General features: G+C 69.8%; 104 protein-coding genes and 2 pseudogenes (1 of these 106 only partly in view). 55 read left to right on the top strand and 51 right to left on the bottom strand.

Annotated features, from left to right (window positions below):
• Positions 1-331 precede the first annotated feature (331 nt).
• From ACWDU4_RS03505 to ACWDU4_RS03515, 3 genes are all read right to left on the bottom strand, one after another.
• Positions 332-457: a hypothetical protein gene (locus tag ACWDU4_RS03505; protein WP_450112463.1), complete on the bottom strand. Its 126-nt coding sequence runs from the start codon at positions 455-457 to the stop codon at positions 332-334.
• Between the two features lie 182 nt (positions 458-639).
• A complete protein-coding gene (locus ACWDU4_RS03510; RefSeq protein WP_450112464.1) occupies positions 640-771 on the bottom strand; it encodes a hypothetical protein in 132 nt (43 codons plus the stop codon).
• 168 nt (positions 772-939) lie between these two features.
• Positions 940-1926: a bile acid:sodium symporter family protein gene (locus tag ACWDU4_RS03515; protein WP_450112465.1), complete on the bottom strand. Its 987-nt coding sequence runs from the start codon at positions 1924-1926 to the stop codon at positions 940-942.
• Between the two features lie 93 nt (positions 1927-2019).
• Between ACWDU4_RS03515 and ACWDU4_RS03520 the strand changes: the two genes are divergently transcribed.
• Positions 2020-2886: a LysR family transcriptional regulator gene (locus ACWDU4_RS03520; RefSeq protein ID WP_450112466.1), complete on the top strand. Its 867-nt coding sequence runs from the start codon at positions 2020-2022 to the stop codon at positions 2884-2886.
• 11 nt (positions 2887-2897) lie between these two features.
• Here ACWDU4_RS03520 and ACWDU4_RS03525 read toward each other — a convergent pair whose 3' ends face one another.
• The 5 genes from ACWDU4_RS03525 to ACWDU4_RS03545 all read right to left on the bottom strand — a co-directional run bounded on the left by ACWDU4_RS03525 (position 2898) and on the right by ACWDU4_RS03545 (position 6284).
• Positions 2898-3833, bottom strand: coding sequence for a phosphatidylinositol mannoside acyltransferase (locus tag ACWDU4_RS03525; RefSeq protein ID WP_450112467.1), 936 nt, complete (start codon positions 3831-3833; stop codon positions 2898-2900).
• A 210-nt stretch (positions 3834-4043) separates the two neighbouring features.
• On the bottom strand, positions 4044-4823 hold the full coding sequence (locus tag ACWDU4_RS03530) for an ABC transporter permease (protein WP_450112468.1): 780 nt from the start codon (positions 4821-4823) through the stop codon (positions 4044-4046).
• Positions 4820-5587, bottom strand: a complete 768-nt coding sequence (locus ACWDU4_RS03535) for an ABC transporter ATP-binding protein (protein ID WP_450112469.1) — start codon at positions 5585-5587, stop codon at positions 4820-4822. Before ACWDU4_RS03535 ends, ACWDU4_RS03530 begins: the two co-directional genes overlap by 4 nt.
• Positions 5584-5952, bottom strand: coding sequence for a DUF1048 domain-containing protein (locus ACWDU4_RS03540; RefSeq protein ID WP_450112470.1), 369 nt, complete (start codon positions 5950-5952; stop codon positions 5584-5586). Before ACWDU4_RS03540 ends, ACWDU4_RS03535 begins: the two co-directional genes overlap by 4 nt.
• Before the next feature lie 2 nt (positions 5953-5954).
• Positions 5955-6284: a PadR family transcriptional regulator gene (locus tag ACWDU4_RS03545; RefSeq protein WP_450112471.1), complete on the bottom strand. Its 330-nt coding sequence runs from the start codon at positions 6282-6284 to the stop codon at positions 5955-5957.
• A 310-nt stretch (positions 6285-6594) separates the two neighbouring features.
• Here ACWDU4_RS03545 and ACWDU4_RS03550 point away from each other — a divergent pair, with 310 nt between their 5' ends.
• On the top strand, positions 6595-7530 hold the full coding sequence (locus ACWDU4_RS03550) for a DoxX family membrane protein (protein WP_450112472.1): 936 nt from the start codon (positions 6595-6597) through the stop codon (positions 7528-7530).
• A 50-nt stretch (positions 7531-7580) separates the two neighbouring features.
• On the opposite strand, the gene ACWDU4_RS03555 is transcribed toward ACWDU4_RS03550, so the two are convergent.
• From ACWDU4_RS03555 to lysX, 3 genes are read right to left on the bottom strand one after another with little or no spacing between them, the layout of a single operon-like run.
• Positions 7581-8186, bottom strand: coding sequence for a histidine phosphatase family protein (locus ACWDU4_RS03555; RefSeq protein ID WP_450112473.1), 606 nt, complete (start codon positions 8184-8186; stop codon positions 7581-7583).
• A 12-nt stretch (positions 8187-8198) separates the two neighbouring features.
• Positions 8199-9005, bottom strand: coding sequence for a DUF998 domain-containing protein (locus tag ACWDU4_RS03560; protein WP_450112474.1), 807 nt, complete (start codon positions 9003-9005; stop codon positions 8199-8201).
• 56 nt (positions 9006-9061) lie between these two features.
• Positions 9062-12442, bottom strand: a complete 3381-nt coding sequence (gene lysX / locus ACWDU4_RS03565; protein ID WP_450112475.1) for a bifunctional lysylphosphatidylglycerol synthetase/lysine--tRNA ligase LysX — start codon at positions 12440-12442, stop codon at positions 9062-9064.
• 47 nt (positions 12443-12489) lie between these two features.
• Here lysX and ACWDU4_RS03570 point away from each other — a divergent pair, with 47 nt between their 5' ends.
• From ACWDU4_RS03570 to ACWDU4_RS03580, 3 genes and pseudogenes are all read left to right on the top strand, one after another.
• Positions 12490-12708: an RNA-binding S4 domain-containing protein gene (locus ACWDU4_RS03570; protein WP_450112476.1), complete on the top strand. Its 219-nt coding sequence runs from the start codon at positions 12490-12492 to the stop codon at positions 12706-12708.
• Between the two features lie 254 nt (positions 12709-12962).
• Positions 12963-14390 (top strand): alkaline phosphatase PhoX, encoded by a 1428-nt coding sequence (locus ACWDU4_RS03575; RefSeq protein ID WP_450112477.1) that lies wholly within the window; start codon positions 12963-12965, stop codon positions 14388-14390.
• Between the two features lie 268 nt (positions 14391-14658).
• A pseudogene (locus ACWDU4_RS03580) lies at positions 14659-15066 on the top strand (L,D-transpeptidase); the annotation flags it as partial.
• A 78-nt stretch (positions 15067-15144) separates the two neighbouring features.
• Here ACWDU4_RS03580 and rraA read toward each other — a convergent pair.
• From rraA to ACWDU4_RS03595, 3 genes are read right to left on the bottom strand one after another with little or no spacing between them, the layout of a single operon-like run.
• Complete coding sequence (rraA, locus tag ACWDU4_RS03585; RefSeq protein ID WP_450112478.1) at positions 15145-15624, bottom strand: ribonuclease E activity regulator RraA; 480 nt, start codon at positions 15622-15624, stop codon at positions 15145-15147.
• Positions 15625-15661: 37 nt separating this feature from the next.
• The gene (locus ACWDU4_RS03590) at positions 15662-16054 is read right to left on the bottom strand and encodes a DUF5313 family protein (RefSeq protein ID WP_450112479.1); all 393 of its coding nucleotides are present in this window, start codon (positions 16052-16054) and stop codon (positions 15662-15664) included.
• Between the two features lie 60 nt (positions 16055-16114).
• Positions 16115-17602: an adenylate/guanylate cyclase domain-containing protein gene (locus tag ACWDU4_RS03595; RefSeq protein ID WP_450112480.1), complete on the bottom strand. Its 1488-nt coding sequence runs from the start codon at positions 17600-17602 to the stop codon at positions 16115-16117.
• A 312-nt stretch (positions 17603-17914) separates the two neighbouring features.
• Between ACWDU4_RS03595 and ACWDU4_RS03600 the strand changes: the two genes are divergently transcribed.
• Both ACWDU4_RS03600 and ACWDU4_RS03605 read left to right on the top strand, forming a co-directional pair.
• Positions 17915-19096: an insoluble domain protein gene (locus ACWDU4_RS03600; RefSeq protein ID WP_450112481.1), complete on the top strand. Its 1182-nt coding sequence runs from the start codon at positions 17915-17917 to the stop codon at positions 19094-19096.
• 98 nt (positions 19097-19194) lie between these two features.
• Positions 19195-19863 carry a hypothetical protein gene (locus ACWDU4_RS03605; protein ID WP_450112482.1) on the top strand — a complete coding sequence of 223 codons (669 nt, stop codon included), beginning with the start codon at positions 19195-19197 and terminating at the stop codon, positions 19861-19863.
• 67 nt (positions 19864-19930) lie between these two features.
• Here ACWDU4_RS03605 and ACWDU4_RS03610 read toward each other — a convergent pair whose 3' ends face one another.
• The 4 genes from ACWDU4_RS03610 to ahpC all read right to left on the bottom strand — a co-directional run bounded on the left by ACWDU4_RS03610 (position 19931) and on the right by ahpC (position 25350).
• On the bottom strand, positions 19931-21421 hold the full coding sequence (locus tag ACWDU4_RS03610) for an adenylate/guanylate cyclase domain-containing protein (protein ID WP_450112483.1): 1491 nt from the start codon (positions 21419-21421) through the stop codon (positions 19931-19933).
• Between the two features lie 4 nt (positions 21422-21425).
• Positions 21426-22898, bottom strand: coding sequence for an adenylate/guanylate cyclase domain-containing protein (locus tag ACWDU4_RS03615; RefSeq protein WP_450112484.1), 1473 nt, complete (start codon positions 22896-22898; stop codon positions 21426-21428).
• Positions 22899-23030: 132 nt separating this feature from the next.
• On the bottom strand, positions 23031-24629 hold the full coding sequence (gene ahpF / locus ACWDU4_RS03620) for an alkyl hydroperoxide reductase subunit F (RefSeq protein ID WP_450112485.1): 1599 nt from the start codon (positions 24627-24629) through the stop codon (positions 23031-23033).
• A 157-nt stretch (positions 24630-24786) separates the two neighbouring features.
• The gene (gene ahpC / locus ACWDU4_RS03625) at positions 24787-25350 is read right to left on the bottom strand and encodes an alkyl hydroperoxide reductase subunit C (protein WP_450112486.1); all 564 of its coding nucleotides are present in this window, start codon (positions 25348-25350) and stop codon (positions 24787-24789) included.
• Positions 25351-25640: 290 nt separating this feature from the next.
• Here ahpC and ACWDU4_RS03630 point away from each other — a divergent pair, with 290 nt between their 5' ends.
• The 7 genes from ACWDU4_RS03630 (at position 25641) to ACWDU4_RS03660 (ending at position 36933) form a co-directional block, all read left to right on the top strand.
• The gene (locus ACWDU4_RS03630; RefSeq protein ID WP_450112487.1) at positions 25641-27194 is read left to right on the top strand and encodes a succinic semialdehyde dehydrogenase; all 1554 of its coding nucleotides are present in this window, start codon (positions 25641-25643) and stop codon (positions 27192-27194) included.
• Positions 27195-27196: 2 nt separating this feature from the next.
• On the top strand, positions 27197-27640 hold the full coding sequence (locus tag ACWDU4_RS03635) for an SRPBCC family protein (RefSeq protein WP_450112488.1): 444 nt from the start codon (positions 27197-27199) through the stop codon (positions 27638-27640).
• A gap of 107 nt (positions 27641-27747) precedes the next feature.
• Positions 27748-29193, top strand: coding sequence for an MFS transporter (locus ACWDU4_RS03640; RefSeq protein ID WP_450112489.1), 1446 nt, complete (start codon positions 27748-27750; stop codon positions 29191-29193).
• Between the two features lie 77 nt (positions 29194-29270).
• Positions 29271-32690 (top strand): BTAD domain-containing putative transcriptional regulator, encoded by a 3420-nt coding sequence (locus tag ACWDU4_RS03645; RefSeq protein ID WP_450112490.1) that lies wholly within the window; start codon positions 29271-29273, stop codon positions 32688-32690.
• A 146-nt stretch (positions 32691-32836) separates the two neighbouring features.
• Positions 32837-34222 (top strand): FAD-binding oxidoreductase, encoded by a 1386-nt coding sequence (locus ACWDU4_RS03650; protein WP_450112491.1) that lies wholly within the window; start codon positions 32837-32839, stop codon positions 34220-34222.
• A 203-nt stretch (positions 34223-34425) separates the two neighbouring features.
• Entirely contained in the window at positions 34426-35121 is a 696-nt protein-coding gene (locus ACWDU4_RS03655) for a DUF5602 domain-containing protein (RefSeq protein ID WP_450112492.1), read from the top strand.
• Between the two features lie 162 nt (positions 35122-35283).
• Positions 35284-36933, top strand: coding sequence for an MFS transporter (locus tag ACWDU4_RS03660; RefSeq protein WP_450112493.1), 1650 nt, complete (start codon positions 35284-35286; stop codon positions 36931-36933).
• Here the strand turns inward: ACWDU4_RS03660 and ACWDU4_RS03665 are convergent.
• Positions 36926-37285: an MmcQ/YjbR family DNA-binding protein gene (locus tag ACWDU4_RS03665; protein ID WP_450112494.1), complete on the bottom strand. Its 360-nt coding sequence runs from the start codon at positions 37283-37285 to the stop codon at positions 36926-36928. The two genes, ACWDU4_RS03660 and ACWDU4_RS03665, sit on opposite strands and share 8 nt — an antisense overlap.
• Before the next feature lie 81 nt (positions 37286-37366).
• On the opposite strand from ACWDU4_RS03665, the gene ACWDU4_RS03670 reads away from it, so the two are divergent.
• Positions 37367-38077, top strand: coding sequence for a dienelactone hydrolase family protein (locus ACWDU4_RS03670; protein ID WP_450112495.1), 711 nt, complete (start codon positions 37367-37369; stop codon positions 38075-38077).
• A 6-nt stretch (positions 38078-38083) separates the two neighbouring features.
• Here ACWDU4_RS03670 and ACWDU4_RS03675 read toward each other — a convergent pair whose 3' ends face one another.
• The 5 genes from ACWDU4_RS03675 to ACWDU4_RS03695 form a co-directional block, all read right to left on the bottom strand.
• On the bottom strand, positions 38084-38998 hold the full coding sequence (locus ACWDU4_RS03675) for a copper resistance D family protein (protein ID WP_450112647.1): 915 nt from the start codon (positions 38996-38998) through the stop codon (positions 38084-38086).
• A 71-nt stretch (positions 38999-39069) separates the two neighbouring features.
• On the bottom strand, positions 39070-39588 hold the full coding sequence (locus ACWDU4_RS03680; RefSeq protein ID WP_450112496.1) for a copper resistance CopC family protein: 519 nt from the start codon (positions 39586-39588) through the stop codon (positions 39070-39072).
• Positions 39585-40241: a YcnI family copper-binding membrane protein gene (locus ACWDU4_RS03685; protein WP_450112497.1), complete on the bottom strand. Its 657-nt coding sequence runs from the start codon at positions 40239-40241 to the stop codon at positions 39585-39587. The genes ACWDU4_RS03680 and ACWDU4_RS03685 overlap by 4 nt, the downstream gene beginning before the upstream one ends.
• 40 nt (positions 40242-40281) lie before the next feature.
• Complete coding sequence (locus ACWDU4_RS03690; RefSeq protein WP_450112498.1) at positions 40282-40812, bottom strand: hypothetical protein; 531 nt, start codon at positions 40810-40812, stop codon at positions 40282-40284.
• Positions 40813-40828: 16 nt separating this feature from the next.
• Positions 40829-41446, bottom strand: coding sequence for a DUF6474 family protein (locus ACWDU4_RS03695; protein ID WP_450112499.1), 618 nt, complete (start codon positions 41444-41446; stop codon positions 40829-40831).
• Between the two features lie 212 nt (positions 41447-41658).
• Between ACWDU4_RS03695 and ACWDU4_RS03700 the strand changes: the two genes are divergently transcribed.
• Positions 41659-43224, top strand: a complete 1566-nt coding sequence (locus ACWDU4_RS03700) for a TM0106 family RecB-like putative nuclease (protein ID WP_450112648.1) — start codon at positions 41659-41661, stop codon at positions 43222-43224.
• Positions 43225-43524: 300 nt separating this feature from the next.
• Here the strand turns inward: ACWDU4_RS03700 and ACWDU4_RS03705 are convergent, their stop codons facing one another.
• The gene (locus ACWDU4_RS03705) at positions 43525-44292 is read right to left on the bottom strand and encodes an SDR family NAD(P)-dependent oxidoreductase (RefSeq protein ID WP_450112500.1); all 768 of its coding nucleotides are present in this window, start codon (positions 44290-44292) and stop codon (positions 43525-43527) included.
• A 995-nt stretch (positions 44293-45287) separates the two neighbouring features.
• Here ACWDU4_RS03705 and ACWDU4_RS03710 point away from each other — a divergent pair.
• Positions 45288-46010 carry a hypothetical protein gene (locus ACWDU4_RS03710; protein ID WP_450112501.1) on the top strand — a complete coding sequence of 241 codons (723 nt, stop codon included), beginning with the start codon at positions 45288-45290 and terminating at the stop codon, positions 46008-46010.
• 534 nt (positions 46011-46544) lie between these two features.
• A complete protein-coding gene (locus ACWDU4_RS03715) occupies positions 46545-47264 on the top strand; it encodes a hypothetical protein (protein ID WP_450112502.1) in 720 nt (239 codons plus the stop codon).
• A 215-nt stretch (positions 47265-47479) separates the two neighbouring features.
• Here the strand turns inward: ACWDU4_RS03715 and ACWDU4_RS03720 are convergent, their stop codons facing one another.
• Positions 47480-47833 carry a TraR/DksA family transcriptional regulator gene (locus ACWDU4_RS03720; RefSeq protein WP_450112503.1) on the bottom strand — a complete coding sequence of 118 codons (354 nt, stop codon included), beginning with the start codon at positions 47831-47833 and terminating at the stop codon, positions 47480-47482.
• Between the two features lie 44 nt (positions 47834-47877).
• Positions 47878-48276: a PPOX class F420-dependent oxidoreductase gene (locus ACWDU4_RS03725; protein ID WP_450112504.1), complete on the bottom strand. Its 399-nt coding sequence runs from the start codon at positions 48274-48276 to the stop codon at positions 47878-47880.
• 249 nt (positions 48277-48525) lie between these two features.
• On the opposite strand from ACWDU4_RS03725, the gene ACWDU4_RS03730 reads away from it, so the two are divergent.
• The gene (locus ACWDU4_RS03730) at positions 48526-49068 is read left to right on the top strand and encodes a YaeQ family protein (RefSeq protein WP_450112505.1); all 543 of its coding nucleotides are present in this window, start codon (positions 48526-48528) and stop codon (positions 49066-49068) included.
• Between the two features lie 16 nt (positions 49069-49084).
• Here ACWDU4_RS03730 and ACWDU4_RS03735 read toward each other — a convergent pair whose 3' ends face one another.
• Positions 49085-49705, bottom strand: a complete 621-nt coding sequence (locus tag ACWDU4_RS03735; RefSeq protein ID WP_450112506.1) for a response regulator — start codon at positions 49703-49705, stop codon at positions 49085-49087.
• On the bottom strand, positions 49702-50841 hold the full coding sequence (locus ACWDU4_RS03740) for a sensor histidine kinase (protein WP_450112649.1): 1140 nt from the start codon (positions 50839-50841) through the stop codon (positions 49702-49704). The genes ACWDU4_RS03735 and ACWDU4_RS03740 overlap by 4 nt, the downstream gene beginning before the upstream one ends.
• A gap of 155 nt (positions 50842-50996) precedes the next feature.
• Here ACWDU4_RS03740 and ACWDU4_RS03745 point away from each other — a divergent pair, with 155 nt between their 5' ends.
• The 5 genes from ACWDU4_RS03745 to ACWDU4_RS03765 all read left to right on the top strand — a co-directional run bounded on the left by ACWDU4_RS03745 (position 50997) and on the right by ACWDU4_RS03765 (position 56147).
• Positions 50997-51584 (top strand): GlcG/HbpS family heme-binding protein, encoded by a 588-nt coding sequence (locus ACWDU4_RS03745; protein WP_450112507.1) that lies wholly within the window; start codon positions 50997-50999, stop codon positions 51582-51584.
• Between the two features lie 164 nt (positions 51585-51748).
• Positions 51749-52354: an ankyrin repeat domain-containing protein gene (locus ACWDU4_RS03750; RefSeq protein ID WP_450112508.1), complete on the top strand. Its 606-nt coding sequence runs from the start codon at positions 51749-51751 to the stop codon at positions 52352-52354.
• 822 nt (positions 52355-53176) lie between these two features.
• A complete protein-coding gene (locus ACWDU4_RS03755) occupies positions 53177-53839 on the top strand; it encodes a hypothetical protein (RefSeq protein ID WP_450112509.1) in 663 nt (220 codons plus the stop codon).
• 310 nt (positions 53840-54149) lie between these two features.
• Positions 54150-55142 (top strand): hypothetical protein, encoded by a 993-nt coding sequence (locus ACWDU4_RS03760; protein WP_450112510.1) that lies wholly within the window; start codon positions 54150-54152, stop codon positions 55140-55142.
• A 336-nt stretch (positions 55143-55478) separates the two neighbouring features.
• Positions 55479-56147, top strand: coding sequence for a hypothetical protein (locus tag ACWDU4_RS03765; protein ID WP_450112511.1), 669 nt, complete (start codon positions 55479-55481; stop codon positions 56145-56147).
• Positions 56148-57167: 1020 nt separating this feature from the next.
• On the opposite strand, the pseudogene ACWDU4_RS03770 reads toward ACWDU4_RS03765, so the two are convergent.
• Positions 57168-57563, bottom strand: a pseudogene (locus tag ACWDU4_RS03770) (TMEM165/GDT1 family protein); the annotation flags it as partial.
• A gap of 454 nt (positions 57564-58017) precedes the next feature.
• Here ACWDU4_RS03770 and ACWDU4_RS03775 point away from each other — a divergent pair.
• Complete coding sequence (locus tag ACWDU4_RS03775) at positions 58018-58704, top strand: hypothetical protein (RefSeq protein ID WP_450112512.1); 687 nt, start codon at positions 58018-58020, stop codon at positions 58702-58704.
• A gap of 4 nt (positions 58705-58708) precedes the next feature.
• On the opposite strand, the gene ACWDU4_RS03780 is transcribed toward ACWDU4_RS03775, so the two are convergent.
• The 4 genes from ACWDU4_RS03780 to ACWDU4_RS03795 form a co-directional block, all read right to left on the bottom strand.
• On the bottom strand, positions 58709-59413 hold the full coding sequence (locus tag ACWDU4_RS03780; RefSeq protein WP_450112513.1) for a TMEM165/GDT1 family protein: 705 nt from the start codon (positions 59411-59413) through the stop codon (positions 58709-58711).
• 278 nt (positions 59414-59691) lie between these two features.
• Positions 59692-60219 carry a peptidase gene (locus tag ACWDU4_RS03785; protein ID WP_450112514.1) on the bottom strand — a complete coding sequence of 176 codons (528 nt, stop codon included), beginning with the start codon at positions 60217-60219 and terminating at the stop codon, positions 59692-59694.
• 109 nt (positions 60220-60328) lie between these two features.
• Complete coding sequence (locus ACWDU4_RS03790; protein ID WP_450112515.1) at positions 60329-61174, bottom strand: SMP-30/gluconolactonase/LRE family protein; 846 nt, start codon at positions 61172-61174, stop codon at positions 60329-60331.
• Positions 61175-61296: 122 nt separating this feature from the next.
• Positions 61297-61920 (bottom strand): superoxide dismutase, encoded by a 624-nt coding sequence (locus ACWDU4_RS03795; RefSeq protein WP_450112516.1) that lies wholly within the window; start codon positions 61918-61920, stop codon positions 61297-61299.
• 215 nt (positions 61921-62135) lie between these two features.
• On the opposite strand from ACWDU4_RS03795, the gene ACWDU4_RS03800 reads away from it, so the two are divergent.
• The 3 genes from ACWDU4_RS03800 (at position 62136) to ACWDU4_RS03810 (ending at position 64683) form a co-directional block, all read left to right on the top strand.
• A complete protein-coding gene (locus ACWDU4_RS03800; protein WP_450112650.1) occupies positions 62136-63284 on the top strand; it encodes an acyltransferase family protein in 1149 nt (382 codons plus the stop codon).
• A 9-nt stretch (positions 63285-63293) separates the two neighbouring features.
• The gene (msrA, locus tag ACWDU4_RS03805; RefSeq protein WP_450112517.1) at positions 63294-63962 is read left to right on the top strand and encodes a peptide-methionine (S)-S-oxide reductase MsrA; all 669 of its coding nucleotides are present in this window, start codon (positions 63294-63296) and stop codon (positions 63960-63962) included.
• Between the two features lie 124 nt (positions 63963-64086).
• Positions 64087-64683: an Rv1733c family protein gene (locus ACWDU4_RS03810; protein ID WP_450112518.1), complete on the top strand. Its 597-nt coding sequence runs from the start codon at positions 64087-64089 to the stop codon at positions 64681-64683.
• An 86-nt stretch (positions 64684-64769) separates the two neighbouring features.
• On the opposite strand, the gene ACWDU4_RS03815 is transcribed toward ACWDU4_RS03810, so the two are convergent.
• A complete protein-coding gene (locus ACWDU4_RS03815) occupies positions 64770-65699 on the bottom strand; it encodes an LLM class F420-dependent oxidoreductase (protein ID WP_450112519.1) in 930 nt (309 codons plus the stop codon).
• 342 nt (positions 65700-66041) lie between these two features.
• Between ACWDU4_RS03815 and ACWDU4_RS03820 the strand changes: the two genes are divergently transcribed.
• The 4 genes from ACWDU4_RS03820 to ACWDU4_RS03835 all read left to right on the top strand — a co-directional run bounded on the left by ACWDU4_RS03820 (position 66042) and on the right by ACWDU4_RS03835 (position 69019).
• Positions 66042-66383, top strand: a complete 342-nt coding sequence (locus tag ACWDU4_RS03820; RefSeq protein WP_450112520.1) for a rhodanese-like domain-containing protein — start codon at positions 66042-66044, stop codon at positions 66381-66383.
• On the top strand, positions 66384-67289 hold the full coding sequence (locus ACWDU4_RS03825; RefSeq protein WP_450112521.1) for a DUF4328 domain-containing protein: 906 nt from the start codon (positions 66384-66386) through the stop codon (positions 67287-67289). It abuts the gene before it with no gap.
• Complete coding sequence (locus tag ACWDU4_RS03830) at positions 67286-68041, top strand: glycerophosphodiester phosphodiesterase (RefSeq protein WP_450112522.1); 756 nt, start codon at positions 67286-67288, stop codon at positions 68039-68041. Before ACWDU4_RS03825 ends, ACWDU4_RS03830 begins: the two co-directional genes overlap by 4 nt.
• Positions 68042-68104: 63 nt before the next feature.
• On the top strand, positions 68105-69019 hold the full coding sequence (locus tag ACWDU4_RS03835; RefSeq protein ID WP_450112523.1) for a DUF5926 family protein: 915 nt from the start codon (positions 68105-68107) through the stop codon (positions 69017-69019).
• A gap of 59 nt (positions 69020-69078) precedes the next feature.
• On the opposite strand, the gene ACWDU4_RS03840 is transcribed toward ACWDU4_RS03835, so the two are convergent.
• From ACWDU4_RS03840 to ACWDU4_RS03850, 3 genes are read right to left on the bottom strand one after another with little or no spacing between them, the layout of a single operon-like run.
• A complete protein-coding gene (locus ACWDU4_RS03840) occupies positions 69079-69702 on the bottom strand; it encodes a LutC/YkgG family protein (protein WP_450112524.1) in 624 nt (207 codons plus the stop codon).
• Complete coding sequence (locus ACWDU4_RS03845) at positions 69699-71255, bottom strand: LutB/LldF family L-lactate oxidation iron-sulfur protein (protein WP_450112525.1); 1557 nt, start codon at positions 71253-71255, stop codon at positions 69699-69701. The genes ACWDU4_RS03840 and ACWDU4_RS03845 overlap by 4 nt, the downstream gene beginning before the upstream one ends.
• Positions 71252-72007, bottom strand: coding sequence for a (Fe-S)-binding protein (locus ACWDU4_RS03850; RefSeq protein WP_450112526.1), 756 nt, complete (start codon positions 72005-72007; stop codon positions 71252-71254). Before ACWDU4_RS03850 ends, ACWDU4_RS03845 begins: the two co-directional genes overlap by 4 nt.
• A 189-nt stretch (positions 72008-72196) precedes the next feature.
• Here ACWDU4_RS03850 and ACWDU4_RS03855 point away from each other — a divergent pair, with 189 nt between their 5' ends.
• Positions 72197-73864 (top strand): L-lactate permease, encoded by a 1668-nt coding sequence (locus tag ACWDU4_RS03855; RefSeq protein ID WP_450112527.1) that lies wholly within the window; start codon positions 72197-72199, stop codon positions 73862-73864.
• Between the two features lie 181 nt (positions 73865-74045).
• Positions 74046-74759, top strand: a complete 714-nt coding sequence (locus ACWDU4_RS03860; RefSeq protein ID WP_450112528.1) for a FadR/GntR family transcriptional regulator — start codon at positions 74046-74048, stop codon at positions 74757-74759.
• A gap of 11 nt (positions 74760-74770) precedes the next feature.
• Here ACWDU4_RS03860 and ACWDU4_RS03865 read toward each other — a convergent pair whose 3' ends face one another.
• From ACWDU4_RS03865 to ACWDU4_RS03900, 8 genes are all read right to left on the bottom strand, one after another.
• Positions 74771-75412: an NAD(P)-dependent oxidoreductase gene (locus ACWDU4_RS03865; protein ID WP_450112529.1), complete on the bottom strand. Its 642-nt coding sequence runs from the start codon at positions 75410-75412 to the stop codon at positions 74771-74773.
• On the bottom strand, positions 75409-78033 hold the full coding sequence (locus tag ACWDU4_RS03870) for an FAD-dependent monooxygenase (protein ID WP_450112530.1): 2625 nt from the start codon (positions 78031-78033) through the stop codon (positions 75409-75411). Before ACWDU4_RS03870 ends, ACWDU4_RS03865 begins: the two co-directional genes overlap by 4 nt.
• Before the next feature lie 187 nt (positions 78034-78220).
• Positions 78221-78799: a TetR/AcrR family transcriptional regulator gene (locus ACWDU4_RS03875; RefSeq protein ID WP_450112531.1), complete on the bottom strand. Its 579-nt coding sequence runs from the start codon at positions 78797-78799 to the stop codon at positions 78221-78223.
• A gap of 169 nt (positions 78800-78968) precedes the next feature.
• Positions 78969-79520 (bottom strand): ferritin, encoded by a 552-nt coding sequence (locus tag ACWDU4_RS03880; RefSeq protein ID WP_450112532.1) that lies wholly within the window; start codon positions 79518-79520, stop codon positions 78969-78971.
• Positions 79521-79678: 158 nt separating this feature from the next.
• The gene (locus ACWDU4_RS03885; RefSeq protein WP_450112533.1) at positions 79679-80224 is read right to left on the bottom strand and encodes a ferritin; all 546 of its coding nucleotides are present in this window, start codon (positions 80222-80224) and stop codon (positions 79679-79681) included.
• Between the two features lie 124 nt (positions 80225-80348).
• A complete protein-coding gene (locus ACWDU4_RS03890; protein ID WP_450112534.1) occupies positions 80349-81548 on the bottom strand; it encodes an LCP family glycopolymer transferase in 1200 nt (399 codons plus the stop codon).
• Positions 81549-81907: 359 nt separating this feature from the next.
• Positions 81908-82720, bottom strand: a complete 813-nt coding sequence (locus ACWDU4_RS03895) for a CPBP family intramembrane glutamic endopeptidase (protein ID WP_450112535.1) — start codon at positions 82718-82720, stop codon at positions 81908-81910.
• A gap of 81 nt (positions 82721-82801) precedes the next feature.
• Positions 82802-83569, bottom strand: a complete 768-nt coding sequence (locus ACWDU4_RS03900; protein ID WP_450112536.1) for a DUF2470 domain-containing protein — start codon at positions 83567-83569, stop codon at positions 82802-82804.
• Positions 83570-83704: 135 nt separating this feature from the next.
• Here ACWDU4_RS03900 and ACWDU4_RS03905 point away from each other — a divergent pair, with 135 nt between their 5' ends.
• The 3 genes from ACWDU4_RS03905 to ACWDU4_RS03915 all read left to right on the top strand — a co-directional run bounded on the left by ACWDU4_RS03905 (position 83705) and on the right by ACWDU4_RS03915 (position 86172).
• Positions 83705-84436: a hypothetical protein gene (locus ACWDU4_RS03905; protein ID WP_450112537.1), complete on the top strand. Its 732-nt coding sequence runs from the start codon at positions 83705-83707 to the stop codon at positions 84434-84436.
• A gap of 145 nt (positions 84437-84581) precedes the next feature.
• A complete protein-coding gene (gene pheA, locus ACWDU4_RS03910; RefSeq protein WP_450112538.1) occupies positions 84582-85502 on the top strand; it encodes a prephenate dehydratase in 921 nt (306 codons plus the stop codon).
• 1 nt (position 85503) lies between these two features.
• The gene (locus ACWDU4_RS03915) at positions 85504-86172 is read left to right on the top strand and encodes a histidine phosphatase family protein (RefSeq protein ID WP_450112539.1); all 669 of its coding nucleotides are present in this window, start codon (positions 85504-85506) and stop codon (positions 86170-86172) included.
• A 55-nt stretch (positions 86173-86227) separates the two neighbouring features.
• Here the strand turns inward: ACWDU4_RS03915 and ACWDU4_RS03920 are convergent, their stop codons facing one another.
• Positions 86228-86824, bottom strand: a complete 597-nt coding sequence (locus tag ACWDU4_RS03920; protein ID WP_450112540.1) for a TetR/AcrR family transcriptional regulator — start codon at positions 86822-86824, stop codon at positions 86228-86230.
• 86 nt (positions 86825-86910) lie between these two features.
• On the opposite strand from ACWDU4_RS03920, the gene ACWDU4_RS03925 reads away from it, so the two are divergent.
• From ACWDU4_RS03925 to ACWDU4_RS03965, 9 genes are all read left to right on the top strand, one after another.
• Complete coding sequence (locus ACWDU4_RS03925; RefSeq protein ID WP_450112541.1) at positions 86911-88095, top strand: aromatic ring-hydroxylating oxygenase subunit alpha; 1185 nt, start codon at positions 86911-86913, stop codon at positions 88093-88095.
• Between the two features lie 6 nt (positions 88096-88101).
• Entirely contained in the window at positions 88102-88881 is a 780-nt protein-coding gene (locus tag ACWDU4_RS03930) for an enoyl-CoA hydratase/isomerase family protein (protein WP_450112542.1), read from the top strand.
• An 11-nt stretch (positions 88882-88892) separates the two neighbouring features.
• Positions 88893-89555, top strand: coding sequence for a PaaI family thioesterase (locus tag ACWDU4_RS03935; protein ID WP_450112543.1), 663 nt, complete (start codon positions 88893-88895; stop codon positions 89553-89555).
• Complete coding sequence (locus tag ACWDU4_RS03940) at positions 89552-90802, top strand: CaiB/BaiF CoA transferase family protein (protein ID WP_450112544.1); 1251 nt, start codon at positions 89552-89554, stop codon at positions 90800-90802. Before ACWDU4_RS03935 ends, ACWDU4_RS03940 begins: the two co-directional genes overlap by 4 nt.
• Positions 90803-91028: 226 nt before the next feature.
• Positions 91029-92552, top strand: coding sequence for a class I adenylate-forming enzyme family protein (locus tag ACWDU4_RS03945; RefSeq protein WP_450112545.1), 1524 nt, complete (start codon positions 91029-91031; stop codon positions 92550-92552).
• A gap of 5 nt (positions 92553-92557) precedes the next feature.
• Positions 92558-94690: a molybdopterin-containing oxidoreductase family protein gene (locus tag ACWDU4_RS03950; protein WP_450112546.1), complete on the top strand. Its 2133-nt coding sequence runs from the start codon at positions 92558-92560 to the stop codon at positions 94688-94690.
• Complete coding sequence (locus tag ACWDU4_RS03955; RefSeq protein ID WP_450112547.1) at positions 94690-96927, top strand: molybdopterin-dependent oxidoreductase; 2238 nt, start codon at positions 94690-94692, stop codon at positions 96925-96927. Before ACWDU4_RS03950 ends, ACWDU4_RS03955 begins: the two co-directional genes overlap by 1 nt.
• A complete protein-coding gene (locus tag ACWDU4_RS03960; RefSeq protein ID WP_450112548.1) occupies positions 96927-98561 on the top strand; it encodes an FAD-dependent oxidoreductase in 1635 nt (544 codons plus the stop codon). The genes ACWDU4_RS03955 and ACWDU4_RS03960 overlap by 1 nt, the downstream gene beginning before the upstream one ends.
• Complete coding sequence (locus ACWDU4_RS03965; protein WP_450112549.1) at positions 98558-100678, top strand: molybdopterin-containing oxidoreductase family protein; 2121 nt, start codon at positions 98558-98560, stop codon at positions 100676-100678. Before ACWDU4_RS03960 ends, ACWDU4_RS03965 begins: the two co-directional genes overlap by 4 nt.
• 102 nt (positions 100679-100780) lie before the next feature.
• Here the strand turns inward: ACWDU4_RS03965 and ACWDU4_RS03970 are convergent, their stop codons facing one another.
• The 3 genes from ACWDU4_RS03970 to ACWDU4_RS03980 all read right to left on the bottom strand — a co-directional run bounded on the left by ACWDU4_RS03970 (position 100781) and on the right by ACWDU4_RS03980 (position 104149).
• The gene (locus tag ACWDU4_RS03970; RefSeq protein WP_450112550.1) at positions 100781-102271 is read right to left on the bottom strand and encodes an MFS transporter; all 1491 of its coding nucleotides are present in this window, start codon (positions 102269-102271) and stop codon (positions 100781-100783) included.
• A gap of 97 nt (positions 102272-102368) precedes the next feature.
• Positions 102369-103304, bottom strand: coding sequence for a TauD/TfdA dioxygenase family protein (locus ACWDU4_RS03975; protein WP_450112651.1), 936 nt, complete (start codon positions 103302-103304; stop codon positions 102369-102371).
• A 239-nt stretch (positions 103305-103543) separates the two neighbouring features.
• Positions 103544-104149, bottom strand: a complete 606-nt coding sequence (locus tag ACWDU4_RS03980) for a TetR/AcrR family transcriptional regulator (protein ID WP_450112551.1) — start codon at positions 104147-104149, stop codon at positions 103544-103546.
• A gap of 54 nt (positions 104150-104203) precedes the next feature.
• On the opposite strand from ACWDU4_RS03980, the gene ACWDU4_RS03985 reads away from it, so the two are divergent.
• The 7 genes from ACWDU4_RS03985 (at position 104204) to eutC (ending at position 111772) form a co-directional block, all read left to right on the top strand.
• Positions 104204-104572, top strand: coding sequence for a YidH family protein (locus ACWDU4_RS03985; protein WP_450112552.1), 369 nt, complete (start codon positions 104204-104206; stop codon positions 104570-104572).
• Positions 104566-104877, top strand: a complete 312-nt coding sequence (locus ACWDU4_RS03990; RefSeq protein WP_450112553.1) for a DUF202 domain-containing protein — start codon at positions 104566-104568, stop codon at positions 104875-104877. Before ACWDU4_RS03985 ends, ACWDU4_RS03990 begins: the two co-directional genes overlap by 7 nt.
• 184 nt (positions 104878-105061) lie before the next feature.
• Positions 105062-106585 (top strand): class I adenylate-forming enzyme family protein, encoded by a 1524-nt coding sequence (locus ACWDU4_RS03995; RefSeq protein ID WP_450112554.1) that lies wholly within the window; start codon positions 105062-105064, stop codon positions 106583-106585.
• The gene (locus ACWDU4_RS04000) at positions 106582-107337 is read left to right on the top strand and encodes an SDR family oxidoreductase (RefSeq protein ID WP_450112555.1); all 756 of its coding nucleotides are present in this window, start codon (positions 106582-106584) and stop codon (positions 107335-107337) included. The genes ACWDU4_RS03995 and ACWDU4_RS04000 overlap by 4 nt, the downstream gene beginning before the upstream one ends.
• Positions 107338-108100: 763 nt before the next feature.
• A complete protein-coding gene (gene eat, locus ACWDU4_RS04005) occupies positions 108101-109576 on the top strand; it encodes an ethanolamine permease (protein ID WP_450112556.1) in 1476 nt (491 codons plus the stop codon).
• Positions 109573-110985 (top strand): ethanolamine ammonia-lyase subunit EutB, encoded by a 1413-nt coding sequence (locus tag ACWDU4_RS04010; RefSeq protein ID WP_450112557.1) that lies wholly within the window; start codon positions 109573-109575, stop codon positions 110983-110985. Before eat ends, ACWDU4_RS04010 begins: the two co-directional genes overlap by 4 nt.
• Before the next feature lies 1 nt (position 110986).
• A complete protein-coding gene (gene eutC, locus ACWDU4_RS04015) occupies positions 110987-111772 on the top strand; it encodes an ethanolamine ammonia-lyase subunit EutC (protein WP_450112558.1) in 786 nt (261 codons plus the stop codon).
• Between the two features lie 7 nt (positions 111773-111779).
• Here eutC and ACWDU4_RS04020 read toward each other — a convergent pair whose 3' ends face one another.
• Complete coding sequence (locus ACWDU4_RS04020; protein WP_450112559.1) at positions 111780-112622, bottom strand: glucose 1-dehydrogenase; 843 nt, start codon at positions 112620-112622, stop codon at positions 111780-111782.
• Positions 112623-112755: 133 nt separating this feature from the next.
• Between ACWDU4_RS04020 and ACWDU4_RS04025 the strand changes: the two genes are divergently transcribed.
• Together ACWDU4_RS04025 and ACWDU4_RS04030 are read left to right on the top strand one after the other, a co-directional pair.
• Entirely contained in the window at positions 112756-113565 is an 810-nt protein-coding gene (locus ACWDU4_RS04025; RefSeq protein WP_450112560.1) for an enoyl-CoA hydratase/isomerase family protein, read from the top strand.
• Between the two features lie 66 nt (positions 113566-113631).
• Positions 113632-113964, top strand: the 5' end (the start) of a protein-coding gene (locus ACWDU4_RS04030; protein WP_450112561.1) for an LLM class F420-dependent oxidoreductase. 705 nt of this gene lie beyond the right edge of the window; only the first 333 of its 1038 coding nucleotides appear in the window; the start codon lies at positions 113632-113634; its stop codon lies off the right edge, out of view.

The following is a 113964-nucleotide window of genomic DNA, read 5'->3' on the forward strand; positions in this document are numbered from 1 at the left end:
GATCTCGTGGACCAGACGCACCCGCAGGGCGTCGAGTTGCCGCATCCGCGCCGACAGCTCCGGTACCAACTCGAGCAGGGTCTTCTCGTCGAGACCCCAGGCCTCCACCCCGTGGGGTGCGGTGAGCATCTCGTCGAGTTCCATGAACCAACACTAGTCGAACGTATATTCGATTTCAATTGAAGAATATTGATACGCAACAATATTTGAGACAACCTTGACGATATTCAGGGCCTGTCACGTCACGTTAGATCGACATGATCGAAGGCTATATGGAAACCCCCGTCCCACAGCGGGAACGGGGGTTCGGGTCCGTGTCGGACAGCTCAGCTCAGCCGAGGAATGGCACGGGCTGGGGATGCGGCTGAGGCTGTGGCTGGGGGTGGGGTGCCTGTGGTCCGAAGCCGGGGATCTGGAAGAAGTTGCCGAAGAAGTTCTGGAAGTGGTTGATGTCCATGACTTCTGTCTACGCACCGAACCTGGGTGTGGGGTGGCACGAACCTGGCAATCGGCCGACAGCTCGGCATGTTTGGACATTTCCCCGGGTCGGGTTGCGTGCGTGGTGTGGCGGTACCGCCGTCGGACATGCGAAAGCGCCCCCGTCCCCATGAGGGACGAGGGCGCCGGTGTGGCGTGAGATCAGCTGCCGAAGAACGGCGCCGGTTGCTGCGGCTGGGGCTGGGGGAGCGGGGGCAGCGGTGCGGCCGGGCCGAAGCCGCCGGGGATCTGGAAGGCGTTGTTGATGGTGTGGTGGAAGTGGTTGATATCCATGAGTTCTGTTCTACGGACGATTCCTGGCCGGGCGATGGCAGCAACCTGGCAATCGGCTAGCAGCCTCGGAAACACGCCACGGCTCAGCTCGGAGTGTGCTGCGGCTCGTGTGACTGGGGGACCTCGGCGGCGGAGCAGCGGGGTGATGCGTGTGCGGCCGCGGTCCGGCTAGACCGAGACCGGCGCGGGAGCCCGCTTCGCCAGCCGTGCGGCGATAGCCGCGCACACGAGCAGCTGCATCTGGTGGAACAGCATGAGCGGCAGCACGATCAGGCCGATCGGCTGCCCGGGGAACAGGACCGTCGCCATCGGCAGGCCCGTCGCGAGGGACTTGGTGGAACCGCAGAACAGGATCGCGGTGCGGTCCTCGTACGTGAAGCCGAGGCTCCGTGAGCCGTACCAGGTCAGCACCAGGACGATCGCGAGCAGCACCGCGCACACGCCGACGAGCGCGAGGAGCCGGCCGACGGACACCATCGACCAGATGCCCTCGTTCATGCCGCGGCTGAATGCGACGTACACCACCAGCAGGATCGAGCCTCGGTCCACCAGCTTGAGCGGCTTGCCGTGCTCCTTGACCCAGCCGCCGACCCAGCGGCGCAGCAGCTGCCCGGCGGCGAACGGGACCAGCAGCATCAGCACGATGTCGAGGACCGCGGACCCGCTGAACGTGACGCCCTGCGTGGACATCGTCAGCGCCACCAGCAGCGGGGTGACGAAGATGCCGAGCAGGCTCGACGCGCTCGCCGAGACCACCGCGCCAGGGATGTTGCCGCGGGCGACGGACACCAGGGCGATCGCGGACTGCACGGTCGACGGCAGCAGGCACAGGTACAGCAGTCCGAGGTACAGCGGGTCGGTGAGCACGGACGGCACCAGCACCTTCGCGGCGAGCCCGAGCAGCGGGAACACCACGAAGGTGATCGCGAGGATGGTGACGTGCAGGCGCCAGTGCCTGAGGCCGTCGATCGCCTCCTGGGTCGACAGCCGCGCGCCGTAGAGGAAGAACAGCAGGCCGATGGCGATCTTCGCCGCCCACGCGACGGTGTCGAGGGCGATCCCCTGTGCCGGGACCAGCGCCGCGAGCGCGACGGTGGTGAGGATGGCGACCAGGAACGGGTCGAGCCGGCCCAGCAGGGGGATCTTCGAGAGCATCACCCGACGGTAACGGGCAGGTCACTCATTCGCGAACTCGATAGCCATGATTTCAGCGATCACAAATCGTGATCGACGTGGTTGGATGATGGGGTGTACGAGCCGATCCAGTTGCGCAGCTTCTTGGCCGTGGAGCGTGAGGGCGGCTTCACCGCCGCCGCGCGGCGCCTGGGCCTGCGCCAATCCACCGTCAGCCAGCACGTCGCGAAGCTCGAGGAGGCCGTCGGCCGACAGTTGTTTCTCCGGGACACCCACGGCGTGGAACTGACCGCGGACGGATCCGCGATGGTGGGGTTCGCGCAGGACATCCTCGACCGGCACGACGCCGCCGAGCAGTACTTCGCCGGGTCCACCGTGAGCGGACGCCTTCGGTTCGGCGCGTCGGAGGACCTGGTGCTCTACGAACTCCCCGAGATCCTCGCCGAGTTCCGGCGCGGCCATCCCCGGGTCGACCTCGAGCTCACCGTCGGTCTCAGCGAGGATCTGCACCGCCGGCTCGCGGACAACGACCTCGATCTGATGTTCGGCAAGCGGCGGCCGGGGGAGCAGCACGGGGAACTGATCTTCCGCGACCGTCTCGCCTTCCATGCCGCGCCGGGTTACGCACTGGACGGCGAGGGCCCCGTCCCACTGGTCACCTACCCGCCGCCGTCGCTGACCCGGGAGGCCGCGCTGGACGCGCTCCGGCGCAGCGGCCGCGGCGCGCGGATCACCTGCACCACCGACAGCCTCAACGGTCTGCGCGCCGCCGCGCTGGCCGGGCTGGGGGTGGTGCTGCACGCCGAGAGCCTTCCCCCTTCTGGACTCGAACCCGTTCGAGGGCAAGGACTTCCGGAAGCAGGGTCCATCGAGTTCGTCCTGGTGGCGCGCCGGACCATGCTCACCGAACCCGAATCCGCGCTGCGTGCCGTCATTCTTGCCAACGCCGACCGGCTCCGGGCACGCAGTCGTAGGCGCTGACCCGAGCTCGGCTACTCCGGGAACGTGGTGGCAGGACGGTCGATCGGTCGACGTGACGGGCTCTCGTGACCACCGGATCGGCCGGCAGGGAAGTCGGTGGTCCACACCGGTTGCAGCATGTGCCAGTCGGCCGGATGCGCTGCGATCCCGGTGGCGAACCGGTCGGCCAGGGTCTGGGTCGTGTCCCGCAGGCCTCCGGCGGTGTCGATCGGCGCGCCGACGTCGAAGCCCCAGCCGTCGGGGGTGAACCAGCAGTTCACCGGCAGCAGGGGCGCACCGGTGTCGATCGCCAGCCGTGCCGGACCTGCCGGCATCCGGGTCGGTTCACCGAAGAAGCTGACCGGGACGCCGGTGCCGGTCAGGTCGCGTTCGGCGAGCAACCCGACGATCCGCCCCTCCCGCAGGCCCGCGGCCAGCCGTTCGGACGGCGGCATCGCACCGCCGGTCAGCGGAATGATCTCGAATCCCAAGCTTTCACGGAACCGGACGAAGCGCCGGAACAACGACTCCGGCCGGAGTCGCTCGGCGATGACGATGGGCGAGCCCACCCGCTGCGCCACCCAGACCCCCGCCAGGTCCCAGTTGCCGCTGTGCGTCAACGCCAGGACGGCCCCGGTGCCGCGCTCGACCGACTCGTGAATGTGCTCCAGCCCGGTCGCCGACGCCTCGACGCTCTCGGCGACTCGCACCGGATCCATCGACGGCAGCCGGAACGCCTCGCACCAGTAGCGGGCATAGGAGCGCACGTTCGCACGGATCAGGCCGTCGGGCACCTGGGATGGTGCCGTGGCGATGACCCGCGCCAGGTTGCGTCGCAACTGGTCCGGTCCGCCCCCGCGGGCGGCGAGGTCGGCGCCGATCTCGAACATGCGGCCGGCCCACCGCTGCGGCAGGGCGCGTACCAGCCGCCACCCGGCCGCGTACCCGAGGTCTCGGGTTCGATCCATCCGGTTCACCGGTCACCGCCGATCGGGGCTCGACGGCGGCAGACACCTGCCCATCCCTTCAGTGTCCTCCCAATGGGGGTGGTCCACATCCAGGGGAGGTGACCGCGGCACGCACACCCCGAGGCCCCGGAAGCCAGTGGCTTCCGGGGCCTCGGTGCCGATGCCGCGCAATCCTGTCGAGCACACTGCGAGGCGACGGTCCGTGATCGTCTAGGCGAACTTGCGTCGGTAGATCGCCGTCGCGGCCAGGTACGAGACGACGAGGATGCCAGCGCACCAGGCGAGCGCAACCCAGATGTCGGAGCCCGCGGGGTTGCCCGCGAGCAGGTCGCGGATCGCGTTCACGATCGAGGTCACAGGTTGGTTGTCGGCGAACGCCCGTACCGGTCCGGGCATCGACTCGGTGGGAACGAACGCGGAGCTGACGAACGGCAGGAAGATGAGCGGGTAGGCGAACGCTCCCGCGCCGTCCACCGAGCTCGCCGAGAGGCCCGCGATCACGGCGAGCCAGGTCAACGCCAGCGTGAACAGGATCAGAATGCCTGCGACCGCGAGCCATTCGAGGGCGTTGGCTCCCGAACGGAAACCCATGAGCAGGGCGACGCCGACGACGATCACGAGCGCACTCACGTTGGCGACCAGCGAGGTCAGCACGTGTGACCACAGCACCGACGGGCGGGCGATCGGCATCGACTGGAACCGCTCGACGATGCCGCCCTGCAGATCGTTGAACAGCCGCACCGAGGTGTACGCGACACCCGACGCGATCGTGATGAGCAGGATGCCGGGCAGCAGGTAGGTGGCGTAGTCGCCGGTGCTCGTGCCGGTGCCCGCGCCGGTGTCGATGGCCCCGGCGAACACGAACACGAACAACAGCATGATCGCGACCGGCGTGACGGCCGTCGTGATGATCGTGTCCGGACTGCGGGTGATGTGGCGCAGGGAGCGCCCGGTGAGTGCCGTGGTGTCGGCGAGAACGTGGGTGGTCATGACCGGTCCTTTCCGGCGCCGACGAGGCTGAGGAAGACCTCTTCGAGGGTCGGTTGCTTCTCGACGTACTCGACCTTCGCGGGCGGGAGCAGTTGCTTGAGTTCGGCGAGGGTGCCGTCGACGATGATCCGTCCCTGGTGGAGGACCGCGATCCGGTCGGCGAGTTGTTCGGCCTCCTCCAGGTACTGCGTCGTGAGGAGGACCGTCGTGCCGCCGTCGGCGAGGTCCCGCACGGCCTGCCACACTTCGTTGCGCGCCTGGGGATCGAGTCCCGTCGTCGGTTCGTCGAGGAAGATCACCGGCGGGTTCCCGATGAGGCTCATCGCGATGTCGAGGCGCCGGCGCATGCCGCCCGAGTAGGCCGAGACCTTCCGGTCCCCGGCGTCGCTCAGCGAGAAGCGCGCGAGCAGCTCGTCGGCGATCGCCCCCGGATTCGTCAGGTGCCGGAGCCTGGCGATCAGCGCGAGATTCTCTCTGCCGCTGAGGATCTCGTCGACCGCGGCGAATTGTCCGGTGAGGCTGATGGATTCGCGCACGTTCGCCGCCTGCGCGGCGACGTCGAAGCCGTGAACCGCTGCCGTGCCTGCGTCCGCCTTCAGCAATGTGGCCAGGATCTTCACGAGGGTGGTCTTGCCGGCCCCGTTCGAGCCGAGCAGTGCGAAGATGCTGCCCCGTTCGACCTCGAAGTCGACGCCGCGCAGCACGTGGAGTTGCTCGTACGACTTCTCGACGCCCTGCACCCGGATGGCTGCCCGCCCGGTCACGGCTGCTCCCCCCGCTCGATGTCGTCGATCGCCTTCGTGAGCCGAGCGCGTTCCTTGTCGATCCACTGCTTGCCGGTGTAGGCCTGCGCGAACGTCTCGGCGAACTCGACCGGGTCGTCGCCGACGATCGCCCGCACCGGGGTGCCGTCGGCCGCGGCGCGCTCCCAGAGGTCGGCGGAGTCGCCGAACATGGTCAGGAGGGTGTCGCCGTCGGTGACGCCCCCGTAGTAGGTGAGGTACCGCTGGATCGCCTTCGCGGCGGCCGCATACGGTTCGGGGAGGGCCTCGATGCGGGCCTTGTCCCGCTTGAACTGCTTCTTCTGCTCGAGCGAGCCGGTGAGGGTCTCGATCCACTTGGCGCCCATGGTCACTTCTCTCCTTCGTGGAGCTGCTCGATCCGTTCCGCCAGGAAGCTCCAGTTCCTCCAGAACTCGTTCAGTTGGTCTCGTCCCCGCGCGTTGAGGGTGTACACCTTGCGCGGCGGCCCCTTCTCGGATGGAACCTTCTCCACGTCGACGAGGTCGCGCTGCTCGACTCTGACGAGCAGGGCATAGATCGTGCCCTCCGCGATGTCCGCGAAGCCCTGCTCGCGCAGCCTTGCCGTGATCTCGTAGCCGTAGGCGGGTCGCACCGCCAGGATCGCGAGCACGATGCCCTCGAGGACTCCCTTGAGCATCTCGGTCGCCTGCTTGCCCATCGCACCTTCTCCCAGTACTCGGTGTTGCTGACTACCGGTACAAAGTAACACTGAGTACCGGTAGGTGGCAACACTTAGTAGTGGACGGTTCTCGTGCGGTCCCACGGCGCTGTTCGCGGTGGATCGGTTGGTGCCCATGGGTTTCGGCGCCGGCACCGCGGCGTTGGTGCGGGTGTGATGCTCATGGTGAGGCGCTACGTGGTGGCCCGAACGCCTGTTCCCCACGCGTGACACGCCGAGGAGGGTTGGCCGGGCGCCCTCGGGGGTATCTGTGGTTACGGTCGCAAGTAACCGAACAGGGAGGCCGTTGATGATCGTTCGTCGTATCGCCCGTCCGCTGCTCTCCACGGTCTTCATCGCCGGTGGGATCGATGCGTTCCGGAACCCGGCGGCCAAGGTGCCCGCCGCAACCGCCGTCGAGCAGGCCGCGGACAGGCTGCCCGCATCGATCTCGGAGAAGGTTCCCTCCGATCCGGAAACGCTGGTCAAGATCAACGCCGCGGTTCAGGTGGGCGCCGGTGCACTGCTGGCCGTGGGCAAGGCGCCACGGCTGGCGGCGCTGGCACTCGCCGGCAGCCTCGCCCCGACCACCGTCGTGGGCCACGCGTTCTGGAACGTCGAGGATCCTGCCCAGCGCGCTGCGCAACGAATGCAGTTCTTCAAGAACCTGTCACTGCTCGGTGGGCTGTTGATCGCCGCCGTCGACACCGAGGGCAAGCCGTCGCTCGGCTGGCGGGGCCGGCGGGCCGCCCGGCACGCGCAGGACCGGGTCGCGGAAGTGTTCGCCACCGAGTCGGGGCACCCCGCGCTCGCCCTCGTGTCCGATCGGGCCCAGGTGGCGGCCGAACACGCCGGCGTACTCGGCGGCGAGGCCCTCGAAGTCGCGCGGGAGCGCGGCGCGGACGCCCTCGAAGTCGCGCGCGAGCGCGGCGCGGACGCCCTCGAGACCGCCCGTGAACGCGGCGGCGAGTGGGCTGAGCTGGCCCGTGAGCACGGCACCGAACTCGCCGAGAAGGTGCGTACCCGGGGGGTCGAGCTCGCCGAGCTGGCCCGTGAGCGCGGCGAGGAACTGGCCGAGATCGCCCGCGAACGCGGCGAGGAGCTGGCCGAGATCGCCCGCGAGCGTGGCGGCGAATGGACCGCGGCAGCCGGGGGGCAGGTCGAGGTGCTCGGGCGCCGTGCGCGCCGGAAAGCCGAGCGAGCTCTCGATATCGCCAGGGAACGCGCCGCCGACCTGCAGCGCTGACCCGAGGTCCCGGCTCGCCGGCGCACTGCCGGGGCGCTCGGCCAGGGGCGTCAGCGGTGCCGGGGGAGCAGGTCTCGGACGTGCCCGGTCTCGTTGACCGAGGCGGGTCGGGCCTTTCCGTTGCGGGAGAACAAGATCCGGGAGACCGACGTGTAGTCGATCGGGAACGTGAGCGGCCGGTCCAGGCCGAGCAGGTGCTGCAGGTAGATGTTGATGACACCGCCGTGTGCCACGACGGCGACGGTGTCCTCGTGGTCGGCGGCCGCCACGACGCGGCCCATCGCGGACAGCACCCGGTCGCGGAACTCGGCCTCGTCGACGAACTCCGGAAGGTGGCCGGCGAGGATCCGGGCGTACGCCTCGGGTGCCGCCGTCTTCGCCTCGTGGATCGGGATGTAGTGCGAGAGCCTGCTGTCGTACTCGGCGAGATCCTCGTCGACGTCGATCGTCAGGCCCCGCGCCTCGGCGAGCGGCGCCGCGGTCTGCCGCGCGCGCAGCTGCGGGCTGGTGACGATCCGGGCCACCGGGTACGGCGCGAGTGCCCCGGGCAGTCGCGCGGCCTGCGCCTGCCCCTCCGGGGTCAGCGCCGGATCGGCGGGGGCGTCGTCGGTGAAGACACGTTCGGGCAGTGCGTGGCGGATCAGGAGCAGTTGCACCCCGTCACGGTCTCACGAGCCCGATTCCGTCGTCGCGGGCGGTGGTGCGGTTTCACGTGGAACCCGGTCGTGCCCGGGAACCCTGCTGTGCCCGAATGCCGTACACAGTGCGAGGTAGACGATCCAGCTCGTCACCGCGACCAGTTGCAGCCGCTGCGCGTAGCCGAGCAGCCACACCTCGTCCCCGCGGCCGTCCATGTCGATCGCGAACACGGTCCACACGTTGCCGACCACGTAGGTGATCACGATCGCGATGCCCACCCATCGCAGCCAGTGTGGCCAGCCGTACCGGTACGCGGCGATGATGAACGCGAACACCGACACGCCGGCGGCGGTCGCGGCGCCGACGCTGGTCAGGGCGTGCGCGAGCCTGGCCTCGTCGAGCAGTCCCGCCTGCTCGCGCGCCGCGCAGGCGGCGCTGGCGTGGGCCGAGCACTCGAGCGGCATCCGGGAGTCCAGGGCCGTCGAGATCGCGAACACCGCCAGCCCCACCCAGCCGATCGTCGTCAGGATCCGGCGGGGACGCAGCGTCAGCGCGACCGCCGCGGTGACCGTGAGCAGGATGCCGGTGAGCAGGTCGCCGGTGCGGAAGATCAGCCCGTACGGCTGGTCCAGCGCGGCCAGTTCGCTGACGTACGCGCGGGACGGGTCCAGACCCGTCGGCAGCACCAGCTCGAGCAGCCAGGACGAGTACAGCACCGCGCCGAGCAGGATCGCCACGATCACCACGATGCGGGTCCGGTGCTGGCGGTCGCTCTCGCCGCCGGCGACGGCGTCTCGGTCGTCGCTCACCGGTGTGGTCGTGTCCCGTCCTGACATGGGTCCATCCTCCCCGACACCGCTCCGGTCACCGCTGTGGCCGCGCCACTCACCGGTCACTGCCGCGGCTTCGCCAGGGGGAACGCGAGGGTCTCGCGGATGCTGCCGCCGGTGATGAGCATGACCACCCGGTCCACGCCCATGCCGAGGCCGCCCGTCGGCGGCATGGCGTGCTCGAGCGCCTGCAGGAAGTCCTCGTCGAGTTCCATCGCCTCCTCGTCACCGCCCGCAGCGAGCAGTGACTGCTCGGTGAGCCGGGCCCGCTGGTCGACCGGGTCGGTCAGTTCGCTGTACGCGGTGCCCAGTTCGATGCCCCATGCGACCAGGTCCCACTTCGCCGCGACCCCGGGGATCGTGGGGTGCGGCCGGGTCAGCGGCGACATCGACGTCGGGAAGTTCGTGTAGAAGGTGGGGAACTCGGTGTGGTCCTCGACGAGGTGCTCGTACATCTCCTGCGCCACCGCACCGGCGTCCCAGCCCGGCTGGTACGGGATCTCGTGCTCGTCGCACAGCCGCTGCAACTCGGCGAGCGGCGTCTCCGGGGTGACGGGGACGCCCAGCTTCTCGGCGACCGCGCCGTGCATGGTCTTGACCGGCCACTCGCCGGAGATGTCGACCTCGACCGGCTCGCCGTCCGGGCCGGGCCGCAGGATGATCTCGCGGCCGTGCGCGGCGACCGCCGCCGCCTGGATCAGCTCGCGGCACAGCACCATCATCTGCTCGTAGTCGCTGTGCGCCTCGTATGCCTCGAGGATCGTGAACTCCGGGTTGTGCTTGAAGTCGACGCCCTCGTTTCGGAACACCCGCCCGATCTCGAACACCCGCTCCATCCCGGCCACGCAGAGCCGTTTGAGGTACAGCTCCGGCGCGATCCGCAGGTACAGGTCCAGGTGGTAGGCGTTGATGTGGGTCAGGAACGGGGCCGCGTTGGCGCCGCCGTGCACCTGCTGCAGGATCGGCGTCTCCACCTCCAGGTACTGCCGCGCGGTGAGCGTGTCCCGCAGCGACTTGACCACCGCGCTGCGCGCCACCAGCAGGTCCCGGGCGTCGGGGTTGATCGCCAGGTCCACGTACCGCTGTCGCACCCGGGTCTCCGGGTCGGACAGGCCCTTCCACTTGTCGGGCAGCGGGTGCAGGCACTTGCCGTTCATCCGCCAGTCCGCGGCCAGCAGCGACAGCTCGCCCTTGCGGCTGCGCCCGATCGTGCCGCTCACCTCGATCAGGTCGCCGAGGTCGAAGTCGGCGGTGAACTCGTCGAGGCGATCGCCGACCGTGTTCCGGTCGAACAGCACCTGCAGGTCCCCGGACCAGTCCCGGACCACCGCGAACGCGACGCCGCCGTAGGCGCGGATCCGCAGCAGCCGGCCGGCGATCCGCACCCGGGTGCCCTCCGGGGACGCCGCCGCGGCCGCGACCGTGTGCGTCGGCGGGTAGGCGACGGGGTATGCGTCGACACCTTCAGCGGTCAGCCGGTCCAGCTTGTCCATCCGCACCCGCACCTGCTCGGGCCGGCGCGGGCCCGACTCGGGTGCGGCGGCCGCGGGGACAAGCGCGGCGATCGCGGCGACGCCGTCGGGTGCGCTGCCGTCCGCGTGCAGCGTCCCGGTGCCGGTCATCGCGGCAGGCACCGCCTCGTGCACCCCCGTGTGCTTGCTCGCGTCCCGTCGGCGCAGGCTCGGCAGGGTCAGGAAGCCCTCGGCGATCGCCGAGGCGACACCCACCTTGGGCAGCACCCGGCGGTCCGCGAAGCACAGGTACCGCGGCGCCCAGTCGGGCTGGTACTTCACATTCGAGCGGTACAACGCCTCGAGCTGCCACCACTTGGACGCGAACACCAGCAGCGACCGCCACATCCGCAGGACCGGTCCGGCACCGATCCGGGCGCCCTCCTCGAACACCGACCGGAAGACGGCGAAGTTCAGCGAGATCCGGTTGATCCCGAACCGGTCTCCGCCGGTGGCCAGCTCCGTGACCATCAGCTCGACGACACCGTTGGGAGCCTTGGGGTTCCGCCGCATCAGGTCCAGTGACACCCCGCTCACGCCCCACGGCACCAGTGACAGGATGCCGAGCACCTCGCCGTCCGGGTCCGTCTCGGTCGCGGGCCCGACCGCCTCGACGAGCAGGCAGTCGCCGTCCGCCGGGTCCCCGAGGCGGCCGAGCGCCATCGAGAATCCGCGTTCGGTCTCGGTGTCACGCCACGCGTCCGCGAGGGCTGTCACCCGCCTCATGTCCTCGGCCGGGATGTCGCGGTGCCGGCGGATCCGCACCGTCACACCCTGTTTGCGGACCCGGTTCACGGCCTGGCGCACCTGCCGCATCTCGCGGCCCGCGAGGTCGAAGTCTCGGGTGTGCACGATCGCCTCGTCGCCGAGCTGAAGGACCGTCAACCCGGCCCGGTCGTACGCGGTGGCGCCGGCCTCGCTCGCGCCCATCACGGCCGGAGTCCAGCCGTAGGTCGAGGCGAGGTCGAGCCACGCGTCGATGGCGTGCGGCCACGCCTCCTCGTCGCCGATCGGGTCACCGCTGGCCAGGCAGACCCCGACCTCGACGCGGTAGGTCACGGCGGCCTTGCCCGAGGGCGCGAACACCACCGCCTTGTCACGGCGGGTGGCGAAGTAGCCGAGCGAGTCGTCCCCGCCGCCACGGGCGAGCAGGCCGCGCAGCGCGGACTCGTCGTGGCCGGTGAGGGCGTTGCTCGAACGCTGCGACCGGAACAGGACGACCACCGCGGCGAGCAGGGCGAGGGCGCCGAACAGGCCGAGCAGGGTGTTCACGAAACCGTGTGGGCGCCCGTCGAACTGCTCGTTGTCGATGGCCGCGAGGGCGGTCACCCGGTTGAAGGCCCACAGCAGGCGCTGGCCCTGCGGGAGGGTGCCGGGGAACAGTTCCACCAGGCCCCACCCGAGCAGGGTGCCGATCACGAGCCCGGCGACCAGGACCCCGAGCGCCTTCCACCCCGCGCCGCGCCGCACCCGCGTGTAGAACTGCGGCCGCGCCGCGACCAGGATGCCGATCACCGCCAGGTGCACCACCAGTGCGACAAGGTTGTTCACGTTGCGGTCGACCGCGAACTCGACGATGTTCGCGACCGCGAGCAGCACCAGGTAGATCGTGAGCAGCCACCACGCGATCCGTTTACGGCTTGCCAGGGCCGCTGCGAGCAGGCCGAGCACCAGCGCCCAGGCGAAGCTCGTGTCGGGGGCGTCGAAGTAGTAGTCGTCGATGTACGCCCGCACCGGATGGATGAAGTACCGGAGCACCGGCGACAGGCTCCACAGGAACACGAGGACGGCGTAGACGCCGAGGACCAGGCCGGCGATGTGGGGAACCTGCGCCAGGCGGCCGTCGGCCGGGCGCGGCAGCGCCCGCGACGGCACCGGCTTCGGCTTCGGCTTCGGCTGAGCTGACGGTTCACTCGTGGTGATCGGCGGCATGAACCCAGTGTGAACGGTCCCGCGGCCGGGTGCGGGATGATGAGGTCATGTCCGCTCCCGAAGACGTCCCCATCCGCGACGAGGTCATCCGCCTCGGTCAGTTCCTCAAGCTCGCCAACCTGATCGACTCCGGCGCGGAGGCCAAGGAGGTCATCGCCGACGGCCTGGTCACGGTCAACGGGGAGGTCGAGGTGCGGCGCGGTCGGCAGCTACGAGCCGGCGACGTCGTCGAGATCGGTGGCATGCGCGCCCGCGTCTCGCACTGACCGCAGCTCGTCCGGCCGAGGGGCACCCTCGCGCGGGTGGGTGGAACGCCGGTGCGCGTGAGCCGGGGATGGCCCGCTATCGTCCGGTCACCTTCGGGGTTTCGTAATTGGCTGGTGGTCAATGGTTTTCGGTGCAACGGCTGTCGAGGGAATTGTCTCGCGGTTCATCGGCCGGTCATCCGGCGTCCACGTGACACCGGGTTTGCCTGCCTACCGTCCGGTCGTCCGTTGTTCATCGATGGAGGTACCCGGAAGTGACCCTTTCACCACTGAACCGCCGCGCGTTCCTCGAACGCACCGCCCTCGCCGGCCTCGGGGTCGCGCTCGCGGGCAGCGTCGACACCCTGTTCCGCCCGGCACTCGCGGCCGCGGCCCCGGGCAGGGCGATCGGCTACGGTCCGCTCGTCCCCGACCCCAACCGAATCCTCGCGCTGCCCGTGGGGTTCTCGTACACCGTCGTGTCCCGGTCGGGTGAGACCTTCCTCGACGGCGGCGCCGCGTTCCCGAGCGACCCCGACGCGAACGGGGTGTTCGCAAGCGGAAACGGCACCGCGATCGTCACCAACCACGAGATCGGCAAGGACGAGCCCTACGGCGTCCCGGCCGTGGACGGCCTCACCTACGACCCGGGTGCGCGCGGCGGCACCACCACAACCGTCCTCGGCCGCGACGGCACACGTCAGGCCCAGTACGTCAGCGTCGCAGGCACGGTCAACAACTGCGCAGGCGGCATCACTCCGTGGGGGACCTGGCTCACCTGTGAGGAAACCGAGGCGAAGGCCGGGTCCGGCGGTTTCACCCTCGACCACGGCTACGTTTTCGAGGTCGACCCGGCAGCGCAGGCGGCGAACGTCGGCAAGAGCCCGATTCCGCTGAAGTTCCTCGGCCGGTACGCGCACGAGGCGGTCGCCGTCGACCCGGCGACGAGCGCCATCTACCTCACCGAGGACGCGTCCGACCCGAACGGCCTGTACTACCGGTGGACGCCGCCGCAGGGCTTCGTCGGCGGCCCCGGTGCGCTGCACGCGCTCGCCCAGTCACAGGGCGGGGACACCGCCGGTGCGCTGCAGGCGATGAAGTGCTTCGCCGGCGGAGTCCACGTGCCGGACCTGTCGCAGGCCACCGAACCCGGCGTCCGCTACACCGTGGAGTGGGTCGACGTTCCCGACCGGGACGCGAAGTCCAAGTCGGTGCGCAAGCAGTTCACGAACGATCAGGTCACCCGCAGCCGCAAGCTCGAGGGGCAGTGGTGGGGCGACGGCGGCGTCTACTTCGTCGCCAGCTACGCCCGCACCAGCGACGGCAGCGTCGCCGAGCACGACGGTCAGGTGTGGTTCCATGACCCGGCCGCTCAGACGATCGAGCTGAAGACCCTGTTCGGGGTGAACCCGGACCCGTCCGTCGACACCGGCAACTACGACGGTCCGGACAACATCACGGTGTCGCCGTACGGCGGCGTGATCCTCGCGGAGGACGGCGAGGGCATCAGTCACCTCATCGGGGTGGCGCAGGAGGGCGATCCGTTCCCGATCGCGCGAAACGAACTGAACGACAGCGAGTTCTGCGGCCCGGCGTTCAGCGCCGACGGGAAGACGCTGTACGCGAACATCCAGACACCCGGCATCACGGTCGCGATCCGCGGCCCGTGGCGGCGCCCGACGGGCCTGTCCTTCGGCTCGTAGCCGGCCGCTCGCCTGGTCGCGAGTGTGCACCTGCCGACCGTGCCTTTCCGGGCCGTACGGCGGCAGGTGCACACCCGTCGGCGACTCGGGCCGGGCACTGTCGTACGCCGTCTCACGGTGCCACACTGGATGGACCGGTCGCGTCTTCTCGAAAGGCGGTACGGCCATGATGCGGGCACATCGGAACGCGCTGCGGATGCTGGGCGTGGTGGCGGTGATCCTGCTGCTGCACTTGGTTTTCGGTGGTGGTGCGGTCGCTGCGCCGCCGGGGGTGCGAACACAGGGTGGCGCGGTGTCCGCGGTCGCGAACGTCACCACGCACCAGTTCACGGTCAGCATCGGGGATCAGGTCGTGCGGACGATGCCGGCCTCGATGGGCAAGCCGGGCCACGAGACCCCGCTGGGCACCTTCGAGGTGCTCGAGAAGTACCGGAACCTGGTGATGGACTCGTCCACGTACGGGGTGCCGATCGACTCCCCGGAGGGGTACCGGATCGACACCGAGTACGCGGTCCGGCTGACCTGGAGCGGGATCTTCGTGCACTCCGCACCCTGGTCGGTCGACTCCCAGGGCCACGAGAACGTCAGCCACGGCTGCATCAACCTGAGCCCCGAGAACGCCCGGTGGTTCTACGAGAACGTGCAGGTCGGGGACAGGGTCGTGATCGTCGACTGACCGGTCGACGCCGAGCGTGCGGTTGTCGGCGCCCCTCTCGGGCGTTGCCGGCGACAACCGCACGCTCGACGACCGTGGTCAGTCCTCCGCGCGGACGACGACGCCGTCGTGGTCGCTGTAGACCATCTCGCCGGGGTTGAAGGTGACGCCGCCGAAGGTGACGGGCACGTTCTTCTCGCCCGATCCGGTCTGGGTGCTCTTGCGCGGGTTGGTGCCGAGCGCCTTGATGCCGATCTCGAGGGTGCGCAGGATCGCCGAGTCACGGACGGCACCGTTGACGATCACGCCGGCCCATCCGTTGGCGACGCCCTTGCCGCCGATGATGTCGCCGACCAGCGCGGTGTGCACGCTCGCGTCGCCGTCGACGACGAGGACGCCGCCGTTGCCGGGCTCGCCGAGGGTCTGCTTGACGAGCAGGTTGTCCTGGAAGCACTTGATGGTGGTGATCCGCCCGGAGAACACTGCATGCCCGCCGAACTGGATGAACTGGGTGTCGCAGCTGCGGATGTCGGGGCCGATCTCGTCGGCCAGATCTGCGGTGGCTACCTGCTCCGTCATGTGGGTGTCCCTTCGTCGACGAACATCCACAGCCTAGTTACCGGTCGGTACCGCGGCCGTGCCGGGACTCGTAGTCCTCGCGGGTGGCGTCCGCGCGCCGCTGCGCACGTGCGTTGAGCAGCTGGGGGTCCAGGCCGTGGGCGAGCAGCCGGTGCCTGCGGTAGATGTTCATCAGCGCGATCGCGAAGTACAGCACCGGCAGCAGGAGCAGCGCCATCATCGCCAGCGGAATCCACCGTTCGCCCGGGATGAGCAGGTAGAAGGCGACGAACAGCGGGATCAGCGGGACCGTGAACCGGATGACGTACCGCACCGAGGAGCCCGGCCCGACCAGATCGTTCCGAACCCAGTCCTGCATCGAGTCCGGCAGCGTGCGGCCGAACAGGTAGCCGAGGTACTGGGTGACGCTGGGTTTGCGCTGGTCGGGCATCAGTCCAGGGTAAGACTCCGGAGTGGCCGCGCACCGGTCGGCCCGGATGTTCCGTCGGCGCTATCGGGTGCGGCGGTTGCGTCTGGCGGTGGCCAGCCGGCCGGTGGCCCGCAGCACCTGCGGCGCGCGGCGAGCCACCCGCAGCACGGTTCGATCGATCATGTTGAGGTTCAGCGGCTTTCGTGCCACCACACCGAAACCGTCCTCGCCCTCGGCGAGTTCGTACAGGCGCCAGTGCCCGGGAACGCCCTTGAGGTCGTGCTCACCGCGGTCGGTGAAGACGAGTTCGGATCCGACGACGAGGTCGCGCACCGTGCGGGACACGAGCACCTCCCCGGGCCCGGCCGCCGCACCGACCCGCGAGCCGACGTGCACGGTCATCCCGGTCAGTTCGGTCCCGATGCCCTCGATCTCGCCGGTGTGCACCCCCGCTCGCACGCCGAGACCCAGGTCTGCGGCCTGCCGGCAGACGGTGCGGGCGCACCGGACCGCGGCGACCGGACCGTCGAACACGCTCAGCGTGCCGTCGCCGGCGACGTTCACCAGGCGCCCGCCCGCCGCATCGACCTCGTTGCGCACCTGCCGTTCGTACGAGGCACGAAGTTCGCGGTACCGCCCGTCGCCGATCCGGGCGAGGGTCTCGGTGGACCCGGCGACGTCGGTGAACAGCACCGTCGCGAGGTAGCGCTCGGCGTGGACGGGTCGGCTGACGCCGGTCGCGACCCGCTCGATGTGGTCGAGCACCGGTATCCAGCCCTCCCCGAGCGAGGTGCCCGGCGGCTGTCGGGGCAGCACGTGCAGTGTGCCGTGCGGAATCGCCTCGGCGATCCGGCGGGACCCCTCCAGCGGGATCGGGCTCCCGGCGGAATGCAGCACCCGCGTCGGGCACTGGATGGAGGCGAGTGCGTCGAAATAGTCGATCCGGAGCCACCATTCGAGATGTGCGCGGGCGGTGGCGGGAGTCGCCGAGCAACGCTCGAGCAGCGCCATCAGACGCCGATTGAACGGCGAGTCCAGTGCGGTATCCCATGCCGCGAGCAACTGGCCCGACCCCCAGTTGTCGTACGCGGCGCGCCATCCGTCGACGAACCGGTCCCGCTCCTCCTCGGTCCACCCCCGCGGCGGGCCGACGCCGTCGCGGAGCGCCCCCTCCACGAACGGTTGCTGCAGCACCATGCCGGACACGCGATCGGGGGCGCGGGCGGCGACGAGGGCGAGGGCACCGCAGGTGCTGGCGATGCCGACCAGGGTGGCGCGAGGAACTCCGACGGCGTCCATCACCGCCAGGACGTCGTCGGCCTGTTCGTCGAGGGTGGGGACGTGGTCGACGGGGTCGGACAGGCCGAAGCCGCGGCGCTGGAAATACACCATCCGGCCGAAGGCCGCGGCGCGCTCGAACACGTAGTGGATGTGCGGATCGGTCCACATCAGATCCGGGTGCAGACCGATCTCGAGGAACAGGACGACGTCGGCGCCGCCCTCGCCCACGACCTGGTAGGCCAGCGCGTGCCCGTCACGCTCGACATACCTGGTCCCCGGCGGGTCCATGCATCCAGGGTAGCCGCGGCGCCCGGTCGGCGGGACCGGCGGCTTTCCGCTGGTCAGACCGGTCGGTCTGTTAGGGCTTGTCCTGGGCTGGTGGTCAACTCTATGATCTCTGCGCTCGCGTCGCACCGTTGGGGAGTGGTCCGCGGGCAGATTTTCAGTACACCGTGTGGGGGCACGTTGCTTCGGCGGGCCTTCCACCGTCTCAGGGGGAATTGGCTTGAGCTCGACCGTATTCGGCGCGCGCACGCGTCGCTTCCCTCCCTCATGCATCGCACGGTGCGGTGTTCGATTCACGACCGGAGGGAACTTCACATGAGCAGTGCCGTTTCGAAGGGCAGGCACCGCCGCCGCGCCGAGCGGGTCACGGTGGCCGGTGCGCTACCCGTCGCCATCGCCATCGCCTACTCCGGGGTCGCGGCCGCGGTCCCCGTGCAGCCGGGCGTGAGCGACGCGCCCGAGGCCCAACCGGGTGTGGACGCCGAGGTCCCCTCACCCGCCGCGGAGGTGTCGCCGCCGACCGCCGACGTCGTCCCCGACGAGCCGAAGGCGTACTGGGTAGCGCCGCCCGTGGAATACGACAACGTCCCCACCCGCCCCGCCCCGACGTACTACTACGAGGAGGCCCCGATCGCCCCGGCCAGCGTGCAACAGTTGCACCTGCCGGTCCCGGTCGAGGCGGTCGCCCCGATCGAGGCCCCGGCTCAGCGCCTCCGGCTCGGCGATTACGTTGCGGACAAGCCGAATTGGCTGTCCGAGGAGGATCTCGACAAGACCAACAACACCGCCGCTGCCTACGAGGCGCAGGTCAACACCGCGTGGCGGTCGGTCGGTGTCGAGGCCTCCCGCGCAGACCGGATCGGTGCGGCGACCGTCGCCGGAGCCGCTGCCGGCGGGCTCGGAGCCGCCGCAGCCCTCGGCCTCCCCGCGGCCGTTGCGGGCGGGTTGGTCGGTGGCGCGATCGGGACGACGGTCCTGCCGGAATCGGTGGGCATCGGAACCGCCGTCCTCCCCGGCGTCGGCACGATCACCGCGCCGGTGCTGACCATTGCCGCGGGCGCAGGCATCGGCGCGGCGGCGGCGGGAATCCCGGTCGCGGTCGTGGCCGGCACGGCGGGCGCCGTTGTCGGTGCGGCGCAGGGCATGGCGTTCGGCGCCGGCGACACCCTCGCCGAGCCGGTCGAGATGCAGATCCCGGACGCCCCGACCGTGGATCCGGGGGCGATCACCGAGGGAACTCGGGCGACGGTCGCGCAGGTCGAGACGCTGCCCGGCGGACCCCAGGCGGTCGACGCGGTCCGCGACGCCGTCGAATGGGTGCCGCCGCAGGTCGCCGCGACGACCGAGCAGGTCCGCACGGCCACGCTGGGACGGCCCGGCGGGGCAGAGCTGGTCCACCGCGTCGAGGCCACCGCGACGGCAACGGCGGACGCGTTCGCGCCGATCACCGGCCCGGCGGGCGAGGTGGCCGGCGCCGTCGTGGCCGGGTTGGTCTAGGCCCGCAGGGCGGGTACCGGAAGATGGGCCGGAACTCCGCCCGCGCACCCGTGTGAGGCGGCAGGAAGGGGGCGAGCAGGCCGATGGATCCGTCGGAGATGAGCCCGCACGAGGACGGCACCGCGGCCGCCGCCGGCCAGACCGGTCCGGCGGTCGCCGAGCCGGCGTGGCTGTCGGACCCCGCGCCCCCGGCGCCCGGCGGCCCGGCCGACGCGTCCGATGGCCGCCCGCAGCCGCCGCGACCCCATCGCCGGCTACGGCCGCGTCGCGGTGTCCTGCTCGGCGCGGCCGCGGCCGTGCTGGTCGCGGCGGTCGTCACCACCGTGGGATTGGTGCTGAACATGTCGGACCGGTCGACGACCGGCACCACGACCGGTCGGGCCGAACCCGAACCGGCCGACACGGCGTGGTGCGCGGGGCTCGGGGCGGGCACCCCCGCCTCGGTCGACGCCGCCGACCCCGGCGAGGCCGCGATAGCCGGTTTCGAACGCGCCTACTACGTGCTGCGGGACGGGGCCCGTGCCCGTGAACACGTCGCACCCGATGCCCGAGTCGGCTCCGCCGAGCAGATCGGCAAGGGAATCGCGCAGATTCCCGTCGGCACCACGCACTGCGTGCTGGTGCGCAAGGCGACCGACGGCGCCTACGCGGTCGACGTGTTCGAACGCCGCCCGGACGGCAGCACCACGCACTACCCGCAGACGGTGCTGACCGTGACCACACCGGAGGGCACCCGGATCACGGCCATCACCCCGCGCGAGGGGTGAGTCCGAGTTCAGTTGTGCCGCAGCGCGTCACCGCCGGTCCATGACACCGGGCCGGCCGCAGCGGGGGTCAGCGGGACAGTCGTCGCTGCCTGGCGTTGGCCATCCGGACCGCACCCCGCAGGACCCGCGGGGTGCGGCGGGCAACGGTGAGGACGGCGCGGTCGAAGGCGGACAGGTTCGGGCGCAGTCGGGGCAGTGGGTCGCGCCGGGCGCCGGGGGTCAGCGCGAACAGCTGCCAGCGTCCGGGCACGCCCCTCAGCGTGTGGGTGCCGCGGTCGGCGAAGGCGAGCCCGGATCCGGCGGTGAGGTCGCGGACGGCCCGCGAGACCAGGACCTCGCCTGCGCCGGCGGCGGCACCGATACGGGCGCCGACGTGCACCGTCATCCCGGTCAGGTCAGGTCCACTGCGCTGAACCTCTCCGGTGTGCACGCCGGCCCGGACCTCGAGGCCGAGTGCGTGTGCCTGTTCGCAGATCTCGTGGGCGCAGCGCACCGCCGCTGCGGCGCCGTCGAACACGCTGAAGGTGCCGTCCCCGGCGACCGTCAGCACGCGACCACCCGCGTCCTCGACGCCGGAACGGACCTGCCGTTCGTGAGTGGCACGCACTTCCCGATACGCCAGATCCCCCAGTCGGGCCAGGGTCTGCGTCGAGCCGACCAGGTCGGTGAACAGGACGGTCGCCAGGAACCGGTCGGCGGCCGCCGGGTGGTGGGCGCCGGTGACCACCTCTTCGACGTGCTCGAGGATCGGCACCCACGCCTCCCCGAGGGCGGCGCCGGGCGGCGCCGGCGGCAGCAGATGGAAGCTGCCGTGCGGGATCAGGTCGGCGACGTGCCGCGCGGCTCCGCGAGACACCGGGCTGCGCGGCACGAGCAGTACCCGGGCCGGGCACTGGATCGCGGGCAGCGCGTCCGCGTAGTCGGCCCTCATCATGCTCTCGAGGAGCTCCTGCGCGGTGGCGGGGGTGGCCGAGCAGCGTTCGAGCATCGCCATCACTCGCCGGTTGAAGGGTGAATCGACGGCGGGATCCCACATCGGGACACTCTCCCCGGCACCCCAGTGCCGGTAGGCGTTCCGCCAACCGGACACGAACCATTCGAGGTGGTCGCGGTCCCAGCCGGTCGGAACGACGGCCTGGCCGTCTGCGGTGAACAGATGTTCCGCGAAGGGCTGGATCAGCACCAGCCCGGCGACCCGCTCCGGGGCCCGTGCGGCGACCAGCGCGACCGGCCCGCCCCCGCTCGCCACGCCGACCATCGTGGCGCGAGGCATCCCGGCGGCGTCCATGACCGCGAGCACGTCGTCGGCCTGTTCGTCGAGGGTGGGCAGGTGGTCGACGGGATCGGACAGGCCGACGCCGCGACGCTGGAAGAACACGGTCCGCGCGAAGCCGCCGCCGCGTTCCATCAGGTAGTGGATCTGCGGATCGGTCCACATCAGATCGAGGTGCATGTTGATCTCGAAGAGCCACACCACGTTCGAGCCGCCCGCTCCCACCACCTGATAGGCCAGCGCGTGCCCGTCGCGCTGGACGTACCGCGTTTCCGGCGGATCCATGTCCTCAGCGTAGGCGCCGGTGGGTGGCGAGGCGCGCGAGTCCGCGCATCACCCCGGGAACCCGGCGGGCCATGGTCAGCACCGCTCGGTCGGCCGGTGTCGGGCGCGGTGGGAGCGGTGGCTGCGGTAGCCGGTCCCGGCTCGTCGCGGAGTACACGTGGACCTGCTCGGGGACGCCTTTGAGGCGGTGCTGTCCGAGGTCGGTGAACTCGATGTCGGAACCGCGTGCGAGGTCGCGGGCCAGGCGCGAGCAGCGCACCTCTCCGGGGTGCGCGGAGGCCGCGATCCGGGCCCCGACGTGCACCGCCATCCCGGTCAGTTCGGGGCCGGCGCGGGTGACCGCGCCCACGTTGATCCCCGATCGCACCTGCAGGCCGAGATCTGCTGCAGCGGAGTCGATTCGAAGGGCGCACCGGAGTGCGGCCACCGGGCCGTCGAACACGCTCAGGGTGCCGTCCCCGGCGATGCCGATCAGGCGACCGCCCCCGGACTCGACCTCGCCACGCACGAGTCGGTCGTGTGCGGTCAGCAGGGCCGCGAATCTGGTGTCGCCGATCTCGGCGAGCACATCCGTGGACCGCACGACGTCGGTGAACAGGACCGTGGCGAGGAACCGGTCCGCGTCCACCGGCCGTACCGCTCCGGTGACCAGTTCCTCGACGCGGTCGAGAACGGGAATCAGGGCCTCGCCCAGGGTTGCTCCCGCGAGAATCGGTGGGAGGTCGAGGAAACGGGACTCGGGGGTGAGGTCCGCGACCCGTCGCACGGCGTCCCGGGCGAACAGACTGTCCGGCTGGTGCAGGATCTCCGTCCGGCACTGGATGGACGGCAGCACACGCGCGTAGTCGGCGCGCAGGGCCCACTCGAGGTGCGCCTGCGCGGTTCCCGGTGTGGCCGAACAACGTTCGAGAAGCGCCATGATGCGGCGGTTGTGCGGCATGTCGAGGGTGGGATGGGTGAGGGCGCTGAGTTCCCCCTGGCCCCAGTGCGCGTAGGCGCCGCGGTAGGAGCCCACGAAGCGGTCCCGCTGCGCAGCGGTCCACCCGTCGGTGACGCCCTCGTCGTCCCGCAGCAACGCCTCGGACCAGGGTTCGGCGAGAACCAGTCCGGTGACGCGGTCGGGGCAGCGGGCGGCCAGCAGGGCCAGCGGGCCGCAGGTGCTGCACGCCCCGACCAGGGTGGCCCGGGCGACACCGGCGTCGTCGAGGACCGCGAGGACGTCGTCGGCCTGCTCCTCGAGCGTCGGGACGTGATCGATGGGATCCGAGAGCCCGAGACCGCGACGCTGGAAGAACAGTGACCGCGCGTAGGTGGAGCAGCGTTCGAAGTTGTAGTGCAGGTGCGGGTCGGTCCACATGAGATCCGGGTGCATCATGACCTCGAAGAACCAGGCCACGGTGCGCGGTCCATCGCCAACCACCTGGTAGGCCAGCGCGTTGCCGTCGCGCTGGACGTACCGCGTCACGGGCGGGTCCATGTCGTCAGGTTAGTCGCCCTGACACCGGACGACCGGCGGACCACGATTCTCCCGACGACGAATGCGGCCCCGGTTGAAACGCCAACCGGGGCCGCATTCGCGGATTTCGACTACGCCTTCTCGGCCGTCGCGTTATCCGGCCGCGACCTCGACCGGGGCCTCGGCCTCCGCCGGGGTGCTGGTGCGGATGAGGTGGTCGAAGGCACCGAGCGCCGCCGTCGCGCCGGATCCGGCGGCGACGATGATCTGCTTGTACGGGGCCGTGGTGCAGTCGCCGGCCGCGAACACGCCGGGGACCGACGTGCGGCCGTGGTCGTCTACGACGATCTCGCCGCGCGGGGTGAGTTCGACTGTGCCGGAGAGCCATTCGGTGTTCGGCAGCAGGCCGATCTGCACGAAGACGCCGTCCAGGTCGACGGTGTGCGACTCGTCGGTGGTGCGGTCCGTGTAGGCCAGGCCGGTCACCTTGTCGCCGTCGCCGAGGACCTCGGTCGACAGGGTGCTGAGCAGGATGTCGACGTTGGGCAGGCTGCGGAGCTTGCGCTGCAGGACATCGTCGGCGCGCAGCTGCGAGTCGAACTCCACGAGGGTGACGTGCGCGACGATGCCGGCGAGATCGATGGCCGCCTCGACGCCGGAGTTGCCGCCGCCGATCACCGCGACCCGCTTGCCCTTGAAGAGGGGGCCGTCGCAGTGCGGGCAGTACGTGACGCCCTTGTTCCGGTACTCGTTCTCGCCGGGAACGTTCATCGACCGCCAGCGCGCGCCGGTGGAGAGGATCACCGTCTTCGACAGCAGCCGTGCGCCGGAGGCGAGCTCGACCTCGACGAGGCCCTGCTCGGTCTCGGCCGGCGTCAGCTTCGCGGCGTTCTGGACGTTCATGATGTCGACGTCGTACTGGCGAACGTGGTTCTCGAGCTCGGCGGCGAACTTCGGGCCCTCGGTGTAGGGGACCGACGCGAAGTTCTCGATGCCCATCGTGTCGAGCACCTGGCCACCGAACCGCTCGGCCACCACACCGGTACGGATTCCCTTGCGGGCCGCGTAGATCGCCGCGGTGGCGCCGGCCGGGCCGCCGCCGACGACGAGCACGTCGAAGGGGTCCTTCTCGGAGATCGCGGTGGCGGTGCGTTCCGCGGCGCCCGTGTCGAGCTTGCCGACGATCTGTTCCAGGCTCATCCGGCCGGAGCCGAACGGCTCGCCGTTGAGGAACACCGTCGGCACCGCCATCACCTGGCGGCTGTCGACCTCGTCCTGGAAGAGGGAGCCCTCGATCGCGATGTGCTTGACGCGCGGGTTGAGCACGGCCATCACGTTCAGCGCCTGCACGACGTCGGGGCAGTTCTGGCAGGACAGCGAGAAGTAGGTCTCGAAGTAGAAGTCGCCTTCGAGGTCCCGCACCTGTGCGAGCAGGTCCGCGTCCTCCTTGGACGGGTGCCCGCCGACCTGCAGCAGGGCGAGGACGAGGGACGTGAACTCGTGGCCGAGGGGGATGCCGGCGAACTGCACCTCGACGTCGGTGCCGACGCGGCGGATCGCGAACGAGGGGCGACGCGGGTCGTCGCCGGTGCGGGTGTGGGTGACCTGATCCGACAGGCCGGCGATCTGGTCCAGGAGTTCGGCGAGCTCGGTGGACTTCGCGCCCTCGTCGAGGGAGGACACCAGCTCGATCGGCTGGGTCACCTTCTCGAGGAGCGACTTCAGTTGGTTGGCGAGGGAGGCTTCGAGCATGAGAACTACTCCATGTGTTGGAAGAAGAACAGTGACTTGATGGAACGGGAGTCGGCGAACTTCTCAGCTCGAGCCGAGGCGTGGTGATCTGCGCGCGGCGCGCTGGCGCCGGTGGCACGGGGTGATCCCGTGCCACCGGACGAGCACCGTCGGCGAATCAGATCTTGCCGACGAGCTCCAGCGACGGAGCGAGGGTCTCTTCGCCCTCTTCCCACTTCGCCGGGCAGACCTCGCCCGGGTGCGAGCGGACGTACTGCGCGGCCTTGACCTTGCGGACGAGCTCGGCGGCGTTGCGGCCGATGCCCTCGGCGGTGACCTCGGTGAACTGGATGACGCCGTCCGGGTCGACCAGGAAGGTGCCGCGGTCGGCCAGGCCCTGGTTCTCGCGGAGGACCTCGAAGTCGGTGCTGATCTGCAGGGTCGGGTCACCGATCATCGCGTACTTGATCTTCGCGATGGTGTCGGACGAGCCGTGCCACGCCTTGTGCGTGAAGTGGGTGTCAGTGGAGACGGAGAAGACCTCGACGCCCAGGCCCTGCAGTTCGTCGTAGTGGTCGGCGAGGTCGCCGAGCTCGGTCGGGCAGACGAACGTGAAGTCGGCCGGGTAGAAGTAGAAGACCGCCCACTTGCCCTTGATGTCCTCGTCGGAAACGGTAACGAAGGCACCGTCTTTGAACGCCTCCGCGGAGAAGGGCTTGATCTTCTTGTTGATCAGCGACATGTATGGCCTCATTCATTTCGGGATGTTGGTGTGTCCGTTTCGACCCTAACGAGGGTTTATTGATTGCACCAATCGATTGTTCTTTGTGTGTTGATAGACGAGGGCTATAAGCGCTGGATCCTGTTCTGGAATCGTGCCAAAAAAGACGCAAGTGTGATGGACGCCATAGTCGGGTGGATCCGGGTCGTGGCACCGGTCACGGGCGCAGTGCCGAACATGCCTGTGACGGCGACCACGAACGCGGTAGGTTGTCTGTAACCGCTGAAACTACTAACCAGTAGGGGTACGAAATGCCTGCTCCGTCCGCCGCGACGTTCGAAAGGCTCGGAAAGCTCGTCGCCATCCCCGACGCCGCGAACCGGCCCACCCGCCCGGTCGTAGAGGCGTTCACCGGCCGGGAGCTGGCGACCATCCCGGTCGGCACCGCGCAGGACGCGATCGACGCGATCGAGCGGGCGCGCGTCGCCCAGCGGGAGTGGGCGCGGCGCACCCCGGCCGAGCGGGCGGAGATCTTCCACCGCTACCGCGACCTGGTGCTCTCGAATCGTGAGGCCCTGCTGGACATGGCGCAGGCCGAGACCGGGAAGGCCCGTGCGTCCGCGCTCGAGGAGGTCCTCGACATCGCGATGACCTCTCGCTTCTACGCCAAGCTCGCCCCCAAGGCGCTGAAGCCGAAGCGCGTGCAGGGCATGCTCCCCGGCCTGACCAAGACCGTCGTCAACCACCACGCGAAGGGCGTCGTCGGCGTCATCTCGCCGTGGAACTACCCGATGACCCTCGCCGTCTCCGACGCCATCGCGGCACTGCTCGCAGGCAACGCAGTCGTCATCAAGCCGGACAGTCAGACCCCGTACTGCGCGCTGGCCTGCGTCGACCTGCTGTACCGGGCCGGGCTGCCGAAGGACCTGTTCGCGGTCGTCCCCGGGCCGGGCTCGGTGGTCGGCACCGCGATCGTGGAGAACTCCGACTACCTGATGTTCACCGGTTCCACCGCCACCGGGCAGCTGCTCGCCGAGCAGGCCGGACGCCGGCTGATCGGCTTCTCCGCCGAGCTCGGCGGCAAGAACCCGATGATCGTCACCAGGGGCGCCAACCTGCGCGAGGTCACCGACGCCGCCGTGCGTGCCTGCTTCTCGAATTCCGGGCAGCTGTGCATCTCCATCGAGCGGATCTACGTCGAGCAGCCGGTGGCCGCCGAGTTCACCCGCATGTTCGGCGACCGGGTCAAGAAGATGACCCTCGGCCCCGGCTACGAGTTCGGGACCGAGATGGGCTCGCTGGTCTCCGAGGCGCAGGTCAAGACCGTGTCCGGGCACGTCGACGACGCCGTCGCCAAGGGTGCGACGGTGGTCGCGGGCGGCCGGGCGCGCCCCGACCTCGGCCCGCTGTTCTTCGAGCCGACGGTGCTCACCGGGGTCACCGACGAGATGGAATGCGCCCGCAACGAGACGTTCGGTCCGCTGGTGTCGATCTACCCGGTCGCCGACGTGGAGGAGGCCGTCGCGAAGGCCAACGACACCGAATACGGCCTCAACGCCAGCGTGTGGGCGGGCAGCAAGGCCGAGGGTGAGGCCATCGCCGCCCGGGTCCGGGCCGGCACCGTCAACGTCGACGAGGGCTACGCGCCGGCGTGGGGCAGCACCGCCGCCCCGATGGGCGGCATGGGCGTCTCGGGTGTCGGCCGCAGGCACGGTGTCGACGGCCTGCTCAAGTACACCGAGTCGCAGACGGTCGCCACCACCCGGGTGCTCAATCTCGGTGGGCCGCGGGGACTTCCGCCGAAGGTGTGGTCGAAGGTGCTGGCCCCGTTCATCGCCGTGATGAAGTACCTGCCCGGGAGGTAGAGATGGACGTCGCGAGCATCGAGGTCGCCGCCGCGCCGGACCGGGTGTGGGACGTGGTCACCGACATCGCCGGCTACAACCGCTTCAGCCCCGAGAACACCGGCGGGCGCTGGACCGGCGGCGCGCCGGTGACCGTCGGTGCGACGTTCACCGGTACCAACCGGCACGGGCTGATGCGCTGGAAGACCCACTGCACCGTGGTGGAAGTGATTCCCGGACAGAGGTTCTCATTCCAGTCCGACGAACCGAAGGCACGCTGGAGCTATCTCGTCGAGCCAGCCGATGCGGGCAGCCGGATCACCGAGACCCGGGAGATCTACGGCACCCCCGCCTGGTACGTGCGGCTCGTGCAGCGCTCCACGCTGATCGGCCGCGACCGGGACACGCTGATGCAGGCCGGGATGCACGACACCCTTGCCGCGATGAAGGCGCACCTCGAGCGTTAGTCGGGCCGTCTCCAAGGATTTCGCCCGGTGTGAGCCAAGTGTGCCGGCGCACGGTGGGGACGGCGCGAGAGCCCTCGCGTCGTCCCGACGACACCCGAGGACAGCCGATGCCGGCCCTGACAGTTCCGAAGAGCGCCGCGACGCGACGCGCAACCCTGATCGTGGTCTGTGTGACCACGGCGATGCTGATGCTCGACATCGCCGTGGTCAACACCGCCCTGCCGTCCATCGCGGTCGACCTCGACACCGGGGTGAGCGGGCTGCAATGGGTCGTCGACGCCTACACCCTCGCGTTGGCCACCGTGGTCCTCAGCGCCGGATCGTGGGCCGACCGGCGTGGGCGTCGCCACGTGTTCGAAATCGGTATCGCGGCGTTCACCGTCGCCTCGCTGCTCTGCACGCTGGCGCCGAACATCTGGGTGCTCGACCTCGCCCGCACCGCACAGGGCGTCGGCGGCGCCATCCTGTTCGCCTGCTCGCTCGCCCTCCTCGCGGACGTGTTCGAGAAGGGACCCGCACGCGCGACGGCGCTGGCCGCGTACGGTGCCACGATCGGCGGGGCCTTCGCGATCGGTCCGCTGGTGGGCGGGTTGCTGACCGAACTGGTGCACTGGCGGGCCATCTTCCTGATCAACGTCCCGATCGGACTGCTCACCCTCGCCGTCACCGTCCGGTGGGTACCGGAATCGCGGGATCCGAACCCGCGTGGTGCCGACGTGATCGGACAGATCCTCGTCTGCGTCGGGCTGGGTGCACTGGTGTTCGGATTGTTGCGCGGCAACGAGGTCGGGTGGACCTCGACGGCGACGGTCGTCGCCCTCGCCGTCGGTGTCGTTGCCCTCATCGGTTTCGTCGCATACGAACTGCGGGCGCGTGAACCGATGTTGCCGCCGCAGCTGATGCGGAACCGAGCGTTCGCGGGGGCACAGGTCGCGGCGTTCGCGATCTCGGCGTCGCTGTTCGCGGTGTTCGTCTACACCACGATCTACCTGCAGAACATCCTGCACCTGTCGCCTGTCGAGGCAGGGCTGGTGTACCTGCCCGGGACCGCAGCCATGTTCGTCGTCGCGGGCGCCACCGCGAAACTCGACGGCCGAATCCCGGTGTCGGTCACGCTGACCGGCTCTCTCGCCCTGGTGTCCGCCGGTCTGGTGATGATGACCGTCGTGGACGTGGCCGGCTCGAAGTGGGCGATCCTGCCCGGGTTCGTCGTCGCCCTGGTCGGCGCCGGAGTGTTCAATCCGGTCATGAGTGGACTGGTGCTCGGCGAGAGCAGCGCCGACCACGTCGGATTGGCCGCGGGCATCAACGACGCGTTCCGCCAGACCGGCATCGCGGTGGGCGTCGCCGGTCTCGGCGTTCTCCTGCCCGCCCAGTCGATGCTGCCGGGCGGATCGCCGGACGAGTTCGTCTCCGGCCTGCACGACGCGCTGATGGTCGCCGCCGTCATCGCGGCGCTGGGCGCGCTGGTCTGTGCGGTCACGCTGTCCGCGCGCCGTTCCGGGCGCCCGGAGGTCGACGATGCCGGTGAGGTCGTTCCGGCACTTCGATGACCGTTCTGCCGCACATCGACGCCCCTCGGTCCCTACACTCGAGCAGTCCGGAGTCGACAGGTGCGAGGAGCCCACGCATGATCTACCGGCTGCTCGGGCCGCTGGAGGCGGCCCGATCCGACTCCGACGACCGGACCCTCGATCTGGGGCCGCGCAAACAGCGCGCGGTCCTGGCGGTCCTGCTGCTCGGCCGGGGGCGGGTGGTGTCCACCGCCCGCCTCGTCGACGCGCTCTGGGGCGACGACGCGCCCGCCAGCGCCATGGCGAGCATCCAGGCATACATCTCGAATCTGCGCCGGGTGCTCCGCGCCGAGACCGGGGCCACCTCGCCGATCGTGCGGCAGCCACCGGGTTACGTCCTCGACGTCTCGGCCGACGAGGTCGATCTGGTGACCTTTCTCGACGACGCCGAGGAGGCGCGGCGGCTCGCGGCGGACGGGGAGTGGGAACCGGCGCTGAAGACGGCCGACCGCGCGCTCGCGGTGGTCCGGGGACCGTTGCTCGAGGACCTGGCCGACGAACCGTGGGTTCAGGTGGAGGCGGCCGGATTCGACGAGGTTCGCACCGAATGCCGGGAAACCAGGATCACCGCCCTGCTTGCGCTGGGACGGATCCCACCCGCCCTCGTCGAGGCCGCCCAGCTGTGCAGCGAATTCCCGTACCGGGATCGCACCTGCTGGCTCCGGATGCTCGCCCTGCACCGGGCAGGCAGGTCGTCGGAGGCGTTGGAGTGGTTCAGGTCGCACGTCGAGCGGCTCGACACCGAGTTGGGGCTCGAGCCCGGGACGGAACTGCGTGCGCTCCAGGGCGCGATTCTGCGCCACGACCCGGGTCTCGCGGCATGGCCGCGGACACCGGGATGGACCGGGGCGGAGCAGGTTCCGCTTCCGGGGTCCCCGTCCTCGAACCCCGACGCGCCCGGGCCGGGCGGCGGTGCCGCCGAGGGGGAGACGGGCCGCGTGTTCGTCGGGCGGGGAAGCGAAACCCTCGTGATCGAGCGGATGCTCGACGACGTCCTCGGCGGAGAGACGCGGTGGCTGGCGCTCACCGGTCCGGCCGGGATCGGGAAGACGCGGGTGGCCGAGGAGTGTGCCGCGCGGACGGTCGCGGCGGGCGGGGCCGCGGTGTGGGCGCGGTGCCCGGAGGACGACGGCGCGCCGGCCTGGTGGCCGATCCGCCGACTGGTGCGGGAACTCGGCGGCGACGCGGACGCGGTGCTGGTTCCGCCGACCGGCGTCGATCCCGACGAGGCGCGATTCGCCGTGTACGAGCGGGTGCTGGAGGTGATCGAGGCCGCGGTCGCAGGCCAACCAGTGCTGACCGTCGTCGTCGACGACATCCAGTGGGCCGACCCGACGTCACTGCGGTGCCTGGCGTATCTGGTTGGGGCAATCCGCCACCGCCCGGTGTGGTTCGTGCTGACGCTGCGCGACACGGGCATCGGCACGGACGTCGGCACGGTCGTCGACGCGGTCTTGCGCGGGGAAGGAAATCGGCAGGTCGCGGTGCCACCATTGGAACCGAGCGAGGTCGAGGAGCTGGCCTGCCATGTCGCCGGTGAGCGGATCGGTCCGGACGAGGTGCGGATCCTGACGGACCGGACCGGGGGCAATCCGCTGTTCGTCTCGGAGTACGCGCGGCTGCCGCGCGACGAGCGTCTCGGCGACGGGATCCCGGTCGCCGTCAGGTCGGTGCTCGGCCGACGGCTCGCGGCCGTGGAACCTGCTGTGCTGCAGGTGCTCCGAGTCGCGGCCGTGCTCGGCGACGCCATCGAGATCGATCTCCTGGCCGCGGCGTCCCGCCTCGACCTGGACACCCTGGCCGACTATCTCGACGAGGCTGCGGACGAACGGATCATCGTGACGGCGCCCGGGGCCCGCGGGTACGTCTTCGCGCACGGATTGCTGCGGCACGAGGTGCTCGAAGGCATGCCGGCATTGCGGCGTCAGCGTGTTCACGCGCGGGTCGCCGAGATCCTGGCGAATTCCTCCGACGCGGACCGTTCCAGCCGTCGCGCCCAGCATCTCTGCGCCGCAATGCCTCTGGTTGATCCGCACGAGGTGCTCGACGCGTGCACCGTCGCGGCCCGGGAGGCGACCGAGCGATGGAGTTCGGAGACCGCCGCGCACTGGTGGGAGATCGCCGTGCAGATCTTCGATCAGCTACCAGCATCGCAACAGTCACCGGACGATCGTGACGACCTGCTGGTGGCCCGGGTGGAGGCACTGGCCCGCGCCGGCCGCGGCCAGACCGTTCTCGACGTCGTGGGCGCCGGTCTGCTCGACGCGGTGCGCGAAGGGCGTACCTCGGGCGCGGGGCGGCTGGCGGCCGCACTCCTGCGCGCGGCCGGGGCGTGGCCCTGGGTGTCGTACGGCAGGGATCCCGGGCCGCTGCTCGAACGCCTCGCCGCGCTCGAACCGTTCGTCGTGTCCGATCCCGTCGCACACGCCCGGGTTCTGTCCGCGCTTGCGGTTGGCAGCTGCTACCACCCGGATTCGACGGTGCCCGAAGGTATGAGCCGCCGCGCGCTCGAACTGGCCCGCGCCCAGGGGGATCCGGATGTGATCGCCGACGCGCTGCTGGGCCGGATCCTGCTCTTCTCGGGGGTGGCGCGGCACGGCCTGGAATCGGTCGACCTGCTGACCGAACTTCTCGAACTGCCACACCAGCAGTCACGCGTCGACGACGTCATCGTGCACACGGTCGCCAGCATGACGCAGATGAATCTCGCGAACGTCGAGGCCGCCGCCGCACACGTACGCCAGGGCATCATCGGCTGCGACCTGTTGCGCCTACCCGTGGTCCGAGTCCAACTCAGGTGGATGGAAGGCACCCTCGCGGAGTGGCGCGGCGACCTCGAAGAGGCCGCGCGACAATACGACACGGCCCGGCAGATCCACCTGCAGACCGAGCTGTACACCGCGGGCAGCGCCGATCTCGCCCAGAACACCCTGAAATGGGAGCTGGGCCAGGTGGCCGACACGACGCCCGGGTTCGTCGAGCCGCGGGCGTGGAGTATCGCGATCGCGGCGGCACGGGGAGACCGGCAGACCGCGGTCGACGGGCTCGCGCGCTGGGTGGAGGAGCCGGGGCCGGACGTGTGGACCACGCTCGGCCACCAGACGCTTCTCGCGCATGTCGTCGCCGATCTGTCCCTGTCCGAATACGCCGACCTGTTCATCGGACAACTCGAGCCCTTCCCGGACCGGATCGCGACCGTGGGGCAGGTGGGGGTCGTCGGTGCGGTGGCCGAGGCGTCCGCACGACTGCACGCGCTGCTCGGGCGGACCGATCAGGCGTCGGCTCTGCTGGAGCAGGCCGAGCAGATCGCGCACCGCACGTCGGGCGCGCCGACGTTGTTGCGATGCAGACTGCTTCGCGCGCAGCTCGCACCGGACTCGCCCGCACGCGTCGGCGAACTGTCCGCGGTCGCCGAGGAATCGCAGCGCCGCGGGATGCTCGGACTGGCGGCGCAGGCACGGTCGCTGCTGGCCTGAGGCAGGGATCTCGGCCCGCGGTCCCGGTCGCCGACGCCACTTGGCCGAAACTTGGATCCGCGCCCTCGCGGTACGCAAGAACCAACCAAGCGGACCCGGACATCCTTTCGTCACGCCCCGAAGGCGGACGACGAAAGGAAGTTTCCATGGACCTCCAGACCCCGGTGAGCGACGAGACGATCGCGTCGCTCCGTGCGTCTCTGACCGGATCTGTCGCCCTTCCCGGTGAACCCCTGTACGAGTTGGCGACACCGTGGAACCTGGCAGTGCCGGTGACCCCGCGTGCGGTCGTCGTGGCCGCGGACACCGGCGATGTCGCGGCCACTGTCCGCTTCGCCGCGGAGCACGGTCTCCGGGTCGCGGTGCAGCGCACCGGCCACGGTGCGGTTGCGGTGAGCGGTGATGTTCTGCTGGTGCACACCGGGCAACTGAACGAGTGCGTCGTCGATGCCGGCACCCGCACCGCGCGCGTCGGTGCCGGGGCGATCTGGCAGGACGTGCTCGACGCGGCGGCGCCGCACGGCCTGGCGCCGCTGACCGGCTCCTCCGCCACCGTCGGCGTCGCCGGCTTCCTCACCGGCGCGGGGATCGGCCCGCTGGTGCGCACCTATGGACTGTCCTCCGATCACGTGCGGGCGTTCGACCTCGTCACCGGCGACGGAGCGCAGCTACGCGTCACCCCGGATGATCACGCCGAACTGTTCTGGGGCCTTCGTGGTGGCAAGGGCACACTGGGGATCGTCACGGCGGTCGAGATCGATCTGCTGCCGATCAGCCAGATCTACGGTGGTGCACTCTATTTCGACGGTGACGATGCCGCGGCGGTCGCACATGCCTGGCTCGACTGGTGCCGCGACCTGCCCGAGCACAGCTCCACCTCGATCGCCTTCCTGCAGTTGCCGCCGTTGCCGCAGATCCCGCCGCCGCTCGCCGGGCGGCTGACGCTCGCCGTCCGATTCGCCAGTGTCGCAGCGGAGAATGACGCCGCGGCCGAACTCGCGCGACTGCGCGCGGTGGCCACCCCACTGATCGACGCGGTCGGCCCGATGCCGTACGCGGCGCTGTCCGCGATCCACGCCGACCCGGTGGACCCGATGCCGACCCACGAGTTCAGCGCCCTCACCCATGCGCTGCCGCACGAGGCCGTCGACGCGCTGCTGGCGGTGGCCGGACCCGGTTCCGGGTCGCCGCAGACGGTGATCGAGCTCCGGCTGCTCGGCGGGGCGCTTGGCCGCGAGCCCCGGCACCGCAGCGCCTTCTGCCACCGAGACGCCTCATTCGCGCTGATGGTCGTGGGCGTGCTCGCTCCGCCCGTCGCCGAGGCGGTCGCCGAACACGCCCGGGCCGTCGAACAGGCCGTGGCGGCGTGGTCCACAGGGGGGACCCTGCCCAATTTCGCGGCCAGTGCCGACCCGGAGCGGATCGCCCGGTGCTACGACGAGGACACCCGGCACTGGCTCAGCGCGCTCGCCAACGAGCACGACCCGAACGGCGTCCTGCGCGTGGGTCAGGTCGTGCGCCTCCCGGTGTGACCGGTGTTCGGCGGGACGAACAACGAACAAGGAACCAATCGAAAGGCTTCACAGTGAAGATAATTCGTACCTCCGCCTGCGTGGTCGCGGCGTGCGCGACGCTCACCCTGGCCGCCTGCAGTTCGCCGGCGCACTCGGTCGGACACAGCGGCCATGGCGGGTTCAGCGGTTCGAGCGGTTCGAGCGACGGCCCGGGAATCCAGGTGGGTGAACAACACCCGCTGGGCAACGGAACGTCCCGAACCTACGTCGTGCGCGACGAGGCCGGACAGCCCGCCGAGGTCGGTATCCGGATCACCGCGTCCGCGCTCGACGGGCTGCCGGACGGACCCGATGCGCAGATGCAGATGTTGATGCTCGACCTGCCCGCAGGTGCACAGGACACCGGATTCGACAACGTCATGCTCGACTGGAATCCGAACGGGCACGAACCAGAGGTGCTCTTCGGTGATCCGCATTTCGACATGCACTTCTACACGGACGACATCCAGCAGGAAATCGACCCTGCCGCTCCGGATTTCGCGCAGAAGGCCGCGCACCTCCCGGATGCGAAGTACATTCCGGAGGGTTACGTGCCACCGCCCGGTCCCCCCGAGGCGAACACGGTGCCGTTCATGGGTATGCACTGGACCGACAGCGCGGACAACGTGATTCCGGGCGTTTTCGACTTCACCGAGGTCCTCCTCAACGGGTCGTGGGACGGGAAGTTCACCTTCATCGAGCCGATGATGACCCTGGAATGGCTGAAGACCCGTCCCGCCCTGCAGGAGCAGGTCAAACAGCCGTCGTCCTACCAGAAGACCGGGTACTACCCGACCACCTACTCGGTTCGATTCGACGAGACCGCGCAGGAGTACGTCATCGCGCTCGGTGGCATGACGATGCGACAGGCATCGTGAGGTGACCGCGGCACCTGCTTCTCCGCGACCGTCGGCGCCGTCTCCATCGAACGGTTGATTTCGCTCGACGTCCGGCGGGTCGGGATGCCCGTGAGTCACAACCCTGCTGAGATTGCGTAAGGGACCGTTGACCGGCCTCGGCACCGACTCAGGAGGGCAGCGATGACCGCGGACGAAGTCGAGATCGCACCGCCGGCCGACCGGCGAACGTGGATCGGTTTGGGGGTGCTCGCGGCCGGCCTGTCGATGATCGTCGTCGACGGCACCATCGTCGGGGTCGCGTTGCCCGTGATCATCGACGACCTCGACATGGACCTGACGGACGCCCAGTGGGTGAACAGCGTCTACTCGGTGGTGTTCGCGGCGCTGCTGCTCACCGCCGGCCGTCTCGGTGACCGGCTCGGCCGACGGTCGATGTTCATCGCCGGGGTGCTGGTGTTCCTGCTGGGCAGCGTGCTGGCCGCGCTCGCCGGAAGCGCCTCCGCGCTGATCGCGGCCCGGGTCGTGCAGGGCGTCGGCGGCGCGTTCGTGCTGCCGACCACGCTGTCGAGCGTCAACGCGACGTTCCGCGGCCGGGACCGGGTGATCGCGTTCGCGGTGTGGGGTGCGGTGATCTCCGGCATGGCGGCGGTCGGCCCGCTACTGGGGGGCTGGCTGACCACGTACTTCACCTGGCCGTGGATCTTCGTCGTCAACATCCCGATCGGTGTCGCGGTCATCGTCGGCGCGCTGCTGACGGTCCGCGACACCCGCGCGACGATCACGGTGCCGGGCCTCGACGTGGACGGGTTGCTGCTCAGCGCGATCGGGTTCGGTGGGGTGATCTTCGCGCTCATCGAGGGGCAGAGCCTGGGCTGGTGGAAGCCGATCGCCGAGTTCAGCGTCTTCGGGTTCACGTGGCCTGCGGATGCGCCTGTGTCGGTCGTCCCGGTGGTGGGCGCCATCGGCGTTGTTGCGCTCGTGCTGTTCGTCCTGTGGGAGCGGCACCGGGCGGTCGGCAGCCACCGGTCCGCCATCCTCGACCTGAACCTGTTCCGCGTGCCGACGTTCAGCTTGGGGAACGTGACGGCCCTGGCCGTCGCGATCGGAGAGTTCGGTCTGCTGCTGGTGTTGCCGCTGTTCCTCGTCAACGCGCTCGGACTGTCCACCATGGGTGCCGGGTTCGTGCTCGCGGGAATGGCGTTGGGGGCGTTCGCGTCCGGGGCGGCGGCCCGGCATCTGGCGGCCGCTCTCGGTGCGACCCGGGTGGTGATCATCGGGTTGGCGCTCGAGGTGGTGGGTGTGGTTGTGGTCGCGGTGTTCGTCTCCTCGACCGTGTCCCCGTGGCTGCTGGCGGTGCTGCTCGCCGTCTACGGCGCCGGGTTGGGACTGGCCTCCGCCCAGCTCACCGGCACGGTGTTGGCCGACATCCCGACGGAGAAGTCCGGTGAGGGCTCGGCCACCCAGAGCACCGTCCGGCAGTTGGGTGCGGCACTCGGGTCGGCGATCCTGGGTGCGGTGCTGTCGGTGTCGCTCGCGCACACCCTCACCGACCGGCTCGAGCCGGTGCCCGGGGTGCCCGCGCAGGCGCAGGAACAGTTGGTGAACGCGACCCGGGACTCGGCGGGCGGCACCATCACCGGGTTGCGGGAGCAGGGGGAGACCGGCCGGCTCGGGCCCGCGGGGCCGGAGGTGACGACCGCGCTGGCCGAGGGGTTCGGTGACGCCACCCGGGTCTCGCTGTTCGCCGCGGCCGGCTTCCTCGCGCTGGGCCTGGTGTCGGCGACGGCCCTGCACGCGCGGGCGCGACGCGACGACGCGGCCATCACGTGACGGCGCGGTCCCGGTCGTAGGCCGCGACGACCCGTTTCGGCGCGGTCAGTCGCCAGGCCTCCTCGACCAGCTCGGCGAGCTCGTCGGGATCGACGCGGCCGATCACCACGTCGACCCAGCCCCACCGGCCGAAATAGGGCGGGACGCGGAACACGTCCGGGTTCTCGTCGAGCAGCGCCGCCTGGTCGTCGCGGGTCGCCTTGAGGCACACCGTCGGGGCGTCCGAGCCGAGCAGGGCGAAGATCTTGTTCCGAACCCGGTACGTGGGCTGGTCACCCCAGCTCGGGACCACCACCTCCTCGGCCTCGGGCAGGGCCAGCAGCATCGCGCGCACTTCCCGTCTGGAGGCCATGGTTCCTTTCTAGCGCAGACGCGCGGCACGGGCTGTGAGACGGTGGGATCGCCGCCCCACGACACTCGAGGAGGACCGCCCGTGCACACCGCCACCGTCACCGTCGGGGACCTGACCGCGCACCTGTCCCGGCCGTCGGGAACCGACCCGGACACCGGTGGCGCGATGCTGCTGTTGCCGATGATCACCGGCATCGACGCCCAGGTCCGCGAGTACGCCGCCGACATCGCCGCCGCGGGGATGACGGCGCTGGTGTGGGATCCGTGGCACGGACCGAGCGCCGACGACACGCCCCGGGAGCGGCTGGTCGAGTTGATGGGGCAACTCGACGACGAGCGGTGCCTCGCCGAGATGCGGACCCTCCTCGACCACCTGCGCTCGGACCTCGGGTTCGAGCGGGTCGGGGTGATCGGCTGGTGTCTCGGCGGGCGGCTCGCGCTGCTCCTCGCTGCCCGGGACCCGGGCCTGGCGAACGTGATCGCCTACCACCCGTCGATCTACGACCCGCCGGCCCCGAACCACACCCTCGACACCGTCGCGGCCGCGTCGGACATCGCGGCCCCGGTGATGATCCTGCACGCCGGCGCGGACGTCGTGATGACGGCGGGCACGCTGGGACGGCTACGCTCCGCCCTGGAGTCGCGTCCGAGCGGCGCGACCGTCGTGCACACCTACCCGGGCGCCGAGCACGGGTTCAGCTCCCGTGCCCGGCAAGACGGTCCGGTGAACGCGGCGGCCTACGCGGTGTCGTGGCCGCAGGCCCTCGCGTTCGCGTCGGCGACGGTGTCCTGAGCCGGTTCAGCCCGTCGTCGCCAGCGCGGCGGCGAGGCCGAACACGACAGCGAGCGCGGCGACCTCGACGGTTGCGCGTCGCAGCGAATCCCGTTCGGGGGTGCGGTGGCCCGCGGCCGCCGGGACCCAGGTGCGACGCCACCACCAGCCGAGCGCGGTCAGCCCGGCCAGGCCGACGGCCTTGGCGAGCAGGATCCGTCCGTAGCCGGTGTCCACGAGCGCACCGACCCCGCCGAGCGCGACGGCGGCGTCGACCACGCCGGTCACCGCGAGGGCGGCGACGCACTTCCAGGCGAGGTCGGAGTAGCGGGGAAGCAGCGTCGCCCACGCCCCGCGGCCGCGGAGCAGCAACGCCATCGCGAGCAGCGGGCCCAACCACAGGGCCGCCGCCAGGACGTGCACGGCGACGAGCACCGAGCCGAGCGTCTGCGCGGACATGTGCCCGGTCACCGGGCGGGCGAGCAACGCGACGGCGGCGACCGCCGCGATCGGGGTCAGCGGCCACTGCGCCCCCCGCCGGTACCCGACGGCGGCGACGGCGGCCACGGCGACAGTGCACGCCACCGCCGCCGCACCGAGCTGGCCGACGCTGATCTGCGCGACGAACCGGCCGAACGCGGCGGGGCTCAGTGCCCCGGCCGCGACCTCACTGGTCTGGGCGGCCTCTGCGACGAGCAGCGCCGCCTCCGTCACCGCCCACGCGCCCGCCGTGACGGCCAGGGGACGCCACAGCAGGGGACGTGGCACGGCCGGTCGACGGTCGCCGCGCTGCAGCAGGTCGAGGACGCACAGACCGAGCACCGTCGACCCGAGCAGGTCCGCCAGCACCCGGATCGTCGCCGCCGCGTCGGGCCCGGCCGGTGCGGCGAGCAGCCAGGCCAACCCGACCCCGGCCAGCGCCGCAGGCACCGCGAGCAACAGGCGCTCCGCACCCGTGCGCCTTTCCGGTGGCCAGAGCTGCCAGAAAGGCGCACGCGCGGCGGAGCCGCCGGTCACTGCTTCGGCTTGCGCAGGGCGAACGCCAGCCCGCCGCCGAACACCACGACCGCGGCGACGATGAACGGCCACAGCGGCAGCCCCGAGCCGTCGTCGTCGGAGCCGGACCCGCCGCCGGCCGGGGCGCCGGGGGTGCCGGTGCCCTCGGTGGTCAGCGTGAACGTGCTTGTGCCGCTCACCGGATGCCCGTCCGCGGACGTCACGCGGTACGCGATCGTGTACTCGCCGACCGGTCCGAGTTCGCCGACAGGGACGCTGATCGACGGGCCGGACACCGTCGGGTCACCCTTCGACCACAGGTTCCCGTCCGGACCGACCACCGTCAGCGACGCGAAGCTGGACTGCAGCGGCTCGTTGAACGTGACGGTGACCTGCTCCGGTCCCGACGCGACGGACGCGCCCGACTCGGGACTGGTCGCGATGGCCGCGGAGTGCGCACCCGCCACCCCGACCCCGGTCAGCGCGGCGAGTGCGGTCAGCACCCCGAGCACGAGGACGCGCAGGCGGGCGCTCACGAGCGCCGGCTCCGGACCAGGGCGCCGAGGCCGAGGGCGGCGCCGAGCGCGCCGAGGACCAGGCCGATGCCGCCGAGCCAGCGGGCGGTGCTGTCGGTGGCGTCGACGTCCTCGGCGGTGGTGGAGGCGTGGGCGCCGTGGGCGTCCCCGGACTCCGATGCCTCGGCCAGCGTCAGGCCCGGGGCGGGCTTGTCGGGTTCGGCGCGGTCCGGGCCGGGCTGCTGATTCCAGGCGACGACCTGACCGTCGCTGTAGGTCTGCACCGCGGGGAACGACACCGACTCCTGCTCGGGCAGCGGCCCGGCGGACAGGGCGAACTGCTGGAACTGGCCCGGGCCGACGGACACGCCGGGGTCCGCGGTCCACGCGACCGCGGTGGCCTCCCCGGTCGACGGGTCCTTGGTCACCTGCGAGGTCCAGCCCGGGATCGGTTCGGTGCGTGCGGACTTCAGGTTGGGCAGGGTGACCTCGAGCTTGGTGGTGCCCGCGGTCTCGGACTCGGTGGGCACCTTGAAGGTCAGCACCGTGTAGCCGCCCTGGGCGGCGTCGGGGGCGACGACGCCGACGTGGGCGGTCGCGATGCCGGAACCGCACAGGAGCAGCCCGGCGGTCGCGCCGGCGACGAGCGCGGCGCGGGAGGAACGGATGTTCATTTGTCGTCTCTCGTTCGAGGAAGGGTTCGTCGGTGGGCTGTCAGGCCACCGACGGGGGTCCCCGTCTCGAGACGACATGGTCGAGGAATCGGTGCGGGAGGGTTTCGGGGGCCGTCGGGACGGCGCGTCGCGGGTGGGGACGCGGGGCGCCCGCGGGTCCGCGCAGGACGACGCGCAGCGCCCGGGTGATCGGCCCGTACAGCCGCTCGGCGGCCAGGATCAGCGCCGTGCACACCGCGGTCGCGGCCGCGTGCGCGGCGAGCATCGACATCCCCCGCGCGCCGACATCCGAATGCTGGTGGGTCAGCGTGGTCGACAGGGTCAGGTGCCCGACGAGTTGCCCACCGATCAGGGTGGCGACCAGGGTGGCGCGGTTGCCGCGCGTCGTCGTCGCCAGGCCGGCGGCCACCGCACCGGCCCCGGCGCAGCACAGCACCAGCAGGGTCAGTGCCGCGGACGTCGGGTAGCCGCCCCCGCCGAGGCCGTGCCCGGCGACCGAAAGCGCCGCCGTCAGCGCACCGACCGCGCCGCCACGCAGGGTGGCGGCGTCGGTGGCGCGGGGCGACGGCACGGGTGCGTTCGGGAGGTCAGCGCACGCCGAGCCGGGCGAGCAGATCGGCTTCGACGCCGTCGAGTTCCGCCGCGATGGCCTGATGTGCGGCCCTGCGGCGCTGCGTGGGCATCTGCTCGGATGCGCGCACGGCGGTCTCGAGTTCGCCGAGCCGGCCGCGGACAGCGGCGAGGAACGAGGCGGTCTCGGCGTCGGGGAATCGGGTCGCGATCTCGTCCGTGGTCCGTTCGGCACCGGCGATCCGGGCGCTCAGGCGCGCGCCGTGTCCGGTGTAGTTGCCGAGGTCCTCGGCGGCGATGCCCATCCGGCCGGCCTTCTGCTGGTCGAGCTGGCCGCGCACTGCCATCGCGCCCCGGTAGGCGAGCGGCGCCAGGACCGGGGTGAGCAGCCGCGCGATGCCGAGGTATCGGCGCACCTGGCCCACGCTGATGCCGGACCGGTTGGCGGCCTTCTCCTGCGCTTTCAGGGTCGCTACCTGCGCTTTTTCGACCTTCTTCGCCGACTTTGCCTCGGCCCGCATCTTCTTGCGTTCGTTGCGGGCGCCGTGCTTGGCCTCGAGCTTCGCCTTGTGTTTGAGCGCCTTCGCCTCGGCACGCCGGGTCGCGCGGGACTTGCGTTTCTTGAACAGACCCATCCGGGTGGCCCCTCCATCTGGTGCTCGAGCGCCGAAACACTGCCGACTACAGGGTATCGGTGAGACCGCGTCGGCCCGCCTCCGGAGTCGGGCGGGTGCGCGGGCTGTCGGACCGGCGGACCATAATCTCTTTTATCGTGAATTCTTCGCAAGGCCCCCGGCAGCCGACCCGGCCGGTCGACACCGCAGCCGCCCCGACGGGGCGGCGGCCGGTGCTCATCGACCCGAGAGCGTTGACCGGGTGCCGGCACCGCGTCCACCTCGACACGGCGTATCCCCAGGTCGTCGCCGACGTTCCGGAGGACATCGGGGTGCAGCAGCGGCGGGAGGCGGCACGGGCGTTCCGGGAGGCGATGCGGGACCGATTGATGACGGTGCCCGCCGGGCACAGTTGGCTCATCATCGACCCGACCACCCCCGCGGGCGAGCGGGCCGCGGCCACCCTGCAGGCGTGCGCCGACGGCGTCGACCGGATCTGGGGCGCGGTGCTGCCGCTGGAGTTCGACACCGGTCGGCGCGGGCGGGCCGAGCTGCTGATCCGGGACCGGGAGCGGGGTGGCTACATCCCGGTGATCGTCGTCAACCACAAGGTCACCGATCCGGGCAGTGGTGCGGTGACCTCCGGCCTCGACGACTGGGCACCGGCGGTCGACGAGACCAGGAAGGTGCGGGCCCAGCTGCGTGACCAGTTCCGTCTCGCGCAGATCCACCGGATGCTCGAGCGGCACGGGCACGCCAGCCCCGGCGTGCTCGGCGGCGCCATCGGCTACGGCGGCGAGTGCATCCTCGTGCACGACCTGGCCGAGGTGCTGGACCAGTACGACGAGCGGTTCGCCGACCGGATCGCCGTCGCGCGAGGAGAAGTGCCCACCGCGCCGTCGCAGCTGGGGGAGTGCCGGTCCTGCCCGTGGTGGCCGGACTGCAAGGCGTCGCTGACCGAGGCCAGGGACGTGAGCCTGGTCGCGACGGGGTCGCGGGCGGACGTGCTGCGCGGTGCGGGCGCGAACACCATCGACGCGCTCGCGGCGTGGGACGGTCCGCCGCCGGAGGACTGGCAGGGCAACGGTTTCGAGGACGCGGTGGTACTCGCGAAGGCGTGGCTGTCGGGAGTGCCGCTGGTACGCCGGTCCGCGGAGGTGACGGTGACCCGTGCCGACGTCGAGGTGGACGTCGACATGGAGAGCTACCAGGAGCACGGCGCCTACCTGTGGGGCACCCTGCTCACCGAGGGCGGGGTGACGCAGCCGTACCGGCCGTTCGTCACCTGGGATCCGCTGCCGACCGTCGACGAGGCGCGCTCGTTCGCCGAGTTCTGGACCTGGCTGACGGAGACCCTCGAGCGAACCCTGGCGCAAGGGAAAACCTTTGCCGCCTACTGCTATTCGCGGTCCGCAGAGGACAAGTGGCTGCTGGACTCCGCCACCCGGTTCGCGGGACTGCCCGGGATCCCGACGAAGGCGCAGGTTCGCGCGTTCATCGACGGACCGCACTGGGTGGACATCTACCAGGCGGTGAGCGACCAGTTCATCTGCCCGAACGGCAAGGGACTCAAGAAGATCGCGCCGGTCGCCGGGTTCCATTGGCGGGACGCCGAGGCGAGTGGCGAGGCGTCGATGAGCTGGTACCGAGAGGCCGTCGGGTACGACGGAGAGTCGGATCTCACCCAGCGCGAGCGGTTGTTCGTCTACAACGAGGACGATGTGCGCGCGACGAAGGTGTTGCGGGAGTGGATGACCGACCGCGCCGAGGTCGAGGTGCCGCTCGCCGCGGACCTGTAGCGATCGAGCCGGGGGTAGCCCCGAGACGCGCGCCCCGCGCCAACGGAGTTGCCTGAGGACGTGTGCCGGCTTCATCGCGGGTCGGATCAGCAGGTTGCCGCGTGCACACAGGTTTTCGGGCGTGCACACGGGTGTTGGGCGTACAGCACCCGTGTGCGTGCTCCATCGGGTGTGTGCACCGAGGCTCTGGCGGAGAGGTTGGGTGGCTGAGACCCCGCCCCGAACAGGGCACGCGCTCGGCGCTCGCCGAGCTGCGGCGGTGCACCCCCTGAGCGCCGGGGTGCACCACCACGAGACTCGCTACCGCGGGGTCATGCGCAGCGCGCCGTCCATGCGGATGGTCTCGCCGTTGAGGTAGTCGTGCTCGACGATCATCTGCGCGAGCTGCGCGTACTCCGCCGGCTGGCCGAGGCGGGACGGGAACGGCACACCGGCCTCGAGGCCCTTGCGGTACTCGTCGGTGACGCCGGCGAGCATCGGGGTGTCGATGATGCCGGGGGCGATGGTGTTGACGCGGATGCCGTACTGGGCGAGGTCGCGCGCCGCGGGGACCGTCATGCCGTGCACGCCGCCCTTCGACGCCGAGTAGGCGATCTGGCCGATCTGGCCCTCGAACGCGGCGACCGAGGCGGTGTTGATGACGACGCCGCGCTGGCCGGACTTGTCGACTGCGTCGGTCTTGGCGATCGCGTCCGCCGCCAGGCGCATCACGTTGAACGTGCCGAGCAGGTTGACGGTGATGACCGTGCGGAACAGTTCGAGGTCGTGCGGGCCGTTCTTGGACAGGATGCGGCCCGCCCAGCCGACGCCCGCGCAGTTGACGACGGTGCGCAGCGGCACACCCGAGGCGACGATCTGGTCGACCGCGGCCTGCACCTCCTCGGCGCTGGTGACGTCGGTGGGGATGAGGGTGACGCCGGCGGGGACGCTGTCGCCCGCGCGCTCGATGGACTGCGCGAGGTCGAGCCCGAAGACGGTCGCGCCGGCCTCCGCGAAGCGCTTTGCCGTGGCGGCGCCGAGCCCGGAGGCCGCCCCGGTGACCAGTGCCGCGGTTCCCTGGATTTCCACTGTCGATCCCCTTTCGTGACGGCCATTACTTGGGCGTCCTAGTACTTGCTGAAACGATAACGCAGGACGCGTGAGCCGGGTTGAGGGCAGTTCACCGAACCGGTGGCCGAATCGTTGTTCCAGCCGGCGCCTTCTGGTTGCGTATAACGCTCTGAACTGCGGGAAGTGATCGTCCCATTCGACCCCTGCGGCAGACCGGCGACCCCCGTACTTGGACTCGTCGGGGGCGCCCGAGAGACGTGGCCTCCGCCACCACCCTTCGAACGAAGGGATCCTCGATGTCTCGAACCCTGGCGCGCCGCGGCCGCGCCCGTCCTCGTCGCCATGGCTGTGCTCGGCGGCGCTCTGGCCTCGGCGGAGGTACGGCGTCTGCCGGGGAAATGGACACGCCCGAGGAAGTCGTGGGCAGCGTGGTCGGGGTACACAGCTCCTGCTCGCCTACCTGCAGGGTCACGGCAACGGACCCTTCCCTGCTGTGCCCTGGGCCCCCGCCATCCCCTGGACGCCCAGTATGTGAGCGTGGGTCGCCCGGGTGGTTCGGCCGTTTCACGAGGTCCCCACCTTGCACATCGCGTATGACGTGACGTGCTGGGGTTTCGCCGGGACCGCCACGGACGAGGAACGGGGATGCGTGCGCGCCGCCATCCGGCCCTGTAGCCAGCCGTGCCCGAACGCTCGATGCAGCGTTATCGCATTGATGTGCACTGCCTTTCGCTGACGCTGTGAAGGGAAGATTCGGGGCTTGGTGGTCTCTTGCTGGTGTGCAATCCGGATCCGTCGACATGTGCTGCGGAGGACCTGCGAGGAGAAGAAATCGGATTCCGAACTGATGAGTCGGTTTCGCGCCCTATCCTTGCGCGGATCAGGCGGGGGTGGCGGACACCGGTGCGCCTGCTTCCAAGGTCGAGGGGAATTAGGAATGACACTTCGGGCTCGGGTGGTCGCGTGTGCGGCGGGTCGGCGAAGTCGTTGCGTGCAACGTTCCACCTGAGCTGATGTCGATGTCCGAAAACCTTTGTGTGCGTTGGTTTGCACGCATTGTTCTGCCGCAGTCGGGGGTGTCCGATGACTGTGGCGCTCGTCAGTGCACATCGAAGAAGGGGAGTATCGAGTTGCGAAAGAACCTCATGCGCCGCGGTGCATCCATCCTTGCCGCTGTTGCGGTCGTCGCGGGTGGACTCATGGCCGGGACAGGCACCGGGGGCGCGGCCTGCATCGTGGGCCCGAACGACACCTGCACGAACTCCAACAGAGGCGCGGTGTGGGAAGAGCATGCCGGCTACGAGGTGTTCCACGCCGGTCCGATCGCGGCTGCCCCCGGGGACACGGTGCGGTTCGAGATCAGAATCAGAAAGCTGGGGGGCACGACGGGGAATGTCACGAAGATCGTCCATCACCCGCCGGTCGGTCTGGCGCTGACCGGGTCACCGACTGCGTCCTTCTATGTCGACGGCACGCAGTCCTGGCTCGACCTGGCGACCGAGGTCGATGCGGTCAGCGGGGCCGTCACCATGACAGCACCCCCCGGGACACTGGAGAATCTCGGTAACGTCACGCTCTCGTACAAGGTCGGAGGCCCAGTCTTCATCGGTGGCCTCAACGGAGTCACGTTCGAGGCGACAGACGTTCCGGAAACGGTGCGTTGGCTGGCGATCGGCAACACGCGACCGTCGAACGTTCTGGGCGGCGTCGGCGGATTCGGCAGCTCCGGTTCCTGACCGGCGTGGTGGTCGCTGCTGACTGGGCGCGACCACCACCTTCGCCGTTCCGGCGCTGCCGCGAAGGACTACCGCTCCGGTCGGTCAGGTGCAGTCGATCGAGCGTCCGGAATCGACGGACCGGGCTGGGCGAACCGGGCGAATACGTCGATCGTCGAGACGCCGCAAGAGGAGACTGTCGGGGCGTATCCGGGGTCAGTCGAGTCGGTGTTCCACTATGGCTCACTGGTTTGGATCTGGTGTCCGGCAGCCTCGCGATCGAACCCGAGACGGCGCCGGACGGCGGGCAGCGGATCCAGGCGTTCCTGTGTCACCGGGAGCTGCGGTCCTCATCCTTCGTCGCCGTGCCCGGGTACCCACATCGAGTCCCGTCCGTAGCCGTCGGCGACACAGCGTTTAACGCTGTGACCTGCGGTGAGTTGGTTCTTTGTTCCGTGTCGGGCGGTCCGATTCGTCGTCTATGGTGTGGCGGTGATCGAGGACCGGGGGGTAACGGGCTCGCCGGTTGTCCCCGGTCGAAGGGAGATCGTGTCGATGGCGGGTCGGGTTGTGCGTTCCGACAGTGCGGTGCTGGCGGTGCTGGCGGTGCTGGCGATGGCTGCCGGTGGTGCGCTGGTCGGTGGGGGTGCCGCGGGTGCGCAGTCCGCGGATTTCGGTAGTACGCAGGGTGACAGCAGTTGCCCGCCGTTCACCGACCAGGATGGGCCTGTCGGCGGTATCGGGAACTTCTGCGACGACTACCGATGGCAGAAGTACGCACAGGTGGGGGATTTTCAGGCGGGGCTCACCGGGCGGGACAGTGTGCAACCGGGTGAGAACGCTGTGGTGCGGACGTCCTTCAAGGTCAGCGAGGCCGGCCTGCGGGTCGCCAGTGCCACTGTCCGCACCCCGAAGGGTTACGAGTTCACGGGTGGGACGGTATCGCTGAACCGGACCGCGGCCCCGGCGACGTTCACGGTCGATCCCGAGACCGGGGACGTCACGGTCACCACCGCGGGGGATGGATGGGAGGTCCCCGTCACAGCAATGCACAACGGCTTGGGAGAGCCCAACGGTATGTTTGCCGGCTGGGTCGAGATGGAGTTGACCTACCGGACGTCCGGGCTGATCCCGCTGGGCGTGGGGGAGACCGCGCTGCGGTTCAGTGGCACCGGGGTGCCCGATTCGGGGTGGGTGGTCAAGGGGATCACCACGATTTCGCCCGTTCCATCAGGCATCTCCCTCGGGAGCAGCAGCGGCGGTTTCGGGGCGTAGCGGGTCGGTGGGCCTCTCGACGTCACGTTCGCGGCGACGGGCGTTCCGGAATCGGCGCGCTGGTTGGCGATCGGCTACACGCGACCGGCACTACTTCCGGGTGAGGGGGGTTCGGCAGCTCCGCTTCCTGACCAAAGTGGTGGTCGCTGCTGACTGGGAGCGACCACCACCTTCGCCGTTCCGGCGCTGCACCGACCGGCGTGCACAAGGTTCGGTCAGGCGCAGTCGATGCACCGCCGGGCGGCGGGCAGGGCGTCCAGGCGTTCCGGGCTGATCGGACCTCCGCACTTCTCGCAGATCCCGTAGGTGCCGGCGTCGAGGCGGCGCTCGGCGGCGTCGAGTTCGTCGAGGTCTCGCCGGGCCTCGGCGAGCAGCGACGCCGTCTGGGCGCGCTCGAACGCCACGGTCGCGCCCTCGGGGTCGTGCTCGTCGTCATCGGTGGTCAGGTGCGACCCCTCGAGGATCTCGGCGAGCCGGGCGTTGAGGAAGTCGATGCGGTGCGCGGCGTCGGCGCGTTCGGCGGCGATGCGCTGACGCGACGTGACGACGCCTGATTCCGGAAGCGTCATACCCGGTTCAACGTGAAACCGTTCGGATCCGATACCCATGGTGGTCAGTCCGGGGTGTGGAAGTTCGTCAGCTCGTAATGGAGCGTCGGCGTGCGCATCACCTTGTGCGTCGCCCGCACCAGCACCCCTTGCAGGACGGGGAAGCGGTGGTCGATTGCGTGCGAGGCGGCCTCGTTCTCCGGCCCCGACAGCAGCCGGGCGGTTGCCGCGACGGGCTCCGGTCCGGTCGGCTTGCCTGACCAACTGCAGGGGCTCAGCCGCACGTCGGGGAAGTTGCGCAGGCGCTTGTTCTTCGACGCCCGGCCGGGGGTGCGGAAGTAGGTGTGGGTGCCGTCGACGGCGATGTTCACCGGTGTGTCCACCCAGGTCCCGTCCCGCTTGCGGGTCTGCAGCAGCACCACCTTGGCGGCGGCGACGGATTTCGGGGGTACCTGTTCGGTCATGTCCAACCCCTCCCGTGGGTGACGAGGTGACACGTCCAGTGTCCTCCCGACTCCGCCGCGACGTCGGTCTATCGACGATCTTCCAGCGGCAATCCGACCGATCAGTCCTGTGGCTTCACCTGGTCGATGCCTCGGGAACGCATGGAAGGCTCGCAGGGCGATCGACGACCACCCGGCGTCGGCCGCGGAACATGTGTCGTGCCTGCCCGGCGGCTCACCCTCGTGCGGCCCGGTTAAGCTCCTGCACTCATGGCACTCAGCGCGACCCTGTACACCTTCACCCTCCAGTTGGCCGACGTCGATCGCGGTGTCTACCAGGACCTGGAACTGCGGGTCGCGCGGCATCCGTCCGAAACCGCCGAGTTCATGCTGACGCGACTGTTGGCCTACTGCCTCGAGTACGAGGACGGTATCGCCTTCAGCGTCGGTGGGGTGTCCACCGCCGACGAGCCCGCCGTCCTCGTCCGCGACCTCACCGGCCGCCTCACCGCCTGGATCGACATCGGCGCACCCGACGCCGACCGCATCCACCGCGCCGCCAAACTCGCCGACCGCGTCGCCATCTACACCCACCGCGACCCGGCGAAGGTCCTGGCCCCGCTCACCGGCAAGCGTATCCACCGGGCCGAATCCATTCCCCTCTACAGCTTCGACCGCTCCTTCGTCGATGCGGCTGCCGCAGCCGTCGAACGCCGCAACACCGCCGCCATCTCTGTCACCGAGCGGTCGCTGTTCCTCGACCTGAACGGAACGGGTTTCAGCACGCCGATCGAGGAGCATCGCCTCGCGTAGTCGGCAAAGCCCCGGCTCAGCGAATCCCGTCCCGCCGCAAGGCGATCGAGACGGCGGCGGCCCGCGAGTCGACGCCGAGCTTTGCGTAGATGTGCGCGAGGTGGGTCTTCACCGTGGCCTCGCTGATGAACAGCCGCCGGCCGAGTTCCTTGTTCGTCAGCCCCTCCGCCAGCAGCGCCAGCAGTTCCGCCTCGCGGGCGGTCAGGGCCTGGTCGGGGCGGCGCATCCGGTCCAGCACCCGCGCCGCGACCGGCGGCGACAGCACGCTCTGGCCGGTGACCGCCCCGCGGATCGCGGCGAAGATGTCCCGGGGCGCGGAGTCCTTGAGCAGGTAGCCGATCGCGCCCACGTCGAGCGCGCGGACCACGTCGGCGTCGGTGTCGTAGGTGGTGAACACCAGCACCGGCTGCTCGGGCCGGTCGGCGCGGATCCGGCGGATGGCCTCCACCCCGTCGATCCCGGCGCCCAGCGCGAGGTCCATCATCACCAGGTCGGGGGAGCGGTCGGAGCACAGTGAAACGGCGTCCTCGCCGCTGTCCGCCTCGCCGACCACCTCGATGTCCGGCTGGGAGTCCAGCAGGGCACGCAGCCCGGCCCGCACCACCAGGTGGTCGTCGACCAGCAGTACGCAGATCACGACGCGTCCCCGACCGGGATCTGCGCCGCGACGACGGTGCCCTCGCCGGGGGAGCTCTCGACGGCGAACGTGCCGCCGAGCGCCTCGACCCGCTGACGCATCGCGGGCAGCCCGAAGCCGCCGGCGTCGTCGACGACGAACCCGACGCCGTCGTCGTAGATGTCGAGGGCGACGGCGTCCGGCAGGTACGTGAGGGTCACTCCGACAGTCTGCGCCTGCGCGTGCCTGCGGATGTTCGACGCCGCGCTCTGCGTGATCCGCAGCAGTGCGTGTTCGACGTCGGACGGCAGCGGCACCGCCTCGCCGACCACGCGCAGCTGCGCGGAGGGCACGTAGCCGCGGACGGCCGCCAGGAGCGCGGCGTTGAGGGACTGGGTGGCCAGGTCCGGCGAGCTGAGGTGGTGCACGAGGTCGCGCGTCGCGGCGAGATTCTCCCGCAGCAGCGTCGTCGCGGTGCGGACCTCGCCCCGGGCTCGCTGCCCGGGTTCCATCTCCTCGGCGGCCTCGAGGTGGAGCAGCGCGCTCGTCAGTCCCTGGGTGACGGTGTCGTGGATCTCGCGCGCGAGCCGCTCCCGCTCCGACAGCACCCCGGCCTCGCGCTCGGTCTCGGCGAGTTTCGACTTGGCCTCGACGAGTTCGCCGAGCAACCGTTCCCGCTCGGCGCTGTCCCGTTCGACCTGCCCGTACGCCAGGACGATCAGCGCCCCTGTGCACAACGGGGCCAACAGGACCGCCCACTCGGTGCGGCCGCTGAACGACGCGAACTCCACACCCGCGAAAACCGCGAGGGCGGCGACGATCAGGTACGCGGTCCACCGGGGAAAGGCCCGGGTGCACAGGAAGAAGATCGGGAACGCGGTCCACGCGAAGCTCGGCGCCAGCCACACCAGCGCCACCCACGTCGTCAGCACCGGCCACACCCACGGCTGCCACACCCCGCCGCGGCGGGACAGCACCACGATCACGGCGTACAGCGCCGCCAGCACGACGATCAGACCGGCGACGACCACCCATCGCCCGCTGACCCCGTGGTACGTCAGGTACCGCGCCGTGGACGCCGCCAGCAGCACGTAGAAGGAGAGGTGGATCGCGACGCCCAGCGGGCCGCGGAGGGCCTTGTCCTGCACCGCGCCGATCCTACGGACGACGGAGTGGCTGCGGATCGGCCATTCGGATGATCCGGTGCCACCCGAACGGCCGACACCGGGGCAGACGGGCGGGCGATGCCGAACCGGGGGTTCCGGGGCGAGGCTCGAATCGATCGATTCACCACCCGACGAAAGGTTCGACGATGACCGTCTCCCGCCGCCTGCCCCGTGCCCTTGCCATCACCGTGCCCGCGGTGGCCCTGCTCGCCGCGACGGCCTGCGGTGCGCCCGAGGACGCCGCCGCGGCGCCGACCACCGAGATGACCCCCGCCGCGGTGGTGTCGCAGCAGCAGGCCGACGGTGACGCGGGCACGGTGAGTGCGAACCGGCTGTCGGTGGCCACGGCCGGTCGCGCCGCGCAGGCCGCGCTGGCCAAGTGCCAGGCCGACGGCCTCGGCTTCGTCACCGTGTCCGTGGTGGATCGTGCCGGCAACGTGCAGGCGATGCTCCGCGGCGACAACGCCGCCCAGCACACCGTCGAGGCGTCGCGGGCCAAGGGCTACACGGCTGCGGCGTTCGGCGCGAACACCAGCGACCTCGCCGGCCGCGCGAAGGGCGACGGCCCGACCGTCGCCGACCTGCCGGGCACCCTGTTCCTGCCCGGCGGGGTCACGGTGAAGGTGGGCAACGCCTCGATCGCCGGCATCGGGGTCGGCGGTGCACCCGACGGCAACGCCGACCAGGCCTGTGCCGCAGCGGGTCTCGCCGCGATCGCGGGAAGCCTGAAGTGAGGTCCGGGGTCGCGGCCGCGGTCCTGACGGCCGCGGCCCTGACCGTGAGTGCGTGCGGAAGCGGGATTCCCATCGAGGGTGACTCTCCCGCAGCTGTTTCGAATGTCGAGACCGCACCGCCCGAGACCCCGGCCCCGCCCGCCGCGACGGGCGGAGCCCCACCGGTGTCGACGCGCGAGCTCGAGGACGCGTTGTTCGCCGCCGCCCGGACGAACGATGCGGATGCGGTGCGCGAGGCGTTGATTCGCGGCGCCGACCTCGAGGCCCGGGGAGAGGGCGACCGGACTCCGCTGGTCGCGGCGACGAAGGGGAACGCGGTCGCCGCGGCCACTGCGTTGATCGAGGCGGGTGCCGACGTGAACGCCAAGGACAGCATGCAGGATTCGGCGTTCCTCTACGCCGGCGCCGAGGGCCTGAACGAGATCCTCGCCCTCACCCTCGCCCACGGCGCGGATGTGCGGAGCCTCAACCGTTTCGGCGGAACGGCGCTGATCCCGGCAGCCGAGCACGGGCATGTCGAAACCGTGCGGACGCTCATCCGGGCGGGTGTGCCGGTGAACCACGTCAACGACCCGGGTTGGACGGCGCTGCACGAGGCGATCGTCTACGGCGACGGGTCGGCGCGGTACGTCGATGTCGTCGGGCAGCTGCTCGACGCAGGCGCGGAACCGTCCGTCCGCGACGCGCAGGACCGCACCGCTCTCCAGAACGCGCTGCAGCGGGGCCAGCACGAAGTGGCGGCGTTGCTCCGCGCCCGCGGCGACAGGTGACGAACGCAGCGTTGGTTGAGATTTGGTGCCTAACGCTGTGACCTGCGCAAAGTCGTCGGTGCGATTTCGCGGTGACGCGCCGGTGCGATCGCCTGTCCTGCGGGGCCGTCGGGGATGGGGCCAGCATCGGGCTCAGTCGGCTTCCCGCCGCGGCGGGAGAGCGTGTCAATGGCAGGACGCGCGGTGCGTGTTCACCGTCGATCCCGAGACGGGTGATGTGACGGTCACGGCTTCCTCGGGCTCGATGCACCTCCCCACCGGGCAGAGTGCCTCGGAATTCTTCTCAGGTGCCGTCCGCATGGAGCTGACGTACGTGGCAACCGAGTTCGTCGGTGACGGGGAAACCTCGCTTCGATTCAGTGGTACCGGGGTGCCGGACTCGGGTTGGGTGGCAACAGGTCCCACCCGCGGGTCTGCCTGACCTCGGAGGGTTCTCCGGCAGTCTCGATCGCGGTGACGGCGGCTACGGGGCGTCGGAGCACGCGCCAGCCGCCTACCGGTCGAGGTTTCGTGAGTCTCCTCGACCGGTAGTGCGGTCTTGTCGCCGAACTCGCGAGGAGGAACGCGGATGAGACCGATTCGACGGTACCTGCGATCGTCCAGTAAAACCCAAGTAGCCCAACAAGTGCGATCGTTGGCTGTGAGGTTCGTGCAGCAGCTGGTCGCTGATCGTTGCGGTGTAAGCGTTTAGCGCTTCGGCTGGTGGGTGTGAATCTGATCGGTTTCGTTCCGGTCCGTCCGTACCATCCTCTACGGTGTGCGGGCGATCGGGGCGCGGGGGGGCACTGGGCCGACCGGCTTCCGGCGCAGAGGGAGATCGTGATGGTGGGTCGTGTGGCGCGTGCGGGTGGTGCGGCGCTTGCGGTGTTGGCGATGGCCGCGGGTGGTGTGGTCGCCGGTGGGGGTGGCGCGGGGGCGTTCTCCGTGGATCCGGGTTCAACCGCCGGAGCGCCGGTGTGTAAGCCATTCACCGACGAGGACGAGCTTCCTCAGGCACTCTGTGACGATCTCCGATTCGAGGCGTACGCGCCGGTGGGGGACTTCGATGTGTGGCTCTCGGGACGTGAGCGTGTGTATTCTGGTGAGAACCATGCGGTGCGAGCAGGTTTCAGGGCTCGCAAGGCCGGTGTCGAGCTCTCAAGTGCGACCGTCCGTACCCCGCACGGCTTCGAGTTCAAGGGCGGGACGGTCAAGCTGAACGGCACGGAGGTCGAGGCGACCTTCACGGTCGATCCCGCGACCGGGGATGTCACGGTCGCGGCCCCCGGTGGTGGTTGGACAGGCAACGTCAACATGGAGTTGACCTATCGGGCGGGCGGGCTCTCACTGACCGCTGCGGAGACCGCGTTGCGGTTCAGTGGCAGCGGGGTGCCTGATTCGGGGTGGGTGCTCAAGGGGGCCACCAACACGCTGCTTGTGCCCAGCTGGTTTGACGTTATGGACTGGTCTGGCAGCAGTCAGCAGGCCGAAGGTGAACCCGCGTAGAGCTGCGGGTGTTCGGGCCGGGTGCGGTCCGGTGAGACCGCACCCGTGTCCGAAGAACCAAGGGGTGAGGTCTGATTCGCCGATCACCGGCCCATCGGCGACGACCGGTACCGCCGTGTCCGGCTGCGGATCGTCCGGCAGTTCCGGCTCCTGAACGCCACCGCCGGCCTCGAGTTGTCGAGGCCACCGGTGCTCGGCCGACGAGATCTGGCAGAACCCGGTGCGTGCCTTGCGCGGGATACCAGATCGGATCTCGGTCACCGACCACCGATGAATCCGGCTCGGTCAAAGTGGAGCTGCGACGCGCCCAGTGCATGACACCGACCGCGAGGGCCAGCACTGCGGTCATTCTGAAACCGAAAGGGCGGCGGCGTCGCGGCACGCGCCTGGTGAATGGCGATCCACCGATGCGGCGTTTAACGCTTTGACCTGTGTAAAGTCGCAACCCGATTCTGCGTTGGCGTCGCGCTTCAGCCCATACTCTTGGGCGCTGTCGGGGGGTGTGCGCGCGGGTATCGGGCTCGTCGGCTTCCCGGCGCGGAGGGAGATCGTGTCGATGGTGGGTCGGATTGTGCGGGCGGGCGGGGCGGTGCTGGCGGCGTTGGCGATTGTCGCGGGTGGTGCGTTGGCCGGGGTGGGTTCCGCGGGTGCGCAGTCGTCGGAAGAAGGGTTCCAAGGGTCGGTCGGGGATCTTCTTTTTGACTTCACCGTCATCGGATTTCCTCCCTGCCCACCGATCTCGCAGGACAACATGCCGTGTGACGATGGGCGGTTCAGCAGCCGAGCGGTCGTCGGGGACATCGGCGTGGGGTTCAAGGGAACCAGGGAACTGGATCGTGGTGACACCGCCCAGATGGAGACGACCTTCTGGGTCGAGCCCCCGATCTTCGATCAGCAGCCGAATCTGCAGATCGCGAGCACGACGGTCCGAACCCCACGCGGCTTCGTGTTCACCGGTGGGGAGGTGAAAGCCGGTTTGGCCCAAATGCTCGACGCGACATTCGCCGTCGACCCGGCCACCGGCGACGTCACCGCCACGGCCCCGGCGGGCGGGTGGGCGATACCCAGCTACCAGAACTCCGACGGCCGATTCAGGACCGGATCGGTCACGGTGGTGCTGAACTACGAAGCAACCGAGTACGTCAGCCAAGGGGAGGCCGCTGTGCGCTTCAGCGGCACGGGGACCCCTGAGTCCGATTGGGTTCTGACAGGAAAGACTCAGGTCGTTCCTGAACTCGTCAGCACCATCAACTCCGGGAGCACCGTCGGTAGCTCCAGGCTCTTCGGCAGCTCCGGCTCATGACGGCTGTCTGCGGTCGACGGGGAGCTCCCCGACCGCAGTCCGGCACCCTCCGATTCGGGCGTGTTTAACGCATTTACCTGCGCAAAGAAGCATTGCGATTCCACGGCGTTGCTCGGTTTCATCCGATACCCTTCGGCAAGGTCGGGGGTGTGGGGGCGGGCATGAGGCCCGTCAGCTCCCCTGTGGAGGGAGATCGTTTCGATGGCAGGACATTTGGTGCGTGCGGGCGGGGCGATGCTCGCGGCGTTGGCGATTGTCGCAAGTGGGGTGGCGAGTGCGGGCACTGCGGGAGCTCAGTCCCTGGATCTGGGCTTGACCCCACTTGTGGGGTCACTCGTGTTCGGGCTGGAGGATGCCGGCCTCGGCAGTGGGACTTGGACGGTGGGAGCGTGTGAACCCTTCACCGACCAGGACTGGGCCTGGACTGGGGGTATGCTATGCGACGATCTTCGTTTTGAGGATCGGGCTTCTGTCGAGAACTTTCAAGCGGCACTCACCGGACGTGAACAGGTGCTCCGCGGCGAAGAAGCCGTTGTGAGGGCGTACTTCTCGATAACCAAACTCGGGGAACTGGCTGATCCGCAGTCAGGCTTGGAGCTTGCAAGCGCCACCATCCGTACCCCACGAGGATTCGAGTTCAAGGGCGGAAAAGCTTCACTTTCAGGGGCTTCAGGGGCTTCAGGGGTTTGGACCACGACCCCACTTGACCTGACGTACACCGTCGATCCCGAGACGGCCGATGTGACAGTGACGGCTGCCACGGGGTCGATGGACCTCCCGGCCTCGCAGACCGCCTGGGGATGGCGCTCGGACGAGATCAACATGGAGTTGACCTACGTGGCAACCGAGTACGTCACCGACGGAGAGACCGCGCTTCGATTCAGCGGTACCGGGGTGCCGGATTCGGGTTGGGTGGCGTCGGGGGTCACCCAGGTCACGCCTGATCTAGACCCTTTCGGTAGCTCCGGCAGCGCCGCCGAGGGACAGGGGGGTTACGGGGCGTAGGACCCGCGACAGTCCCCGTCCGGTCGAGGGAGTTCTCGGGTCTCCTCGACCGGTCGGGCGCCCTCGTTGGGTGTCGCGTCTGGTGAATGGCGCCGTGTCGAACGCAGCCAATGCCAGACGCCCGCGGTGACGGCGACCGCGAGGATCGAGGTGGCGGCGATCGGATCGGCCGGGCTGCCGGGCTGCCGGGGGGACGTCCGTTGAGCAGCAAGATGACGACGGACACGAGAAGCATTGGCGCGGTGCACTATTGGGTGAATCGTTCGGGCAGGCTTTTGCTGAGAAGACTGCGCCCACGACGATGGCGAACGCGTGGGCAGCGAACATTCCGATCGTCGACCCGATCCACGCGCCGACTCAGTCGTCGTCAGCGGCTGAAAATCGTTTGCGTACAACGCTTGAACTGCGGATATTCCCGGCTTCCGATTCTTGTGTCAGGCGGATTGCCGGACGCTACGCTGGCGCCGTCGGGGGGCGTTCCGATGGATGTGGACGTCCCGTCATCAGTTCGTCGAACAAGGGGATGTTCATGTTTGGAACTCTGGCGCGCCGTGGTGCCTCTGTTGTTGTTGCTGCGGCTCTGCTCGGTGGGGGTGTGGCCCTCGGTGCGGGTACGGCGTCGGCCGACACGGCGTCGGGTCCTGCTGAGATTGCCGCGGGCAGCGCCGTTCTCGCTCTGGTGGGGGTAGGCTCAATGGACCCCGGCGACTTTCTTGGGGCGACGGGCTGCGGTGCCCTGACCTGCGAGACCTATTTGGGCCGTCTGACCGACTGGGTGCGGGGCGAAGCTGATCCGGGGTCCACGAGCGGGGTGTTGTCAGGGATCTTGGGGTAGGTCCGAACCGCCGCCCGGTGAGCCGGACAAACAGCCAGGGATCCTGACCCGTCCGCTACCGGTCGAGGGACTCTTGTGTCTCCTCGGCCGGTAGGGCATGGGATCCAGGGGACCGAACCCGGTGCATGACTCCGCGATCGCCGCGATCCCGAGGTCCGAGGCGGCGGCGATCGGTTCTGCCGGGCTTCCGGGGACAGTCCGTCGAGGAGCATCGTCACGCCGAACACGAGAAACTGTGTCGCGGAGCCTCATTGGATGAAGACGTTCGGTCAGGCGCCTACCGAGGACCCCGCCGACCACGATGGCCAGTGCGTCGTCGGCGACCATGCCGATCGCGGAGCCGATCCACACGCCGACCCAGTCGTTGTCGGCGGCGAGGGTGATCGTCTTGCCGCCAAGTCGGCAAGGAAGAACGCGGAGGCGACGGCAAGAAGTGCGGAGGTGCCGACGCGGCCCGCCTTGCTCTGTTCCTCGTCGGTGAGGCTGTCGCCGCGCAACGTCCACGTCGCGAAGAACGCGAACGCGAGGCCGCCGATCACCACCCACCACCGGTAGCGCCGCCTGAACGGAACGGGTTTCAGCACGCCGATCGAGGAGCATCGGCTCGCGTAGGCAGGAACCGTTCTCGGTTGTGTCATGACCTGATCAGGGAATATCGAACTGCCGCAGCATGATAGCGACGGAAGGGGCCGGAGTATGGAGTTGCGCCCCTGATCTCACGGTAGCCAGTGGGACCAGCTGTGCGTTCAGGTCACACGGACGCAACCGATTCTGCGACACCTGTCGGCGAGTACAGCGGCTCGGTGACCTACCCCGATTCCGGACAGTTCGCCGCCCCGACCATCGACCGGACAGTCCCGTGTTTAACGCTCTGACCTGCGCAGAACCGGCTCGTGAAACCTGATGTGTGCGCCGGGATCGGGCGGTAATCTCAGGCGCGCTTTCGGGGGTGGGGCGGGTATCGGGCTCGTCTGTCTCTTGCTTCGGAGGGAGATCGTGTCGATGGTAGGAAGTTTCGTGCGAGCGGGTGGGTCGGTGCTTGCAGCGCTGACGATTGCCACGGGTGGTGCGGTGATGGGTGCGGGCACCGCGGTCGGGTTGCCGTCGTGGATGGACGAGATTTGGCAGAACGTGGCGCCCCAGTGCGTCCCCGGTCAGGATGGCTTGGGCGACGCGCGGCCCTACTGTTACGAAGATTCGTTCCTGAAGTCGAAAATTGTCGGCGACCACAACTTCTATTACGGCGGGCACAAGGTTGCTGCTCCGGGTGCCGAGGTCCAGTTCCACGTCGGCGTCCGAGGCGTGGAAGCCGCCTACGATGATCCCGCAGCGGATGTCGACGTGACGAGCTTCACCCACCACGTACCGAAGGGCTTCGAGTTGATTGGGGTCACTGCGGCCCGGGGGACGCCAACCGACTCCGGCGCCCCTGTCCACGAGAAGTTGGAGGACTTCACGACCGTGGTCGACCCTGTCTCCGGAGACGTCACGGTCATGGCGCCTGCCGGGGGCTGGGCGATCCCTCCGGGATACGACGCCGGCAGGTTCGAAAGCAGCAGCGTGTCCGTCACCTTCACCTACCGGGCGCCCGACGAGGACTTCCAGGGAACCACCGGAATGACCGCCACGGGCACCGAAGTTCCCACGGTCCAGGGATGGATCATGAGCGAAGACATCCGCTCCGACGCCGACAACGGTGGGACGGGCAGCACTGGCTCCTGACGGGTTACCGGTCGAGGGGCTCGCGGGGCTCCTCGACCGGTTCGGGGCGGGCGTTCCGCGAGCGCGCCCAGCGCACGATGCCCGCCGCCACCGCGGCCAGGAGGATGGATGCCGCGGCGATCGGGCCGGCGGGGTTGCCGGGGAACAGGCCGTCGAGCAGCAGCATGACGCCGAACACCAGGAACAGGGTCGCGGCGGCGAGCTGGATGAACCGTTCGGGCAGATGCTTGCCGAGCACGGCGCCGACGACGATGGCGAGGGCGTCGGCGGCGACCATGCCGATCGTGGAGCCGATCCACACGCCGACCCAGTCGTTGTCGGCGGCGAGGGTGATGGTTGCGAGCATCGTCTTGTCGCCGAGTTCGGCGAGGAAGAACGCCGACGCGACCGCCAGGAACGCGGAGGTGCCGACGCGGCCCGCCTTGCTCTGTTCCTCGTCGGTGAGGCTGTCGCCGCGCAACGTCCACGCCGCGAAGAACACGAACGCCAGGCCGCCGATGATGCTGATCAGGTTCGTGGGGATCGCGACGCCGAGGTAGTGGCCGACACCGACCGAGACGAGGTGCACGACCGTGGTGGCAACGGTGATGCCGCCGATCACCACCCACCACCGGTAGCGCAACGCGAAGGTCATCGCCATCAGCTGGGACTTGTCGCCGAGCTCGGCGACGAAGATGACACCGAAACTCAGCAGCAGGGCGGCAAGCACGTGAACTCCTCCGTTCGACTTCTCGGAGGATGTTGGGGACGCTCCTCCGGTCCCCGACGCGGGTGCGTCGACGACCGAAGGTCTCGCCCACCGGCGGAAACCGGTTCGGGCAGCCGGGCGGACCCGTGTCGTTCAAAACGGCCGAGGGTCTGGCCAGTATGTCGACTGCTCGATTGGGGGCTACTCCCCTTCGCTGACCGAAAGACTACCCAGGTATGGCTAATTTGCCAAGCGCGGCAACAAGTTTGGGAACCCGAACTTTGAAATTTCGGGGTCGGTCAGGCGGCCAGCAGCATCGCCAAAATCGCGGTGTCGGGGTCGCTGTTCGGGTCCAGGCTCACGCGGCTGACCATCGAGGTGACCGTGCCGTCGGCCTCGGTCTCCACCCACGCGGCCCGATGGTCGAGGCCGAGATAGGGGAGTCCGGGCAGCAGCACGCAGCCGGACGCGGCGCCCACGCACTCCGGCAGCGACGGCACCGTCTCGGACGGCGGATGCAGCATCATCAGCGCGGGCGGTTGACGCTCCGCGAAACAGCCTGGCGTGACGGCAGATTCGCCGATGACGGGCCCCTCGGCGAGCACCAGGCCGACGGTGCCGGGCTGGGGGTCCTCCGGGAGTTCCTCGCGGGCGCCGAAAACCGTTGAGGTGGACAGCAACCCGGGCAGCGAGGCGACCCGGACGGCGAGGACCAGCAGCTGTGCCCACTCCTTGGTGGTGTCCGGCCAGCGGCCGGAGATGACGAACCCGCGCAGTGCGCCCGCGGCGTGGAACGGGGAGACCCCGATGTATTCGCTTCTGCTCATGCCCGCCTCCTGACCATGGTCGCGCGTCCCGGCGACGCTGCCGGCGGATACCTCAAGGATGCGCCCAAAACGGCTGGCAGACAACTCGGGTCGAGTGCCAGGAGGTCGGTCAGAAACCGCGTCCCGGGACGCCGACCCGGAGCCGGAGCACCGCGCCCGCGAGGTCCCGGGCCGCGTCCTCCGGGACGGCGGTGCGGGCGGTACAGACGAACAGGTCGCGGCCGTCGTCGCCGCCCAATGCGACGGAGTACGGACCGTGCACGGTCAGTCGCTCGGTGACCGATCCGTCGGCGTCGAACCGCACCACCTCGCCGGTGCTCGGGGAGACCACCCAGATGCCGTCCTCGGCGTCGATCGCGAGCCCCTCCGGCTGCGCGGCCTCGTCGAACTCGGCGAACACCCGCTGCTGCTCCAGGCTGCCGTCCGGCGCAATCGTGAACGCCGTGAGCCGCGGCGGGACCGCGCGACTCTCCGCGACGGTCAGGGTGGCGCCGTCCGCGCTGACCACCATGCCGCCGGTGCAGGTCAACGAGCACGCGACGTCGTGCACCGTGCCGTCGGGTTCGACCATCGCCAGGTCGGCGGTCGACGCGGGCGCGTCGTCGTCGCCGCGGCTGCCGACGTACGCGCGACCGTCGGGGCCCACCTGGATGTCGGCGAGGCGGCGGGTGGTGACGCCGGCGAGGTCGGCGTGCACGATCACGGCGCCGTCGACCTCGCGGCGCAGCAACAGTTGGTCGTGGCTGGAGGCGATCAGCAGGCGCCCGTCCGGCAGGAATCCCAGCCCGGCGGGCAGCCCGGGGACTTCGGCGACTGTGTTCAGGGCGCCGGTGACGGGATCGAACGCCAGCACCGTGCCCGAGAAGTGATCCGAGAACCAGAGGTGACCGGCGTGCCACTGCGCGCCCACCGGGAAGGCGAGCCCGTCGACGAGTGTGTCCACCGTCACGGTCACCACTTCACGATACGACCGTGGGCGGCGAATGGACCCCCCGAACCCGGACGCCCCCCCGGAAAAGCGGCGACGCCACACCCGGGAGACGGGTGCGGCGTCGCCGCGCGATGCGTAGTCGCAGGTCAGGCGATCAGACCGGCGGTGGCGGTGCGGGCCTTCTCGAAGCGCGCGGCGACGTCCGCCCAGTTCACGATGTTCCAGAATGCCTTGACGTAGTCGCCCTTGACGTTCTGGTAGTCGAGGTAGAAGGCGTGCTCCCACATGTCGAGCATGAGCAGCGGGGTCAGGCCGATGGAGATGTTGCCCTGCTGGTCGTACAGCTGGACGATGATCAGCCGCTGACCGATCGAGTCCCAGGCCAGGATGGACCAGCCGGAGCCCTGGATGGCGTTGGCGTTGGCCGAGAAGTGGCTGCGGAACGCGTCGAAGCTGCCGAACTGGTCGTCGATCGCGGCGGCCAGCTCGCCCTCCGGCTTGTCGCCACCGTTCGGGGACAGGTTGTTCCAGAAGACCGTGTGGTTGGTGTGGCCACCGAGGTGGAAGGCGAGGTTCTTCTCGTGCAGGTTCACCACGGGGGCGAGGGCGTCGGCCTCACGGAGCTCGGCGAGCTTCTCGAGGGCGGTGTTGGCGCCGGCGACGTACGCGGCGTGGTGCTTGTCGTGGTGCAGCTCCATGATCTTGCCGGAGATGTGCGGCTCGAGGGCGGCGTAGTCGTAGGGCAGTTCAGGCAGCGTGTAGACAGACACTTCGGTCCCTTCCTTACGGGCGCGGGTTACGCCCGGCGTGTACCTTCTTTTGATCCTTGCTCGGGCTCTAACCCAAGCTCATTGGTACACCGTCCGCAATATTTGCCGTCACGCGCCCGGCCGTGTCGCCGCAGCCTGGGACCGCACGGAATTCGTCTCCAGGGTGAACGGAACCTTAATATCGGGTGGTGCCCGAGCCGACCGTCGAACCCGCCATGCGCGGGGTCGGCACCGCCGACGCGGCCCGGCGACTGCACTTCGGCGGTGCCGATCTGCTGCGGACCCTCGCGGTGCTGGCGGTCCTGTACTCGCACATCTCGTACTACCTGATCGACGATCTCGGCACCGGTTGGTGGCTGATCGACGGCGTCTACGACCTGTTCGTCAAGGGGCTACGACTGCATCAGCACCTGTCGTTCCTCGGCGTCGCGGTGTTCATGATGCTCACCGGGCTCCTGTTGACGGCGTCCGCCGCCCGCAACCATCCGGGCATGTTCCTGGTCAACCGGATCGGCCGGCTGCTGCCCGCGTTGTGGATCGCGATCGCGCTGGCGGTTCTGCTGGTCAAGCTCGGGATCAACGGCATGTTCAGCGGGCAGGACGGCGTGACGAACGGGCAGGCCGCGCTCAGCTTCGTGCTCGGCGGCTTCTTCCTCAAGCCCGAGGTCGCGGTGCTCGGGGTGACGTGGACGCTGGTCGTGCAGATCATCTTCTACCTGTACAGCGTCGCGACGCGGCCGCTGCTGCGCGTCGCGCCGGCCGCCGTCCCGGTCCTGGGCGCCGTGCTGTGCTGCGCGGTGCTCCTCTACAACCAGTACGTCCCGCAGCCGTATTCGGTGCCGATGCTCACCAAGGTGGCCGCCACCCTCCCTGCCGTGTTCATCGGCCAGATCATCTACATGGCGTGGACCGGCATGGCGAGCTGGCGCTGGCTGGTCGTCGCGGCCCTCGCGCAGGTCGAGGTGGTTCTCCTGGCCACCGACCTCCGCGCCTACTGGGCCGGTGACCGGTACCTGTGGACGATCGCGGTCGTCGCCGTCGCGGTGCTGACGCTGGCCCGCCACGACGGCCCGATCGCGCGCTGGTCGGTGATCCGGTGGACCGGCACCCGCAGCTACGCCATCTATCTGCTGCACACCCTGATCCTCTACCGCGCCTACGACTGGACCGTCGGACTGTTCGGCAAGACCGGCGCCGTCCTCGTGTTCCTGGCCGTCACCGCCGCCGCGGCCGAGCTGCTCTACCGGGCGGTGGAGGTCCCCGCCGGGCGGTGGGTCGGATCGGTGGCCTCCCGCGTCGGCGCACCGAAACCCGCCCCGGCACAGGCCGTGCGAGCCGAATCCGACGGTGCGGACCGCGCGTAGCATCGGGGCATGTCCTGGTTCGACGACATTCTCCGTCAGTCCGCCGCGAAGTCCGTGCTGATCACCGCCGATCAGGCGCTGCCCGGCCGGCCCAATCCGATGCGGGTGCCGGTCGCCCATCACGTGAACGGGCACACCCTCACCCCACCGTTCCCGGAGGGGTTGCAGACCGCGGTCGTGGGGATGGGGTGCTTCTGGGGTGCGGAGAAGGAGTTCTGGCAACTGGACGGCGTGTACAGCACCGCCGTCGGATACGCCGGCGGCTTCACCCCGAACCCCACCTACGAGGAGGTGTGCTCCGGCCGCACCGGGCACACCGAGGTGGTCCTCGTCGTCTTCGATCCGAAGGTGATCACGTACGCCGGAGTGCTGCAACAGTTCTGGGAGAACCACGATCCGACGCAGGGGATGCGCCAGGGCAACGACCGGGGCACCCAGTACCGCTCGGCGATCTACACAGTCGACGCCGCGCAGGCCGAGACGGCGCGCGGCACGGCCGCGGCGTTCGGCACGCGGCTGGCCGCCGCCGGCTACGGCGAGGTCACCACCGAGATCGCCCCGCTGGGCACCTTCTTCTACGCCGAGGCCTACCACCAGCAGTACCTGTCGAAGAATCCCGGCGGCTACTGCCCGGTGCACGCGACCGGCGTGAGCTGCCCGGTCGGGCTCGACGCCTGACACGGCGCGCCATGACAGTGACCCACCTCACATGTGATGGCGTCCTCGATGACTTGATCTTGTTCGAGACCGGGTCGACTCTGGAACGAGGGACCTGAACGGGCGACCAGGACGGGGGCGGGCGATGTGGCGGGACGCGTTCGGCTATGCCGCACTGACGCGGCGGTCGCTGCGCCGAGGTCACGATCCGTTGCGGCGGCGCTTCGACCGCCTAGAGGGCCTTCTCGCGGTCGGGTTGATCCTGTTGGCCGTCGTCCTGATTCCGCTGTCCGTGTGGCTCGGCAACCTCGCCGGTGACAGCCAGTCCGCCCTCGCCGAGCAGCAGGCGCGGGACTACCGCCAGGTCACCGCGACCACCGTCGCCGACGCGACCACCCGGTCGTTGCCCACGGACGGTGTGCCGGTCAGCGCCGACTCCGCCCCCGCCCGGTGGGTGGCGGCCGGCGGGGAGCACCGCGCGGAGGTGCCCGTCGACCCGGGGACCCGCGCCGGCACCGAGCTGACCATCTGGGTCGACGGCGACGGCAACCTTTCCGGCGCACCGATCACCGCGACCGCGGCGACCACCGGCGGCATCATCGTCGGCCTGTTCACCTGGACGTCGACCATGCTGATCGCCGCCTGCGGCTTCCTCGGCGCCCGCGCAGCGCTGAACCGGTACCGCGAGCGGGAGTGGAGCCGGCAGATCAGCGCCTTCCTGGGATCCGCGACCTCGCACTGACCGGCCCGCGTCCCCATCCACCGGTTCCCGAACGGCCCATTCGTTCGGTCCGAGTGAACGAATGGGCCGTTCGGGAGAACCCGGGGTCAGCCCAGCTGCGGCATGACCTCCGACGCGACCAGGTCCAGGTGGTCGAGGTCGTCGAGGTCGAGGGTCTGCAGGTAGACCCGGGAGGTCCCGAGTTCGCCGTAGCGACCGATCTTGTCGACGATCTCGGCGGGCGATCCGGCGAGACCGTTCGTGCGGAGCTCGTCGACCTCGCGGCCGATCGCGGCGGCGCGCCGTGCGATCTCGGCGTCGTCACGGCCGCAGCACAGCACCAGCGCGTTGGAGTACACCAGGTCGGCGGGATCCCGATCGATCGCGCGGCATGCCTCGCGGACCCGGTCGAACTGGGTCGCCGTCGCCTCCAGCGAACCGAACGGCAGGTTGAACTCGTCGGCGTAGCGCGCCGTGAGTGCGGGGGTGCGCTTGCGGCCGTTGCCACCGATCAGGATCGGCGGCCCGGGGTGCTGGTGCGGCTTCGGCAGCGCGGGGGAGTCGAGCACGCGGTGGTGGGCGCCGTCGTAGGAGAAGGTCTCACCGAGCGGCGTCTTCCACATGCCGGTGATCACGGCGAGGGTGTCCTCGAGTCGGTCGAAACGCTCCTTGAGTGGGGGGAACGGGATGCCGTAGGCGAGGTGCTCCTCCTCGTACCAGCCGGCGCCGATGCCGAGGTCGACGCGGCCGCCGCTCATCGCGTCGACCTGCGCCACGGAGATCGCCAACGGTCCGGGGTGACGGAAGGTCGCGGAGGTGACGAGGGTGCCGAGCCGGATGGTCGACGTCTCGCGGGCGATGCCGGCGAGCGTGATCCACGCATCCGTGGGACCCGGCAGGCCCTCGGTGTTCATCGCGAGGTAGTGGTCGGAACGGAAGAACGCGCCGTAGCCGGCCTGTTCGGCGGCCTGCGCGACGCGGAGCAACTGTTCGTAGGTCGCGCCCTGCTGTGGTTCGGTGAAGATTCGCAGTTCCATGACTGTCAACTGTGCCCCATCACCGATCGGCCCGCTCCACTCGTAGCGTTGTGCACTATCTGTGGACTGGGTTGTGGAAACTGTGGATAACCCGGTGCATAACCTGTGGTGCGTGTCACAAAATGTCGCTCTTCGGCCGGATTCGCTGTGGAAAACACGGCCGGGGCCATCCATAGGCTGTGGAATTCGCCCTGGGGATCAACCCGCGACCGAGCGGTTGGGGAATCGCGCGGACGCCGCCCGCACGCCGTCACGGCGACCGTTGGGCGCCTTCGGCGGTTCCTCGCCACCTGTGCGAGGTGCTCCGCTGCCGCGCCGAGCGGGACGTGACACTATCGAGTTGTGAGCTTCGGTGACGTTCCCTCGATCCCCGTCTCGGAGGTGCCGGTGCCGGACGCCGGATCGGTGCTGCTCGACATCCGGGAGGACGACGAGTGGGCGGACGGTCATGCGCCGGACGCCCTGCACATTCCGATGGTCGACGTGCCCGCCCGGCGGGACGAGATCGACATCGACGCCGAGGTCTACGTGGTGTGCCGGTCCGGTGGCCGGTCGGTCGCCGTCGTCGAGTACCTCAACGACGCCGGGTTCGACGCGTTCAGCGTCACCGGCGGAATGGTGGCCTGGCAGAAGTCCGGTCGACCGCTGGTCGCGGACGACGACAGGGCGGCGAAGATCTACTAGATGAGCGCCGTCCAGGTCTGTGTCCGCTGCGCCGCCCGCTGGCCCGTCGTGGGCGCGCCCGCCCAGTGGTGCCCGGGATGCCGCGGCGTGCTGCTCTCGCCGACGCGGCCCGGACGACCGGAACCGCCCTCGCGCCGCAACTTCCGGTGGGTGGCCCGCCGACCCGAGGGCGCCCGGCCACCGGCCTCGGACCGCGCGACGATCGCCGACCGCACGCCGTCCTACCAGCAGGTGCCGAGGTGGGGTCTGCTGGACCCGGAGCCGGCAGAGACCGAGACGGCGCCCAGCCGCACCGAGCGGCTCGCCGAACTCGCCCCGACCCTGCTCGTTGCCGCCGCCGTGCTGTTCCTGGCCGGGGCGGCGGTGGAACTGCTGCGCTATGTCCTGTTGCTGCGCAACCGGACCACGCTGATCTCGCCCACGCTGCTCGCGATCTCCGACGGACTCGTCTTCACGGCCGGTGTGATGGCGCCGCTGGTGGCGTTCGCCGCCGCGGCCGCCGCGGTCGCCTGGCTGCTCGGTGCCCGCCGGTCCGCCTGGGGACGGCTCGGACGCACCGATCCGCGCTCGCCCTCGGCGATCGCGTTCGGCTGCCTGGTGCCGGTGGTGAACCTGGTGTGGCCGGGGGTGTTCCTGACCGAGCTCGCCTCCGCGGAAACCCGGATCCGGTCGCTGGTGCGGGTGTGGTGGGCGACGTGGGCGCTCGGCGGCGTCCTGTTGATCGTCAGCGTCGCGTGGCGCTCCCACGACTCGCTGCAGGCCCGGGCGAACGGCGTCCTGCTGGCGGTGCTGGTGAATCTGGTGGCGGCCGCGGTCGCGGTCCTGACGCTGATGGTGACGCGGCGCATCGACGGTCTCGACCTCGGGGGTCGGCCGCGAACCGGGACCCGGTGGGTGGCGGCATGAGCCCGGACCGGAGGGGACCACTCGTCGTCGCGCACCGCGGAGCGTCCGCCGCCCGACCCGAACACACCCTCGCCGCCTACGAACTCGCGCTGGCGCAGGGCGCGGACGGGCTCGAGTGCGATGTCCGGCTGACCCGGGACGGGCACCTGGTGTGCGTGCACGACCGCACCGTCGACCGCACCTCGTCGGGGTCGGGCGTGGTCAGTGAGATGACCCTCCAGCACCTGTCGACGCTGGAGTTCGGCGGCAACGGGGAGCAGGTGCTCACCCTCGCGGAACTGATCACCCTCGTCCTCGACCACCCCGCGCCGACCAAACTGTTCATCGAGACCAAACATCCCGTCCGCTACGGCGGTCTCGTCGAGAGCAAGGTACTCGCCGAACTCTCCCGTTTCGGGCTGTCCGCCCCCGCCTCCGCGGACCATTCCCGGGCGGTGGTGATGTCGTTCTCGGCGGCCGCGGTGTGGCGGATCCGGCGGGCGGCGCCGCTGCTGCCGACGGTGCTGCTCGGGGAGTCGTCCCGGTACCTCGGCGGCGGCGCCGCGACCACCGTCGGCGCGACTGCGGTGGGCCCGTCGATCCGGACGCTGCGCGAGCACCCCGAGATCGTCGACCGGGCCGCCGCGGCGGGCCGTGCCACGTACTGCTGGACGGTGGACGAGCGCGACGACGTCGAACTGTGCCGCGACCTCGGCGTCGGGTGGGTCGCGACGAACCACCCGGGGCGCACCAAGGCCTGGCTGGCGGGCTGATCACCGGCCCCGGGAAACGCAGGTCGACTCGTGGACGCGCCCGGTGCGTGTAGGTTTCCCGACGTGGGTAAGAGCAAAAGAAACAGTGGTCCGAAGCCGGGAAGCAACCGCGCCGCCAAGCTCGCCGAGCGGCGTGCCGCGCAGGAGGCCACCGCGTCGACCGCGGTGCCGCGTCCGTTCGAGGGCCTCGCGGCCGAGTGCGACCTGATCGCGCTGCGCGAGTTCGTCCCGTCCGCGACGGCGCCGCTGCCGATGTCGTCGGGCGAGCGCCCGGTCGTCGTCGCGACGGTGCTGCCCGGTGCGGTCGCGGCCCTCGTTCGCGACGAGGAGAACGCCGCAACCGGCTTCGTCGGCCTGCAGGTGCAGGTGCAGTCCCCGGACCTGGCGGCCGACCTGGGCACGGCCGCCGCGTGGGCACAGGCGGCGACGCCGGGTGAGTCGCTGACCGCGGCGAACCCGCAGCCGGACGGGCCGCGCCTGGCCGACGTGATCGACCCGGCCGCGGCGCTGGACATCACCGTCCACCAGGACTTCAACTGGTGGATCCCGGAGGGTGTCACCCCGGCGCCGGAGGTCGCGGCGACCGTCGAGCAGGCGAACTCGGTGATCATGCCGTCGGCGCGCTTGGAGGCGGACGGCGTCGTCGCCGCGTGGTGGGTGGACGCCGGCGAGAAGGCGCACCTGCGGTGGGTGCGGCCCGAGGACGAGGACCAGTTGATGCTGGCGCTGGCCCGCGTGCACGCCGCCGGTGGCCTGCACCTCGGTGAGGGGTCCCGCTACGCCGGGTCGTTCCGCACGCACGGCCTGCTGGTGCCGGTGTTCGACCTCGATCCCGAGAAGCATGCCCAGGAGTGGGCGGCCGCGACCGCGGAGCTCGGTGACCGCCTGGCCCAGGCCCTCGCCGTCGACGCGCCCCTGAACTCCGACGAGCGCCGCGCGCGCGACGGCCTGCGCGGCCGCCAGGTCACGCTGCGATAGGCGGCTCCGCCGCCCGTGAGTCCTTTTGGGGGCCAGAAGGACTCACGGGCGCGCAGCGCCTATTCGACGATCACGACGTGCAGGTTGCGGGGGCCGTGCACGCCCTCGACCCGTTCGAGCTCGATGTCGGAGGTGGCGGACGGTCCGCTGATCATCGTCGTCGGCCGCTCGGGCACCAGCCGGGCCAGCGCCTCCGGCACCCCGACTTCGACGCTGTCCGCCGGGACCACGCATACGTGCACGTCCGGCACCAGGGTCAGCGCGCGCCGGCCCTGGTCGGCGCTGCCGTCGAGGAAGATCGTGCCGGTCTCCGCGCAGGTGACGGTGGACGCCGTCAGGACTGCGTCGAGGCCCGACAGCTGCGGAGCCGGGACGTCCGAGGAGTCCACGACCACCTCGCCCGAAAATCCCGTGAGCCACGAATCGTCCAGTCCGGCAGGCACTCCGACGCGGCCTGCACCGATCCCGTCCAGTACCTGCGCGACTGTGCCGGGCAGCTCGGCCGGGGTGCAGCGGTGCACGTGCGCCTTGTAGTCGACGAGCCGGTCCACCAGCAGGTCGATTCGCTCGGCGTCGGGCATCGTGCGGCCGGTCCGGTACTCGCGCGGAACCTGCTGTGGCGCAGGCGGGGCCAGTGTCTGCGCGTCCCGGATCCGCGCCAGGATGGTCTCCCGCGCGCTCATCGGTCCGCCTCCGGCCGTGCGTTCGGGCTCGCGTCGGCGATCGCGGCGCGGCCCTCCTCGGACTCCCACCACTGCCGGAACGTCTGCTTCGGCGGTGCCGGGATGTCACGGGCCGCGGTCCATCCGTTCAGCGGCGGCGGCAGTGTCGAGATCCTGCCCTTCTTCCCGGCGGCCAACCGGCCGAGTCCGGCGGCCTTCTGCGCCAACGTGAATCGCCGCGGGGAGCTCATCGCGACGGACGCCGCCTTCATCGCGACCCGCTCTACCGTCATGCCGGCCTTCTCCACCTTCTGGTGCCGCAGTTCGACCAGCAGCGACGGGATGTCGATCTTGACCGGGCACGCGTCGAAGCAGGCGCCGCACAGGCTGGACGCGAACGGCAGGGTGGCGTTCGGGTCGTCGGGGGCGTCCATCCCGGCCAGCTGCGGGGTGAGCACCGCTCCGATAGGCCCGGGATAGGTGGAGCCGTAGGCGTGCCCGCCGGTGCGTTCGTACACGGGGCACACGTTCAGGCAGGCCGAGCAGCGGATGCAGTGCAGCGCCTGCCTGCCGATCTCGTCGGCCAGGGCGGCGGTGCGGCCGTTGTCGAGCAGCACCAGGTGGAACGACTGCGGTCCGTCGCCGGGGGTGACGCCCGTCCACATCGACGTGTACGGGTTCATCCGCTCACCCGTCGACGAGCGGGGCAGCAGTTGCAGGAACACCTCCAGGTCGGCGAACCGGGGGAGCACCTTCTCGATGCCCATCACGGTGATCAGCGTCTGCGGCATGGTCAGGCACATGCGCCCGTTGCCCTCGGATTCGACGACGCCGAGGGTGCCGGTCTCGGCGATCCCGAAGTTCGCACCCGACACCGCGACGGGAACCGTCATGAACTTGTGCCGCAGGAACTTCCGTGCCGCGGCCGCGAGATGCGCGGGCTCGGAATCGAGGTCGGGGTCGACGTCGGCCATCTCGCGCAGGAAGATCTCGCGGATCTCCGACCGGTTGCGGTGGATGGCGGGCACGAGGATGTGCGAGGGCTTGTCGTGGCCGAGCTGGACGATCAGCTCCGCGAGATCGGTCTCGTAGGCGGTGATGCCCTGCGTCTCGAGGTGCTCGTTGAGCTCGATCTCCTGGGTGGCCATCGACTTGACCTTGATGACCTCGGTCGAGCCGGTCGCACGGATCAGGTCGGTGACGATGGCGTTCGCCTCGACCGCGTCCGCGGCCCAGTGCACGACGCCGCCGCGCGCCACGACCGCGGCCTCGAGCTGCTCGAGCAGCTCCGGCAGCCGGTTCATCACCTCGGTCTTGATCGCGGAGCCGCTGTCGCGCAATGCCTCCCAGTCCGGGAGCTCGCCGGTGACCTTCAGTCGCTTGGCCCGGATGGTGTGGGTGGCCTTGCCGATGTTTCGGCGCAGTTGCGCATTGGCGAGTTCGTGGTGTGCGGCCTTCGGGAACGGCTCGGTGCCACGCAGGAACCCGACGCCCTGCGGGGCGCGGGGTGGGACGGCGGGCAGTCCGAGTCCGACGCGTCGGCCCGAGTCTCCGAGGTTGGCGGTGGAGCTCATGCCGGGGTCACCTCCTTCGGTTCGACGGACGCCAGGATCTCGGCGAGATGGATGGTGCGGGTGCCCATCTGCAGCCGCGACATGCCGCCGCCGATGTGCATCAGGCAGGACGAGTCACCGGCGCACAGGGATTCGGCGCCCGTGGACGCGACGTTGCGGATCTTGTCGGCGAGCATCGCGGTGGAGGTCTCAGCGTTCTTGATCGCGAAGGTGCCGCCGAATCCGCAGCAGGAGTCGGCTTCCGGCAGTTCGACGAGGTCGATGTCGCGCACCGCGCGCAGCAGCCGCAGCGGCTTGTCGCCGACCCGCAGCATCCGCAGTGAGTGGCAGGTGGGGTGGTAGGTGACCCGGTGCGGGAACCAGGCGCCGACGTCGGTCACGCCGAGGACGTCGACCAGCAGTTCGGACAGCTCGTAGGTCTTGGTCTTGACCGTCTCCACCCGCTCGCGCAGCGCGGTCGAGCCGTAGCGGGCGGCGACGATCTCGTGCTGGTGCCGGACCGAGCCGACGCAGGATCCCGACGGGGCGACGACCGCGTCGAAGGACGCGTCCCCGAACTCGTCGGCGTAGTTCGTCACCAGCGGCAGTGCGTCCGGCTGGTAGCCGGTGTTGACGTGCATCTGCCCGCAGCAGGTCTGGCCGGGCGGGAACACCACGTCGTGCCCGAGCCGGGTCAGGAGCAGGGCGGTGGCCTTGGCCGCGTTCGGGAACATCGTGTCCCCGATGCAGGTCGCGAACAGCGCGATTCGCATGTGGATCTCCGCAATCGTCGATGTGGTCAGACCACAGTAACCCACGGTCAGCGCGATTTCGCAAGATTCGCTCCGAACTCGGCTCAGGTCTCGATTGTGACCGGGGTCATGGTGTACCTTGCTGTGGTCTGACCACACAGTCGACGTCGAAATCCGCCGCGACCTGCGGCACCATCACAGGAGTTACATGTGGCTACCGACCACCTGGCGGTGACCTTCACCCCGGCCACCGACGCCGTCGCGCACAACCTGACCGCGTCGGCGCTCGTCGGCCTGACCCCGCTGCTGACGTTCTTCGTGCTGCTCGCCGGCTTCAAGCTCAAGGCCTGGTACTCGGGCCTCGGTGCGCTCGCGGTCGCGGCGGTGGTCGCGATCGTCGGGTTCTCGATGCCGGTCTCGCTCACCGCGCTGTCGGCGCTGCAGGGCATCGCCTTCGGCCTCTTCCCGGTCATGTGGATCGTGGTCACCGCGATCTGGTTCTACGAACTGACCGTCGTCAGCGGCCGGTTCGAGGATCTGCGCCGGGTGTTCAACTCCATCGGTCGCGGCGACATGCGCGTGCAGGCGATGCTCATCGCGTTCTGCTTCGGCGGCATGCTCGAGGCGCTCGCAGGCTTCGGTGCCCCGGTCGCGATCACCGGCGCGATGCTGATCGCGCTCGGGATGCCGCCGATCCGGGCGGCCGTGACCGTCCTGGTCGCCAACACCGCGCCGGTTGCGTTCGGGGCCATGGCGATTCCGATCACCACCGCCGGCAACCTGACCGGCATCCCGGCCACCGACATCGCCGCCGTCGTCGGCCGCCAGACCCCGCTGCTGGCGCTGTTCGTGCCGCTGCTGCTGTTGTTCCTGGTCGACGGCCGGCGGGGCGTGCGGCAGGTCTGGCCGATCGCCCTGGTCACCGGTGCGGTATTCGCGTTCGCCCAGTTCTGGTGCTCGAGCCACTTCTCGTACGAGCTCACCGACGTCGTCGCCTCCCTCGCCGGTCTCGGTGCCGCGGTGCTCATGCTGCGCTTCTGGGGCCCGGCCACCCCGGACGACCAGCGCTCGCACGTCGAACCGGAACCGCTCGGCCCGTCGCGCGTGGTGCTCGCGTTGATGCCGTACCTGCTGGTCGTCGTCGTGTTCGGTGTCGCCAAGCTGTGGACCGTCGGGTTCGACCTGCCGACCTGGCTGTCCGGCACCGACCGCAAGGTGCACTGGCCCGGCCTGTACGGCAACCTGCTCACCGGCAGCGGCGACCCCGCGTCCAGCGCGGTCTACACGTTCTCGTGGCTGTCGAACCCGGGCACCCTGCTGCTGCTCTGCGGTCTGGTCGTGACCGCGGTGTACACCCTGGTCGACAGCGGCGGCCGGTTCCCGATGACGTTCGGCGCCGCGGCGACCACGTTCGGCCACACCCTGGTGAAGATGCGGCTGTCGATCGCCACCGTCGCGACCGTGCTCGGCCTGAGCTACGTGATGAACCAGTCCGGGCAGACCGTCGCGATCGGCACCTGGCTCGCCGGGACGGGCGCCGTCTTCGCGTTCTTCTCGCCGATCCTCGGCTGGCTCGGGACCGCCGTCACCGGCTCCGACACCTCGGCGAACGCCCTGTTCGCGAAGCTGCAGCAGACCGCAGGCCAGCACGCCGGCATCGACCCGACGCTGCTGGTCGCGGCGAACACCTCCGGTGGCGTCGTCGGCAAGCTGGTCAGCCCGCAGAACCTGACCATCGCGGCGACCGCCGTCGGGCAGGCGGGCAGCGAACCGGTGCTCCTGCGCAAGGTGATCGGGTACAGCCTCGGCATGCTGCTGATCCTGTGCACGCTGGTGTACCTGCAGTCCACGCCGGTGCTGGGTTGGATGCTGCCGTGAGGACAGGGCGTGTCTCCCAATCCCCGTTTCGGCGCTCCTGGCGCCCAACCGCCGCCCCGCTGCGTTGTCGTCGGCGCCGATACAACCCCGGTATCGGCTTCTCCTCCGCCTTGCCGGACGACGATCGTTTCGCCAGGTGCATCCGAGAGGGATCGGGCGACACGCCCTAGGCTGACGTCTCATGTCCGCACAGCCGTCACCCGAAGCCAGCCCCCGCGCCTGGGAGCAGGTGCTGGCGCGGCTCGAGCACATGCTCGTCGCCGGGGAGGTGCGCCCCGGTCAGCGCCTGCCCGGCGAGCGGGTGCTGGCCGCGGACCTCGGCGTCGGACGCTCGTCGGTGCGGGAGGCGCTGCGCGTGATGGAGGCGTTGGGTCTGCTGCGCGCGCAGACCGGCTCTGGCCCGAACGCGGGCGCGATGATCGTCTCCCGGCCCACCGGCGGGATGTCGATGCTGATGCGGATGCAGGTTGCCGCGCAAGGATTTCCGGTGTCCGATGTGGTGCAGACCCGCCTCGTCCTCGAATCGGAGGTGATGCGGACGCTGGCCGCGCGGCGTCCGGCGCCGGATCTCGCGCCCGCCGTCGAACTGCTCGACTCGATGGACGACGAGACGCTCTCCGCGACCGAGTTCCTGATCCTCGACTCCCAGTTCCACGTCGCACTGGCCGACGCGGCGGGGAACCAGGTGATCGCGGCGATGATGACGGGCCTGCGCGAGTCGATCGAGTCGTACGTCGTCGGCGGCGTGGACGCGACGGCGTGGCCGACCACCTGCACCCGGCTGCGGCACGAGCACCGGGGCCTGGTCGAGGCCGTCGAGGCGGGCGATCCGCAGCTGGCCGAACGCCGGATCCTCGACCACATCCGCGGCTACTACGAGGGCATGGGCGCGTAGGCAGCGGAGCTCTACGGTACGACGACGAGTTTCTCGCCCGCGTAATCGTTTCGAGCCGCAACGTCGACGAGCAGCTGCCCGATCGTCGCGAAGCTGGTCTTGGGCAGGCCCTTCAGCCGCGGCGCCGCCGCGAGGGGCACCACCGTCACGTGCGGGTCGACCGGCCCCTCGGCCAGGAGTGCGGGATGCACCGTGGTCCAGTTCAGCCCTGACGCAGTCAGCTGCGACTCGGCGAAGTCCTTGTCGTGGTAGATCGCGCGCATCGCCGTGTTCGAGGTGAACTTCGCGAGGACGGACGCCTTCGCCCTCGTGTCGCCGACCCCGAACGCGGACAGCTGAACCAGGCGGGCGACGCCCGCGCGCCGCATGGCGGTGACGATCGCAGGCAGGGTGGTGCGCGTGGTGTCGTCGCGCCGTATCGACCTCAGGCTCAGCACCGGGCCGATGCAGTTGACGACGGCGTCGGCGCCCGTCACGGCCTGCGCGAGGTCGTCGATGTCGGTGACCTCGCCGATGTGGACGGTGACGCCCTCCCGCGGGGTGATCGCCCCGGGCCTGCGCGCACAGGCGAGCACGTCGTGGCCGGCGCCGGCCGCCGCGTCCACCACTCGGCGTCCTGCCTTGCCTGCGGCGCCCAGTACGACCAATTTCATGACTGCTCCCTCGATTCGGTAATGGCGGTCCGGGGCCCCGCGAGCGGTGCGAGTGGCGTCCACAACGTCGGTAGCAGCACGGTGACGCCGTCCCGCCGGCCCTGCTCGAAGACGAAGTCCATCGACGGGATGACGTCCTCCATCAGGTAGGGCTGGGGCTGGAGGGGGCCGTCGAGCAACGGGGTCATGAAGTCGTCCCAGTGCACGGGGATCACGCTGCGGGCGTCGGTGGCCCGCACCAGTTGATCCCAGTACTCGTCCCGGAACGCCGCGTCCTGCTTGCCGAGCATTCCGATGCCGAGATACACGACGTCGGCGGAGATGCCCTCGAGCTTGCCCGGCACGAAGTTCGCGCTGGCCTGGACCAGCACCGTCCCGCTCACGTGACGTACGAGCAGGGTGTAGCACTCGGCCGAGTGCCAGGCATCCGCGGTGGCGGGCGGGACGAGCGGCTCGTCGATCGTGCCGGGCGACACGTCACCGGGGCAGTGGACAGTTTCGACAAAGGAGATGTCGAAGCTGCCGAACGAGACGGTCTCGCCGTCCCCGACGACCCGCAGCAGCTCCTCCGAAAGCCCGTACCCGCGGCCGATGTTCGCCGTCGACGCCGAACCGATCAGGGGCGCGCCGAACTTGCCGGCGATCACCGGCGCGTCGAAGGCATGGTCGTAGTGCGAGTGGACCACGACGACGGCGTCGAGCGCGTCGACCCCCGCCCGCTCGAGACACGCGTCGACGACCGCCGGGTCCGGCGCGATGGGGCCGCCGAGCACTTGCTGCAGTGACGGCCGGGAGAGGAACCCATCGATCATCACCGACGTCTCGCCCGCCCGGATCAGCAGGCTGGAGGTGCCGAGGAACGCGACGGTCAGCGAGTCGTCGTTCGGTGGATTCCAGCGCCCCTCGACGGTGGGGTAATGGTCGATCCGGGGTCGGTCCGGTGTCGAGGTCATGCGGTCACCTCCGCCGTGTGCCAGAATCTGCGAGACGACCCGGTCGATCTCGGCAACCGGGTCGGACGCGAGATCGGCACTGCGCCAAGCAATGTATCCGTCGGGACGCACCAGCACCGCACCCGAATCGCCGATCCCGTAGGCCTCCAGGAATTCCATCCGGTCGTCCTCGAGCCCCGGGTCGCCGACGTGGTAGCAGGGGACCGGGACGGCGTACTTGCCGGCCGCGCGCTCAGCGGCGCCGCGCCACGTGGCGCCGCCCGGGCCGGTGAGGACGGTGAAGCCGGCGCCGAAGAGGTCGACGGTGGACACGGTGCCGGAGCGTCCCAGCCAGACGTGCGGCGCGCGGCAGCCCGGCGTCGCGCTCGGCTGGTAGTCGGAGTAGTCGTCGTCGACGACCGGGGCGGCGGTACCGTCCGGCACGACCGCGAACGAGTCGTAGACCGTCCCGAACTCGACACCGAGATGGTTTCCGTACCTGCGGGTTTCGCGCAACACGGTCTCGACGTCCAGGTCCGACTGTCCGCTGTACTGGGCGGCGCCCATCTGCTGGACCTTCTTGTGGTTGTCGAACGACTGCCGGGTCGTGCGCTGCGACGGCAGGCGCCGCTCGGTGTCGTAGGTGTGCAGCAGTGACCAGTCGGCGGCACCCGTGACGCAGAGCGCGAGCTTCCACATCGCGTTGTGCATGCCCTGCAGTCCGGTGTTGACGCCCAGACCGCCGGTCGGCGGGAACTGGTGGGCCGCATCGCCACACAGGACGATCCGGCCCTGAACGAATCGGTCGGCGACGGTGGCGTTCATCTGCCACCGACCGATGCTGCGTACCTCGACCTCGAGGTCCGGCTTGCCCACCGCGGCCCGTACCCATCGCCGGCAGTCCTCGTCCTGGTACACGTCGTCGGACCAGTCCTCGGCGGCCACCGGGATCTGGCACAGCCAGCGCCCGCGGGCATCGAGCGGTTGAAGTACACCTGCCGCACCGGAATTGGCGACGAACAGCAGGACGCCTCGGCGGTCCGGGATGTGCTCCTCGATGTCGGCGTGGAAGTAGCAGTTGACGAAGTGGTGGATCGCCTTCTCGCCGGTGAGCTCGATGCCGAGCTGGTCGCGGACCAGGCTCGTGGCGCCGTCTGCGGCGACCAGGGCGGACCCGGTCAGGGCGTACGCGCGACCGGTCGCCCGTTCCGTCACCTCGACGGTGGTGGTCTCGTCGTCGTCGGCCCACCCCGAGACGACCCCGGTGACGCGGTGCCCGAAGCGCACGTCCACCAGGCCCGTGGCGGCGGCCGCGTCGAGCAGGATCTTCTCGAGCAGGTCCTGGGAGGACATCACCGGCTGGGCGGGGCTGATCGTGGGTCCGGGTCCCTCGAAGCCGGTCGCGACGATGGTGCCGAACTCGCGTCCGAGCACGGAGTCGAAGAACCGGATTGGGCTCTTCCACCCGGGCGGGGTGTCGATGTCGCGCAGCCGCGCGTACACCTCGGGGCCCCAGTGCCGTGCGATCTCCATGGTGCGGGTGTTGAAGTTTCGCGTCTTCGGGTGCCATGCGACGCTCTCGTGCTGTTCGAGGAGAACGCTCGCGACACCGAAGCGTGCGAGTTCGAGCGAGGCCGCGAGTCCGACCGGCCCGCCGCCGAGGATCAGGACTGGGGAGGGAGGGTTCATGCGCCCAAAGTGTAATTGGATTACCATTACAGTCAATAGTGCTTGGGCACGTGCTGTCGACCCTGGGCCCAAAGGCGCGGGGCAGGAGGGGTTGCCGTGTCCGAGATGAGTCCGGATCGGACACGGCCGGAATTTCGTGAGGGCTACGTGACTCGCCGGGGATTGGCCGAACGGCCGGAGGTGGGTGTCACCCGAATATCGGTGCCGTTGTCGCCGTGAGGATCTCGACCAGACGTGCGGCCATTTCGTCGTCGGAGAGCGCGAATCGGCCCGGAGTCCGGTTCTCGAAGATGACGTGCTGCTGCAGCACGGCGGTGACGGTGCGGACCGCGAAGTCGATGCACCGTTCGCCGGTGTCCTGGTCCACGGTGATCTCGGGCCGCAGGCGGTTGGCCAGCAGTCGTGAGGTGGTCGCCATCAGCTCCGCCGCGCGCGCATACATGACGTCGCTGTCGGCGAGCACGACGCTTCGGAGCAGGTTGTGGTGTTCACCGAAGGTCTCGACGAGTGCGCGGGCGTAGAGGTCGAAGATCTCCGCGGGTGTCAGGGCCGCGGTGTCCTCGGATCCGAGGCGATCGACCAATCGCTGTTCGGCCTCGTGCTTGAACCGCTCGTGGGCGGCGAGCAGCAGGCCGTTCTTGTCGGTGAACCGGGCGTAGATCGAGGTCGGGGAACTGCTCGACCGAGCCGAGATCTCCGCGATGGTGATCTGCTCGAACGGCTTGTCCGCGAGCAGGTCCTCGACCGCCGCCAGCACTCGTTCCATCGTTGCGCGACTGCGCGATTGACGTGGCGGAGTGATGCTGGGCAGGCTCTCGGACGGCTCGGGTGGCACCCTCGTAGGGTACGGCAGCGGCCCGGGGGAACTGTAACCCCGCTACAGTTCCCAGGGCCGGTGTCAGCAGTGTGGGTGCACGTGTCCAAGCGGACCGTGCCTACAGCGCCCCGCCCGCCGCGATCGGTGCCCCGACGGATTCGCCTGCCGCACCGTTCATCTCGCGGGCAACGAACGCCTCGAGGTCGAACAGGTTGGTGCCGGCGCGGTCGGCGACGGTGAGCAGCGTGTTCATCGAGGCGACCTCCTCGACCTGCTCCTTGAGGAACCACTGCATGAACTGCTCGCCGAGGTAGTCGCCCTCGTCACGGGCGGTACTGGCGAGCTGGACGATCTGCTCGGTGACGGCCTTCTCCTGCTTGAGCGCCAGGGCGATGGGCTCGCGCGGGCTCTCGAAGTGCGAACGCGCGGGATCGATGCCGCTCAGCTCGACCTCGATGTCGCGGTCGAGGAAGTACTGCACGATCATCATCGCGTGGTTGCGTTCCTCGACGGCCTGCGCGTAGAAGTGCCGCGCCAGCTGCGGGAGGTCGGCGTTGTCGAAGTACACCGCGATCGCGATGTACTGATGCGAGGCGTTGAACTCGTTGCGGATCTGATCGTGGAGGAGGGCGTGAAACTTGGTCTGGTTCGCGTCATCCGGAGTGGGCATGAGAGCGACAATAGCGCTGGTCAGAGCACTACGCATCCAAGCGCATCCTTATTGAGGGCAGTGTTTCCTAACTGAGTTCACCCTATTTTCGTGCGCAGTAAGACCAGGTTTTCCGGGTGCCTGACTTTCCCGAATCGCGGTGAAATGCCCATTTTCCGTCAGATGCCGCCGCCCGCCGGCCGCGGCGCCGCCGGGTCCGGGGTCGACGTCGAGTTCATTTCGCGGGCGACGAATTCCTCGATGTTGAACAGATTCCCGTCGGCGCGGTCCACGATCGCCAGCAGCGTCGTCATCGAGGCGACCTCCTCGACCTGTTCCTTGAGGAACCACTGCATGAACTGCTCGCCGAGGTAGTCGCCGGTGTCGCGGGCGGTGCGCGCGAGGGTTGTGATCTGGTCGGTGACCGTCTGTTCCTGCCGCAGGGCCAGTTCCACGGGTTCGCGAACCGACGAGAACTCGGTGACGACGTCGTCGATGCCGGGGATGGTCACGTCCAAGTCGTTGTCGACGAGGTACTGGATCATCATCATCGCGTGGTTGCGTTCCTCGTTTGCCTGTGAGTAGAAGCGCTGCGCGAGCTGCGGTAGGTCGTGGCTGTCGAAGTACACCGCGACCGCGATGTACTGCTGTGAGGCGGTGAACTCGTTGCGGATCTGCGCATGCAGGAGGGCGTGGAACCCGCTGCGCTCACTGATCTCGGACATGCGGTCGAGCGTACCGTCGCGCGGGCCGCGACCGGCCGGCGAGCCGGGTCATGGGATCCGTCGACTGCCCCGGATCGCATGCCCGGCACACGGATTCGGCGCACTCGCCGCCGCTGCCGTCCGATCAGTTCGTCGTCAGGAGGTCCGTGGGCACCGGCTCGTCGTTGGCGAGGGCCTCGAAGAACCGGGACGCCTTCTCCCGATCCCACAGCAGGACGTTTCCGGAGCCGGCGACGTCCTCGAACCCGCCGACCGGGACGGTGGTGGTCACCAGGTCGCCGCGCATCGCCCACGCGAGACCGCCCAGGTTCCAGAGGTGGTCGCCGTTGTCGACCTGCAGCGTGCCCGCGGTCTTGGTGACCAGCGGCCACAGCCGGAACGGGTTGATCAGCGTCCCGATGCTGGTGGCCTGGTCCAGCAGCGCGGACATGAACAGGCGCTGGTTGTTCATCCGGTCCAGGTCGGCGAGCGGCGTCGCGCGACTGCGCACGAACCCGAGGGCCTGCGCCCCGGTCAGGTCCTGGCAACCGGGCTGCAGGTTGATCCCCGCGAGCGGGTCGTCGATCGCGTACGGCACGCACAGGTGGACGCCGCCGATCGCGTCGACGATGCCGGCGAATCCGCCGAACCCGATCTCCGCGTAGTGGTCCATCCTCAGGCCCGTCGCCTCCTCGACGGTCTGCACGAGCAGCTGCGGGCCGCCGCCGTCGATGGCGAAGGAGGCGTTGATCTTGTCCTTGCCCCAGCCGGGGATGTTCACGTACGAGTCGCGTGGAATGGACACCATCGTCGCGCCGCCGCTCTTCGGGACGTGCACGACGATGATCGTGTCGGTGCGCTTCGAATCCAGCTCGCCGCCCGTCGCCAGCTCCTGTTCCTGCTCGGGGGTCAGTCCGGTTCGGCTGTCCGACCCGACCAGCAGCCAGTTGGTGCCGGGGGTGTCCGCGATCCGCCCGGGATAGTCGGCGAGTGCGTCGATCCGATTGAGCGACCCATCCAGGTACACCACCGACCCGATCATCACCAGCAGCAGCACCAGGGCGGTCACCCCGATCCGGCGTCCCCAGTGCGGCCGGCGGCGGGGCCTCGGGGGCTCCGCAGGCGGCGTGGTCGCCGGGCGGCCCGGGCGCGGGGGCGGCGGCACCGGTGTGCCCGACCGTGGGCGTGCGCCCTCGGTGTACGGCTGCGGGGTCTGCGTCGGCGCGTAGCCGGACGCCGACCGCGGGCGTGGTTGCTGCGACGACCGCGGCGCGAGGGGCCGGGCGTCCGGGTCCTGCGACCACGCGCGGGCCGGCGCGGCCGGACGGCCGTCGCGGCGGATCACCTGCGTGCCCTCCGGCGGCGGTGCCGCCCGGTTTTCCCTCGGCGGTGCCGCCCGGTTGTCTCGCGGCGGTGCGGCTCGGTTGTCTCGCGGCGGCATCGCCCGGGTCGGCTCCTGCGGCATGTCGCGGTAGCGGTCCTGCCGTGGGTCCCGAGCGGGAGGGGACGGTCGGCGGGGTGGGTACTGCGGCGGCGGCACCTTGCCGTTCCGCGGCGGGGGCGGCCCGCCGGCGGGACGGGGCGGCGGCGTCGGTCCCGGATCCCAGGACTGCGACCGGCGTGGGTCGCCGCCGCGACCCGCTGCGGGGTCTCGGGGGTCGCGGTTGCGGGGACTGTCGCCGTTCACACCGGAAACTGTACTGGTCAGGGCAGCCAGGACAGGTGGCCGCGGAGCAGCGTGTAGCCGACGAACGCGACCGCGTCGATCAGCCAGTGTGCGACGACCAGCGGCCAGAGTTTGCCGGTCCGCTGCCAATATCGGCCGAACACCAGGCCCATCACCACGTTGCCGAGGCCCCCGCCGATGCCCTGGTAGAGGTGATAGCTGCCGCGCAGCAGCGCGGACGCCGCGAGTGCGGCGTTCTCGCCCCAGCCGAGCCGGCGCAGCCGGGAGATCAGGTAGGCCACGACCAGGACTTCTTCGGCGGCGGAGTTGGCCAGCGCCCACAGCACCAGCGCGGGCAGTCGCCACCAGTGGTCGTCGACGGTGCTTGGCACCACTGTGAGGTTCGCCCCGATCGCGGTCGCGGCCAGGTACAGGGCCAGCCCGGGTAGCCCGATCAGCGCGGCGAGTCCGACGCCGGGCAGCAGGTCGCGGCGCCACCGCGGGTGCGGTCCGAGGCCGATCCGCTCGGGTCCGAGGCCGCTGCGCCAGAGCAGGTACAGCCCGAGCGCCGCCCAGGCGCACAGCCGGGCGATGCCGAGCAGTTGCCGGCCGAGGTCGATCCAGCCGACGGTCGAGCGGGAGGTGTTCAGCGCGACGGTCTGGTCGGACAGTTGCCCGGGGGCCATCGCGGTCTCGACGAGCGACAGGACGCCGGACAAGCCGCTGAGGCCGAAGGTGACGAGCAGGACGATCGTGACCTCGAACCAGAGCGCGCGACGCTCCTTGGCGTCCAGCGGCGGTTCGGTCTGTCGGGGTGGGGAGGGCCGGAGCCAGTCGTCGAGCCGGGTCACGGTCTGAGATTAGGCGGCTTCGCCGCCCGTGAGTGGATTCGGAGTCCCTGGACCCGCAAAACGCGCACGAGCGCGTAGCGCCTATTTCCGGGCGCGGAGTCCGTTCATGAACGGGCAGCCGACCAGGATGCGGAGCGCGCGGTTCAGTCCGGCGGGGTCGTCGACGGGTTCCGGGAACGACAGCCGCACGTCGTTGTCGCCGGCGGGGGATTCGACGCGGAGCCGGATCCCGTAGCGGTCCAGCCCGAGCGGGCGTACCCGTCCACTGCGCATGCTCGACGGAAGGCGTTGCGCCAGCTGGTGAACGAGGTCACCGTGGTCGGATTCGAGGTGCTCGAGCCAGCAGTCCTCGACCGACCAGAACGGGTCGGGGGTGGCGGTGAGCAGGTCGGCGAGCGGGACCGGTTCGGCGCCGTGGCTGTCGGCGACGACGGCCGAGTCGAGCACCAGTCGCAGCAGCGTCGTGGTGTGTCCGACGTCGAGCAGGTCCGGGTTGGGGTTGTCGGCGGCGACGGCGGCGGCGAGCGCGCGGGTGGCCTCGGCGGGAACGGCGTGCAGTGTGCCGCGCAGCCACACCAGGGAGCGGACCGGTTCGCGGAGCGCGAGCGGCGCGTGGTCGGTGAGTTCGAGGACGGCGGGCAGTCCGGCGCGGCCGGCCTGCCAGGTCAGCGCGGTGACCGCGACACCGTCCGGAACGGCGAGGACGACGTCGCCCCCGGAACGGAGGTGGTGGACCGCGACGGTGACCGGTTCGCTGCCGTCGACGGCGAGCACCGCCTGCTTGGCGCGGACGCACGCGGTGCGGACCCGTTCGGCGGTGGACGGGCCGAGGGTGGTGGCGGCGGTCATGCGGTGCTCCTTTTCGATCCCCTGCGGGTGCGGTACAACGCGGATGCGGCGACGGTCACAATAGGTTAGCCATGCCTAAGTTAGATCAGGCATGCCGGACCGCGCAAGAGTTCGGCCCGGGGATACCGTGGAGCCGTGGCCACCCTGCTCAACCTGCAACCGCCCGCCCCGCGCGAATCGCAGCCCCCGTTCGCGGGCCTGCTCTCCGAGCTCTGCCCCGGCGGCGCCGCTCTCCGCGGCCGGGCTCGCGGCGTACTGTTCGGCCCGCCGGTGCTGACCGCCAGCGGCTTGGATGGTGTGGAGGCGGGTGACGGTCCGCTGTGGCTGCGACTCGACATCGCCCCCGACGCACTGCCCGGGTCCGCCCCCGACCTGACCCGGATCGAGGTCGACTGCCCGCTCGAGCACCTCGACGACGCGCTCGCCCTGGCCAAGGGTGATCCGGTGCGGCTGCCCGCCCCGGTCGCGGTGCGGGTCGAACCCGGTGCCGCCGGGCGGGGTTGGGCCGCCGAGTCCGCCGAACGGATCGCGGCCGCCGGTGCCCACCCGGTGCTGCCCGCCGGATCTGCGGCGGAGGACGTCGCCGACTTCCTCGCCGTTCTCGCCCACTCCGACGCCGGCTTCGTCTCGTACGCCGCCGACGGCGGCGAGGTGATCGCGATCCTCGCCGCCACCGTCGCGGCACTGCGCGGCGACGACATCCCCGCCGCCTACCTGGCCGCGGACCCCGCCCCGCTCGCCGCGCTCAGCACCCCGGCCGCGGAGGCGGTCCGGGAGGTGTTGCTGGCGATCGCCGTCCCCGACGCCGCCGCGGTCGAGGCGCACCTGCGGGCCCACGGCATCACCGCCGACCTCGGCAACCGCTGAACTCGTCCGCTCCGGACCGAGTGAACGGCAGCGTTCAGTCGATCGGATCGACTGAATGTTCCGTTCAGTCGGAATTGTCCGGACGGTCCGGGGGCGGTTGAGCAGGCGCGGTCGGGGCGCCGGTCCGGATGCGTAACCTGGACGCGTGCCTCGCATCGCGTACTTCGGACCCTCCGGAACCTTCACCGAGATGGCGCTCGACCAGTTCGAGTCGTCGGGTGCCTTCGACGGGCCCGTGGAGCGGGTCTCCGTCGGCAGCCCGCCGGCCGCGCTCGCCGCGGTCCAGGACGGTTCCGCCGACGCGGCGGTGGTGCCGATCGAGAGTTCCGTCGAGGGTCCGGTACGGCCGACCCTGGACGCCCTGGCTGCCGGGGAGCGGCTGCAGATCATCGCCGAAACCGAACTGGACGTGGCCTTCACGATCGTGGGGCGTGCGGGCACGACCCTCGCCGACGTCCGCACGATCCGGGCGTATCCGGTGGCGGAGGCGCAGGTGCGGATGTGGATCGAGGCGAACCTGCCGGACGCGGTGGTGGAGTCGGCGTCGTCCAACGCCGGTGCCGCCGAGGACGTGGCCGCCGGACGCGCCGATGCCGGCGTTTCCACCGCACTCGCGGGTCAGCGGCTCGGTCTGGACGTCCTCGCCGACGGGGTGGCCGACTTCTCCGGAGCCCGAACGCGATTCGTGCTCATCACGCGTCCGTGCCCGGTGCCCGCCGCGACCGGATCCGACCGGACGTCGGTGGTGCTGCAGCTCAACCACGAGCCGGGGTCGCTGGTCGGCGCGATGGCCGAGTTCTCCACCCGCGGAATCGACCTCACGCGGATCGAGTCGCGTCCCACCCGGGTCGAGTTCGGGACCTACCTGTTCTACCTGGATTGCAGCGGCCACGTCGACGACACCGCGGTCGCCGAGGCGCTCAAGTCGTTGCACCGCAAGCACACCGTACGGTTCCTCGGTTCGTGGCCGACGGCGACGCCCGGCGGGCGTCGCCCCCCGTCCGACGGGGAGGCCTGCGAGTGGCTCGCGCGGATCCGTGGCGGCGAGACGGAAGGAACGAACTGACGTGGCGGGCAAGCTGATTCTGGTCCGGCACGGACAGACCGAGGCGAACGTCGCCCGACGGCTGGACACCCGGTTGCCCGGAGCCCGGCTCACCGAGATGGGAGAGGGGCAGGCGCACGCGTTCGGGTCGTCGCTCACCGGTCCGCTCCCGAGGGCGGTGGTCGCGTCGGAGGCGTTGCGTGCCAGGCAGACCGCCGGATTCATCGAGCGGGCATCGGGGATCGTGGTGCAGGTTCGCGAGGGTCTCCACGAGGCGCAGGCCGGCGACCTGGAGGACCGTTCGGATCGCGCCTCGCACGAGACCTACGCGTCGGTGTTCCACTCCTGGCACGCAGGCGAACTCGGGGCGAGAATGCCGGGCGGCGAGTCGGGCGAGGACGTCCTCGAGCGTTACCTGCCCGTGGTCGACTCGCTGCGCTCGCAGTACCTCGAGATCGGGGACGAGGACGGCGACGTCCTGGTGGTCAGTCACGGCGCCGCGATCCGCCTGGTCGCCGGGTACCTGTCCGGGGTCGACGGCACGTTCTCCGCGGACACCCACCTGGACAACACGCAGACCATCGAACTGGCCCCCACCCCGGGCGGGGGCTGGACGGTCATGCGGTGGGGTGCGCTGCTGCCGCCCTTCCGGGCGCCCGCCGTCGACGTCGTCGACGACCCGATGGGCTGACCGCTCGGCGTGGCGACGCCCTGAACGCCCGGGCGTCACATGTCGGGAGGGCGGTTCACCGGGGGAGCAGTGCCGGAACGACGAAGGCGCGCAGTTTCTCCCTGACCCGGTCGAGGGCGTTGTCGTCGGTGCCGTACTGGCTGATGTACATGATCTCGAGTTCGGAGATCCATTCGGAGAGCAGTCGCAGGTCCAGGTCGGAGCGGATGTTCCCCGCGGCCTGCTCGTCGGCGAGGACCGGTCCCCACAGTTCGTGGGTCAGCTCGACCGCGCGACCCGACTCGCCCAGCAACTGCATCGAGAGGGCCATCGACTCGGGGGAGACCAGCCGGTTCACCATCGGGTCCAGGTGGCCCTTGCGGATGTCCTGGCAGATGCCCTCGACGATGCGTTCCTCGACGGTCGCCCAGCGGGTGATGTGAGCGCGGGCCCGGTCCATGTTCGCCCGGGCGCGCCGGACCACCGATTCGGCGATCAGGGACTCCCGGTCCGCGAAGTACCGGTACACCGTCGCCCGTGACATCGATGCCGCCTTGGCGACGTCCTCCATCGTGGTCTTCGCGATGCCGAACCGCTCGAAACACGCTTCGGCCGCAGCCAGGATCGCCGAATGGACGTCGGTCCGGGTGTCGGTGTCGGTGCGTGCTGCCACGCGAGAACCGTACCAACTCCACCATCAACCGAAAGTAGTTAGATAAGACGCTAGACATTGATTGTCTCGTGTGTCACCCTCGATCCATGGAGCGCGACGAGAAGATCAGGCTCACGCAGCGGCTCATCGCCCACGTGGACAACGACACCACCGACTACGCGGACGACCTGCTCCGCGTGCCCTTCTCGGTGTTCAACGACCCCGAGCTGGCGGCGAAGGAACGAGACGTCGTGCGCCGGTTCCCGCACATCGTGGCGCACGTCGACGAACTGCAGAAGGCCGGCGACTTCCTGACCACAGAGCTGATCGGCACCCCGCTGCTCGTGGTCAAGCAGAACGACGGCAGCGTCAAGGCCTTCTCCAACGTGTGCCGGCACCGCGGGGCCAAGGTCGAGTTCGGCGAGTCGGGCTGCAAGAGGGTCTTCGCCTGCCCGTACCACAACTGGTCCTACGGCAAAGACGGTGCGCTGCGCGGGCTTCCGCACGCCGAGGGTTTCGACGGCATGGACCGTGGCGAGTACGGCCTGGTGGAGTTTCCGTGCGAGGTCCGGCACGGGCTGGTCTGGGTGGTGCCCACTGTCGGGGCCGACCTCGACATCGCCGCGGTGCTCGGCGCCAAGCACGACGCCGAGGTCGCCGACACCGGCATGGCCGGCTCCTTCCAGGTGCGCAAGGAGACCTGGAAGCTGGACATGAACTGGAAGATCGCGGTGGACGGCGTGCAGGACTCCTACCACCTGTGCCAGTTGCACACCAAGACCGTCTGCAACTACCTCGAGGGCAACATCACCGCGCTCGACGTGGTGGACCGCTCCTGGCGACTCGTGGTGGCGCGCAAGGCGATCACCGAGGTCCGCGACGCCGATCCGGACAGCTTCGACGTCCGCGACTACTCGCTCGCGAACTACACGATCTACCCGGGCACGATGCTCGTCACCGAGCCGAACCACTTCGAGATCTGGACCATCGTCCCCGACAAGGACGACCCGAACGTCAGCTACTGCACCATCCGGCTGCTCTCGCCGAAGAAGCCGGAGACCCCGCGCGAGGAGCGGATCCTGGAGAAGAACTGGGAGCTGCTGATGGAGACCCTGCACGCCGAGGACTGGTTCGTCACCAAGACCATCACCGACAACGCCGCCCACGGTCAGGTCGAGGAACTGATCTACGGACGAAACGAGTTGCCCGGACAGCTGTTCCACAACATGGTGGCGGGCGACGTCGCCGCCCTCGAACGCGAGCGTGCGGCCGGGCTCGCGGCGGCGCGGTAACGCCCGATGACCGTGGACGACCCGTCCGGAGTCCTGCTCCGCGACCACCCCGCACCGGGGGTGCTCCGGCTGACGCTGAACCGCCCGCAGGTGCGCAATGCGATCTCGCTGTCGCAGCAACGCGAGCTGGACGGCGTGCTCGCCGCGGCCGCGCGCGACGACGAGGTGCGCGCGGTGATCGTCGCCGGCGCCGGTCCGGACGCCTTCTCGGCGGGCTACGACCTCGCGGAGCTCGCCGCGATGTCGCCGGAGGAGGCCACCGAGGGGGCGCTCGAACGGGAGGAGCTGCTGTGGCGGTACCTCACGTTCCCGAAGCCGATCGTGGCCGCCGTCGCCGGCGCCGCGCACGGCGCGGGCACCATCCTGGCGGCCTGCTCCGACCTGCGGGTCGGGGGCCCGGCGACCCGGTTCACCGTGACCGCCGCGCGCTACGGCGGCGCGAACCTGACCTGGCTGCTGGACGGTCTGGTCGGCGCCGGCCAGGCGCGGGACCTACTGATGACCTCGCGCACCGTCGGCGGCGACGAGGCGTACCGGATCGGGCTGCTCAGCCGCTACGCCGAGGACGGGGACGTGGCAGGTGTGGCGCTCGATGCCGCGGTCCAGCTCGCCGGGCAACCGCCGGAGGGGCTGCGCGAGATCAAGGCCCTGCTGCTCGACGGGCCGGGCCGGGACCTGCGGGCCCGCTACGACCGGGAGAACGCCGTCGCACGCACCACCCTGCGCCCCCGCCCGATCGCCGACCTGTTCTCCGGGTTCTTCTCCCGGCCGGGCAGCCGAACGTGAAGGAGGCCGGCATGACCGACGCCGCACCGACCCTCGACATCTGGAACCCGGGCTGGCCGGATCCGTTTCTCCCGACGGTCGATTCCGACGACGAGTACGCCGATCTGGTCGAGGCGCTGCGCGAGGTGCAGGAGGCGGTGACCCGGAGCCGTCCGACCCCCCAGGTCGCCAGGGAGGCCGCGGCCGCGCTGCGGGCGGTCGCACGGCGAATGCGGGCGTTCGAGGTCGACGAGGACAGTCAGATCGCCGGAAAACGTTGGGAGATACCGGGGAAGGGTCATGCACTCGCGCCCGCCCTGCGCATCGACACCGTCACCGACACCGCGGCCACCGGCCGGGTGACGGTCGGGCGGTTCCACTCCGGCCGGTACGCGATGAACGGCGGGGTGACGCCGCTGATCTTCGACGAGCTCCTCGCCCGGCTGGCGAACAGCGCCGGTCGACCCTGGGGGCGCACCGCCTACCTCAACGTGAACTTCCGGGCGCCCGCGCCGCTGCACACCGAACTGACCGTGGCGGCGGAACTCGTCGGTCAGGAAGGGCGCAAGCGCTTCCTGCGCGGGACGCTGCACCACGGCGACGTCCTCGTTGCCGACGTCGACGGGCTGTGGGTGGAACTCAAGCCCGAACAGACTCACAACATCTCGAAAGACCTGGAAGGAAGCGAACGATGAGCGGGTTCTCGCTGCTGGACGGCGTTCGGGTCCTCGAGGTCGCCCAGCTGGCCCCGGCCTCGCTGGGCGGGCACCTCGCGGACCTCGGCGCCGAGGTGATCAAGGTCGAGTCGGGGCCGCTCGGCGACCCGGTTCGGGTCGGCGGCAGCCGGGCGATCGGTGATGCGGACGGACCGGCGTTCATGCACCTGCGGTGGAACCGCGGCAAGAAGTCGGTCGCCCTCGACCTGCGCAGTCCCGAGGGAAAGCAGGCATTCCTCGACCTCGCCCGCTCCTGCGATGCCGTCATCGAGGGAATGCGGGGTGGCTACCTGGACTGGCTCGGCGTCGGCTACGAGCAACTGAGACAGGTGAATCCGAAGATCGTGTTGTGCACCGTGTCCGGCATGGGCACCGACGGCCCGTACCGCGGGCTCGGTACCGGCGGACCGGTGTTCGACGCCTACGCCGGGCTCCGTGAGGTGAGCACCCCCGCCGCGCCGCCGACCGAGGGCATGGCGGGCTCCACCACCCCGCCCATCGCGATGTACGCCCTCGGCGCGTACGGGGCGATGGGACTGCTCGCCGCGCTGCACAGGGCCGGGGCCACCGGCGAGGGGAGTCACGTCGAGGTGGCAGGCATCGACGTCGCGGCTGCATGGATGCCGGACCTGGTCGATGCGGAGCTGAACAAGGACCGGTCGATTCCGCGTCCGACCTGGTTGCCGGACGGGCGGCTGCCCGACTGGCCGCGGCTCGAGGCCTACCGCACCAGCGACGGCGAGGCGATCCTGTTCGGGTCGCACGTGGAGAAGTTCTGGCACAACTTCCTCGTCGCGGTCGGCCGGGAGGATCTGATCGGAGTCGACCTCACCAGCACCGACGACGGTGCGCCCGCTCGCGCGGACCTGGTGTGGCGGGCGCTGACGGAGATCTTCGCGCAGCGCACCCGCGCCGAGTGGGTGGAGTTGTTCCTCGAGCACGGCATTGCGGGCGGCCCGGTCAACACGGTGGCCGACATGCTCGCCGACCCGCACTTCCGGGCGCGCGAGAACACCTACCGGGTGGACCATCCGGAGGTGGGTGAGCTCGAGTTCGTGGTCAGTCCGGTGCGGGTCGCGGGGGAGAAGTTCGCGCCCGCGCTGCCGCCGGCCGTCGGCGCCGACACCGCCGACGTGCTGCGGTCGGTGGCGGGGTACGACGACGCGCGGATCGCCGCGGCGACCGACCCGAGAACTCCCCGACGTGAGGCGCCGCGCGCCGGCTGACGGGCCCACTCCCGAGATGCGACACCCACATGAAAACAACTGTGTGGGTGTCGTTTTCGTGTCCGAAACCGAGCGTGACCAGGTGGGCCGAAAGTCTCGAATCGGGCATTGCGCACTCCGCCTACAGCTGTTAGGTTTGCGGGCACGAAGTGAGGGTGATCACACCCCGTCGACGCGGCCGGCTGACGACACTCCGGCGAGCCGGCACATGAAACGAGGAGCACAGATGAATCTCGCGGACCTGACCCGGTTCTGGGGCAAGACCCGGTCGCAGCAGCAGGCGATCGTGTTCGGGGACACGGCGCAGACCTGGGCCGAGGTCGACGCGATCACCGACGCACTCGCCCGTGGTCTGGCGGCGCGCGGTGTCCGCAAGGGCGACCGCGTCGCGGTGATGATGCTCAACCGCCCCGAGCTCGCCCACGTCATCCTCGCGACCCTCAAGCTCGGCGCGATCAGCGTCCCCCTCAACTTCCGGCTCACCGCCAAGGAACTGGCCCCGATGGTGGTCGACTCCGCGCCCCGCGTCGTGATCGTCGAGGACGACTTCGCGCCGCTCCTCGAGGTCGCCGCCGAACAGGTGGAGTTCGAGACCTACTCCATCGGCGGCAGTGCGCACCCGCCGTACGAGCGACTGATCGATCCGGGGACCGCGCCCGTGGTCGCCATCGACGCCGACGATCCCGGCTTCATCTGCTACACCTCCGGGACCACCGGCGTGCAGAAGGGTGCCCTGATCACCCACCGCAACGCGATGACCCCCGGCATCTCCCAATCCCTCACGTTCGGCTTCTCCTCGCGGGACCGGGTGCTCTGCTCGGCCCCGCTGGTGTACACCGGCTCGGTCCTGTCGATCTTCATGCAGCTCGTCGTCGTGCCCGGCGCGACGATGGTGCTGCTGCGCGAGTACGACCCGGAGATCGCGCTCGACACCTTCGAGCGCGAGCAGATCACCGCCACCACCACCGTCCCGGTGATCTGGGAGCGGATGACGATGCTGCCCGACTTCGGCACTCGCAAGCTCGCGAAGTTCACCTTCGCGGGCACGGGCGGCGCGCCGGTCAGCCTCGACCTGCTCGACTTCTACCGCTCGCACGGCATCCCGCTCACCCAGTGCTACGGCCTGACCGAGGCGTCCGGCATGGTGTCGACGCTGGCGTACGAGGACGCCGTCTCGCGTCCCGGCTTCGCCGGTCTGCCGCTGGTCGGCACCCACGTCCGGATCGGTGACCCGGGCGACGACACCCCGGCCGGCGAGGTCGGTGAGATCCTGGTCCGCGGCGAGCACGTGCTCCGGGAGTACTGGAACAAGCCCGAGGCCACCGCGGCGACCCTGGTCGAGGGGTGGCTCCGCACCGGCGACCTGGGTATGCAGGACGAGGGCGGGTTCCTCAAGATCGTCGATCGCAGCAAGGACATGCTGATCTCCGGCGGCCTGAACGTGTACCCCGCCGAGATCGAAAAGGCTCTGCACGGCATCGAGGGCCTGGTCGACCTCGCCGTCATCGGTGTCAAGGACGAGCGGTGGGGGGAGGTGCCGATGGTGATCTTCCACAGCGACCGTCCCGCCGCGGACATCGTTGCCGACATCGCCACCGTCGCCGGCGAGAACCTCGCGAAGTTCAAGCGCCCCAAGCATGCGGTGGCGCTCGGCGAACCGCTGCCGCGGACCTTCTCCGGCAAGCTCGCCAAGCCGTCTCTGCGTCAGCGCTTCCCGGAGGTGCCCGCGCACGCCGTCGCGGTGGACTGAACGTGATGCGATCCGCCACGTCCCGGCACACGTCGTTCTGCCGGCTGTGCGCCTCCTCGTGCGGGGTGTTGCTCGACGTCGAGGACGGGCGGATCGCACGGGTGCTCGGGGACGCCCGGCACCCGATCTCCGGCGGGTACACCTGCCCGAAGGGGCGCCGTGGCGGCGATCTCGTCCACGGGCCGGACCGGTTGACCACCTCGATGCGGCGCACCTCTGCCGGTTCACACGAACCGGTGCCGGTGGCGCGGGCTGTCGCCGAGATCGCGGATCGCCTGCGCGCCATCGTGGACCGCCACGGGCCGGATGCGATCGCGCTGTTCATGGGCACCCAACAGAACTTCGCCGCACTCACACCCCCGATGGCCCGGGCGTGGTTCAAGGGCACCGGATCACACAAGCTGTTTTCCACCATGACCATCGACCAGTCCGCGAAATGGGTTGTCGCCGAACGAATGGGAACCTATCTCGGGGGAAGGCAGCGATTCGAGGACGCCGACGTGTGGCTGTTGGCGGGCACCAACCCGGTCGTCTCCGGCAACGGGGGCGACGGGGACGGAGCGGTCGTGCAGAACCCGTCCGTCACCTTGCGCGCGGCCCGCGAGCGTGGGCTGCGGCTGATCGTCGTCGACCCGCGGCGCACCGAGACCGCGGCGCTGGCCGACGTGCACCTGGGCCCGCGGCCTGGGACGGACGCGGTGCTGCTCGCAGGCCTGCTCCACGTCATCCTCACCGAGCGTCTTCACGACGCCGACTTCTGTCGCCGGTACACCGCCGATTCCGGGGCTCTCGCCGACGCCGTGTCCGATGTGACTCCTGCTGTCGTGCAGCGGATCTGCGGCGTCCCCGCCGACCGGGTCCGTACCGCGGCGCGGATGTTCGCAGCCGGCAGTCGGGGGATGGCGACCAGCGGGACGGGGCTGTGCATGGGCCCGCACTCGAACCTCGCGGAGCACCTCGTCGCCGCCCTGAACGTGGTGTGCGGGCGGTACCTGCGCGAGGGGGAGCGGGCCGACGACCGCGCCGTCCTGACCCGGCACGTGCCCGCCCGCGCGGAGGTCGCCCCGCCGTCCCGGGCGTACGAACGCGGCTATCCCAGCCGCATCGGTGGGGTGCGGGCGATGCGCGGCGAGCTCCCGTCCGGCCTCCTCGCCGACGAGATCCTCGCGCCCGGACCCGACCGGGTGCGGGCGCTGATCGTCTCCGGAGGCAATCCGGCCGCGGCCCTGCCGGACCGGGGGAAGGCGTTGCGCGCGTTGCGCTCCCTCGACCTGCTGGTGTGCATCGATCCCCGCATGTCGGACACAGCCCGGCTCGCGCACTACGTGATCGCGCCGACCACCATGTACGAACGTGCCGACCACACCGCGATCATGGAGCCGTTTTTCCCGCGCCCGTTCGCGCAGTTCACGCCCGCCGTCGTGACGCCGCCTCCCGATGTCGTCGACGACTGGCGGTTCTTCCTCGACCTCGCGGCCGCCTCGGGGCAGCCGCTCAAGTTCGCCGGGCGCATCCTCGATCCCGCCGCGCCGCCGACCTCCGAGCAGATGTTGGCGATGATGGCCGAACGGGGACGCGTCCCGTTCGCCGACCTGGTCGCCGCCCCGCACGGTCACCTCGCCGGCGACAGCGGCGCCGTTGTGGGCCCCGCGACCGCGGAGGGAGCCGGCCACCGCCTGCACCTGATGCCCGACGATGTGCGCGCCGAACTGCGCGCCGCGTTGACGGACACGGCTGTCACCGATAGTTTTCCGCTGCTACTCACGGTCCGCCGGATCCGCGAGACCGTGAATTCCACCGGAACCCGCGTGCCCGGGCTCGTACCGGGCGGAACCAACCCGGCGAGCATGCACCCCGACGACCTCGCCGCCCTCGGTGTCGCCGATGGTCAGCGGGTGACCGTGCGCTCGGCGTCGGGACGGCTGCGCGCGACCGCACGGGCTGATCGTTCCCTGTCCCGGGGCACCGTGACGATGACCCACTGCTTCGGCAGTGTCGACCGGCGGGAGGACCTCGGGGTGAACGTCAACGTGCTCACCGGAACCCGGGACGGTGTGCAGGCGATCAACGCGATGCCGACGATGACCGCCGTCCCCGTCGCGGTCGAGCCCACGACGAGCGAAGAGGACGATTCGTGATGACCACCACCGAAGCACGCACCGGGCATCGCATCTGCCCGCTGTGCGAGTCGACCTGCGGGCTGCTGGTCGAACTCGAGGGCCGTGCCATCACCCGGGTCGCCCCGAACCCCGCGGACCTGATGAGCGCGGGACACAGCTGCGCGAAGGGTCTCGGGCTCGGCCGCATCGAGGGCGACCCCGACCGGATCCGGACACCGCTGCTGCGCACCACCGGCGGCGGGTTCCGGGAGGCCACCTGGGGCGAGGCCTTCGCCGAGATCGCGCGCCGGCTACCGGAGTTCGTCACCGACGATCCGGGTAGCTGCGCGCTCTACCACGGCAATCCGGCCGCCCACCACCTGGATTCGACGTTCTATCTCGGCGAGCTGATCGGTGCGCTCGGCACCCGGAACGTCTACTCGCCGGCCAGCGTCGACACGTGGCCGAAGAACCTCGCGCACATGCTCCTGTACGGCACGGGGCTGGGCATGAGCCTGCCCGACATCGACCGCACCGACTATCTGCTGATCCTCGGCTCGAACCCGATGGTGTCCAACGGCAGCACCGTCACCGCGCCTGGCATGCACCACCGGTTGCAGGCGTTGCGCGAGCGGGGCGGCACCCTCGTCGTGGTGGACCCGGTGCGCACCCGCACCGCCGAGGTCGCGGACCTGCACGTACCGATCCGGCCCGGCACCGACGCGCTGTTCCTGCTCGGCGTGCTCTCGGTGATCGCGGCGGAGGGCTTGGCCCGACCGGGCCGCGTGCCGGACGTCGTCGACGGTCTGGACGAGGCGCTCGCGCTGGCACGCGAGTACACCCCGGAGTCGGTCGCCGAGGCTTGTGGGGTCGACGTCGCGCTGATCCGGACAGTCGCCCGCGGGTTCGCGGGAGCGACTGCGGCGGTGGCGCATTCGCGGATCGGCACCTGCATGCAGGAATTCGGCACGCTCGCGAACTGGCTCGTCGAGGTGCTCACGATCGTCACCGGGAATCTGGACCGCCCCGGCGGTGCGATGTTCTCGCTGCCCCCGGCCGGCGGTCAGAACACCTGGCCGGTCACGAAGCCGCCGAAGCTGATGTTCGATCGCTGGCGTTCCCGGGTTCGGGGGCTGCCGGAGGCGATGGGGGAGCTGCCCGCCGTGTGCTTCGCCGAGGAGATCCTCACCCCCGGACCCGGCCGCACCCGCGCAGTGATCACCCTCGCCGGCAACCCCGCGCGGTCCCTCCCGAACAGCGGTGCGATCGAGGAGGCGCTCGACGCGCTCGAGTTCATGGTGTCGGTGGACTGCTACCTCAACGAGACCACCCGCCACGCGGACGTCATCCTGCCCCCGCCGCCGGTGACGACCCGTGGCCACCACGACGTGACGTTGTCGCACTTCCAGATCCGGAACGTGGCCCGCTACACGCCGCCGCTGCTGGACCTCGCGGACGGAGAGATGGCGGAATGGCAGATCCTGCTGCGGCTGGCCGCGATCGCGAAGGGCACCCCGCACCGTCCCGTCGACGAGATGGACGACGAGGTCGCGGCCGTCGCCGCGCGGCGGGCCGCGAAACTCGCCGGCTGCGAATCGGAGCGGGCCGGCGAGGCGACCGCCGGTCGCCGCGGACCGCAACGGCTGCTCGACCTGCGACTGCGCAGCGGACCCTACGGTGACCGGTTCGGCCTCGACCCCGGTGGACTGACCCTCGCGGCGCTCGAGGACAACCTCGACGGCATCGACTACGGACCACTGACCTCTCGCCTGCCGGAGGTGCTGCGCACCCCGGACGGACGGATTCACCTCGTGCCCGAGATGATCGCCCGAGATCTGCCGCGCCTGCGCGCGAGCATGACCCGGCCCGCCCCGGAACTGGTGCTGATCAACCGGCGCCAGCGCCGGGGCATGAACTCGTGGCTGCACAACGCGCTGCCCCAGCCCGACGGCGGCCAGTGCGCACTGCTGATGAGCCCGCACGACGCGGCCGAACGAGGTCTCGTCGACGGCGACCGGGTCGCGGTGACGTCCCGCGTCACCACCGTGGCCGCGGAACTGAGGATCGACGATGCGCTGCGGCCCGGCGTGGCGAGCATGCCGCACGGGTGGGGCCATGACGGTCCGGGACTGCGCACACCCCGGTCGGCCTCGGCTCCCGGCAGCAATTACAACGCGCTGGTGGACGACGACACGGCACTGGAGGCGCTGACCGCGTCCCCGATCTTCAACGGCGTCCCGGTCACGGTGACGCGCACGAGCGAGGAGCACTCCTGATGGCGTACGTGGTCACCCAGAACTGCTGCAACGACGCGACCTGTGTCGCGGTGTGCCCGGTCGACTGCATCCATCCGACCCCCGCCGAACGGGAATACCGGCGCACCGAGATGCTGTACATCGATCCGGGCACCTGCATCGACTGCGGCGCCTGCTCCGACGTCTGCCCGGTGGACGCGATCGTCCCCGGTGACGCAGTCGTACCGGACATCGACCGCTATCGCGACATCAATGCCGAGTACTTCCAACGGAATCCGCGCACCTCTGCCCCGGGTGCGCACGTCCAGCCGCTGCCACTCGCCATCGCGACCGCGGGTGTGGTCGACCCGCCGCCGCTGCGGGTGGCGATCGTGGGATCCGGGCCGTCGGCGTTCTACGCCGCCGAGGAACTCCTCGCCCGCCGCGACATCGCCGCCGAGGTCACCATGTTCGAACGGCTCCCTGTCGCAGGGGGACTGGTGCGTTTCGGTGTGGCACCGGATCACTGGCACACCAAGACGGTGGACCGCGTGTTCGACCGCACGGCACGCCGCACCGGCTTCGCGTTCCACCTCGGTGTCGAGGTCGGGCGCGACGTGACAGTCGAGGAGGTGCTGGCCCACCACCACGCGGTGATCCACGCGTCCGGTGCATCAGGCGATCGGCGCCTCGGTGTCCCCGGCGAGGAGCTGCCGGGCAGCCACGCCGCCAGGGAGTTCGTGGCCTGGTACAACGGTCACCCCGACCACGCCGCTCGCTCCTTCGACCTGACCGGGTCGCGCGCCGTCGTGGTCGGCAACGGCAACGTCGCACTCGACGTGGCCCGCATCCTCGTGTCCGACGTGGAGACGTTGCGCCGCACCGACATCGCCGATCACGCCCTGTCCGCGCTGGCGGACAGCCGGATCGAGGAGGTGGTGGTGCTGGGCCGTCGCGGCCCCGAGCACGCGGCCTGCACCACCCCCGAACTGCTCGCGCTCGGATCGCTGCCGGGGATCGACGTGCTCGTGGACGGGCCGGTGGACGCGGGCCCGGATGCACCGACGAAGCTGCAGATCCTGGCGGACTACTCCCGGCGCACGCCGACGCCGGGCAACCGGCGGATCGTGCTGCGGTTCGGGAGCACACCGATGGAGGCGTTCGGTGTGAACCGCGTCGAGGCAGTGCTGGTGGCGGACACCGAGTCGGGGGCAGGCGACAGGATCGAGTGCGGGCTGGTGCTGCGGGCGGTCGGCTACCGGGGGCTGCCGATCCCGGGTCTCCCGTTCGACGATGCCACCGGCACGGTCGCCAATGTCGCGGGCCGTGTGGTGGAACCGGAAACCGGCGACCCCGTCGCCGGTCAGTACGTGGCCGGCTGGATCAAACGCGGCGCGACCGGGGTGATCGGCACCAACCGCTACTGCGCTGCGGAGACGGTCGAGTCGCTGCTCGCCGATCACCGCGACGGGCAGCTCGCGACACCGGTGTCCACGGCCGGCGAACTGACGACGCTCGTCCGCACCCGCCGCCCCGATGCGCTCAGTGGTGCGGACTGGCGTGCGATAGACCGCCACGAGCGAGAGCGCGGCCGGGAGGCGGGCCGTCCCCGCATCAAGATCGTGGACGCAGACACCGCGGTGTCCGTCGCGACTGCCGCCCGAGGTCCTCGATGACACGCACCGTCCACACCTTCTGCCGAATCTGCGAGCCGGGGTGCGGCCTGCTCGCGGAGGTCGACGGCGGTGAGGTCACCCGGCTGCAACCCGACCGGGATCACCCGGTTCACCGCGGATTCTCCTGCCACAAGGGCGTGCACTACCTGCAGGTCCACCGCGATCCTGATCGGCTCGACCGGCCGCTCCGACGGGCGAACCCGCGCAGCGAGGAACGCGGCGTCTTCGAACCGGTCGACTGGGACGACGCCGCCCGGGACATCGCTGAACGGCTGCAGGACATCCGACGGCGGCACGGACGGAACGCGCTCGCGGTGTACCAGGGCAACCCGTCGGCCTTCAACGGCGCCTACTACGCGAACGCCGCGACGATCGCGCGTGGCTTCGACACCCGCATGCGCTTCAGCGCCGGAACCCAGGACACCTCCGCCAAATACGCTGCCAGCGAGGCGATCTACGGAGCGTCGATGGCGCACCCGATCCCCGACCTGCTGCACACGGACTACTTCCTGTGCCTCGGCAGCAATCCGCAGGTATCGCACATGACGCTGATCCACATCTCTGACCCCATGGCGAAGATCCGGGCCGTCAAGCAGCGGGGCGGCACGGTGCTCTTCGTGAATCCCCGCAGGATCGAGTCGTCGTCACCGGAGACCGGTGACGTCCTGCAGATCAAGCCGGACACCGACTTCTATTTTCTCGCCGCGTTGCTGCACGAGATCGTCTTCCGGATCGGGTACGACCGGGCCGAGGTGGAACGTCACGGCCGGAATGTCGACGGCCTGCTCGAGTTCGTCCGGCGGTATCCCGCCGAGCGGGTTGCGTCGGTCGTCGGTGTCCCGGCCGAGGCGATCCTGCGGGTCGCGGCCGACTTCTGCGCGGCGCCGAGCGCGAGCATCTACATGGCAACGGGGGTGAACCAGGGGCGCCAGGGCGCGCTGGCGTACTGGATGCTGACGATGGTGAGCCTGTTCTCCGGCAACCTCGGCCGTTGGGGCGGCAACATCTACTCCCGCGGCGTCGCCGACGTGGTGCAGCACTCGAAGCGCAAGCGGGAGGACCCCTTCTTCGACGGGCCGTTCGGGGAGATGCGTACCGTCGGTGGTGATCTGCCCGCGGCCCTGCTCCCGGAGTTCATCGAGAGCCCGGACGATCCGATCCGCGCACTGATCGTCGTATCGGGTAATCCGCTGCTGTCGGTGGGCGGCGACGGACGACTGCGTCGAGCTCTCGAGCAGCTCGAGCTGATCGTGACGGTCGACCTGTACCGCACCGTCACCGGCGAGATCGCGGACTACGTTCTGCCGGCGACGGATTGGCTCGAGCGGGAGGACGTGAACTTCCTGAACACGATGGGTGTCGCGATGGAGCCCTACGTGCAGTACACGCCCGCGGTTGTCCCGGCGGCGGGGGAGCGACGCGACGACTGGTGGATTCTGTCGCGCATCCAGCAGGAGATGGGTGTTCCGACCCTGCTCGACGATCCGGAACCGAATCCGTTCGCTGCCGTCGACGCGGCGCTGGCGGAGTCGGGACTGAGTATCGAGACCCTGCAGGCGATGCCGTGCCAGACCGCAGTGCTGCCGGAGGCCGTCCCGTCCGACGTCTTCGACATCGCGGTACAGCACGAGGACGGGTTGATCGACTGCTGCCCGGCGCTCTTCCGGCGCTCGTACGCGAGCGCCGAGCGCATCTTCGAGGAACTTGCCGCCGAACCCGCCGACCAGCTCAAACTGATCACGCGCCGGACCAACTACATGGTCAACAGTTGGTTGCACAACATTCCGGTACTCAAACAGGGTGTCCATCAGGACAATCCGCTGTGGATGAATCCGGACGACGCGCGCGGCCGCGGTCTGGTCGAGGGCGACGACGTCGCGGTGCGCAACCGGCACGGGGAGGTCCACGCGGTGCTGGTGTACGACGACGCCCTGCGTCCGGGGGTCGTGGCGATGACGCACGGTTGGGGTCAAGGCACCGCCCACGGTCTCGACGTGGCCCGCCGACACCCCGGCGTCAACGTCAACAGGCTCGCGCCCACCGGACGGGAGGGCTACGACCCGCTCAGCAACCAGTCTCACCTCACCGGTATAGGCGTCGACGTCGTGCGGCAGTGAGGTGGGCGTGCCGGGTACCGTTCCCGGCGAATGGATCGGGAACGGTACCGGCAACGCGTGTGGTTCCATCGGATCGAACACGTGCACAGCGAGTTTCGCTGCTCAGTGGTTGTTCTCGAGTTCGACGACCTCGGGGCGGTCGGAGGCGCTTCCTCCGCTGGCGGGAGCCCGACCGTGCTTCATCAGGAGCACGCTCACGATGCCGACCACGCAGACCACGGCGAGGATCACGTACACGATCCGGAACCCGTGCATGTCGTACCAGACCATGGACGTTTCGGGGTTGATGCCCTGAACCGACGACGCGAGGATCAGGCCGAACACCGCCAAGCTCAGCGAGCCCGACAGCTGCTCGGCCTGGAACTTCATCGACGCACCGATGCCCTGTGATGTCGCCGGCACCGCTTCGATCAGCAGATTCCCCGAGGACGCGTAGTAGCAGCCCTGGCCCATTCCGAGCGGCAGACCCACCGCGATGACCGCGGCGGTGTTGGTGACGATGCCGCCTGCCAGCAGCAGGCACGAGATCAGCCAACAGGTTCCGCCGATGGCGAGGGGGATTCTCGGACCCCACCGACGGCTGCCCCAGCCGGCGAGCAGGCCGGTGAGCGCACCGGTCAGGCCGAAGGGAACGCCGAGGTAGATGGCGTACTGCAACGCGGACAGGCCCAGCCCCGGTGTGTCGGTGCCCGGCGCAGACGAGGCACGCAGCATCTGCGGCAGGATCCCGTTCCCGGCCGCGACGGCGGCCCCGAGTAATGCACAGACCGCGAGCGTCGTCCATACCGGCGGGTGGGAGAGCAGACGGAAGGAGATCAACGGCTCGGCGGTCCGGCGTTCGATGAAGTAGAAGGCGATCAGCGTCAGGACTCCGATCACCGCCGCGGGCGTCCGATAGTTGACGAAGGTGGCCGCGTACATCAGGAGACCGACTCCGGCACCGAGGAAGGCCGCGCCCACATAGTCGACGCGGTGGCGGGCCCGTACCGTCGTCTCGGGGACGAAGAGCGCCACCAGGGTTCCGGTGACGAGGACGTAGGCGAGCAGGAAGACGAAGGTGGCCTGCCAGCCGCTGTTGTCGATGAGCCAGCCACCGAGCAGTGGGCCCAGCAGACCGGACACACCGAAGCCGAGCCCGATGCCGCCGATGCCGATCGGGACGAACCTCGCAGGTAGCAGGTCACGGATCAGCCCGTAGGTGATCACCGAGCCGATCATGCCGATTCCCTGGACAGCGCGTCCGAACAGCAGAATCTCGAATGTCGGCGCGAAGATGCAGATGACCGCGCCGACCGCGACCGCGGCGGCGCCGGCGAGGAGCACCTTCTTCTTGCCGTATCGGTCGCCGAGCTTGGCGAAGATCGGCACGACCACCGCGCCCACCAGCAGGCCGAGGGCGAACACGATGCTGACGCTGGTGACGCCGAAATGCGCCGCGATGTTCGGCAGTGCGGGCGCGACCATGTTGAACTCGAAGGCGAACACCTCGGCCAGCAGAACGAGCAGGACGACGATCGTGATCGAGCGACGTTTGGAGAGTTCACCGGGGGTCGTCAGGGATACGGCCGCCACGGTGTCGGCCGAGGCCGCCATGGGGGATGCGCTCCCGGGAGGCTGCGGGGCCATCAGGATTCTCCGTCCGTTCGGCGGAACGCGCGGGAAGGGCGCTCGGTTGCTGCTGCTGTCGTGGTCATGCCGTCACCCCGCCGGGACGTTCGCCGACCACCGAGATGCGCTCCATGACGCGGCGCTGCGGGAAGTAGTCGCTGGTGGCGTAGTGCTGGCAGGATCGGTTGTCCCAGACGGCGATGGTGTCGGGCTGCCACTTCAGGCGAACCTGGAATTCGGGGCGCTGAATGTGCCGGTACAGGCCGTCGAGCAGGGCATCCGACTCCTCGCCGGTGACCCCGACGATCCGGTTGGTGAAGAGCGCGTTGACGAAGAGGACCCGCCGGCCGTTCTCGGGAATGACGCGGACCACGGGATGTTCCACCGGCGGGTGGTCCGCGCGGAACCCCTCGCGCACCTCGTCCTCCATGTAGGACCCGAAGGTATTGATCCAGTCGTGCTCGGCACGCGCCCCGTCGAGGCGCTCCTTCATCTCATCGGTGAGCGCGTCGTAGGCGGCGCCCATGTCAGCCCAAAGCGTGTCGCCACCCACCTCCGGGATCTCAATCGCTCTGAGAACCGCTGCCTTGGAAGGTGTTTCAAGGAATGTCACGTCGTTGTGCCAGTTGTTCTCGTATCCGGGGCTACCGGTTCCGCGGGCCAGGGTGGAGACATCCTTCGCCGATTGGCCGGGCTGCGCGAAGCGGAAGAAGGGATGGAGTTCGATCTCGCCCAGCCGGGCGGCGAACTCGCGGTGCTCGTCGCGGGTGATGTGCTGGTCCCGGAAGAAGAGGACCTTCCATTCCAGCAGTGCCCGCTCGATTTCCGCGAACGCCTCGTCGTCGAGGCTGCCGAGGTCGATCCCGCTGATCTCGGCGCCGATCGTCGGGGTCACCGCACGCAGGGTGATCCGATCGTAGGTTTGCGGGCCGAACGAGTCCGGAGAACGGCGGGACACGATCGGGCCCAGTCCCACGGCTGCCATGGCGGGGGTTGTCACGGAATGCTGACGCAACATGAGGTTTCCTTTCCGGGCGATTCTTCGTATGACGAACGGACCAGGCGAAGTGCTCTGGTCGGGCCGATGAGAATCGAACAAACGGCGAATATCGACGCCGGTCGGCCAGGATGGCGTAGCCGGGTCGTCTTTGCATTTGAATGTATTGGGGTACAACAAAACAGACCGACATCGCGGCCAAGAACGGGGCGCAGTTGTCCGGGGCCGCCGGCCGGGAGGTGACGTGGCTGGGCCGCGACCTAAGCGTCGATCGGGGAGGCCGGTGCCTCGAACAGTCCGACACCGGAATCGACGAGATCGGAAATCCGTGCGGAAAGATCGTCGATCTCGTCGATCGATCCCTCCATCCGGGCGATGGCGACGGCGGTCAGGTGCGCCAGGTTCATCGCTCGATTCCGTGCCGTCGAGTCCGGGAGATCGCTTTGCTCGACGAGCTGGTCCATCACGTCACGGACACTGTCTGCGTGGAGGTGCTGATAGATCATGTCGGCGAGCAGTGGATCGTTCATGCACTGTACGAGAAAGCGTGCGTAGTAGCTGTTTTCGTGGAACACGGTTTCCTGGGCGAACGGAAGAACCAATGCCTCGACCAGTGTCCGTATCGTGGTCCGGCTCGAGTTGCGATGCAGCATCTCTCGCCTGCGTTCGTTGATCGTCGCCATTCTCCTGTCGACGACGGCAGCGACTAGTCCGGCCTTGGATCCGAAATGATACTGCGCCGCAACACGGTTCGACTGTCCGGACATGGTGTGGACCTGACGCAGAGTCATGGCTGCGATGCCGCGTTCGGCGATCAACTCTTCTGCGGCGTCGATCATCCGTTCCCGCGATGTGAGCTGCGTCATGTGACAAAATTTAAAGGCATTAGGATTAAAAGTCAATGAGGTTCCGGCGAGAGGGTGAAGGACGTGGGTGGTGCAACTCGGTGGCCGAAGTGGGTCTATCGGGAAGGGGAGGAGCCCGACTACCGGTTCAGTTTCGCCAATGAGCGAACCTTTCTGGCGTGGATCCGAACCGCGTTCGCTCTTCTGGCGGCGGGGGCGGCGCTGGAAGTGGTCGACCTGTCGTTGTCCGAGGCCGCTCGAAAAATGCTGGGAGTGCTCCTGGTCTGCGCCGGCATTGTCGTTGCCGTGAACTCGTGGGTGCGCTGGGCGCGGGCGGAGGTGGCCATCAGGCGTGGCGAACCACTGCCGACGTTCCGGTTCGGCGTCGTTTTCTGCGTGGTCACGGTCGCGGCGGCCCTGATCGTTCTGGTGGCGACATGGTGAAACGGGATCCGGGACTGGCCAACGAGAGGACCGCGCTGGCCTGGCAGCGCACGGCGTTGTCGGTGATGGTCGGTGCGGCAGTCATCGCCCGCCTGGTGGGCAGGGCGTGGGCGCCCGCGATCGTCGCACTCCTTGCTGGTTCGGCTCTGCTGGGGGCGTGGGTCTTCGGGGGGAGTGGCGCGCGGTACGCCCGGCACGCCGGCCGTCGGCGACAGGGCCGGGCGCGAAGCGGGTTGCCGCCATTGACTCTCGCCAGCGCCGTGTGCCTCGTCGGGGCGGGTGAGTTGATTGCCGTGCTCGTCTGACGAGTGCCTCCGGGTCGGGGCGGCTTCGTGGCTTCGACCTTGCTCGTCGGGCTTGTGAACAGAACCAAATGCCATTAGGTTAACCGAGTGTGACGTGGGCCACCTCCAGGGTGCCACGTACCCCTGTCCTGCGCGGCGGAGGTTCGAGTAGAACCGGCCGCGGCGACTCCTCGGGAGGCATTCCATGAGCGGAACCGTGATCGACGCACTCACCTACTGGGCACGAACCGTCCCCGACCAGCCCGCGATCGACTTCGCCGGCGACGTGGTGACCTACCGCGAACTCGACACCTGGGCGGACGGCGTCGCCCACGACCTCGCTGCGCGAGGCGTCACGGCCGGGGACCGGGTCAGCTACCTCGGCGTGAACTCCCTGGAATGGTGCGTCGCGGCGCTCGGCGCGATGAAGGTGGGCGCCATCTCGGCACCGTTCAACCAGCGGATGCTCGCCGGCGAGCTGACCACCCTGGTGGAGGACTGTGAGCCCACGGTCGTGTACTGCGACGAGGCCCTGCGCTCGCGCCTCGACGAAGTGCACGCGCCGCGCGGCACCTTCGCCATCGCGGAATTCGAGACGGACGTCCGCCCGCTCCGCGGCAGGGCACACGCGGCGTTCCGCACGCCGGTGACCGAGCAGTCCGATCCCACCGCGATCGTGTTCACCAGCGGCACCACCGGCAAGCCGAAGGGTGTCGTGTTCACGCACGCCACCATTGCCGGCGAGATGCACGAGTGGTCACTGATGGAGCCGATCGAGCAGAACGGCCTGCGCCCGCTGCTCGTGCTGCCGCTGTTCACCGCGGCGGGCATCATCTGGGGCATCTCGCGCACCGTGCTGCACGGCGGCACCCTCCTGCTGCAGCCGGGATTCGATCCAGAGGCGGCGCTGCGGGTGATGAAGGACAGCCGCGCCACCACCCTGACCGGACCGCCGATCCTGTTCGAGCAGATCTCCCGGGTGCCCGGCTTCGAGGGCGCGGACCTGAGCCACCTCACCACCGCCCACGTCGGCGGGGCCCGGGTGCCCTCGGCGCTGGTCGGGGTCTGGCTGGCCCGGGGCGTGCAGCTGCGGCAGATCTACGGGCAGACCGAGATCGGCGGATCGGCCACCGCGATGCCCCGGAACGAGGCGGCCGACCATCCCGACAAGTGCGGTTTCGGCGGGATCTTCACGAAGATCCGCGTCGTCGACGCGGACGGGAACGAGTGCGCCCCGGGCGAAGTGGGTCAGATCCTGCTGCGAGGTCCGGGCATGATGCCGGGATACTGGCGCAACGAGGACGCCACCCGCGCCGCGCTGATCGACGGCTGGCTGCACACCGGCGACCTCGGAAAGCTCGACGAGAACGGCTATCTCACCTTCGTGGACCGGCTCAAGGACATGATCATCTCCGGCGGACTGAACATCTCGCCGGCCGAGATCGAGCAGGTGATCAACCGCATGCCCGGCGTCGAGGAGGTCGCGGTGATCAGCGTGCCCGACGAGAAGTTCGGCGAGACACCCGCCGCGATCGTGAAGAAGGTGGAGGGGTTGACCGAGGCGGACGTCGTCGAGCACTGCAACCGCAACCTCGCCGACTTCAAGGTCCCGCGGTACGTGGTGTTCGTCGACAGCGGGCTGCCCCGGATGGCCAGCGGCAAGATCTCCAAGCGGGACCTGCGGGATACCTATTCCGATGTGCCCCAGACCTACCCGAAGGTGCGGTGACGGTGGTGTCCGAGCAACAGCGGGTGGCGGTGGTGACCGGCGGCGGCCGCGGGATCGGGGCCGCGATCTCCCGGCGCCTGGCCGCCGACGGGTTCGCGGTGGCCGTCAATTATTCGTCCAGCGCGGCGGACGCGCATGACGTGGTGGACAAGATCGTCGCCGCGGGCGGGCGGGCCGCCGCGATCCGCGCGGACGTGTCCGACGCCACCCAGGCCGAGCAGTTGATCACCGCCGCGACAGCAGATCTGGGGTCGGCGCCGACCGTGCTGGTCAACAACGCAGGGATGAACATCGCCGGAGCGGCGCGTAAGCAGTCCCCTGCGGACTGGGACCGGGTGATCGGCGTCAACCTCAGTGGCGCCTTCTACTGCACCCACGCCGCGCTGCCCGCGATGTACGAGAGCGGTTGGGGGCGTGTCGTCTTCGTCAGCAGTCCGTCGGGTGGGCGGCGGCCGTCACCGGGCATGAGCGCCTACTCCGCCGCGAAGGCGGGGCTCGTCGGCATGACCCGTTCGATGGCCCTCGAGGTCGCGCGCCGTGGGATCACCGTCAACACCGTCATGCCCGGCTTCGTGGAGACCGACATCATCGCGTCGGGCGGCGACGGTGCCGTGGAGACCCTTGCGGCCCACTGGCCGAGGATCCCGGCCGAATCCATCGCCTCCACGGTGTCGTTCCTCGTCAGCGAGGAGGGCAGGCACGTCTCCGGTGAAGAGGTCGGCGTCTGGCTGGGCGGCCCGGTCGGCGTCTGAGACGGTTCCGTCACCTGTGCGCACATCCGGTGGTCAGGCCCACCTGTGCGTCGTCAGGACATAGTGGACAGTTCGAGGTGTCGCGACATCATGGACAGGTGTTGCCTTCGACGATCTGTCGATGACACGTCGAGGGAGGGTCCTCGGCCCGGCGGTCGTTGCGGCGATCGCCGATCGGGCCAGGGGGAAGAAGGTCGACGCCACCGTCCCTCGACCACCTCTACGGAGGTGGTCGGGGCGATGGTGCTCGCGCGCAAGCAGTTGCCCGATCAGGGCCGCGACAACGGTCCGTTCCATATCCGGCGACGACTCGTCGAGATGGGGTCGAACGGTTCCGTCGGAGTCGACGATCTACCGGATCGACATTCCTGGTCTCGACGTTCAGTTGGCACGCGGCGTTCATCTTCACCGGAATCCTCTCCGTGGCGTACCAGCGGTCTGGTGGCTCCTGTACGGCCTCCGGCGCGAGCATGATCGTCGACCCCATGGGTGTGGTGCTCGCGGGCCTGGGGGAGCGTGAAGGGGTGGTCGTCGCGCGTGCGTCCGGTTCCCCGACCGCCCCGGACCGGCAGCCTCGGCTCGCAACGTAGTTGCAACGCTCCTCGTCTTAGTGTTCTACATCACATCAGGCCGGTGGTCACGGCACCACATCCGCACACGGCGCAGGAGTTCGAACAATGACCGAGTACCTCCCTCCGGGTCAGCCCGGCACGCCACGCCCTCGGGCAAGGGCGGCCACCCTCACGACGGTGGGGGGTGGACAGTGTCGGTGGTAGAACATCCGCAGGGCTCCGGCTCCGCCGTGCACCCGAACGGCTCCGCCGAGCACCACGACGGAGCCGACTTTCACGACGAGGACCGCAGGTATCTCGAAAAGAGAACTCTGCGTAAGGGTTCCGCGGGTTGGCTGCTGCTCGCCGGCCTGGGCGTCAGCTACGTCATCTCCGGCGACTATGCCGGTTGGAACAACGGCCTCGCCGAGGGGGGCTTCGGCGGTCTGCTCATCGCCGCCGTCGTCATCGCGGGCATGTACCTCGCCATGGTCCTCGGGATGGCCGAACTGTCCTCTGCGCTGCCCGCTGCCGGTGGCGGCTACACGTTCGCCCGCCGGGCGCTCGGACCGTGGGGCGGATTCGCAACCGGCACAGCAATTCTCATTGAGTATTCGATCGCTCCGGCAGCCATCGCGACCTTCATCGGCGGATACGTCGAATCGCTGAACCTGTTCGGGATCACCGACGGCTGGTGGGTGTACCTCGCGGTCTACGCCATCTTCATCGGCATCCACCTGACCGGCGCCGGGGAAGCGCTCAAGGCCATGTTCGTGATCACTGCGATCGCACTGGTCGGGCTGATCGTGTTCGCCATCTCGGCGGTCGGCTTGTTCGACTCGGGCAACCTCACCGACATCGCGCCGACCGACGCCGTCGGGGCGTCGAGTTTCCTGCCGTTCGGTCTGTTCGGCATTTGGGCCGCGGTCCCGTTCGCGATCTGGTTCTTCCTGGCCGTCGAGGGTGTCCCGCTCGCCGCAGAGGAGGCGCGGGAGCCCGAGAAGAACGTGCCGCGTGGAATCATCATCAGCATGCTCGTCCTGCTGGTGACCGGGGCGACGGTACTGTTCCTGGCCACCGGGGCGCTGGGCGCCGAGGCCCTGTCGAACTCGGGCAACCCGCTCGTCGAGGCACTCGGGGACGGTGCGGCCGCCAAGGTGGTCAACTACATCGGCCTGGCCGGGCTCGTCGCGAGCTTCTTCTCGATCATGTACGCCTACTCCCGGCAGACCTTCGCCTTGTCACGGGCCGGGTACCTGCCGAAGAACCTGTCGGTGACCAATTCCCGGAAGGCGCCGGTGCTCGCACTCATCGTGCCGGGCGCGGTCGGTTTCATCCTCTCGCTCACCGGAGAGGGCGCGATGCTGCTGAACATGGCGGTGTTCGGCGCGGCCGTCAGTTATGTCCTGATGATGGTGAGCCACATCGTCCTGCGGCGTCGAGAGCCCGGAATGCGGCGCCCGTATCGCACGCCCGGTGGCGTCGCCACCACGTCGTTCGCGCTCGTGATCGCCGCCGTGGCCGTTGTCGCTACCTTCTTGGTCGACCCCGTCGCCGCGCTGTGGACCCTTGTCGCGTTCGCCGGTTTCATGGCGTACTTCGGGCTCTACAGTCGCCACCGTCTCGTTGCCAACTCGCCGGACGAGGAGTTCGCTGCTCTCGCGCGGGCGGAGGAAGACCTGGAATGACGATCTACACGCAGCAGGTGGCCGGCGTCGGCCACACCTTCGAGGGCCTCGTCGACCTGATGGCGAAGGCGACGCCGCTGCGCAGCGGCGACGAGTTGGCCGGCTGTGCGGCTACCTCGGACGCCGAGCGGGCGGCCGCGCAGTGGGCGCTCGCGGACGTCCCGCTCGGCACGTTCCTCGAGGACCTCCTCGTCCCGTACGAGGACGACGAGGTGACGCGGCTGATCATCGACACCCACGACAAGATGGCGTTCGGGGAGGTTGCCCACCTGACGGTCGGCGGGTTGCGGGACTGGTTGCTGGCGACAGCGGCGGCGCCGAACGCGGCCGAGACGTTGGCGCGGGTCGCGCCGGGGCTGACGCCGGAGATGGTCGCGGCGGTCAGCAAGATCATGCGTAATCAGGACCTGATCGCCGTCGCTCGGGCCGCGGAGGTGACGGCGGCGTTCCGGACGACGCTCGGGGTGCCGGGCCGGCTGGCCACGCGCCTGCAGCCGAACCATCCGACAGACGACCCGAGGGGCATCGCGGCGGCGACGCTCGACGGGTTGCTGCTCGGCTGCGGTGACGCCGTGATCGGGATCAACCCTGCGACGGACTCGCCGCATGCCACCGCGGACCTGCTGCACCTGCTCGACGAGATCCGGCAGCGCTTCGACATCCCGGCGCAGTCGTGTGTGCTCTCGCACGTGACGACGACGATGGGTCTGATCGAGGAGGGTGTGCCGGTCGATCTGGTGTTCCAGTCGATCGCCGGCACGCAGGGCGCCAATTCGTCTTTCGGTGTGGATATCTCGCTGCTGCGGGAGGCGAATGCGGCGGGACGGTCCCTGCGCCGCGGCACGGTCGGGGACAACGTGATGTACCTGGAGACCGGGCAGGGGTCCGCGCTGAGCGCAGGTGCGCACTTCGGGACCGGGGGCCGTCCCGTCGACCAGCAGACCCTCGAGACCCGCACCTACGCCGTCGCCCGCGACCTCGAACCGCTGCTGGTCAACACCGTCGTCGGGTTCATCGGTCCCGAGTACCTCTACGACGGCAAGCAGATCATCCGCGCCGGACTCGAGGACCACTTCTGCGGCAAGCTCCTGGGGCTGCCGATGGGCGTCGACGTCTGCTACACGAACCACGCCGAGGCCGACCAGGACGACATGGACACGTTGCTGACGCTGCTCGGCGTGGCCGGGGCCGCGTTCGTGATTGCGGTGCCCGGCGCGGACGACGTGATGCTCGGCTACCAGAGCCTCTCGTTCCACGACGCCCTCTACGCCCGGCAGGTGCTGGGTCTGCGGCCGGCGCCCGAGTTCGAGAACTGGTTACGGCGCCTCGGCCTGATGGACGAGGGGGGCCGGGTGCTGCCGGTGGACGCATCGACCTCGCCGTTGCGCGCGTTGACGGGGGTGAAGTGACGTGGACGATCCGGCACTGCAGAGCTTCTGGGACGAGCTGCGTACCACGACGCAGGCGCGGATCGGGCTGGGTCGCTCCGGTGACGCGCTGCCGACGGCGCGGGTGCTCGAGTTCCGTGCCGCGCATGCCGCCGCGCGCGACGCCGTGCACCAACCGCTCGACACCGGGCCGCTCGTCGACCGGGTCGAGGCCGTCGGGCTGGGGCGGCCCGTGGTCGTCACCAGCCGGGCGGCGGAGCGGAGCGAGTACCTCCGCCGACCGGATCTGGGACGGACGCCTGCGGACCTGGCCGCGGTCGAGTCGACCACCGCGGACATCGGAGTCGTTCTCGCCGACGGATTGTCGCCGCGGGCGATCGCCGATCACGCGGTGCCCCTCCTGTCGGCACTCGTCGCCGAGTTCGACGGACGCTTTACCGTCGCGCCGCCGGTGATCGCGACGCAGGCGCGGGTGGCACTCGGCGACCACATCGGTGCGGCGCTGGGGGTGCGGACGGTACTGGTGCTGATCGGGGAGCGTCCCGGACTGTCGGTCGCGGACAGCGTGGGGGTCTACCTCACGCACCGTCCGACGCCCGGGCGCACGGACGCCGACCGCAACTGTGTCTCCAACATCCACCCACCCGAGGGGCTGGACTACGCAGTCGCCGCTCGGGTGGTCGCCGGCCTGGTTGTCGGGGCACGCCGACTGGGCCGGTCCGGCGTGGACCTCAAGGACACCTCACGCGCCGACGCACTCGACGGCGCCGGCCCGAGTATCGGTGTCATCGATTCGGCGGCAACGTGATGCGACGTCACACGATGTCGGTGACACTGCGCGCGGACACGGCGTCGGCCTCGGCACGGTAGTTGCCCGGCCACGCCTTGCCGAGTGTGAGGCCGCCGTCGACGACGATGTTCTGCCCGGTCACGAACGACGCGTCGTCCGAGACCAGGTAGGCGATCGCGCCGGCGATGTCCGCGCCCTCGCCGGCGCGGGGGATGGGCTGGAACGTCGCCAGTCCCTTGCGCACGCCGGCGACACTGGCGTCGAGTGCGTCTCCGTCCAGGCCGGCACCGTGGCCGACGATGCGGGTGGCGACCCCGCCGGGGGTGACGGCGTTGACGCGGACATGGAACTCTGCCAGTTCCCTGGCAGCACTGCGGGTCATCTGCAAAACGGCAGCCTTTGCGGCGCCGTAGGGGTGCGGGCCGAAGCCGGTGCGCACCCCGGCCACCGACGACACGTTGACGACGGCGCCGAAGCCCTGCTCGCGCATCACCCGGGCGGCGTGCTTGGTGCCCAGGAAGGCGCTGCGCGCGAGCACCGCGAACGAGGCGTCCCACTCGTCGACGGTGGTGTCCTCGAGGTAGGTCCACGCGCCGACCCGTCCGGCGTTGTTCACCATCGCGTCCAGCCGGCCGAAGCGCTCGGTCGCGGCCTCGACCGCTGCCGCGATGTGGTCCTCGCGTGTCACGTCGGTGTGCAAGTAGACGCCGTGCTCGCCGAGGGCGGCCGCGACCGCCTCGCCGCGTGCGTCGTCGATGTCGGTCACCACCACCCGGGCGCCCCGCTCCGCCAGAAGGGCGCAGGTCGCGGCGCCGATGCCGCTCGCGCCTCCCGTCACCACCGCGACCTTGCCGTGCAGTTCCGCCATGTCTCGAACCTCTTCCCTGCTGTCCGTGAGAAACACGCATCTTGAGGTATTAACCTAAAGCCATTAGCTTGATATGTCGACGGTCACAGTGCGAAGTCGAGGCCGTCGCAACCGAACGAGGGGAAGGCCCCGCATGTCCGAACTGATCCTGACCGAGCGGCCGCGGCCGGGCGTTCTGCTGATCCGCCTCAACCGCGCGGACGCGCTGAACGCGATGAATGCTCAACTCGTCGAGGAACTGCACGCCGTGCTGGCCGACGTCCGCCACGACTCGGAGACCCGCGCGATCGTGCTGACCGGGAACGGGCGGGCCTTCTGCGCGGGGATCGACCTGCGCGGCTACGGCACCCCGCCCGGCGCGAGCGAGGGCGAGGGACGGGCGCAGGCCGGGATGCGGGTGCAGCAGCACATCGCGTCACTGGTCGAGGCGTTCCGCGGTGCGCGGCCGCCCGTGGTGGCCGCGATCAACGGCGCCGCCGCCGGCGGCGGAATGGCGTTGGCGCTGATGGCCGACGTCCGGATCATGGCCGACACCGCGGCGCTGCACGCTTCCTTCATCAACCGCGGGCAGTCCAGCTGCGACATCGGCGTCAGCTGGCTGCTGCCCCGGATGATCGGATTCTCCAGGGCGGCAGAGATTCTCCTCACCGGTCGGCCCGTCGACGCCACCGAGTGCGAACGCGTCGGCATCGTGTCGTCCGTGCATCCCGCGGAGCGGTTGCTCGACACAGCGCTCGACACCGCAGAGAACATCGCGCGCAACAGCCCGTTCGGGGTGTGGATGACCAAGGAGGTGATGTGGTCCAACCTCGAGGTCCCGAGCCTGCGCGCCGCGATCGACCTGGAGAACCGGACCCAGATCCTCGCCGCCATGACCAAGGACCACCGCGAGGCCGTGTACTCGTTCCTCGAGAAGCGTCCGCCTGTTTATCGGAATGCGTGACAGTTCTAACAGAACCACCTACGGGACAACAGCTTTGAACAGACGAGACGAAGGGGTGGTACCGAAGTGAAGGTCGGAGTCATGGCCGGGTACTGGGGCTCGGGACCGCCGCGGCGGATGGAACAGACCGTTGCGGAGGCCGAGGCCCTCGGCGTCGACAGCTTCTGGACGGCCGAGTCGTACGGGTCCGACGCGTTGACCCCGCTCGCCTGGTGGGGCGCCCGCACCTCGACGATCGCGCTCGGCACCTCGGTGTGCCAGATGTCGGCGCGCACCCCCACCGCGCTGGCGATGGCGGCGCAGACCCTCGACCACCTCAGCGGCGGTCGCGTGATTCTCGGCATCGGCGCGTCCGGTCCGCAGGTGGTCGAGGGGTGGTACGGACAGCCGTACCCGCGA

Source organism: Rhodococcus sp. NPDC003348 (assembly GCF_053589375.1).

Coding starts and splice junctions, on each gene's coding strand:
- ACWDU4_RS03515 (WP_450112465.1), bottom strand. CDS start 1,926: ATGCTCTCGAAGATCCCCCTGCTGGGCCGGCTCGACCCGTTCCTGGTC.
- ACWDU4_RS03640 (WP_450112489.1), top strand. CDS start 27,748: ATGCCGGCCCTGACAGTTCCGAAGAGCGCCGCGACGCGACGCGCAACC.
- ACWDU4_RS03865 (WP_450112529.1), bottom strand. CDS start 75,412: ATGAAATTGGTCGTACTGGGCGCCGCAGGCAAGGCAGGACGCCGAGTG.
- ACWDU4_RS03630 (WP_450112487.1), top strand. CDS start 25,641: ATGCCTGCTCCGTCCGCCGCGACGTTCGAAAGGCTCGGAAAGCTCGTC.
- ACWDU4_RS03505 (WP_450112463.1), bottom strand. CDS start 457: ATGGACATCAACCACTTCCAGAACTTCTTCGGCAACTTCTTCCAGATC.
- ACWDU4_RS03665 (WP_450112494.1), bottom strand. CDS start 37,285: ATGGCCTCCAGACGGGAAGTGCGCGCGATGCTGCTGGCCCTGCCCGAG.
- ACWDU4_RS03990 (WP_450112553.1), top strand. CDS start 104,566: ATGGTGAAACGGGATCCGGGACTGGCCAACGAGAGGACCGCGCTGGCC.
- ACWDU4_RS03860 (WP_450112528.1), top strand. CDS start 74,046: ATGTCCGCACAGCCGTCACCCGAAGCCAGCCCCCGCGCCTGGGAGCAG.
- ACWDU4_RS03715 (WP_450112502.1), top strand. CDS start 46,545: ATGGCGGGTCGGGTTGTGCGTTCCGACAGTGCGGTGCTGGCGGTGCTG.
- ACWDU4_RS03570 (WP_450112476.1), top strand. CDS start 12,490: ATGTCCGCTCCCGAAGACGTCCCCATCCGCGACGAGGTCATCCGCCTC.
- ACWDU4_RS03995 (WP_450112554.1), top strand. CDS start 105,062: ATGAGCGGAACCGTGATCGACGCACTCACCTACTGGGCACGAACCGTC.
- ACWDU4_RS03560 (WP_450112474.1), bottom strand. CDS start 9,005: ATGTCAGGACGGGACACGACCACACCGGTGAGCGACGACCGAGACGCC.
- ACWDU4_RS04025 (WP_450112560.1), top strand. CDS start 112,756: ATGTCCGAACTGATCCTGACCGAGCGGCCGCGGCCGGGCGTTCTGCTG.
- ACWDU4_RS03685 (WP_450112497.1), bottom strand. CDS start 40,241: ATGAACATCCGTTCCTCCCGCGCCGCGCTCGTCGCCGGCGCGACCGCC.
- ACWDU4_RS03955 (WP_450112547.1), top strand. CDS start 94,690: ATGACCACCACCGAAGCACGCACCGGGCATCGCATCTGCCCGCTGTGC.
- ACWDU4_RS03540 (WP_450112470.1), bottom strand. CDS start 5,952: ATGGGCGCCAAGTGGATCGAGACCCTCACCGGCTCGCTCGAGCAGAAG.
- ACWDU4_RS03610 (WP_450112483.1), bottom strand. CDS start 21,421: ATGGATCCGCCGGAAACGCGGTACGTCCAGCGCGACGGGCACGCGCTG.
- ACWDU4_RS03870 (WP_450112530.1), bottom strand. CDS start 78,033: ATGAACCCTCCCTCCCCAGTCCTGATCCTCGGCGGCGGGCCGGTCGGA.
- ACWDU4_RS03725 (WP_450112504.1), bottom strand. CDS start 48,276: ATGACCGAACAGGTACCCCCGAAATCCGTCGCCGCCGCCAAGGTGGTG.
- ACWDU4_RS03525 (WP_450112467.1), bottom strand. CDS start 3,833: ATGGATCGAACCCGAGACCTCGGGTACGCGGCCGGGTGGCGGCTGGTA.
- ACWDU4_RS03595 (WP_450112480.1), bottom strand. CDS start 17,602: ATGGACCCGCCGGGGACCAGGTATGTCGAGCGTGACGGGCACGCGCTG.
- ACWDU4_RS04020 (WP_450112559.1), bottom strand. CDS start 112,622: ATGGCGGAACTGCACGGCAAGGTCGCGGTGGTGACGGGAGGCGCGAGC.
- rraA (WP_450112478.1), bottom strand. CDS start 15,624: ATGACGGAGCAGGTAGCCACCGCAGATCTGGCCGACGAGATCGGCCCC.
- ACWDU4_RS03945 (WP_450112545.1), top strand. CDS start 91,029: ATGAATCTCGCGGACCTGACCCGGTTCTGGGGCAAGACCCGGTCGCAG.
- ACWDU4_RS03745 (WP_450112507.1), top strand. CDS start 50,997: ATGACCGTCTCCCGCCGCCTGCCCCGTGCCCTTGCCATCACCGTGCCC.
- ACWDU4_RS03660 (WP_450112493.1), top strand. CDS start 35,284: ATGACCGCGGACGAAGTCGAGATCGCACCGCCGGCCGACCGGCGAACG.
- ACWDU4_RS03730 (WP_450112505.1), top strand. CDS start 48,526: ATGGCACTCAGCGCGACCCTGTACACCTTCACCCTCCAGTTGGCCGAC.
- ACWDU4_RS03720 (WP_450112503.1), bottom strand. CDS start 47,833: ATGACGCTTCCGGAATCAGGCGTCGTCACGTCGCGTCAGCGCATCGCC.
- ACWDU4_RS03960 (WP_450112548.1), top strand. CDS start 96,927: ATGGCGTACGTGGTCACCCAGAACTGCTGCAACGACGCGACCTGTGTC.
- ACWDU4_RS03645 (WP_450112490.1), top strand. CDS start 29,271: ATGATCTACCGGCTGCTCGGGCCGCTGGAGGCGGCCCGATCCGACTCC.
- ACWDU4_RS03830 (WP_450112522.1), top strand. CDS start 67,286: ATGAGCCCGGACCGGAGGGGACCACTCGTCGTCGCGCACCGCGGAGCG.
- ACWDU4_RS03755 (WP_450112509.1), top strand. CDS start 53,177: ATGGTGGGTCGTGTGGCGCGTGCGGGTGGTGCGGCGCTTGCGGTGTTG.
- ACWDU4_RS03710 (WP_450112501.1), top strand. CDS start 45,288: ATGTCGATGTCCGAAAACCTTTGTGTGCGTTGGTTTGCACGCATTGTT.
- ACWDU4_RS03980 (WP_450112551.1), bottom strand. CDS start 104,149: ATGACGCAGCTCACATCGCGGGAACGGATGATCGACGCCGCAGAAGAG.
- ACWDU4_RS03925 (WP_450112541.1), top strand. CDS start 86,911: ATGGAGCGCGACGAGAAGATCAGGCTCACGCAGCGGCTCATCGCCCAC.
- ACWDU4_RS03840 (WP_450112524.1), bottom strand. CDS start 69,702: ATGAGCGCGCGGGAGACCATCCTGGCGCGGATCCGGGACGCGCAGACA.
- ACWDU4_RS03810 (WP_450112518.1), top strand. CDS start 64,087: ATGTGGCGGGACGCGTTCGGCTATGCCGCACTGACGCGGCGGTCGCTG.
- ACWDU4_RS03880 (WP_450112532.1), bottom strand. CDS start 79,520: ATGCCCACTCCGGATGACGCGAACCAGACCAAGTTTCACGCCCTCCTC.
- ACWDU4_RS03510 (WP_450112464.1), bottom strand. CDS start 771: ATGGATATCAACCACTTCCACCACACCATCAACAACGCCTTCCAGATC.
- ACWDU4_RS03605 (WP_450112482.1), top strand. CDS start 19,195: ATGAGCCCGCACGAGGACGGCACCGCGGCCGCCGCCGGCCAGACCGGT.
- ACWDU4_RS03950 (WP_450112546.1), top strand. CDS start 92,558: ATGCGATCCGCCACGTCCCGGCACACGTCGTTCTGCCGGCTGTGCGCC.
- lysX (WP_450112475.1), bottom strand. CDS start 12,442: ATGCCGCCGATCACCACGAGTGAACCGTCAGCTCAGCCGAAGCCGAAG.
- ACWDU4_RS03900 (WP_450112536.1), bottom strand. CDS start 83,569: ATGACCGCCGCCACCACCCTCGGCCCGTCCACCGCCGAACGGGTCCGC.
- ACWDU4_RS03825 (WP_450112521.1), top strand. CDS start 66,384: ATGAGCGCCGTCCAGGTCTGTGTCCGCTGCGCCGCCCGCTGGCCCGTC.
- ACWDU4_RS03940 (WP_450112544.1), top strand. CDS start 89,552: ATGAGCGGGTTCTCGCTGCTGGACGGCGTTCGGGTCCTCGAGGTCGCC.
- ahpC (WP_450112486.1), bottom strand. CDS start 25,350: ATGTCGCTGATCAACAAGAAGATCAAGCCCTTCTCCGCGGAGGCGTTC.
- ACWDU4_RS03885 (WP_450112533.1), bottom strand. CDS start 80,224: ATGTCCGAGATCAGTGAGCGCAGCGGGTTCCACGCCCTCCTGCATGCG.
- ACWDU4_RS03845 (WP_450112525.1), bottom strand. CDS start 71,255: ATGAGCTCCACCGCCAACCTCGGAGACTCGGGCCGACGCGTCGGACTC.
- ACWDU4_RS03850 (WP_450112526.1), bottom strand. CDS start 72,007: ATGCGAATCGCGCTGTTCGCGACCTGCATCGGGGACACGATGTTCCCG.
- ACWDU4_RS04010 (WP_450112557.1), top strand. CDS start 109,573: ATGACGATCTACACGCAGCAGGTGGCCGGCGTCGGCCACACCTTCGAG.
- ACWDU4_RS03615 (WP_450112484.1), bottom strand. CDS start 22,898: ATGGACCCGCCCGTGACGCGGTACGTCCAGCGCGACGGCAACGCGCTG.
- ACWDU4_RS03530 (WP_450112468.1), bottom strand. CDS start 4,823: ATGACCACCCACGTTCTCGCCGACACCACGGCACTCACCGGGCGCTCC.
- ACWDU4_RS03785 (WP_450112514.1), bottom strand. CDS start 60,219: ATGAGCAGAAGCGAATACATCGGGGTCTCCCCGTTCCACGCCGCGGGC.
- ACWDU4_RS03935 (WP_450112543.1), top strand. CDS start 88,893: ATGACCGACGCCGCACCGACCCTCGACATCTGGAACCCGGGCTGGCCG.
- ACWDU4_RS03930 (WP_450112542.1), top strand. CDS start 88,102: ATGACCGTGGACGACCCGTCCGGAGTCCTGCTCCGCGACCACCCCGCA.
- ACWDU4_RS03970 (WP_450112550.1), bottom strand. CDS start 102,271: ATGGCGGCCTCGGCCGACACCGTGGCGGCCGTATCCCTGACGACCCCC.
- ACWDU4_RS03965 (WP_450112549.1), top strand. CDS start 98,558: ATGACACGCACCGTCCACACCTTCTGCCGAATCTGCGAGCCGGGGTGC.
- ACWDU4_RS03600 (WP_450112481.1), top strand. CDS start 17,915: ATGAGCAGTGCCGTTTCGAAGGGCAGGCACCGCCGCCGCGCCGAGCGG.
- ACWDU4_RS03590 (WP_450112479.1), bottom strand. CDS start 16,054: ATGCCCGACCAGCGCAAACCCAGCGTCACCCAGTACCTCGGCTACCTG.
- ACWDU4_RS03875 (WP_450112531.1), bottom strand. CDS start 78,799: ATGGAACGAGTGCTGGCGGCGGTCGAGGACCTGCTCGCGGACAAGCCG.
- msrA (WP_450112517.1), top strand. CDS start 63,294: ATGTCCTGGTTCGACGACATTCTCCGTCAGTCCGCCGCGAAGTCCGTG.
- ACWDU4_RS03650 (WP_450112491.1), top strand. CDS start 32,837: ATGGACCTCCAGACCCCGGTGAGCGACGAGACGATCGCGTCGCTCCGT.
- ahpF (WP_450112485.1), bottom strand. CDS start 24,629: ATGCTCGAAGCCTCCCTCGCCAACCAACTGAAGTCGCTCCTCGAGAAG.
- ACWDU4_RS03550 (WP_450112472.1), top strand. CDS start 6,595: ATGATCGTTCGTCGTATCGCCCGTCCGCTGCTCTCCACGGTCTTCATC.
- ACWDU4_RS03975 (WP_450112651.1), bottom strand. CDS start 103,304: ATGTTGCGTCAGCATTCCGTGACAACCCCCGCCATGGCAGCCGTGGGA.
- ACWDU4_RS03545 (WP_450112471.1), bottom strand. CDS start 6,284: ATGGGCAAGCAGGCGACCGAGATGCTCAAGGGAGTCCTCGAGGGCATC.
- ACWDU4_RS03815 (WP_450112519.1), bottom strand. CDS start 65,699: ATGGAACTGCGAATCTTCACCGAACCACAGCAGGGCGCGACCTACGAA.
- ACWDU4_RS03800 (WP_450112650.1), top strand. CDS start 62,136: ATGCGCGGGGTCGGCACCGCCGACGCGGCCCGGCGACTGCACTTCGGC.
- ACWDU4_RS03635 (WP_450112488.1), top strand. CDS start 27,197: ATGGACGTCGCGAGCATCGAGGTCGCCGCCGCGCCGGACCGGGTGTGG.
- ACWDU4_RS03695 (WP_450112499.1), bottom strand. CDS start 41,446: ATGGGTCTGTTCAAGAAACGCAAGTCCCGCGCGACCCGGCGTGCCGAG.